Source organism: Vicinamibacterales bacterium, from assembly GCA_035699745.1.
Taxonomy (GTDB): domain Bacteria; phylum Acidobacteriota; class Vicinamibacteria; order Vicinamibacterales; family 2-12-FULL-66-21; genus JAICSD01.
Map to the genome: position 1 here is coordinate 57,672 of DASSPH010000010.1, position 91,773 is coordinate 149,444.

Below are 91,773 nucleotides of genomic sequence, written 5' to 3' on the forward strand. Positions count from 1 at the left end.
TCGCTCAGCGAGTCCGGCGCGGCGAGGCCGCGGTCGATGGCGCGCACCGCCTCGTCGACGCCGTCCGCCGACGCCGAGACGGACGCGAGCAGCTCCACGTAGTCGGGATGGATGTTCGCGTCGCGGATCAGCTCCGGACGATGGATCCGGACGATCGGACGATCGCGGAGGAGATACTCGAAGCCGGCGGAGCTGTGGTCCGTCACCATCAGATCGGCCGCGACGAGGTACGGCGTGATGTCGTGGCCGGGCGCCAGCGCGGCGGCCGGCGGCTGCAGCCGCGGGGTCAGCGCCTCGACCCAGTCGATGCCGCCGGAGTATCGCGCCCGGATGTCGCGCGAGCGATCGTGCAGCTTCACGATGAGGTTCACGCCCATCGCCTTGATCCGGTCGATCAGCTCGAGGCCGATCGCGTTGAGCGAGGAGGCCGGCGACCAGGTCGGGGCGTAGAGCACGGTCTGCTTCGCCGGATCGAGGCCGAGCGGCTCGAGCACCGCCGCACGCGTCCAGGTGCCGTTCACCAGCGCGTCCGCCTTGGGCAGGCCGACCATCCGGATCGCCGGACTGTCGGCGTCGATCGCGCCCGCCTTGATGAAATTGCGCAGCCGCCGCTCGTTCACGAAGAAGATCCGATCCCAGGCGCGCATCGATTCGGTGGGCGCGTCGAAGCCGTACTTGCCGCCGACGCCGTGGAACACCTGGACGCGGCAGGTGCCGCGCGGCAGCGGCTGCCACATGAAGTCGGAGGCGACGTAGGCGTCGAACCGCATGCGCCGCGCCGCCGCCGTGTCGATCAGCTGCACGTCCGGCGCCTCGCGATAGATCTCGCGCAGCCGGTCGGGCTCCTCGCTGGCGGTGAAGAAGAACGAGACCCGCGGGTCCGCCGACATCGCGCGATACACCGGCGCGACCATCGTGAAGTTGACCGGCGTCCGCGCGTCGACGAGGACGCGCCGCCGGCCGCGGCGCTGCCCGAGGGCACGATCCGCGCGGCGCAGCGAGTCGAGCGCGTTCGCGACCAGGGACATCAGACCCGCGCTCCCCGGGGATCGAGCTCCAGCACGGGGGCCGCCGCGGCCGCCCGCCGCCGGGCGGCGAGCGAGGGCGTCCGCTCGCGCAGAATGTCACGCGGCGCGGCGGTCAGCGCCAGCAGGTAGTAGAACGTCCAGTTGTAGGCGACTGACGAGAAGAAGGCGCAGACCACGAAGCCGACCAGGGCGGCCGCCATCGCCGCGGAGTGGGCGTCGAGCAGTGTGGCGTCGTCGGCCGAGATCTCCGGCGCGGCCGGGAGCGGCCGCGAAAACGGCCCGCGCGGCTTGAGCCCCGCCGCGGCAGCGACCCTGAGCCGCGCCAGCAGACGGCGCGTGTGCCAGACCGCGGTGAAGGCACGCACGACCAGGAAGGTGAAGACCGCCAGGCCGAAGATCCCGAGCTCGGCGGCCACCTGCAGCCAGATGTTATGGGTCTCGTGCCACGCCTCGGCGCGCTCGAGCGGCTTGTAGTTCTTGAACTGACCGGCGCCGACGCCGGTGATCGGATTGTCGACGAAGGCGTCCCACGCCTCCCCGAACAGCCGCTTGCGGGCGTCAGAGGTCGAATAGTCGTCCTTGCTCGAGTCGGTGATGCTGGCGAGCCGCCGCCAGTACTGGGAGGGGACCAGCGGCAGCGCGCACATCACCGCCAGCACGCCGGCCACGACCACCGCCGGCCGCTGCCGGGCGGCGAACACCGCGAGCACGATCACCATGATCACGAAGCCGATGAACCCGCCGCGCGATCCCGACGCCACGATGGCGCCGAGCATGAACACGCCGGCGCTGGCGGCGACCAGCCGCTGCAGGATCGATCCCGGCCGCATCGCCATGAAGAGCGCGAGCGGCAGGAACACGACCATGTGCAGCGCCAGGTCGTTCGGGTTCTCCATCAGTCCGCCGACCGCGCCGCGCACGCGCGTGCCGTTGGCGATCAGGTTCACGCCGCGCGCGTAGTCGAATACGGCGCGGAACGCGAGGTAGCCGATGGCCAGCACCAGCACCCAGGTGAGCCGCTCGATCCGCTTGGGGGAGACCAGGACGTTCACGGCCAGCAGGTAGACCAGCGCCACCTTCAGGTACAGATCGGTGAACACCGACACCGCGCCGCCGAACCAGATCGAGAACGGCGCGGTAATCAGGATGATCGCGCCGAGCGCGAGCACGCCGACGAACTCGGGCGTCATCCGCGTCAGCGACTGCCGCCGCGCCAGGCGGCCGACGATCAGCGACACCAGTCCGCCGATTGCCGACATCTCCGCCAGATGCAGCGCCTCGAGCGGCGGGAACACGTCCTGCGGCCGGAAGAACAGGACGGCGGTGAAGATCAGCGTCCACGTGAAGGCCCAGTCCCGCGGCTCCGCAGGTGCCGGGCGATCGAGTCTCGCTGACGCCGCGCTGGCGGCGGCCGGCGACGGCGGACCGCTCCGCCGTTCCGGATCTTCGTGACTCGCGGCGCGCGTGACGTCCCTGCGGCCGCCGAGCGAGAACGCGAGCCGTTCGTCGGCGCGCCCTGGGCCGGGCCGAAAATTCATCGCCACACCTCGCGGAGCCGCCGCAGCGCCAGCAAGCCGGCCACGGCCGACACGTTCATCATCACGAAGGTGTAGGCCACGCGGGCGAGCCGGTCGCGCACCTGGAACATCGCGCCCGACAGCGCCAGCCCGTAGAAGACGCCCTGCGCGGCGAGGAGCAGCGCGAACAGCACGTGGCGCTGCGCCAGCGCAATGCTCGAGACGAGCAGGCCGACCAGCGCCCACGGCACCACCAGACGGCCCACCTTGTGCGACACGTACTGCAGCCACACCGGATTGACGAACGGCACGAGCAGCCGCGGCTCCTGCGCGAGGATCTGGTAGTTGCCCGCCAGCGTCCGCGTCTTGCGCCGCGACTCCGCCGCCGCGTCGGCAGACGCGCGATCGTAGGCCACCGCGGCGTCGTCGAAGACAATGCGGCAGCCGTCCAGTACCGCCCGCATGGGGGCCAGCACGTCATCCAGCAGCGTCGCCTGCGGGAGCGGCGACCAGCACCGTCGCCGCAGCGCGTAGATCGCGCCGGTGGCCCCGAGCGTCGACCACACACGCGACTCGTTGCGGCGCAGCCACTTCTCGTATCTCCAGTACAGGCCGATCCCCTCGCCGACTGCCGTATCGACCTCCTGCTGCTCGCTGTCGAGGACCAGCTCGCCGGTCGCGCCGCCGACCCGGGCGTCGGCGAAGTTGCTGACGAGCGCCGCGATGGCGCCCGGCGCGAAGCGCTGACGCGCGTCCGCGAACACCAGGATGTCGCCGGCGGCCGCCGCCACGCCGGCGTTCAGCGCGGCAGGCTTGCCGCCCGCCGGCACTTCGAGAAGCCGAATCGTCCGGCTCGAACCGGCCGCCCGAATGAGGGGAGCCAGCGCCGCTTCCGGGTCGTCGGTCGATCCGTCGGAGACGACGATGATCTCGCGGCGGCCGGGATACTCCTGCGCCAGCAGATTCGCGACGCGACCGGGAAGCCGCGCCGCTTCGTTACGCGCCGCGACGATGATCGAGATCGACGGCCACGCGCCGGCGGCGAACGGCATCCGCCGCGGACGCCGGTCCACGACGCGCGCCCATACCCCGAGCAGAGCGGGGTAGCCCACGTAGACGTAGGCGACGATCAGCGCCGAGATCCAGAACAGAACGATCATCGTCGTAGCGAGGCGCCGCAATCACGCAATGGCGACCTTCTGGCCCTCCGCAGTCGACGGCGCGCGCGGCGCGCCGAGCTTGAACACGTTCGGGTGCGGTTCCTTGATGGCGTTCCGCGTGTCGACGATGAGGTCGGCCTCCTCGACGAGCGCCTGGTAATCGAACGCCTTGTGATCGGTGATGATCACCACGCAGTCGTACTGCCCGATGCTTCCCCGCGTCAGGTCGACCGCCTTGATGTCGTAGCCCCCCGACCACTCGCGGCCGTGCACCTCGGGCACCCACGGGTCGGCGTAGGAGATCCTGGCGCCGCGCGCCAGCAGCAGGCCCATCACGTCCATCGCCGGCGACTCGCGCATGTCGTCGATGTCTTTCTTGTAGGCGACGCCGGCGATCAGGATGTTCGAGCCGTTCACCGCCTTGCGCCGCGTGTTCAGCGCTTCTGCCACCTTGTCGACGACGTACTGGGGCATGCCGGCGTTGATGTGCCCGGCCAGCTCGATGAACCGCGGATCGAAGCCGGTCTGCTTCGCCTTCCACGACAGGTAGAACGGATCGATCGGAATGCAGTGGCCGCCAAGGCCCGGCCCCGGGTAGAAGGGCATGAACCCGAACGGCTTGGTCCGGGCGGCGTCGACGACTTCCCAGACGTCGATGTGCATGCGGTCGCACATCAACGCCAGCTCGTTCACCAGGCCGATGTTGACCGCCCGGAACGTGTTCTCCAGGAGCTTCACCATCTCGGCGACGCGCGTCGAGCTCACCGGGACGATGGTCTGAATCGCCGTGCCGTAGAGCTCGGCGGCGAGCGACGAGCAGGTGGGGGAGAAGCCGCCGACCACCTTGGGCACGTTGTGGGTCTGGAACGTCGGGTTGCCGGGATCGACCCGTTCGGGCGAGAAGGCGAGGAAGAAGTCGACGCCCGCCTTCAGGCCGGTCGCTTCCAGCATCGGCTGCACCACTTCGTCCGTCGTCCCCGGATAGGTCGTCGACTCGAGCACGATCAGCATGCCCGGGTGGAGGTATCTGGCGATGCCCTCCACCGCCGAGACGATGTAGGACATGTCCGGGTCCTTCGTCTTGCGCAGCGGCGTCGGCACGCAGATGTTGATGGTGTCGAGCTCCTTCACGACGGCGAAGTCGGTGGTGGCGTCGAGCAGCCCCTTCGCGTGAAGCGCCTGGACGTCCGCGGTGGCGACATCCGGGATGTAGGAACGGCCGTCGTTGATCGACTGGACCTTGCGCGCGTCCAGATCGATACCGGTGGCGTGGAAGCCCGCCTTGGCGAGCTCGACCGCGAGCGGCAGTCCGACATAGCCCAGGCCGACCACGCCGGTGCGGGCGCGGCGCGACCGAATCTTTTCACGAAGGGTATCCGCCACTGACATTGATCGAAGCTCCTATGAAGGTGAAACACCGAGCATAAACCGTTTGAGGCGCCTCCAGAACGTTCCTGTTTCGTAGGCCGCCGGCGCACCTCCGGCGACCTGGAACCGCAGGGAAGCGCTCTCGATGGCGGGAGCCGGCGCGCTCCGCTGCGCGCGGAGCAGGCGGTACTCCTCGGCCAGCACGCGCCGCTGCTCGGCCAGCTCTGCCTCGCGCTGGCGCACGAGCGCCTCGCGCCGCTCCAGCTCGCGGCGCACCTGTTCGGCGCCCGCGTCAAGCGTCGCCGCCGCCGCGCCGCTCGTCGCGACCGCGACCGGCTGGCTGAGCGGCGCGGATCGTGCCGCCGGCGGCGGCATCGGCGGCGCCGCTATCGTGCGGGCCGGCGCCTCGACGGCCGCCGGGGCGTGCACCACGTCCCGCCGCGCCGGCGCGTGCGCGGTCGAGGCGGGCGGCAGGACGCCCGTGGTCTCGAGCTCGTCGAGCACCTCGAGAATCACGGGAGCGTCGAACGTGTGCCGCTCCTCGGCATAGCCGAACACGAGCGCCGCGTCGCAGATGACGTTGATGATGCGCGGCACCCCGCCGCTGCGTGCGTGAATCAGGTCGGTCGCCGGCCGCGGGAACACCATCGGCGTCCCGAGGGCGGCATGCCGCAGCCGGTGGTTGATGTAGTTGAACGTCTCGCCGGCGTCGAGCGGCGGCAGGTGATAGCTGACGGTGATGCGCTGACGCAGCTGCTCGAGCTCGGGGGCGGAGAGTTTGTCCCGCAGGTTCGGCTGCCCGACCAGCACGACCTGCAGCAGCTTGGACTTCTCGGTCTCGAGATTCGACAGCATGCGCAGCTCTTCGAGCGCGCCGAGGCCGAGGTTCTGCGCCTCGTCGATGACGAGCAGCACCAGGCGTCCCGCCAGCCGCTGATCGACCAGATACTGCGACAGCTCGCGCACCATCAGCGGCTTGCTGCGGCCCGACGGATCGAGGCCGAAGTCGATCATGATCGACTCGAGCAGCTCGCGCGGATCGAGCATGGTGTTGACGATCCGGCCGACCGTGGTCTGGTTGTCGACGTTGCGCAGCAGCGCCTGCAGCAGCGTCGTCTTGCCGGAGCCGATTTCCCCGGTGATGACGATGAAGCCGGCCTGGCTCTCGAGGCCGTAGCGCAGGTAGTCGAGCGCTTCCTGGTGCACCCGGCTCGGATACAGGTATTCCGGATCCGGGCTGAGCGCGAACGGGCGCTCGCGCAGGTTGTAGAACCGTTCGTACATCTAAATACCTCCGACCTCGGCCCGCGCCGTGAAGGCGCCGAGCTTGCCGTGCGCGACCGCGGTAATCGCCGCCGCGAGGCGCTCCGGGTGATGCCGGATCTTGCCGGCGGGATGTTCCGAGACGAGCGGCACGCCGAGGGCGCGCACGCCGAATCGCTGCAGCGCGTTCAGCTCGAACGAACCGGTGACGATCGGGCTCGCGCCGCGCTCGCCATACGCGGCGGTCAGCGCTTCCGGTACGGGCATGGTATTGAAGATCACGCAGTCGAAGAGCTGGCGTCCGAGATGCCGCTCGATCGTCAGCAGGTGATCGAGCACGCTGAAATTGTCCGTCTCCCCGGCCTCGGTCATCAGGTTCGCCACCAGCACCCGGATCGCGCGCGACTCGAGCACCGCCGCGGTCACGTCCGGCACGAGCAGCGGCGGCAGGATGCTGGTGTAGAGGCTCCCCGGGCCCGCGACGATCACATCGGCGCGGCGGATCGCATCCACCACGCGCACCGAGCACGCCGGCCGCTCCGGCAGCAGGCTCAGGCGGCCGATGGTCCCGCCGGCCCGCGCGATCGCCGTCTCGCCGCTCAGCACGCGGCCGTCGGTAAATTCGGCGACCAGCGTCACCAGCTCGGACGTCGCCGGCAGCACGACGCCGCAGACGCCCAGCATGCGCGCCGCCGCGTCGACGGCCTGCGCGAAGTCCCGCGTTACGTCGGTCAGCGCCGCGATCAGCAGGTTGCCGATGGCGTGGCCGTTCAACCCCTCGCCGGTCTCGAAGCGGTACTGAAAGATGTCGGCGATGTCGGAGTTGCTCGCCGAGAGCGCCGCCAGGCAGTTGCGGATGTCGCCCGGCGGGATCATGTTGAACTCGGCGCGCAGCCGTCCCGAGCTGCCGCCGTCGTCCGAGGTCGCCACCACCGCGACGAGACGATCGCGAGACGCGTCGGTCGCGCCGTCCGGGAAGAGGAGCGGCCGCAGTCCGCGGAGCACGTTCGGCAGTCCGGTGCCGCCGCCGATCGCGACGATGCGCGGCGCACCGCCCGACCGCGGATCGGCCTGCGCCGGGATCGGACGCACGCGCGACTGCGGGATCATCAGGACACCCGCCCCCCGGCTGTCGGGACGATCGCGCGATCGATTGCGGGCAGCACGTCGCGGATCGCGCGCTGGTAGTCCTCGGGGAAGTCGATCTCGATCCACGGCAGTCCGCGCGTGCCGAGCGCGTGGAGCGGCCGCGTCTGTGCGTATTCGGCGAACGCTTTCGGCGCCCAGTCGCGCAGACGGCCGGAGGCGACGATGCGGCTCAGGATACCGACCAGCTCCGGCGCGGCGCCGGGGCCGAACTTGACGATGCCGAGGTTTTCGCCGTCCGCCTCAGCCGGGTCCATCGCCTTGGACATGTCGAGGATCCGTCCGCCGCGGACCTTCACCTTCATTTCCTCGTCGCCGTAGGGCGGCTGTCCGGCTTGGCGATAGGCGATGAGTAGCGCGGCGTCGTGGTGGGTAGCCAGCAGGTCATCCAGCAGCTCTGGATGGAAAAGAACGTCACAGTTCAGCACCACGAACCCCTGATAGAGCAGAGCTCGTGCCGTCCACAGCGAATAGAGGCTGTTGGTTTCCGCAAACCGGGAATTCACTACGTACGTCACGTCGGGCCCGCAGACGTCGCGGACCCGCTCGGCCTGGCACCCGGTCACGACGACGATGTCGTTCAGTCCGGCATTGCGCAGCGTCTGGATCTGGCGTTCGATGAGCGTCGCGCCGCCTGCCTCGACCAGGCACTTGGGCTTGTCGCCGGCTGTGCCGTTGAGACGCGATCCTTTTCCCGCCGCCAGAATGACGCCCTTCATGATTTACGTCGCGAGCTCCCAGATACGGGCGGTGTAGACCGCGCGGTCGCGCCGGCCCACCGCGAGAATGAACAGGCCGACATACAGCAATCCGGCGGCCGCCGCCTCGGCAAGCGCGACCGGCAGCGTCTCGGTCCCGCGATGAACCAGGGCCAGCGCCAGCGCGACCACGACCGCGGGCCAGACCGCCGGCCACACGGCGCGCCGCACCGCCTCCGCCACGGACACGCGCACGCGGCGGCAGGCGACCGGGAAGGTGAGAAAGACCGCGGAGAACAGAATCGGCACCAGCGTGCCGATGGCGACGCCGACCAGGCCGAACCGGCGGATCAGCGCCGCGCTCATCGCCACGTTCGCCACCGCCGTCCCCAGGTTGACGAACGCGAGATAGCGCACCTGCCCGGATCCCTTGAGCAGGGTCGTGCTGGTCGCGTTGCCGACGCGGAACGCCACCGCCAGCGCCAGCACCTGGACGACCGGCGCGGCCGCCAGCATCGCGGGACCGACCCAGCCGCGCACGATCGGCTCGGCGAGGACGATCAGCACGATCGCGATCGGGGTGACGGTCGCGAGCGACAGGCGGGTGCCTTCGATCAACACCGTCTGCAGCCGCCGGGTCTGCTGGCTCACGTCGGAATCGACGATCAGCGGGAACAGCACGGTGTTGCTCTGATTGGTCAGGCGCTGGGTGGCCGAGATGATGCGATCGGCGACCGCCCAGATCGCGACCGGCGCCGCGCCGAGGAACACGCCGATGACGACCTCGTCCAGCTTGTAATTGAGCTTGTTGGCCCAGTCGATCATCGAGGCGTAGATGCTGAACCCCGTCACCTCGCGAACCCGGGCGCGGCGGAAGAGCGACGGCCGGACGTGCAGCAGCGGAAACACCTTGTAGGCGTTGCGCCAGTAGATGAGATACGTGGCCAGGCGTACCGCGGTGGTCGCGGCGACGAGCGGGATCAATCCATAGCCCATCAGCACCACCGCGACGTTGACCGCGGCGACCACGGCGCTGCTCGCGATCGCGACCACGTTGTTGATGTCGTAGCGCTGGAAGCCGGCGCAGATGCCGCCGAAGGTGGAGAACCCGAAATTCACCGCGGCGTTGAGGCCGACGATCAGCAGGATCCACTTGCCGGTCTCGGCCTGCGCCGGCGTGATGTTGAAGAACTGATCGAGGTTGAACGCCAGGCCGACGACCAGCGCGTAGACGAGCAGGCCGAGGGCCGAGAAGAGCACGAAGATCGTGCTGGCGATCTCGTTCAGGCCGCGCGCGTCCCGCTGCGACCGGTACTGCGCGACGAACTTGACCATCGCGCCGCCGTAGCCCAGGTCGAGAATGGAGAAGTGGACGGTGATGCCGGCGGTCAGCATCCACAGCCCGTACGCCTCGGCGCCGAGATGATGCAGGTTGAAGGGCAGCGTGAGCAGCCCGATCGCCATCTCGACGACGACGAACAGGTACCGCGTGCCGACGTTGCGCGCCAGGGTCCGCAGCGGCTGATCCGCCTGGACCGGCCACGCGGCGTCCGTCACGCCGCCCCCTTCCCGAAGAGCACCACCTTCACCGTGTCGAAGACGATCGTCAGGTCGAAGAACACCGACAGGTGCTTGATGTAATAGAGGTCGTAGCGCAGCTTCTCCATCGCATCCTCACGCGAGGAGCCGTAGCGGTACTTCACCTGCGCCCAGCCGGTCAGTCCCGGCTTCACCGCATGCCGCTGCTGGTAGAAGGGGATGTCCTGCGCCAGCTGCTCGACGAAGAACGGACGCTCGGGGCGCGGCCCGACGAAGCTCATGTCGCCGCGCACCACGTTCCACAGTTGCGGCAGTTCGTCGAGGCGGGTCTTGCGGATGAACCGGCCGACGCGGGTGACGCGGTCGTCGCCGTCCCGCGCCCAGACCGGGGTCCCCCCCTGTTCCGCGTCCTTCCGCATCGAGCGGAACTTCGACAGGACGAAGGTCCGGCCGTTCTCGCCGACACGCTCCTGGCGGTACAGCACCGGCCGGCCGTCCTCGAGCAGCACCAGCAGCGCCGTCAGCAGCATCAGCGGCAGCGTGACGATGGCCAGCGCCAGCGCCAGCGTCAGGTCGATCGCCCGCTTCATGAAGCGCGTCACGCCCGAGACGCGGAAGCCGTCAGAGAAGATCAGCCACGACGGCCGCAGGTCGTCGATCAGGATCTTGCCGGTCACCCGTTCGTAGGTCGTGGTCGCGTCTTCGACGCGGATCCCCGCCATCTTGGCGCGCAGCAGCTCCTCGACCGGCAGCTTGCCGCGCCGATCGGACAGGCCGACGACGATGCGGTCGACGTGGTGCTGCGCGATCAGCCGATCGAGATCCGCCGGCGTGCCGACGATCGCCGGGTTGACGATGCGCTCGCCGATGCGGGACGGATCGTCGTCGATGAAGCCGATGACGCGATAGGCGAACTCGTGCTGATCGAGAATCTGCCGCGCGACCTTGCGCGCGGTCTCCCCGGTGCCGACGAAGAGCACGCGCTCTTCGTCCAGCTTCAGGGAGCCGGTCACGCTGTTGAAGGCGAGACGCCAGCCGAGGATGGCGACGAGGAAGACGAACAGCGCCGAGACGAAGATGCCGTTGCCGATCATCAGATCGGGCTGGACGAAGTAGAGCGCCGCGAGCACGATCGAGGCGGCGCCGGCGGCCTGGAGCAGCCGGACGACCAGCTCGCGGTTCGAGTGCACCAGGGTGAGATCGTAGAAATCGTTGTAGTAGAGGCACAGCTGGCAGATCAGCGTCACCACCGCGATCTTCCACAGGTTCGCCGCGAGATCCGGCGTGTCCTGGAAGGCCGCCGCGAGCGCCACCGACCCGAAGATCAGCAGCAGTTCGCCGCCGAACACCGTCAGGCTGCGCATCGAGACGTACCGGTTGAAGAGCTGCATGACCGCCCCCTGACTCCCCCTAGCCCGCCGCGTACCGGTAGCCGGCGTACCGGTCCGGCACGCCGGGCCCGCCCGCGTCGTTCAGCACCAGCCCGAGCACCTTCGCCCCGTCGACGCTGATCAGCGCGCGCTCGATGTCCGGTTTCGGCGTGACGCCGGCCCGGACGATCATCAGCACGCCGTCTGCCATGGTCGACGCGATCGGCACGTCGGCGAGCGGCGCCGCCGGCGGCATGTCGATGAGGATGCGATCGAAGCGCGTGCGCAGGGTCTCGAGCACCCGGCGCATGCCGGACGACCCGAGCAGCTCCGCGGGCTGCGTCGGCACCAGTCCCGCCGGCAGCACCGTCAGCCGGTGGTCGGGGATCATCACCAGCGCCTCCTCGAGCGCCGCGCCGCCCATGAGGACGTCGCTGAGGCCCGGCGTGTCGGCAAGGCCGAACAGCGTGTGCTGCGACGGCCGCCGGAGATCGGCGTCGAGCAGCAGCACGCGGTGCTGCGGATCGTGCGCCATCGTCAGCGCCAGGTTCGCCGCGGTGAGACTCTTGCCGTCCCCCTTGTTCGGGCTGGTGACGATGATGGTCCTGCACGGCCGTCCGTTCTCCGCGCGGGTGACGCGGGTGCGCAGCAGGCGGTACTGCTCCGCGGCGACCGACTGCGGCGCGATTGCGGCGACGAGCCGCGGATCGATGTGGCCGTGCGCGTGCCGCGGGGCGGCGATCGGGGCGGCCGGCTCCGCCGCGGGGGCCACCGCCGGCGGCGGCGCGACCGGCGCGAAGCCGATGTGCGGCGGCGGCGGTTCCACCCGCGGCAGCGGCGCCGGGTCGACCAGGGGAGGCTCGGGCTCCACCAGCGCCTGCGCGACCGCCGTGTTGGCGCGATCGGGGACAATCGGCCGCGTGCGATGCACGCTGCCGTCGCGCTCGGCCTTCTTGAGGATCTCCTGGATGCGGCTCATCTGTCGTTTCTCCTGCTTCAGGCGGTGATCCGGGGAATCTCGCCGAGGACCGGGACTTCGAACTCGCTCTGCAGCGCGCGCGAGTCATGGACCGATCGATCGAGGAATTCGCGGCCGAGCGCGGCGATCGCGCCGAGCACGAGTCCGGCGACCAGCGCCACGCCCATGATCTTCAGCGGCTGCGGCTCGATCGGCGTGTCCGGCAGGAAGGCCGGATACAGAATGCTGAACCGCTCTCCCCCCTGCTTGCGCGCGACGTCTTCGGCGACGCGCGCGTTGTTCAGGCGGGTGGTCAGATCCGCGTAGCGGTCGCGCTCCGCGTTGTAGTCCCGCGTCAGCGAGGCGAGCTCCTGCTCGACGACCGGAGCGGCCTCGACGCGGCTCTGGTACTCGCCGATCTGGCGCTGCGCCGACGCCGAGGCGTTCTGCAGCTCGCGGATGCGCAGCCGGGTCATGTCGCGCTCGGTGAGCTTCTGCCGGTACAGCGGGTCCGCCTTGAGCAGCTCCTCGCGGTTCGACGGCGCCTGCTCGCGCGAGGCGGACAGGTCGGCGCGGGCCTGCTTGATCTCGGCCTGGAGCCGCTCGATCTCCGGATGCTTGTCCTTGTAGCCGAGCGCGCGGGCGCTGGCGAGCTGCGATTCCAGATCGTCCACGCGCTTCTGCGACGCCTGCGACGCGGCGATCGCCGCCGTCGTCATCGACTCGGCGCCGACCCCCTGGCGCATCTGATCGAGCTGCCCTTCGATGAGCGACAGCCGGTCCTGCTCGGCGCGGATCTGCATCGAGATCGACTCGAACTGCGTGCGGGCGCCGTTCACCATCTGGACGTTGGCGCCGATCTGCTCGGGCAGCCGACCGATGTAGTTCTGCTTCTTGCCGCGCAGCTTGTTCTCCAGCTCGTTGAGGCGCGCCTGGGAGGCGTTCAACTGCTGCTCGAGCACGTCCGCGGAGTTCTCGGCGCGGATGGTCTGGAACTTCGAGTTCTCTTCGACGAACACCGTCGCCACGCGGTTGGTGATGCGCTGGGCGCGCGCCGGGTCGCGATCGGTATAGCCGATATAGAACAGATCGATGCCCCGCGTCGGATCGGGACGGCCGTTCAAGCCGATCGGCGGCGGCACTTCGATGTTGCGCGCCAGGTTGTCGCGCAGCCACAGCGCCACGTCGGCGGCCGGCGACTTGGGATTGATCTGCTCTTCGCGGATCACCCGCTCGAGGACGGTCGGGCTGAGCAGCAGCTGCTGGACCGCGCGCTGCCGTTCCGACGGATCCATCGAGCTGACGCCGCGCAGCAGATCGGGGGACAGCGTCGGCGACTGCATGCCGATCGCCGCCTTCGACAGATACTTCTTCGGCCACACCGCCACCACCGCGCCGCCGAGCGCGATGCACGTGATCAGCGGCACGATGAACCACCACTTGCGGCGGTTCGCGACCGACAGGTAATCGAGCGGGTGAAACGACTGCTGATCCATTAGCGAATCCTCACGGGTTCAGAGACCACGAACTGCACGCCGACGATGTTGCGGCCGATGCGTCCGCCGGCCTGGCGGGTGTCCTGCCGGCTGAGCGCGTGGTAGCCCTCGATGCGGAACCAGCGCTGCACCGCGTAGCCGACGACGGTGTTGAGCCACGCCGACTGCAGCGGCAGGAATGCCGGGTCGAACGGGTCGCTGCGGTGCCACGATGCCGATTCCTGGATGTAGAGGCGGTTGCGCGCGAGCGGCATCTGGATGTAGCCGCGCAGCGTCTCGGTCTGATTGGTGCCGCCGAACGCCACCGACGGCACGTAGCTGCGCCGGAACTCCGCCCCCACGGTGGCGCGCGGGGCGCGGTGAATCAGCTCGGCGCGCACGTACGGCCCGGTGCGGCTGTCGCCGCGGGTGCGATCGTTCAGGTGCGCGACGCCGCCGGCGGCCTCGAAGTTCGTCACTTCGCCGACGCGGTACCGCACCACCACGCCGGCATCCTGGAACGTCTGGTTGCGCAGTCCGTCGTTGAGGTCGGCCCACCGCAGCTCGTACTCGCCGCCCAGGGACACGCGCTCGGTGAGGCGGCGGCTGAGGCTGCTCCGCACGCCGTTGACGATGCCGCCGGTCAGCGGCGTGTCCTCGCGCATGAAGTCGACCCAGGTCACCTCGTAGCGCGCCGTGAAGTCGGTGCTCCGCGAGAGCCGCGCCTCGAGGCCGCCGGCGAGGTCGTTGTAGCGCGCGCCGCCGCGGAGGAACGGCACTCCGTTCAGCGGCAGCCGATCGGTCGTCGGCACCTGCGCGAAGTTCTCCGTCACGAACACCGTCAGCCGCCGCGTCACCCGCTCGCGCAGCGTGAAGAAGGCGCGGTGATCGAGGCTGTCGAGCGCCCCCAGGTCCACGTAGCGCCGCAGGAACCCGCGATAGCCGCCGCTCAGCGTCGTCCGCGGGCTGAAGTAGTCGATCTGCCCGAACGGCTCGATCTGGAACAGCGTGTCGGAGGGAATCTCCTGGCCGACGCCCGGCGACGTCAGCGTCACGTTGCTGTCGTACAGCGCGCCGAAGACGACTCCGGGCGTGAACGTCCAGCCGGGGATGTTCCAGGACGGAAACTCGGTCGTCTGGTCCTGCGCCGCGGCCGGTGCGGCCCAGAGCGCGGTCCCGAGGACGGCGGCGGCGACGCCGCGGAATGAACGGGATAGCATCATCGCCTCTACTTGACGATCACCGTGTCGCCGGCCACCAGCGCCAGCGGCTCGCGGCGGCTCTCGTCGTCAATCGCTTCCTTGTAGTTGAAGCGGAGCGTCTGCATGCCGCCGGCGCCCTTGCGCAGCACGCGGATGTCTTTCTTGTTGGCGAAGTCGGTGAAGCCGCCGGCCATGGCGATCGCCTGGATGATCGACATCTGTCCGGTGGTGATCGGCAGCGCGCCGGGCTTGTTCACCTCGCCGGTGACGTAGACGACCTGGGGCATCGTCTCGGTCACGATCACGGTGACGACCGGCTTGGCGATGTATTCCTCGAGCTTGCCGGCGATGGCGTCGCGGAGCTCGACGGAGGTGCGGCCCGCCGCGGGAATGTCGCCGAGCAGCGGCAGCGTGATCTTTCCGTCCGGGCGGACCTGGAGCGACTGCGAGAGCTGCGTGTCCTTGTAGACCTCGATGCGCAGCTTGTCCCCCGCCGCCAGCCGGTAGTCGGGGGCGGTGCTGTAATTCGTCGCGGCCGGGGCCGGGCGCGACGGCGACGCTGAAGCGCCCGACGTCCCGACGGGACCCTGCGCCCGCGCGGCGGCGGGCAGGAGCGCGAAGGCGAGAGCGGCAACGATCAGTGTCTTCATATCGGGCATCCTCTATTGAGCTTGAGCGGTTCCATGAGCGTCCGGACGCCGCAGCGTCCGCCGCGCCTCCGTCGCGACGCGGCGCAGGGTGGCGACGTCGGATCCATGCGTGGGGCAGCAGGCCGCCCCGACCTCGAGATCCATCGGCGCGGTGAACTGGTAGTGCTCGAGCCGCCCCATGAGGCGTTCGATCACGCGCGACGAGTTCGGCAGATCGGTGTCGAGCAGGACCATCCACAGTCCGGCCTCGTCGGTGGCGAGCAGATCGGTCTCGCGCAGCTCGGTGCTGACCAGCCCGGCGGTCTCGCGCACCGCCTCCTCGCGGGCCTCGGCGCGCGGCTGCATCAGCACCAGCGTCACGAAGTTCTGCGAGCGCGCCGCTCGCTTGAGCTCGTTGGTGAGCACGAAGTCGAAGGTTTCCGGGGTCAAGACGTCACTCACGATGCTTTGTCGAGCTCCGCTTCCTTGATCTTGTAAAGGAGGGCCTTGTAGCTGATGCCCAGGATCTCGGCCGCCTCGCGGCGGTTCCATCGCGTCTGCTGCAGCGTGCGGTAGATCAACTCGCGTTCCGCTTCCCGCGCGGCGGTGCGGCCGATGTCCTTCAACGATCCGCACAGCGGGACGGGCGGCGGCGCCGCGGCGAGCGGTGCAGCGGGCCGAGCCGGTGGGGCGGCGGCCGCCGGCGGCGCGGCGGGCACCGCGGCCGACGAAGCGGCCGCCGCCGTGGCCTGCTCGAGGATCGGGATCGGACCGACGCGGAGCGCCCGGCTGGCGATCGCGTCGGCCACCTCGCGGCGGATCTGCGTGTCGGTGCCGAGGATCACCATCCGCTTGATCAGGTTCTCCAGCTCGCGGACGTTGCCGGGCCAGTCGTACTCGGCGAACAACCGCAGGGTGTCGGTCGCCATCGCCATCGGCGGCTTGTTGTAGTGCTGCGAGTAATGCGCGAGGAAGAACTGGGTGAGTCTCGGAATCTCGTCGCGGCGCTGCCGCAACGGCGGGAGCGTGATGCAGACGACGTTGAGACGGAAGTAGAGATCTTCGCGGAACTGTCCCTCGGCGACCGCCCCCTCGAGGTCCCGGTTGGTCGCGGCGACGACACGGACGTCCACTTTTACATCCTGCCGTCCGCCGAGACGGGCGAACTCGCCGTCCTGCAGAACCTGCAGCAGCTTCGACTGGAGCCCGAGCCCCATCTCGCTGATTTCGTCCAGGAACATCGTTCCGTGGTTGGCGAACTCGAACTTGCCGGGCTTGTGCTGAATGGCGCCGGTGAACGCGCCGCGCTCGAAACCGAAGAGCTCGGACTCGAGCAGCTCCGAGGGAAGGGCGGCGCAGTTCACCTTCACGAACGTCCGCTCGCGCCGCGTCGACGCGTCGTGGACCGCGCGCGCGACCAGTTCCTTGCCAGTGCCGCTCTCGCCGCGCACGAGTACGGTGACGTCGGTGTCCGCCACGCGATCGATCAGGTCGCGCACTTCGCGCATCTGGCTGCTGCCGCCGAGCAGTTCGGTGTAGAAGCGCCGCGACGCCGCATGTGCCTGCGACTCGCCGGTGAGATTCACCGGCGGCGAGGAGGGAACCTCACCTTCGCGGCGGCCGGAGAGCCGTGGCTGCGTGGGCGAATGCACACGCCCAGTTCAGCAAGGCCAGTGCCACGACAGTAAGAGTTTGGAATTATTGAGGAATCCGGCGGACGCTGCCGGACAAACGCAGAGGTGGGAACCGCGCTACCGAGAGTGAAACGGTAGCGCGGTACTTACTGTGTGGCGGATCAAACCCTCGAGATGCCGCACTCCTTGATCTTGTTGAGCAGCGTCTTATAGCTGACCCCGAGGATCTGCGCCGCCTTGCGGCGGTTCCAGTGCACCTGGCGGAGCGTCTGCTCGATCGCCGCGCGTTCGGCTTTCATCGCCGCGGCCTTTGCCACTGACGCCAGCGAACCGTTGCCGTTGCCCGGTTCGCTCGCCGCGTGCTCGTCCGCCTCCGCCTCGTCCGCAGCCTCGTCGGCGGGCGCCGCGGGAAGCGGAGGCGGGAACGGAATCGGCGGCACCGCGGCATAGCCCGGCACGCCGACCGCAGCCACCGCGGCGGCCGGCACGGCCGCCGGAGCCGCCGCGGCTGCAGCGGCGGCCGCGTTCGCCATCGCGCGCTGCATGTTCCGCTCGATCTCGCGGATGACGAGCTGCTCGTCCTGCAGGATCACCACCCGCTTGATCATGTTCTCGAGCTCGCGGATGTTGCCGGGCCAGTCGTACTGCATGAACAGCTGATAGAGGCCTTCGGACAGCGGCCGCGCGGCACGGTTGTACTTGCGCGCGTACCGGGCGATGAAGAAGTCGATGAGCGTCGGGATCTCGTCGCGCCGCTCGCGCAGCGGCGGGACCGTCAGCTCGATGACCTTGAGCCGGTAGTACAGGTCCTCGCGGAAGTCGCCGCTGAGCATCATCTTCTCGAGATCGCGATTGGTGGCGGCGACGACGCGAACGTCCACCTGGACGCGCTTGTTGCTTCCGAGCTTGGTGAACTCGCCGTCCTGCAGGACGTGGAGCAGCTTGGCCTGGAGCGCCGGCTTCATCTCGCCGATCTCGTCGAGCATCAGCGTGCCGGTGTCGGCCTGCTCGAACTTGCCGATGCGGGTGTTGGCGGCGCCGGTGAAGGCGCCGCGCTCGTGGCCGAACAGCTCGCTCTCGAGCAGCTCCGCGGGCAGCGCGGCGCAGTTGACCTTGACGAACGGCCGGTTGCGGCGCGTGGATCGTTGATGAATCGCGCGCGACACCAGCTCCTTGCCGACGCCGCTCTCTCCACGAATGAGCACGCCGACGTCGCTGTCGGCGACCTGTTCGATCACCGTGGCGATCGCCCGCATCTTCTCGCTGTTGCCCCAGACGGCGCGGTCTTCGTCGTCCGAGAGCTGCTGGCGCAGCTCGCTGAGCTCCGACACCAGCCGGTTCTTCTCGATGGCGTTCTTGATCGCGACATCGAGCGCGATTTCGCCGAGCCCTTCGGGATCGTCCGGTTTGACGACGTAGTCGGCGGCGCCGAGGCGAACCGCCTCGACTATGGTGGAGGCCTGGTTGCGGCCCGAGAGCATGATGACCTGCGCCTCGGGGCGGGACGCCTTGAGCGCGCGCAGCGTCGCCATACCGTCGAGGCCGGGCATCATGACGTCGAGCAGCACCACATCGGGCGGCTCGTTCTGTTTCATCGAGGCGAGCAGTTCGTCGCCGCGCGTATAGCATCGCGCTTCGTAGCCGCGCAGCGAGAGAAAGGTGCGCAAGTACTGAGCGAAGCCGGCATCATCATCGACAATCGCGACGTATGGTTTCTTCATCGTGTATCAGGAGACTGCGTTTCGAGACCGGGTGTCCATCCAGTTTCCCACATCATTCAAGACTCGTACCTCAACAGCCGACGAAGTGGCCAGCGGATGAAGAAAGTTGTGTAGCGGCTTGCCTCTTTTCCGCGGATTTCGCGTGGCACCGCGCTTGATACTCCGGGAGGCGTGAGGAAAAGGGTTATGCGTAAGTATCTGGCTTCCACTGCGCTGGTCGGGTGCGCACTCGCGGCATCGCCGCTGGGCGCCGCGCCCCAGCCGGCGGAAGCGGAGACCACGGCGACCGTCGCCGTGCAGCAGGTGCGGGTGCCGCCGCTCGGCGGCATGCGCGACGAAGCCACGATGGTTCTGGTCGGTACCGCCCTGATCGGTCTTGCCGCGGCGGTGCGCCGCGCCGCCTGAGTCCATTCTTCCGCGGCTTTCACGTCGTCCGCGGCATTCCTGCGAGACCTCCGGCCCGTCTGCGGCGTATGTCCGCATCCGCGGCCGGGGCCTCGGGAATCTCAGCTCAGCCGTTATCGGGCGCGCCGTGTGTACACCTCAGGCATCGCAATTGCCTCGGCGCTGGCCATGACGCCCCGGATCCCGGTTTTCGCAGCGATAATTGTGTCGCTCTCTCCGAATTTGTGTTTTGCGGAGGTGCGATACGTACGCGCCGGCGACGATTTACAGGCGGCGCTGAACGCGGCGCGCCCCGGCGACGAGCTCCGTCTCGCGCCGCAGACGACCTTCACGGGAAATTTCGTACTGCCCGTGACGACGGGGAGCTCGACCATAACCGTCCGCACCGACCTCGCGGACAACGAACTCCCCGGCCCGCGTCAGCGGGTGTCACCCGCGACCGCCGCCCGCTTCGCCCGCATCGCGTCCCCGAACTCGGCCGCGGCGCTTCGAACCGCGCCGGGCGCGCACCACTGGCTGCTGAAGTTCCTCGAGTTCCCCGCTACTAAAGATGGATACGGCGACATCATCCAGCTGGGGGATGGATCCGACGCCCAGGTGGACCTCGCCCAGGTGCCCTACGAGATCGAGCTCGATCGCGTGTACGTCCACGGCGATCGGGTGCAGGGACAGAAGCGGGGCATCGCGCTCAACGCCCGTGCGGTGACGATTCGCAACTCTCACGTCAGCGACATCAAGGGCGTCGGCATCGACACACAGGCGATCGGCGGATGGAACGGCCCCGGACCGTTCCTGATCGAGAACAACTATCTGGAAGCGACCGGGGAAGTCGTTCTGCTCGGGGGATCCGATCCGGCGATCCCGAACCTGGTCAGCAGCGACGTCATCGTCCGCAACAACCACATGACCCGGCCGATGGCGTGGCGGAACGACATCGTCCCCGCGCCGGGAGGCGTCGCCGCCGTTGGCGCCGGAAGCGGATCGCTGCCGGCGGGCGTCTACGCGTATCGCGTCGTCGCGCGGCAGCCGTCCGGCGCCGGGACCGTGGCCACGTCGCTGCCGTCAGACGAAGTGACCGCCGTCGCGAGCAGCGGCGCGATCACCGTGACGTGGAATGCCGTGCCGGATGCGACGGAGTACCAGGTGTACGTGCGCAACCCGGCGGGAGCGACACAGTACTGGAGCGTCAGCGCTCCGAGTTTCGTGCACAACACGACGGCGGGGGGGCGATCCGGCACGCCGCCCGCCTCGGCGACGAAATGGCAGGTGAAGAACCTGTTCGAGCTGAAGAACGCGCGTCGCGTGAAGATCGAATACAACCTGTTCGAGAACAACTGGCAGGCGGCGCAGCCCGGTTATGCGATTCTCTTCACGCCGCGGAACCAGGGCGGGCAGTGCACCTGGTGCATCATCGAACAGGTCGACTTCAGCAACAACATGATCCGGAACGTCGCCGGCGGCTTCAACATCGCCGGCTACGACTCGAACGGCGTCACCGGTCAGACCAACACGATCACGATCGCCAACAACGTCATCTACGACGTGACCACCGCGATGGGCGGCGCCGGCTGGCCGTTCCTCGTCGGCGACGCGGTCCGCGATCTCACCATCGAACGCAACACGATCGACTTCGACGGCACCACGCTGCTGTACGCCTACGGCGGCACCAAGTCCGCGCCGAGGCAGATGCCCGGCTTCCGCTTCTCGAGCAACGCGACGCGCCACGGGCAGTACGGGATCAACGGCGCGGACGCCTCGACGGGAACGCTGACCATCCAGATGTATTTCCCCGCGTCGGTGATCACCGGCAACTGGATCAGCGGCGGCAGCAGCTCGCGCTATCCGGAAGGAAACTCGTTTCAGGAGCCGTTCGAGATCAAGTGGCCGTCGGCGGGCGATCCCATCCTGTTCGCGCAGGGGCCGGGCGCGAACCTGCGGCTGCTCGTCAACATCATGGACAACGTGCAGAAGGGGCTGATGGTGACCGCGCCGGTTCGTCCCGACAGGGTCCGCGTCATTTGGTGAGCGCAATCACGCGAATCGACGCATAGCGCCCGAGCCCCGGCAGCCGATCGAGGAGCCACCGATCCCACGCGTACAGCGTGCGCCAGTATTTCTTCACGACCGGCAGCAGCGGACCCACCTGGACATGAGGCAGGCCGAAGGCCCGCACCGACACCGACGAGAACCCGTTCGCGAACCGCCGCAGCTCGGCGTCCGTCAGCGGCCGTTCGTACGGCGAGATGTCGGGCGCGCGATAGGGAATCAGCGATCGCACGAAGCGGAGCACCGCCGAGTTGCGCACCGGCTCCTGGAAGATCGCGCGGCCGCCGGGTTTGAGAACGCGGCGCACTTCCTTCGAGACCAGATCGAGATCCAGGTGGTGCAGGATGGCGATGCCGAACACCACGTCGATGGAGTCGTCGGGGAACGGCATGTCGTGCGCGGATCCGGCGATGAACGTCGCGGCGTTGGCGCGGCCGCTGAGCGAGAGCCGCCGCTTGCCGAGCCGCAGCAGGTCCTCGGAGATGTCGATTCCCCAGACGTGAGCGCCCCGGCCGGCGAGCAGGGCCGTGTTCGCCCCCGAGCCGCACCCGAAATCCACCACCCGTCTGCCGTCGACGTCGCCCAGAAGGGCGTACGCGTACTCGAGTGGGTAAGCGGTGTGAACCGGCGGACTGGCGTAGCGCGCGAAGGTGCCGGCGCTGACCCGCAGCTCCTGATCGCTGGTGAGCGTGGCTTCGACGGAACTGCGCGTGATTTCGGCGCGTTCCCACTGCTGCATCGACTCGGCGCGGCTCGGCGACAGCACGTCGGCACGTGGCATGGCCGGCGACGATGCAAGATTCGGGCTGAGCCGTTCGACCGAAGCTCAGCTACTTGACGATGGACGCGCTGGTCACGCCCGCGCCCAGCGACAACAGACTGGTGTCGGCGACGAGCGGCGAGGCCGCGGCGACGCCGCTCGTATACACGAGCGTGCCGTTGCGGTAGTACTTCACCACGCCGCCGAACACCGAGATCCCGAACACGTCCGAGGCGGTGAACGTGCCTTCGCGCCGGTACGTCCCTCCTTCGCGGATCTCGAATCCGCCCCTGTCGCTGAAGCTGAAGGCGTAGTCGATCGCGTAGCCGGTGTTCGTGCCCGCATCGCGGCCGAGCCCGACGACGAGGCGGTAGCCGCTGCTGACGGTGAACCTGAACGTGGCGTCGGCGACGGCCTGGGTGCTCACCGCGCCCGCGTCGGGACAATCGGCGCACCCGCGCACCTTCCACAGCTCCGCGCCGTTACTCGACGCGTTCACGAGTTGCGTCCAGGTCACGGCGCCCGTCGACGCCGGCGGGGGAGGCGCCGGCGCCGGTGCCGGCGCGCCGGCGTTCACTTCCGCGTAGATCGTCGCGTCGTTCTTGCCGGCGCCGGGCGCGGCCGTGAAGAACTGCACCGGCGACAGCACGATCTGATCGATCGACATGCCGTCCTCGCGGACCTGCACGCGCAGGCGCTGGGCCGGCGCGTCGAAATAGATCACCGGGCCGAGAACCGCGATGCCGTATCCGTTGTCCTGCCAGCCCCAGCCCGCCAGTCCGGCGCCGGATCCTTCTTCGACGCTGACGACGGACGCCGAGGTCGTGCCGATGCGGAACGCCGGCAGCCCGTCGGCACCGAGGCTGCCGCTGAACTGCACGAAGGTGGAGTCATTGGTCCACGCATCGTTCTGCGCGCGTCCGCGGATCCACAGGCGATAGGCGCGGCCGGTCTGGGCGGTGAACGGCAGCTCGAAGTAGCTCGCGGGTGCGGCGGCCGCGGTGGTGAGCTTCGCCGCCCCGGCATCCGGGTTCGCGACGCGGGCGCCGCCGGCGGCGGAGGCATCCGCCACGATCGTCCACGCGCTGCCGACCACCGACGCGTTCTTGGCGTGCAGCACGATGTTGTCGGCGTTCGACACGATCGGCGTCGGCAAGGGAGAGGGCGCCGGCGGCGGCGCGGGCGTTCCGGGGTACGGCACCGTGACCAGGACGCCGAAGTGATCGGACGGGGCCGCATCGCCGGGAGGGACCTTGCCGAACCGCGTCATCGCGAGTGCCGGAAAGTACGCCGGCGTCCAGGCGTAGTCGATGCGCTTGAACGGGTAGCCCTCGGGATTGCCGCACCCGGCACGGTTCACCATGCCGGTGTACCCCTCCACCGATCCGTTCACCGACGGCCAGGCGTCGACGTAGCCGGCGCTGCGCAGCGCGCCCAGCGCGGTGTTGTTCGGCGTCTGGCTGCAGACCATCGCCGATCCTTCCCACACGTTCAGATCGCCGACGAACACGTGCGGCTGCCCGGCGGAGGTCGAGGTGAGGAACTGCGCGGTCTGCTGGGCCTGTTTGTTGAAGACCGCGTCCGCCGACGTGCCGCTGCCGTACCAGTGCGCCGCGTAGACCTGCATGGACTGCGTGCACGCCGCGTCGAGGCAGACCGGCGCGCGCACCACCCACATGGTGTCGGTCGGCATCAGATTCTGCGTGGTATCGAGCTGCAGCCATTGTTCGGCGCCGGCGAAGCCGTAGCGGGACACGATCGCGACGCCGTTCTGTTCGCGCGTCGCCGACGTCCAGCCGAGCGCCTTGCGGACGCTTTCGGGGGACGCGCAGACGGTGCCCCATGCTTCGTTGAGGGCGAGCGCGACGACCGACGGGTCGCCCAGCGCGCGCGTCAGCTCGGCCTGCACCGCGCCGGCGCCCCAGGCGTTCAAGGGCTGCGAGGGATCGGTGCAGTTGGTGGAGTCGGTGTACGGCGCCGCGTGGCCGGGCAGCGCGGCGATGCCCTTGCCGGCGCGCACGTTCCAGAGACCGACTTTGACGACCGCGTCCGCGCCGCTGGCAGAAACAGCGTGCGCGCTCGCGGCAAGGAACATCAGGGCGGACGCGTACACGCGCCGCCGGTTCGAACGCTTCATCAGCGTGTTCCCGGCCCGAAGGTTAGAAGTGTTGTGAGTGAGCGCGGTGGTGCGCGCGCCGGGAGTGTAGCAGATCCGCTGCCGGACCGGCGATGGAAATTCGCGAGGAATTCTGCGCGAGCGCGATCAGGCGCGCACCGCGATGTTCAGGAAGAGAACGATCCGGTTACGGAATTCAGGCGTGGCTCAACAGTATGCGCGCGCCGGATTTGCGTCCGTCCGGCGCGGCGGCGATCGTCGCGCCATGCGCGTTGAGGACCCGGCGCGCGACCGCGAGCGTGAGGCCGACGCCGCCCCGCCATTCGTCGAACACGCCGCGTGCGTCGGGCGCTTCGGCCCCGAGCGCGTCGATCGTGGCGGGATCGCCGACCAGCAGTTCGTATGCGCCGCCGGACCGGCGGCCGCGGACGACGAGCGGATCCTCGCCGATGAGCTCGCGGCGGAGCGCCGCGACGATCGAGGTGAAGGCCTGGGTCAGTCGAACCGCGTCACCTTCGAACTGAAACGGCTCGCCGGGCAGGTCGAGCGTCACGGGCACGTCGCGGTCGGGCAGCGGCGGCAGGCTCTTCACCGCATCGGCGAGCAGGGCGTTGATCTCCACCGGCCCCTTGTTGAGCGGCGCGGTTCCGGCTTCGAGATTCGACAGTTCGCTCACCTCGGCGAGCAGCGCGGACAGCCGCGCGCACGACTTTTCAGCCTCTTCGAGCAGCTTCCGCTGCTGGTCGCTCAGCGGGCCGGCGCGCTCCTTCAACAGCATGCGGATGTAGCCGGCAACCACCGTCATCGGCGTGCGGAACTCGTGCACGGAGAGGGAAAGCACCTTGGGCCAGCGCGGATCGGTCGCGGGGACGGACATCCTGTTCATTGTATCTGGCTCTCCGTGCCGCGCTGGAATGCCCGGCCGGGATCGGGTGTTTAATAGGGCAGAGGCCAGCGATGTTGATCAAGAAGGCGGCAGATCTGAAGTATTCCGACGTGACCGACGAGCGGATCTACCTCCGCCGCCGCGAGTTCCTGCAGCTTGGCGCCGGCCTGGCCGGGGCGGCGGCGGGCGCCGCCGTCGTGGCCTGCGGCAATAGTTCGCTCGATGCCGCCATCGGCGTGGTCGGCGCCGATCCCGCCGCCCAGACGCCCATCCCCAACATCGCCAAGCGGATGGTGACCACCACCGAGCCGCTCAACAAGTTCGAAGAGATCACCGGCTACAACAACTATTACGAGTTCGGCACCGGCAAGGGGGATCCGGCGAAGTACGCCGGTCAGTTGAAGACCTCCCCCTGGACGGTCTCGATCGAAGGCCTGTGCAACAAGCCGGGCACCTATGCGCTCGAGGACCTGATCAAGACCGCGGATCTCGAGGAGCGCATCTATCGCTTCCGCTGCGTCGAGGCCTGGTCGATGGTGATCCCCTGGGTCGGCATCCCGTTCGCCGCCGTCATCAAGCGCGCCGAGCCGCAGCCGAAGGCCACGTTCGTCGAGATGCAGACGGTGCTGCGCCGCAACGAGATGCCGGGGCTGCGCGAGGGCGGCCTCAACTGGCCGTATACCGAAGGCCTGCGTCTCGACGAGGCCATGCACCCGCTGACGCTGCTCGCCGTCGGCCTCTATGGCCGGACGCTGATGAACCAGAACGGCGCGCCGATCCGCCTCGTGGTGCCGTGGAAGTACGGCTTCAAGAACGTCAAGTCGATCGTCAAGATCAAGTTCGTCGACAAGATGCCGCGGACGGCCTGGAACGACGCCAATCCGGGCGAGTACGGCTTCTACTCGAACGTCAATCCGGCCGTCGATCATCCGCGATGGAGCCAGGCGACCGAACGCCGCATCCCGAGCTACTTCAAGACCACGAAGACGCTGATTTTCAACGGCTACGCCGATCAGGTCCAGTCGCTGTACGCCGGGATGGATCTTCGCAAGTTCTACTGATTGATCAGGCTCGCGAAGGTCATCGTCTTCAGCGCCGCGCTCGTGCCGGCCGGACTGCTGATCCGCGGCATGCTCGCCGGCAATCTCGGCGTCAATCCCGCCGAGACCGTGCAGCTCGAAACCGGCCGCTGGGCGCTGAAGTTCCTGTTCCTCAGCCTCGCCGTCACGCCGGTGCGCCGGCTCACCGGCTGGAATCCGGCGATCAAGTTCCGGCGCATGCTCGGCCTGTTCGCGTTCTTCTACGCCACCCTGCACCTGCTGGCGTACTGGTCGTTCGATCTGGGGTTCGCGCTGGCGGCGATGGCGGCGGACGTGGCCAAGCGGCCGTTCATCGCGTTCGGGTTCACGGCGTTTCTGCTGATGCTGCCCCTGGCGGTGACATCGACCCGGGGGTGGATCCGGCGGCTGGGGAAGCGCTGGTCGCAGGTGCACCGGCTGGTCTATGCGGCGGCGATCTGCGTGGTCATCCACTTCGCGCTGAAGGTGAAAGTCTTCACCGGCGATCCCGTCGTCTATACGGCGCTGCTCGCGGTCCTACTTGGATTTCGCGTCCTCTGGTGGCTGCGAACCGCCCGGCGGCCCGCCTGACCGCTTGCCGTCCTTGAGCGCCTTGCGCAACAGGAACTCGATCTGGCCGTTCAGGCTGCGCAGATCGTCATCCGCCCAGCGCTGAACGGCGTCGAGGATGTCGCGATCGATCCGGAGGAGAAAGGGCTTGCGCTCGGCCACCGGCGCTTATTGATAGATCGTTCCGGCGTTGATGACCGGCTGGGTCGAGCGCTCGCCGCAGAGCACGACGAGCAGGTTGCTGACCATCGCCGCCTTCCGTTCGTTGTCCAGCGTGACGATCTCGCGCTGCGAGAGCATGTCGAGCGCCATCTCCACCATGCCGACGGCCCCTTCGACGATGCGCTGCCGCGCGGCGATGATCGCGCCGGCCTGCTGCCGCTGCAGCATCGAGGCGGCGATTTCCGGCGCGTACGCGAGATGGCTGATCCGTGCTTCGATGACCTGCACGCCGGCGCGCGCCAGGCGGTCCTGGATCTCCTTCTTGAGGTGCTCGGCGACGCTGGCGGTGTGTCCGCGCAGCGAGATCCGCTCGTCGTCGTGCGAGTCGTAGGTGTAGCTGGTGGCGAGATTGCGCAGCGCCGCCTCGCTCTGCACCTTGACGTAGTTGTTGTAGTCGTCCACTTCGAACACCGCCTCGGCGCTGTCGACGACCTGCCAGACGACGACCGCCGCGATCTCGATCGGATTGCCCTCGTTGTCGTTGACCTTGAGCCGCGAGCTCTCGAAGTTGCGCACGCGCATGGAGACGCGCTTCTTGGTGAGGAACGGATTGGCCCAGCGCAGCCCGGGCCGCCGCGCCGTGCCGGCGTAGTCGCCGAACAGCTGCAGCACGCGCGCCTCGTTCGGATTGACCACGAACAGGCCGGCCATGAGCCCGGCGAGCACCACCAGGGCGGCGACGTCGCCGAGCACCAGCGTGCCGCTGTCCTCGCGGACGCCGGCGACCAGGCCGTAGATGGCGAGCGCGGACAAGACCAGCAGGATCAGCAGCACCGGGACGCCGGGCATCCCTTCGTATTGACGTTCGCGAATCATGATCGCGGCCCTCCTCGATGTCAAAGTGATATCACGTTGAAATCTACCCCGTCAATACGGCGGCGGCAGGGGCGCCGGTTCCGGCGGCGGGAAAAACCCTCAGACCGCAGGCCGCGTGGCGTCGCGGCTCGACAGTTTTGAGATCGCGTGGCCCATCCGGGCCGGCGCGCGCCCGTTCACCCCCGGAAAGTGCCACTTCACTGGAATGTCCTTTTTACAGAAGTACTTAGCGCTAATCTACGGACATGCACAAGCCTATCAAGTACGTGGAGAAGGGTTTGACCGTGGCGGCGAAGGGCGCCTGGGCCGCGTTCGATGCCCTCAACAGCATCAAGCCGAATCCCGCGTTCACCCCCAAGTGGTCCGAGCTCCCGCTGCAGAAGTCGTGGCAGAAGGTGAAGCCGCCGCTCGGCTGGCCGCGTGAGACCGACTCGCTCTGTCCGAACTGCGTCCGCGAGGCGCGGCAGGCGATCGTCGACGGCAAGCAGGACTACAAGATCCTCCTCAACGAGAAGGTGGGCGAGATCAAGGCCGTCATCACCGAGAAGGACGGCAAGATCGTGATGATGAAGGACTGCCCGATCCACGGGCACTTCGAAGACGTCATGGCGATCGATCCGGCGTTCTTCAAGCATCTCGAAGAGTCGTTCCCGGGCAGCGACATCCGCTCGCACAACGACGAGAAGCTGCACAACCACGGCAGCTCGACGATCAAGTACGGCCGCGGCTCGGTCCTCACCATCGACCTGACCAACCGCTGCAACATGATGTGCGACCCGTGCTTCATGGACGCCAACCAGGTCGGCTTCGTCCACGAGCTGTCGTGGGACGAGATCAAGACGATGCTGGACAACGCCATCACGCTGAAGCCGAAGCGGCAGATGTCGGTCCAGTTCTCGGGCGGCGAGCCGACGATGTCGCCCTACTTCCTCGACGCGGTGCGCTACGCGAAGAAGGTCGGCTACAACTCGGTGCAGGCGGCGACCAACGGCATCGAGTTCGCCAAGAGCAAGGAGTTCGCGAGGGCGGCGTTCGAAGCCGGGCTGCGCTACGCCTACCTGCAGTTCGACGGCATCGGCAACGCCGCCAACTCGCATCGTCTCGTCGGCAACCTGTTCGACGTCAAGCTGCGCGCGATCGAGAACCTCTGGTCGGCCGGCGTCGACATCGTCCCGGTCATCACCATCGTCAACGGGATCAACAACGAGCAGGTCGGCCGCGTGATTCAGTTCGCGCTCGACAACCCGAAGAAGATCAACTTCCTGTCGTTCCAGCCGGTGTCGTTCACCGGCCGCGACGAGGAAGTGACGCCGGAGCGCCGCGCGGCGCAGCGCTACACGCTGTCGCATCTGGCGCACGACGTGAAGAACCAGACCGGGCTCGGCGAGCCGGTGCGCGACTGGTTCCCGATCTCGTTCATGGGCACCTTCACCGACTGGGCGGACCTGGTGCACGGCCCGAGCGCCGAGTGGGGCAATCTCACGTGCGGCTGCCACCCGAACTGCGGCATCGGCATGGCGGTGATGATCGACAAGGAAACCAAGGAGGCCGTCCCGGTCACCAAGTTCCTGCATGCCGATCAGCTGGCCAGGGACCTGCAGCGGGTGAACGACGCGGCGCGCGGCCGCACGCTGTCGGTGCTCGGCATGGCGCTGGCCCTGGCGCGCAACTACGACCCGTTCCAGTCGCCGACGCACTTCAAGCTGACCGACCTGATGAAGAAGTTCGACAAGACGTTCGGCGCGACCAAGAAGGCGCACACCGGCGCCTACGGCCGCGTCGGCGGGGAGCGCACGATCGAGGACCAGGAGAAGCGGCGCGGCGATCGCTGGAACTTCCTGTTCATCGCCGGCATGTGGTTCCAGGATCTCTTCAACTACGACTTCCGGCGCACGGAGCGCTGCATCATTCCGTATGCGACGCAGGAAGGGGAGATCAGCTTCTGCGCGTACAACACCGGCATCGGCTGGCGGAACATCATCGAGAAGATGCACATGACCGCGACGCTGACCAAGTGGTACGAGGAGCACGGCCGGCACCAGATCTATGCCGGCGGCAAGAAGGTCGAGCTGTCGAGCGCGGAGCACACGCTGGTGCTGGATCCGGAGGCGGTGGCGGCCGGCAAGCAGAAGGACCTCGACGAGCTGGGCATCGCCAAGAACGCGCGCGAGGAGAAGCTCCGCGCCAAGAAGCAGCAGCCGGGCGCCTTCGCGCCGGAAGACGAGAAGATGGCGGAGCTGTACCGCCAGCACGTGCTGAAGGAGCAGCCGACGATCAAGATCGCCGGCCTCGGCGGCAGCAAGAAGCCGGTGCAGGACGTGGTGCACAAGAAGGCGGAATAGAGCAGTTTCCAGCCTCCAGCTTTGCAGCTGCAGGGCCGCGCGGTTCACACCGCGCGGCCCTTTTTACTTTACGCGCAGCGGTCGCCAGGCAGACTCCGGCAGCCGGCAGCCGGCAGCCGGCAGCCGGCAGCCGTCAGCCGTCAGCCGGTAACCGGTAACCGGTAGCCGGTAGCCGGTAGCCGGTAGCCGGTAGCCGGTAACCGGTAACCGGTAACCGGCAGCCGGCAGCACCACCACACCTTGACAATCTACATATCTATATGTAGATTGCCATAGCATGCCCGGTGACTCCCCGAAATCCGATCTCCTCCAGGGCACGCTCGACGTCCTGATCCTCAAGATCGTCGCCCTCGGGCCCGTGCATGGCTACGCGATCGCCCAGCGGCTGCAGCAGATCTCCCGGGACGTGCTGCAGGTGCAGCAGGGCTCGCTGTATCCGGCCCTGCATCGGCTCGAGAAACGCAGATGGGTGCGGGCCGAGTGGGCCGCCTCCGAGACCGGCCGCGAGGCGCGGTTCTACACCCTCACCAAGGAAGGCCGCCGGCAGCTCGAGGATCAGCGCGCCAACTGGATGCGGCTCTCCACGGCCGTCACGGCCGTGCTCGATACGGAGTAACACCATGACCTGGTTCCGCCGGGAGAATCCGCGCGTCGAGGACGAGCTGCGCTACCACCGCGATCGCCTGGTCGAGGACTTCATCGCCGCCGGAATGGATCGCGAGGCCGCCGAGCGGCGGGCCTTCCGCGAGTTCGGCAACGTCGCACATCTCGAGGAGCAGGTCCGCGACGTGCGTGGACGCTGGATCGCGGATTTCGCCCAGGACATCCGCTACGCGGTCCGCACACTCCGGCGGAGTCCGATGTTCGCCGCCGTCGCCGTGCTCTCCCTCGCCTTGGGCATCGGCGCCAACGCGGCGATCTTCTCCCTGATCAACGCAGTCATGCTACGGGCGCTGCCCGTGGCGGACCCGGACCGTCTCGTGCTGATCTCGCGCATCGGCGATGATGGCCGGCCGCTTCTGGTGCCGTACCCGTTTTTCGAGATGCTGCGCGACAGGCTCGAGTCGGTATCGGCCATTACCGCTCTGGGGACACTTTCTGCGACGGCCATCATCGACGGCCAGGACGATCTCCTCGACGCTGACATGGTGTCCGGAACGTACTTCGACGTCCTCGGCGTCCAGCCGGCGGCGGGCCGCCTGCTCTCACCGGCCGACGATGTGATTGCGGCCGAACCGGCGGCGGCAGTCATCAGCGATCGCTTCTGGCGGCGCCGCTTCGGCCGCGGTCCAGACGCGATCGGCACAGCGGTCACGATCCGCGACCGCGTCTTCACCATCGTCGGCGTGATGCCCCCGTCGTTCAGGAGCCTGCAGCCCGACCGGACGCCCGATCTGGTGCTGCCGCTGCAGCTGGCGCTGGCCGATGACCAGCGGCGGTTGATGGGCTACAACACCGTCACGGTCATGGCGCGCCCGCGGCCCGGAGCCACAGTCGCCCGAATCGACGCCGAGGTGCAGGCGCTGTTCGGCGCATTCGTCCAGTTGTCTGCGTCTCAGCAGCGGGAGAGGGATCGCCCGTCGATCCTGCGGCAGCGCGCCGGCGCGAGGGCCGCGCCGGACGGGTTCAACCCCTTTCGGTACGACCACGAGCGGTCGCTGCTCATTCTCATGGGCAGCGTCGGGCTCGTGCTGTTGCTCGCGTGTGTGAACCTCTCCGGGCTGCTGCTCGCGCGGGCGGCGGCCCGGCAGCGCGAAATTGCGATACGCCTGGCGATCGGGGCCGGACGCGGCCGCCTCGTACGGCAGTTCCTTGCCGAGAGTGTCGTGCTCGCGGCGCTCGGAGGGAGCGTCGGACTGCTGATGGCGGGGTGGCTCGCCGCGCAGCTGTTCGCGTTGTTCCTCAACGGCCGCGACGCCGTGACGTCGGTGGCGCCGGACTGGCGGGTCGTGGCCTTTACCGGCGCCGTCGCGGCGGTGTCCTGCGTCCTTGCCGGACTGGCCCCGGCGCTGCACGCCGTGCGCGGTCTCACGCCGGCACTCAAGCAGGTCCGCGCGGGCGGCACCGCGCGCCTGGGTCAGGCGCTGGTGGTCGCGCAACTCGCCATCTCCATGGTGCTGCTGGTCGGAGCCGCGCTGTTCATCGGCACTCTCGTGAAGCTGCACGCCGTGGACCGCGGGTTCGACGCCGGCGGCGTGCTCGTCGTCGGGGTCAGGAGTCCGCAGCCGTATCCGCCGGACAGGATCCAGGCGGTCGCGAACGCTCTGATCGAGCGTCTCGCGGCGATGCCGGGCGTCAGCGCCGTCAGCGCGACGGCGGTTCTGCCGGTGACCGGCTCTCTCTGGGAGAGGACCGTGCAGGTCGAGGGGTATCGATTCCGGGACGATGAACCCGATGCCGCGAGTTTCAACGTCATCGCGCCGAATTACTTCAAGGCGATCGGTACGCCGCTGCTTGCCGGCCGCGACTTCGACACTCGGGACACCGCCGCCTCGCCCAGGGTCGCGATCGTCAACGAGAGCTTCGCGCGTTATTTCTTCGGCTCCCGCGAGGCGCTCGGCCGGCATGTCACGAATGCCGGCGTCACGTACGAGATCGTCGGCGTGGCCGGCAATACGAAGTACCGGAGCCTTCGCGACAGGACGATCAAGACGCTGTACGTTCCGCAGACGCAACGGCCCGGGACGGCGCAGCCGTCGGGCTACCACTATCTCGTGCGCGCGGCGTCGGGCGATCCGCAGGCGCTCGTCGCCGGTCTTGCGCGGGCCGTCCGCGAGGCTGATCCGGCGCTGCGGGTCCAGCGGGTGCGACCGTATGCCGTCTTGATCGAGCAGTCGATCGGCGCCGAGCGCACGATGGCGACCCTTGGCGGTGCGTTCGGCGCGCTGGCGATGCTCGTCGCCGCCCTGGGCATGTTCGGGCTGCTGGCCTTCCAGGTGGCGCGCCGGACGAACGAACTCGGCATCCGCGTGGCGCTCGGCGCCGGGCGTGGATCGCTGCTCGCACTGGTGCTGCGTGACGTCGCGATGATGGTGGCGGCGGGCGTGGCGCTCGGATCGGTCGCCGCCGCGATGACGGCTGGCGTCGCACGCTCGCTGCTGTACGATCTCACACCCACGCAACCGGAAGTCTTTGCCGCCGCGGCGGCCGCGCTGGCGCTCACCGCCATGGCTGCGGCCTGGCTGCCCGCGCGCCGGGCCGCGACCATCGATCCGCTGGCGGCCCTGAGGCACGAGTAGGCGAGGGTCGAGGATCGAGGATCGGGCGGCTATGATGGACTGGTGACGTCAGTCGATCTGCTCGTCTTCGGTCCGCATCCCGACGACATCGAAATCGGCCTTGGCGGGTGCGTCGCCCGGCACGTCGATCTGGGATTCGGGGTCGGGCTCTGCGACCTCACCGCGGGCGAGATGGGCAGCAACGGCACGATCGAGGAGCGTCTCGCCGAGGCGGACGCCGCCCGGTCGGTGCTCGGCGCGGCGTGGCGCGTCAATCTCCGCTGGCCCGACCGCGCCATCGGCGGGCCCGAACACGTCCGCTCCGCTGCCGCGCTCATCCGCCAGGCGCGGCCGCGGATCGTCGCGATTCCATACTGGTCGGATCGGCACCCCGATCACGTCGCCGCCAGCGGCGTGCTGACCGAGGCGGCGTTCAACAGCGGCCTGCGGCGGTACGACGCCTCGACCGAAGCCTGGAAGCCTGGCCGCGTCTGCTACTACTTCATCAACGATGGCGCCGCGCCGTCATTCGTCATCGACGTGTCCGCCGCGTACGATCGCAAGCGGCGCGCGCTCGCCTGCTACGTCTCGCAGTTCCAGCCCGCGGCCGCGGACGCGGTGGGCACGCGCCTGACGTCGCCGCGCTTCCGGCAGCTCGTGGAGAGCCGCGACGCGCAGTTCGGCGCGCTCGCCGGCGTGGCCTTCGCCGAAGGCCTGGTGGTGCGCGACCCGATCGTCCTGAAGACACTGCTGGATGCGGACGCATGAACGTCGGGATCGTCTGCTACGCCTCGATGGGCGGCAGCGGCATCGTCGCGACCGAGCTGGGCAAGGCGCTCGCGACGCGCGGGCACGAGGTGCACCTGATCAGCGCCGATCTGCCGTTTCGGCTCGGCACGTTCGATCCGGGGCTGTCGTTTCACCAGGTCAACACGCCGAGCTATCCGCTGTTTCGCGAGCCGCAGTACCTGCTGTCGCTGGCGAACGCCATCGTCCGCGTCTCGCGCGAACACGACCTCGAGATCGTCCACGCACACTATGCGGTGCCGCACGCGATCGCGGCGGTGCTGGCCCGTCAGGTCCTGGCCGCCTCCGGTGCGGGCGCGTCTCCGCGCGTGGTGACGACGCTGCACGGCACTGACATCACGGTCGTCGGCGCCGATCCGTCGTACTCGGAAATCGTGGCCTTCTCGATCGCGCAGTCGGACGGCGTGACGGCCGTCTCGCGGAGCCTGCGCGAGGCGACGACGCGCGAGCTGGCGATCGGCCGGCCGATCGACGTCATTCCGAACTTCCTGGACTGCGACGTCTATCGCCGCATCAGCGCCCCGGCGCTGCGCGCGCGCTACACGCACGGCGCGCCTGACGTGCGCGTCGTGATGCACGTCTCGAATTTCCGCCCGGTCAAGCGGATCGACTCCGTACTCGAGGTGTTCGCCCGCATTGCGGCACGGCTGCCCTCGGTGCTGCTGCTGGTGGGGGACGGGCCCGAGATCGCGCTGGCGCGGCGGATGGCGGCTCACCTCGGCGTCGCCGATCGCGTTCAATACGTGGGCGCGCAGGAGAACGTGATTCCGCTGCTCTCGATCGCGGATCTCTTTCTGCTGCCGTCCGAGCAGGAGAGCTTCGGGCTGGCCGCGCTGGAAGCGATGGCCTGTGAAGTGCCGGTCGTGACGTCCGACGCCGGAGGACTCCCCGAGGTGATCGAGCACGATCGCACCGGATTCGTCCATCCCGTGGGAGACGTGCACGGCATGGCGGAGAGCGGCTGGCGCCTGCTGACCGATGCACCGCTTCGCGCGCGCATCACCGCCGAAGCGGTCCGCACGGTCCGGCAGCGGTTCTGCGTCGATCTGATCGTGCCGATGTACGAGGATCACTACCGCCGCGCGCGGTCCGGTGCGGCGTGAGCCCGGCGGCGGCGCGGGCGGCTGGTGTCTAGGCCGGTGAACTCCAGAACGGCTCTGCCGCCGCCATGAAATCCACCGGCACCTCGGTGACGAAGCCTTTCAGCCACTCGGCGCAGTACTTCATGCCCGCCTGCTCGGAGGCCACGTGGCCGATGACGATCAGCGCCTTCTTCCTGCCGGACGCGATGAGGTCCTGGACGTACTCGACCGTCTCCCATTCGCGCGTCTCGCCGACGACGAAGACGTCGACGTCCGGACGGGCGATGACGAGATTCGCCGGATTGAACGTGTAGTATCCCCAGCTCGCCGCCACGCGATTGACGCGCATCGCCCGGTCGCCGACCACGCGCATCGTCTTGGCGCCGAGACGCTCGCGGATCCGGTCCGCGATCTGCGCCAGGGGAATGCCGGAGAACGTGAACTCCCGCTGATTCTCCGCCACGCGGTTCTTCTCCCATCCCAGCTCGCGCGCCATGCCGAACGCGACGCCATCGGGCTGCATCGCGTGCCAGTGGTCGTGAAAGCGGAAGACGGCGATGTCGTGCTGACGCAGGAACGCGTCCTTGAACCGGTACGCCGCATCCTGCGCGAACGGCTCGGTCCCGTCCTGATGGGAGTAGAACGTCGGCTCGTGAGTGATGACCAGGTTTCGCCCGGCCGCCGCCGCCCGCTGAATCACCTCCAGCGTCGCCATCATCGTCGTCGCGACGCCGCGCACGCGCGTGTCGCCGCTGCCGGCAACGATGCGGTCGACGGTTTGGGCGCGCCATGGGATCCCGACGCGGTCCTTGATGCGCTGCACGACGTCGGCGGCGGTGAGGGGTGCCTGGGCGAGCGTCTCCCGCCGAGCGAGCGCGGCCCCGGCGACGCCCGCTCCGGCGCGGAGAAATGCACGGCGTGAGAGGCTCATGGCGCTCCGCACGGTACTACAAACGCGGCGGTCCTGCCTCGCACTTTCGGGGGTACGCTGGGGCCGGAGGTGTTGCCGTGAATACGCCGGCGATCAGAAAGGGCCAGGGCAGCACGACGCTCTCCCGGGAGGAGTTCGAGCGCCGGCTGCGCGAGCGCTTCCACGACCCGGCGTTCGAGCCCGAGTCGGACGCGCTCGCGCGGGTCATCGACGTCGCGTGGCGCAGCTACCACGAGTATCGCAAGAGTCCACGCACCCGGAAGGCCGGACCGGGGTTCGCGGACCCCGAGTTCGAGCTGCCGGTGGAGTGGCTCGACGCCCGCGAGCGGATTCTCGAGGCGCAGCGCGAGCACGACGATCGATCGCGGAGCCCCAGGATTCTGCTGGTATGCGGCGCCGCCCGCCACGACCAGACCTGCCCGGGTGAAATGTCGAAGACCTTCCGCCTGGTGCAGCTCGCGCGGGAGCAGATCGACGAGGCAGGCTGCCGCGGCGACGTGCTCGATCTCAGCGCGCTCACCGCGGAGTACGGACGGCAGATCCTGCCGTGCAAGGCCTGCGTCTCGACCGCGATGCCGCTCTGTCACTGGCCCTGCTCCTGCTATCCGAACCACGCGATGGGCCAGGTGAACGACTGGATGAACGACATCTACCCGCGGTGGGTCGCGGCGCACGGCGTCATGATCGTCAGCCCCGTGTACTGGTACCAGGCGCCGTCCGTGCTCAAGCTGATGATCGATCGCCTCGTCTGTGCGGACGGCGGCAACCCCGATCCGACCAGGACGCACGGGAAGAAGCCGGATCTGGCGAAGGCGCTGGAGCTCGCCGGCTGGCACTATCCGCGGCACCTCGCGGACCGTCTGTTCGGCGTGGTCGTCCACGGCGATGCCGTAGGGGCGGAAACGCTGCGGCGGTCGTTGACCGATTGGCTCACCGACATGGATCTGGTGCCGGCCACCGGTGCGACGCTCGACCGCTACATCGGCTACTACGAGCCGTACGCAACCAGCCATGACGCGCTCGATCGCGACACGGCGGTTCAGGAGGAAGTGCGCAACGTCGCGCGGTCGCTGGCGGCCGCCGTCCATCTGGCGCGCGAGGGGGCGTTCGCGCGCTCGGATCGGCGCACGACGGACCCCCGCCCGAAGTGACCGTTCAGCGTCCGTGAGACCGTCACGGCCGGTGTAGGCTTACGCACATGCGACGCACCTGTGCCGTGCTCATCCTCGCGCTCACCGTCCTCTCGTTCCCGGCAGGCCGCGCCCAGGCCCCTCCGGCGCGCAGCGTCGTCGTGATCACGCTCGACGGCCTGCGGTGGCAGGAGATGTTCGGCGGCGCCGATCGCGATTACTTCAAGCGCAGCAAGCCCGAGGAGGTGCCCGCCGCCGAGACGCGCTTCTGGCGGCCAACGGCAGAGGAGCGGCGGGTCGCACTGATGCCATTCGTCTGGACGACGATCGCGGCGCGGGGGCAGATCCTCGGCGATCCCGCCAGAAAGAGCCGCGTGCACGTGACCAACGGGCTGTGGTTCTCGTACCCCGGCTACAACGAGATGTTCGCCGGCACCGCCGATTCGCGGATCGACAGCAACGACAAGATTCCCAATCCCAATGTCACCGTGCTCGAATGGCTGAACGGTCGGCCCGCGTTCAAGGGACGGGTCGCGGCCTTTGGTGCGTGGGACGTGCTGCCGTCGATCCTCAACACGGGGCGCAGCGGCATTCCGGTGGGCTCGGGCTTTACTCCCGTACCATCGCCGCGTACCGAACGCGAGCGTGCGATCAACCAGCTCGCGACGGATCTGCCGTCCTACTGGAGCTACGGCCCGTTCGATGCGCCGATCGTCTACGCCGCGCTCGAGGCGATCCGCACCTCGAAGCCGCGCGTCCTCTACATCATGCTGGGGGAGGGAGACGAGTGGGCGCACGCCGGCCGCTACGACCTGTATCTCGACGCCACGTTCCGCGCCGATCGTTTCGTGCAGCGCGTGTGGGACACGCTGCAGTCGTTGCCCGAGTACAGAGACCGCACCACGCTGTTGCTGACCACGGACCACGGCCGCGGCGCCACACCCGCCGACTGGACCGATCACGGGCGCAAGGTGCCGGCCGCCGAGACCACCTGGATGGCGGCGATCGGCGCACCCGTGGCCCCGCTCGGCGTCCGCGAGGCCCTCACCGTCACGACCTCACAATTCGCCGCAACCATCGCCGCCGCCGTGGGCGAAGACTTCCGCTCCGCCGTCCCGGCAGCGGCCCCGGCCGTGCCCGAGATCATCAGGTGAGGTCAAACCGCGAGGCGAATGGCGTGCAGCCGGCAGAACAGCTCCTCGTCGAACGTCCCGTCGAGTACTCGCCGGAGCAGCGCCTCGGAGGTAGACGCCATGACCCGCTGCCGCAGCCGCTCGCTGCGCGGCTGCGCCTCAGAGGTCTCGAGCACCTGGCGTAGCCGGATCTGTGCGGACAGGCCCAGCTTCCCGACCTCGTAGAGGAAGACGGTGCCGGCCTGGGTCAACCGCGGACGTGGCTGGGACGGCGTACCGGATCGGTGCCCGGCGCGCAGCAGGTCGAACAACTGCCGCTCGATCACGGCCTCGGTGCTCCCGCAGTCCACCGCCACGAACGCCCCCCAGCGCCAGCCGCTCAGATTGTGGATGCGCAGCGCGACGGCGCTGGCCTGCGCAGGCGCCCCGGTCAGCAGCACACAGCGATCGCTCCGCGCCGCGTCGATCACCGCCTGGTCGGGCTGTGGGTCCGCCGTCGCGCCAAAAGGAGGGTGCGGAAAGGATCTGATGTCGGCGCAGCGCATCTGGGCAAGGGTCATGGGCTCCTCCATTACGAACGTTGCGCGAACATACGGCGGGCATGCGGCGAAAGCCATGCGCGGACGCCGAGCAAGCGCCCAGCCCGGCGTGAGGGCTTAACCTCCTTCGTTTCAATGGGTAGCGGCCCCGTATGGGCGCCGCCTGAGGCCGTGATACCGTGTGGAGGACCGCCGGCGGCCACACGAGATGCCCTCGCTTCGTCAGGAAACCTACCGCTTCGGACAATTCGAGCTGGATCTTTCCGCCGGGGAGTTACGCCGGAACGCCGCCCGCGTGCGGGTTCAGCCGCAGCCGTTCAAGCTGCTGGCGCTGCTGGTCCGGCGCGCCGGGGCGCTCGTCGGGCGGGAGGAAATCCGATCGGAGCTCTGGCCCGACGGCACCTTCGTCGACTTCGATCAGTCCGTCAATTTCGCCGTCCGGCAGATCCGCGACGTGTTGGGGGATTCGGCCGAACGCCCGCTCTATATCGAGACCGTGCCCCGGCGCGGCTACCGTTTCATCGCCCCGGTCGACGGGCCGGGCCTCGCCATGCCGGCCGGCGCCCCGCAGCAGCCGTCGCCGGCGGCGGGCAGCGCGACTACCGTCCGCCTGCAGAAGGCGCTGTGGGCGAACATCGCCGACCTGCGCCTCGCCGAGGAACGGCGGCGGCGGACGACGAAGATCGCGCTCATCGTGCTGTCAGTGCTCCTCGCCGCGATCGTGACATACGTGCTGATCGTGCAACGCTGAACGGGGCGGCGTCATGACGCCGGCGGGGCTGCGTCAGTAGACGTCCAGCTTCAGCCTCCGCGCCTTCTTCATGTCGCTCAGGTACTCGGCGGCCTGCTCGGGCGTCCGAGCGCCTTGCGTTTCGATCACGTGGAGCAGTTCGCGCTGCACGTCGTTCGCCATCCGCGCCTTGTCGCCGCAGATGAACACGTGCGCCCCTTCCTCGAGCCAGGCGTAGAGATCGCGGGCCGCTTCCCGCATCCGATGCTGCACGTAAATCTTCTGCGGCTGATCGCGGGAGAACGCGAGATCGAGCCGGAGCAGGCCGTGCTCCTGCCAGGCGGTGAACTCCTCCTCGTAGTAGAAGCCCCAGCGGCGCGACTGCTCGCCGAAGAACAGCCAGTTCCGCCCCGGCGCCGCGATGGCGTCGCGTTCCTCCAGGAAGGCGCGAAACGGCGCCACGCCGGTGCCGGGCCCGATCATGATGATCGGCGTCGACGGATCCGCCGGCAGTGCGAAGTGCTTCTGCGCGTCCTGGATGTAGACCGGCGCCGCCGTGCCGAGCGGCCACCGCTCGTTCGCAAACGTGGAGCCGACGCCGAGGCGCAGGCGGCCGCGCACCTCATAGGTCAGCGTCAGCACGAGCAGGTGCGCTTCGCCGGGATGGCGCCGCTGGCTCGACGCGATCGAATAGAGGCGCGGCTGCATCGCACGGAGAAGGCCGAGGAAGTCCTGGGCCGCGAACCGTGACCCGGGCGCGTCGTTCAGCACGTCCAGCACGTCGTGGGAGTTGTCCACCGCCTGCAGGTACTCCTTGAGCTGTTCTTCGTTCCCCTTCTGCAGCAGCTGAGCGAACGCGTCCGCGCCCTGGACGACGCAGGCCTCGAGCAGCCGGCGGCTCGGGATCGACAGGTCGAACTTCGTGCTCAGCGCTTCGCGGAACGTCAGCGTGTCGCCGGCGGCCGCCACCGGCTCGGTGCCGGGCGACTCCAGCCGGTTCAGGACGGCGTCCACGAGCGAATCCGGGTTGCGCGCCCAGACGCCGAGCGCGTCCCCCGGACGGTAGGTGAGTCCCGCCTCGGCGAGCGAGATGACGTGGTGGTGCGTGTCCTTCGCCGACCCGGGCGGCGTCAGGCGATGGCTGCGCACCCGCGCGGCCGGCACGGGAAGTCGCTGGCTGTACCCGGGCAGGACTCCGGCGCTCATCGCGTCGCGCGCCCCAGGCAGCGATCCATCACCCACGACGCGCGCGCGCCGCTTTCCGCGGTCGACTCGCAGCGCCCGCGGCCGCGCAATTCGTCGACGATGGTCTGAATCAGCGGCTGGTGCACGTGCGCCGGGTTGCGGACCGGCAGCGTCTGCCGCTCGCCGTCGGCGCGAGTGACGACGAGATCCGTGTCGGCGAAGATCGGGGCTGCGATCGTCCCGTCCGTGCCCGTGATCGCCAGAACGTCGGTCTTCGCCGCGGCGTTGAAGTTCCACGTGCCCGTGCCGCTCAGGCGTGCGTCGAAGCGGTACGCCGCGTTCGTGACGTCCTCGGCCGCGTAGGTGCCGCCGGTGTTGAGCGGAAACCCGCACGCGTCGGCGATCGGTCCGAAGAGGAAGTCGAGCAGGTCGACGCAGTGGGACGCGAGGTCGAAAAACAATCCGGCGCCGGCGCGCGCCGGATCGAACCGCCAGTTCGACGCCGCCTCGCCGCGCGCGAGGCGATCGGTCACCTGGACGTGCACCGACGTCACCTGGCCGATTGCGCCGGATCGCAGCAGTTCGCGCAGCGTCAGGAACCGGGGAAGCGCGCGCCGGTAATACGCCACCCACAGGGGTACGCCGGCGCGGGCGAAGGCGTCGATCATCCGCCTGCACTCGGCGTGGCTGCGCGCCATCGGCTTTTCGACGAGACAGGGCTTGCCGGCGGCGGCGACGCGGACGGCAAGCGCTTCGTGCGTGTCGGGCGGCGTGGCGATGTAGACGGCATCGACGTCGCCGTCCGCGATCAGCATCCCGGCGTCGTCATACGCGCGCGCGACGCCGTGGCGGCGGGCGTAATCCTCGGCCTTCGCGCGGTCGCGGCGCATCACCGCGGTCAGCGCCGACCCTTCCGCCCGCTGGAAGCCGGGGCCGCTCTTCACCTCGGTGACGTCGCCGCAGCCGACGATGCCCCAGCGCACCGGTCCGGACAATCGGTTCATGGAAGGACGAATCGTAGCATTTCGACGGTTCCGGCCCGCGGCGTGCGGCGGCAGGCGGTGGTCAGGCGGCTGCGCCCCAGGCGATCAGCCGCCGCGGGTGTGCATCTCGAGGTGCGCGTCACGCCGGAGGGCGGCGACGGGGATGAGCACGTCCCGGGCGGGGAAGCCAAGCCGTTCTTCGGCGCCTCGATCGGCGCGCATCGACCAGACCGTGCGAATCAGGTGTGACAGCTCCGCCAGCGTCGCCCCTTCGCGGAGCGGATGCCGCAGATCGAGTCCGCCGCGGGCGTAGAGACACAGCAGCCACAAGCCGTCCGCCGTCAGCCGGCTGCGGTCGCACGCCGCGCAGAACGGCTCGGTCGTCGACGCGATGATGCCGAACGTGGTGCCGTCGCCCAGCCGGAAGCGTTCCGCCGGCGCCGAATCGCGGCCCGGCAGCGGTTCGGCGGGCCCGTACGTCTCGGCGAGCCGCGCCAGAATCTCGCGCCGCGACAGCACCGCGTCCATCGACCAGTGCGTCGCCCCGCCGACGTCCATGTATTCGATGAAGCGGATCTCCGCGCCGATCGATCGCGCGAAGGCGAGCAGCTCGTGCAGCTCGTCGTCGTTACGGCCGCGTATGACGACGGTGTCGAGCTTGATCGAATCGAAGCCGGCGCCGGCGGCGGCGTCGATGCCGGCGAGCACCGCCGGCAGCTCGTCGAAGCGCGCCAGCGATTGAAAGCGGTCGCGCCGCAGCGTGTCGAGGCTGATGGTGATCCGGTGCAGGCCCGCGGCGCGCAGCGCCCCGGCCTGGCTCGCGAGGAGCACGCCGTTGGTGGTGAGCGCGAGATCGCGGATCGCGGGCTTTGCCGCGATCAGCTCGACGAGGCGCGGCAGATCGCGGCGGAGGAGCGGCTCGCCGCCGGTGATGCGGACGCGATCGACCCCTTCGGCCGCGAACGCGTCCACCAGCACGGCGATCTCCTCGAAGTCGAGGATGTTCTCGCGCGGCAGCCACGCGTAGTCCGTTTCGGGCATGCAGTACTGGCAGCGCAGGTTGCAGCGGTCGGTGACCGACACGCGGAGACTGCGCAGCGGACGGTCGAAACGGTCCAGCGCGGGGATGGTCAAGCTTCCATTATCGCAGGGACGCCTCAGGCCCGCAGCGCGCGGCTGGGATCGAGGCTGGCGGCGCGCCTGGCCGGGATGAAGGCGGCGATCAACGCCACCGCCGCGAGGACGGCCGCGACCCCGGCGAACGTCAGCGGATCGTTCGGCCGGACGTTGACGAGCTGACTGGCGATCGCCTGGGCGGCGAGGCTGGCGCCCAGCGCACCGGCGACCACGCCGGCCGCCACGGGAAGCGCCGCCTGGCGCACGACCAGCTTCAGCACGCTGCCGCGGGACGCGCCCAGCGCCAGGCGGATGCCGATCTCCGAGGTCCGCTGAGCGGCGAAGTAATTGATGACGCCGTAGATCCCCACCCCGGCGAGCAGCAGGCCGACCGCGCCGAGCAGCGCGAGCAGCATCGTGTTGAACCGCGCGGTGTCGAGCGTCGCCGCCATCCGCTCTTCCATCGTGCGCTCGGCGAACAGCGGCACGCCGGGATCGACGCCGGCAATCGCGCGCCGCACCCCGGGCGCGAGCCCCGCCGCATCCCCGTCGGTCCGCGCCGCGACGAACAGCGACCGGCGCGTCCAGTTCCAGGCCGTTTCGTCGAGCTGCGCCAGCGGCTGATAGAACTCCAGGTCGACCGGTCCGGCTGGCCCGCGCCAGCGCACGTCGGCGACGACGCCGATGACGGTCTTCGGCCCCCGGGGTGAGGAACCGTTGACGCGGCGGCCGATCGGATCCTGGTTCGGCCACAACCGCTGCGCGAGCGTCTGGTTGACCACCAACACCAGCGGTGCGCCGGCACGATCGCCGTCGTCGAAGCCGCGGCCGCGGACGATCGGCAGGCCCATCACCTCGAAGTACGCCGGCGAGACGAACCGCGCCATGCTCTGGCGCACGTTGCGCGGCTCCGGAGCCTCCCCGTCGGGGACCAGTCCATTCGAGAACGTGCCGACGCCGGGAACGTTGGACGCCACCATCGCGGCACGGACGCCGGGGACGCCCTTCACCCGCGCCTCGATCTCTCGCGCCGCCTGCAGGACCGCCGCGGCGGATTCGTACTTGGCCGCGGGCAGCGCGAACCGCCCGGAGAACACTCCCTTCGGATTGAAACCCGTGGGCACGCGCTGGGTTTCGATCGCGCTGCGGATCAGCAGGCCCGCGCCGACGAGCAGAATCAGCGCGAGCGCCACCTCGGTGGCGATCAACGCCGATCGGACGAGATCGCGCGCGCTGCGCCCGCCGGCGCCGCGCGCCGCCTCTTTCAGCGTGCTGTTGATGTCCGTGCGCGAGGCGCGCCAGGCGGGCAGCAGGCCGAACACCACGCCCGCCAGCACTGCGACGGCGCCGGCGAATCCGACGGCGGATCCGTCCAGCCGCGCCTGTTCGAGCCGCGGGACGCCGGCCGGGGCGTAGGCGACGAGGAGGCGGATCAGTCCGCGTGCGAGCGCGATGCCGACGGCGGCCGAGACGAGGCTCAGCACGACGCTCTCGGTGAAGAGCTGACGGACCAGGCGTCCCTGCCCGGCGCCGAGGGCGCTCCGCACCGCCAGCTCCCGGGCGCGGGCGGCGCCGCGCGCCAGCAGCAGGTTCGACACGTTGCCGCAGGCAATCAGCAATACCGCCAGCACCGCGGCGAGCAGCACCACGAGCCGCTGCGCGTAATCGCCGACGAAGCTGGCCATCAGCGGCGCGACCGTGAACGTGCGCTCGGCGTTGTCCTTGGGGAACCGCTGCGCCAGATTCGCGCCGACGGTGCTCAGGTGCTGTGCCGCCTGCTGGATCGTGACGCCGGGACGCAGCCGTCCGTACACGGTCAGGAAGTGCTCGTCGTGCATCCCTTTCCGCTCCGGCGTGAATGCGATCGGCACCCACAACGCCTCGGAATCGGCCGTGAAGTCGAACGATTCCGGCATCACCCCGACGACGGTGTACGGCCGGCTGTCGAGCGTGAGGGTGCGGCCGAGCACGCCCCGATCGGCGGCGAACTGGCGCGTCCAGAACCGGTGGCTGAGCACCACGACCTGGTCGCGTCCGGGCTCGTCTTCGGCCGGACCGAACACGCGCCCCAGCGCGGGCGGCACGCCCCACACGTCGAAGAAGCCGCCGGTCGCGCGCACGCCGATGACGCGCTCGGCCCCTTCGTCGCGCGCCAGCGTCATGCTGGCCCCGCTCGCGGCCGCGACCGCCTGAAACACCGTCTGCTCGGCCGCCATGTCGACGAAGTTGCCGGCCGACACGTTGCCGCGCCCGAGATCGCGCCAGGACGAATGCACCTCGACCAGGCGATCCGGCTCGGGCACCGGCAGCGGCCGGAGCACGACGGCGTTCAGCGTGCTGAAGATGGCGGTGGTGGCGCCGATCCCCAGCGCCAGCGTGGCCACCGAGACGGTGGTGAAGGCGCGGGCGGCGAGCATCTGGCGGACCGAAAAGGCGGCGTCCTGCCGCAGCTCGGAGACATATTGCGCGATTCGCATGCGTTGCTCCCGTCGATGACCGATGGCGCGGCACTCGCGCCGGGCCCGCCGCAGATCGCCGAAGCGATCGAGGGCGGCGCGGTGCGCGTCCGCCTCGCTCATCCCGTTGGCGATGAGGTCGCGGCGGCGCATCGCCAGATGGAACTCGAGCTCGGCGTCGACTTCCTCGTCGACGGCGGGGCGCCCGAGGCGAAGCGGAAAGCGGGTGCGGAAATCCACCGACCGCTTAGACGGTCAGCAGCACCCGGGAGATGGCAGCGGAGAAGCGCGCCCACTCCGCCGTGCTCGCGGCGAGACGCTTCCGGCCCGCCGGCGTGATCCGGTAGAACTTGGCCTTCCGGCCGAGCTCGGAGGTGCCCCAGCTCGCCTGAATCAGTCCGCGCTGTTCCATTCGATACAGCGCCGGATAGAGCGATCCGTCCTCCACCTGCAGCACGTCGCCGGTGCTGTCTTCCAGCCATCGCGCGATCGCGTACCCGTGGCGCGGACCGCCGGCGACCGCTTTGAGGATCAGGCTCTCGAGCGTGCCGTGGAGGAGTTCGCTGGACGGAGCCGCCATCACCAGATTATCTGGGTGTCATGGCTAGATTGTCAAGGTATCGGGGGACGACGGTGTTCTTCCATACGGCACTGCGATGAACGCGGCGACGAACAGCATGCCGAGCAGCAGATCCGGCGCCGCCGTCATCGCGGCGTCGGTCGCGATCGCGCCGCGCGAGTAGAGCGCCGCCACGGTGGTGACGTGGCCGAGCTTCTCGACGATGGCGGGAATCATCAGCCACCGGTAGCGCGGGGGGTCGGAGCCGATGACGAGGAACGCCAGCTGCCACGCGAGCGCGACCGAGATGAACCCGTAGAAGAAGTGCGGGTAGTCGAGCGGCGGCGGCCACGGCTTGCCGGTGATGTCGACGAGGAAATACAGCGGGACGAGGACGAGGATCCCCCACACCCCCGCGCCGATGAAGACAAACTTCGCGAACTTCATGGTCCCCTACCATAACTCCGTCGGGCGGCCTTCCATTCCGCCCCTGGCGGCGCGCGCCGATGGATATAATTCCGGCGATGAAACGAGCTGGCTTGTTCGCCCTGATGATGACGGTGGCGGCGTTGGCCGTCCCGATGGCCCAGAACCCGGCGCCGCGTGCGGCCACTCCGAAGCTGGACGCCCTGAAGCAGGAGGCCGCGGCCGACGTCGAGCAGCGGGCCAGATTCGCGCAGGAGATGGTCGACCAGATCTTCAGCTACGGCGAGCTGGGATTCCAGGAGGTCGAGACCAACCGCTACCTGATCGACATCCTGAAGAAGAACGGGTTCGCGGTGACCGAAGGGGTCGCCGGCGTGCCGACGGCGTTCTGGGCCACGTGGGGATCCGGCAAGCCGGTGATCGCGCTGGGCTCCGACATCGACGGCATTCCGCAGGCGTCGCAGAAGCCGGGCGTGGCGTATCACGATCCGCTGATCGAAGGGGCGCCCGGCCATGGCGAGGGGCACAACTCGGGGCAGGCGGTGAACATCACCGCGGCGATCGCGGTGAAGAAGATCATGGAGCGCGAGAAGCTCCCGGGCACGATCCGCATCTGGCCCGGCACCGCCGAGGAGCTGGTCGGGACGAAGGCGTACTTCGTCCGCGCCGGCCTGTTCAAGGACGTCGACGTCGCGCTGTTCACGCACGTGGACGACTCGCTCGACGTGTCGTGGGGCGCGCGCTCGGGCACCGGCCTGGTGTCGGTCCAGTACTCGTTCCAGGGAGAGACGGCGCACGCGGCGGGCTCTCCCTGGCGCGGCCGCAGCGCGCTCGACGCGGTGGAGCTGATGGACATCGGCTGGAATTTCCGCCGCGAGCACCTGCGCCTCAGCCACCGCTCGCACAGCGTGATCGTCGACGGCGGCGATCAGCCGAACGTCGTCCCGCGGACCGCGTCGGTCTGGTACTACTTCCGCGAGATCGATTATCCGAACATCAAGCAGCTGTGGGAGACCGGCGACACGATGGCCAAGGCGGCGGCGATGATGGCGGGGGTCGAGCTGCTGCCGTCGAAGGTGCTCGGCAGCGCCTGGCCGCAGCACTTCAACCGCACGGTTGCGGAAACCACCTGGGCCAACATCCAGAAGGTCGGGATGCCGAAGTGGAGCGAGAACGATCAGCAGCTCGCGCGCGCGCTGCAGAAGGAGCTGAAGAACGCGCGAACCCCCGGGCTCAACGAGCGGATCGGCAACAGCCTCACCGGTCCGGTCCAGAACAACACCGGCGGCGGATCCGACGACATCGGCGACGTGTCGTGGAACGTGCCGACGGTGACGCTGCGCTTCCCCGCGAACATCCCCGGCCTCCCCGGCCACAACTGGGCGAACGCGATCTCGATGGCGACGCCGATCGCGCACAAGGGGGTCGTCGCCGGCGCCAAGGTCCAGGCGATGACGATGCTCGATCTGGTGTCGCGCCCCGAGCTGGTCGAGCAGGCGTGGAAGTACTTCCGCGAAGTGCAGACGAAGGAGACGAAGTACGAACCCCTGCTGCGCCCGCAGGACCAGCCCGCGATCTGGCTGAACAAGGCCACGATGGAGCGCTATCGGCCGGAGATGAAGAAGTATTACTACGACCCCTCGCGCTTCCCGAGCTATCTCGATCAGCTCGGAATCAAGTACCCGACAGTGAAGAATCCCGGCGCCCAACTCCCGACGCCCGACTGACGCCCGAGTCCCGACGCCCGGGCTTCCAGAAGCTCCAGCCATCCCCTTGGGAGTTTTGGGAGTTCCGGGACCCTTGGGAGTTTTGGGCGTTGGGCGTTCCCTGGGCGTTGGAAGTTGGGAGTCGGCCGTTGACGGGGCAGTAAACTGTAAGGATGCACACCGGCCCAGCGCGCGGCATGCGCGACTTCCTCCCGGAGGACGTCCGCCGCCGCCAGTACGTGATCGAGGTCGTGCGCCGCGTGTACGAGCGCTACGGGTTCGAGCCGCTCGAGACGCCAGCGCTCGAGAACATCGAGACGCTGACGGGCAAGTACGGCGAAGAGGGCAACCAGCTCATATTCAAGGTGCTGCGCCGCGGCGAAGGGGCGGCGAGCGGCGAGACCGATCTCGCGCTGCGCTACGACCTCACCGTCCCGCTCGCCCGCGTCGTCGCCGAGCACCGCGCCCGGCTGCCGCGCTTCTTCAAGCGCTACCAGATCCAGCCGGTGTGGCGCGCCGACCGTCCGGCGCGCGGCCGGTTCCGCGAGTTCTACCAGTGCGACGTGGACGCGATCGGCTCCACCGCGCCGGTGGTCGAGGTCGAGATGATTGCCGCGGTGAGCGAGGTCCTGCACGCGCTGGGGTTCAAGGACTTCACCGTGCAGGTGAACCATCGCGCGCTGCTGACCGCCATGCTCGACGCGGCGGGCGTTCCTGCCGCGAAGCACGCCGACGCGCTGATCGCCATCGACAAGCTGGACAAGATCGGCCGCGACAAGGTGGGGGACGATCTGGTCGCGCGCGGCCTCGAGCGTGCGGCGGCGGACGCATGTCTCGACGCCTTCGAGCACGTCGACGCGTTCACCGCCATGGTGGGGCGGACCGACGCCGGCGCGGCGGCGAAGCGCAACGTCGACGAGATCATCGCGCTCACCGACGCCACCGCGGCGCGCGGCCACATCCAGTTCACGCCGCGGCTGGCGCGCGGCCTGTCGTACTACACCGGCGCGATCATGGAGGTCTCGGTGCCCGATCTCGCCGGCAGTCTCGGCGGCGGCGGACGCTACGACGGGCTCATCGGCATGTTCTCGGGGGAGCAGATCCCCGCCTGCGGCTTCTCGCTGGGCCTGGAGCGGATCCTCGTGGTGATGGCCGAGCGCCACATGTTCCCCCCCGAGGTGCAGTCGTCGGGGCCGGATGTGCTCGTCACGATCTTCGACCAGCCGCTCGCGGCCGAATCGCTGCGGCTGGCGCGCGAGCTGCGCGGGGCGGATTTGCGCGTCGAGCTGTATCCCGAGGCGCTGCGCCGCGGCAAGGATCTCGGCAAGGCCTTCAAATACGCCGACGCGCGTCAGGCGGCGTTCGTCGCGGTGCTGGGGGAGGACGAGCTCGCCCGCGGCGAGGTTAAGATCAAGAATCTGCGCACCGGCGAGCAGCAGTCGGTGCCCAGGGATGTCGCCGCCTCGACCATCGGACCTCGGATATCGGACACTCAATGAGCGTAGAGCCTCTCGGCCAACTGGCCCGCACGCACACGTGCGGGGAACTGAATCTTTCGCACGTCGGTCAGGAGGTCGTCCTGCTCGGCTGGGTGCATCGCGTCCGCGATCTCGGCGGCGTCATGTTCTTCGACATCCGGGACCGCCACGGCCTGACCCAGGCCGTGGTGCGCGACGCGGCGCTGGAGGAGAAGGCCAAGCGGCTCCGTCCCGAGTTCGTCGTCGCCATCCTCGGGCGGGTCGACGCCCGCGCGCCCGAAGCGGTGAATCCCAAGCTGAAGACCGGCGAGGTCGAGGTCGCGGCGCGCGAGATCCGTCTGCTGAACGACGCCAGGACGCCGCCGTTCCCGATCAACGAAGAGACCGCGGTCTCGGAAGAGATGCGGCTGCGATACCGCTACCTCGATCTGCGCCGGCCGAAGCTGCAGCAGAACATGATCCTGCGGCACAAGGCGGCGTTCGCGGTGCGCCAGTACTTCGACGAGCAGGGTTTCCTCGAGATCGAAACGCCGATCCTGACCAAGTCGACCCCGGAAGGGGCGCGCGACTACCTGGTGCCGAGCCGGGTCCACCCCGGGGAGTTCTACGCGCTGCCGCAGTCGCCGCAGATCTTCAAGCAGATCCTCATGATCTCCGGGCTGGATCGCTACTTCCAGATCGCCAAGTGCTTCCGCGACGAGGACCTGCGCGCCGACCGCCAGCCCGAGTTCACGCAGGTCGACCTCGAGATCTCGTTCGCGACCGAGGACCTCGTCTTCTCGATTCTCGAGCCGCTCATGGGACGGTTGATGGCGCTGGTCGGCCGCGACGCGCCGCCGTTCTTCCGCCGCATGCCGTACGCGGACGCGATCGCGAAGTACGGGTCCGACAAGCCGGACCTGCGCGCCGGCATGGAGCTGCAGCTGCTCTCCGAGCCCTTTGCCGCGTCAGGGTTCGCGCTGTTCCGCGGCGCGATCGACGCGGGCGGGGAGGTGCGCGGCTTCGTGATTCCGGGCGCCGCCCGCTACTCGCGCAAGGATCTCGACAACCTGATCGACGAAGCGAAGGGGCTCGGCGCCGCCGCGCTGGTCTGGGCGCGCCACGCCGAGGGCGCGGTGCAGAGTCCCGCGCTCAAAGCGGCAGGCGAGGACACGATCCGCCGCGCCCTGACGATGGCGGGCGCCGAGGCGGGGGACCTGCTGGTCATGGCCGCGGGCCAGCACGATCCGACGGCGCGCCTGCTCGGCCAGCTCCGGCTCAACGTCGCGAAGCGCGAGAACCGCCTCGACCCGAACCGCTACGAGTTCCTGTGGGTCGTCGACTTTCCCATGTTCGACTGGCGGGAAGACGAGCAGCGCTGGGAATTCATGCACCATCCGTTCACCGCGCCGCTCGAGTCGGACGCCGCCCGGCTCGAGTCGGACCCCGGCAGCGTGCGCGCGCGCGCCTACGACATGGTGCTCAACGGCAGCGAGATCGGCGGCGGCAGCATCCGGATCCACGATCAGCGGATTCAGCGGCTCGTCTTCAAGATGCTCGGCATGTCGGACGAGGAAGCGAAGGCGCGATTCGGCTTCTTCGTGGATGCGCTCGAATACGGCACCCCGCCGCACGGCGGGATCGCGCTGGGCCTCGATCGCATCTGCGCCATCCTCGCCGGCGAGGCGTCGATCCGGGAAGTGATCGCGTTCCCCAAGACGGCACAAGCCGTGGATCTGATGTCGGGCGCGCCGTCGACGGTCGATCCGCGCCAGCTGCGGGAGCTGCACATCCGCCCGCAGTGACAGCCATGCTAGGATCGGCGCAGTAACTTGCCCACTTCAGCGATACGCAAGATTCAGATTCCCGACGAGGGGGCTGAATCCCTGTTCGGCACCTACGACGAGAACCTCAAGCAGCTCGAAACGCAGTTCGGCGTCCGCATCCGCACCAGCGGGAACGAGCTGATCGTCGAGGGGGAGCCCGCCGACGTCGCCCGCGCGGAGAAGGTGCTCGACCAACTGTCCAGCTTGATGCGCGGGGGCTACCGCCTCGGGAAGGGCGACGTGCGTACCGCCGCGACGCTCGTGGCGCAGGACGAAAACGTCGAGCTCGCCGAGTATTTCCTGCGATCGACGACCAAGGCCGCGGGCGGCAAGCGCCAGGTCACGCCGAAGTCCGTCAACCAGAAGCGTTACCTCGACGCGATCGAAGCCCACGACATCGTGTTCGGCATCGGCCCTGCCGGCACGGGTAAGACTTACCTGGCGATGGCGCAGGCGGTCTCGTTCCTGCTCGCCAAGCGGGTCAGCCGGATCATCCTCGCCCGCCCTGCGGTGGAAGCCGGGGAGAAGCTCGGGTTCCTGCCCGGCGACCTGCAGGAGAAGGTGAACCCGTACCTGCGTCCGCTCTACGACGCGCTCTACGACATGATGGAGATGGAGCGCGCCGAGCGGCTGCTCGAGCGCGGCACCATCGAGGTCGCGCCCATCGCCTTCATGCGCGGCCGCACCCTCAACGACGCGTTCGTGATCCTCGACGAGGCGCAGAACACGACGTCCGAGCAGATGAAGATGTTCCTGACCCGTCTCGGCTTCGGCTCGAAGGCGGTGATCACGGGAGACGTGACGCAGATCGATCTGCCGACCGGTCGCACCTCCGGCCTCACCGAGGCGATGAAGGTGGTGGGCAACATCGAGGGGATCGCGTTCGTGCACTTCGACGACAAGGACGTGGTGCGTCACGCGCTCGTCCAGCACATCGTGAAGGCGTACGAAGCTTACAGTGGACCCAGACAGTAGCCGCGCCTCCGCCGCGAAGCGGCGCCGGGGGGCCGCGGCGCACGACGGCGGGCGGATTCGGATCTCCGTCACGGACGGCCGCGGATCGAGCGCCTCCGCTCCGGGGCTCGCCGCCTGGCTGCAGCGGGTCGCGCCGCGTCACGCGCCGCCGGAGCTCACCATCGCGCTCGTCAGCGACGCCCGGATCCGCGCCCTGAACCGGAAGTTCCGGCGCCGGAACGCGGTCACCGACGTGCTCTCGTTCGAGCCGTCGGATCTCGCGATTGCGACCGGCCGCGCGCGCGCGCAGGCGCGGGACGCCGGCCACGCCTACGCGGACGAGCTCAAGGTCCTCGCCCTGCACGGCCTGCTCCACCTGATCGGTTACGATCACGACGACCCGGCCGACCGGGGGCGGATGGACAGGCTCGAACGCCGGCTGCGCGCGAAGGGTGGACTGCGCGAGAGCCTGATTGAGCGAGCGGCGCGCGCGCGCCCGGGGCAGCGCGCGCGGCGGCGCCCCACGCCTGCACGATGATCCCGCTGACGCTGTTCCTGCTCGCGGTCGCCGCCGTCTACGTCGGCACGATCGAGACGGCCTTCAGCTCGCTGATGAAGCTGTCGCTGCGCCTGATGGCGGAGCGCGGCCGCGACGACCGGCTCGGCTACTATCTCGACGACCCGATTCAGTTGTTCGTCCCCGCGCGGCTGATGCTCGGGTTGATCTTCTCGCTCGCGACCGTGCTGCTCGCCGTGGTGACCGGCCGCTCCGGCATCAGCCTGGCCTCGCTGTCCACGCTGCTCGCCTGCGTCGCCGTCTACATCATCCTGTGCGAGCACGTGCTCCCGTCCATCATCGTGCGCAAGAACCCGGAAGCGGTGCTCGCCGCGATCCTGCCGCCGTTCAGCTTCGTCGCGCAGCTGATGTCGCCGCTCTCGGGCGGTCTCGTGCGCCTGCTGTCGACCGCGAGGCCGGAGCGCGCCGCGACGCCACAGGAAGCCGCTGACGACGATCAGGGCGAAGTGGCGCACGCCTATCTCGAGGCCGGTGAAGAGCAGGGGCTGATCGAAGGGGACGAGCGGCGGCTCCTGCAGTCGATCGTCGATTTCGGCGGCACGCTGGCTCGCGAAGTCATGACGCCGCGGCCCGACATCGTCGCCATTCAGGCCGACGCCACCGTCGCCGATCTGCGCGCGCTCTTCCGCGAGCAGGAGTACTCGCGGTTCCCGCTGTTCAAGGACAACCTCGACAACATTCTCGGCGTCATCCGCGTCAAGGACCTCCTGCAGCTGGACGACGCCGCGTCGGCGTCGCAGCCAATCATGCCGCTGGCGCGTCCGGCGACCTTCGTCCCCGAGACCAAGCGCGTGCCGGAGCTGCTCAAGGAATTCCAGCGGCGCCAGGTCCAGATGGCGATCGTGGTGGACGAATACGGCGGCACCGCCGGCCTGGTCACGATCGAGGATCTGCTCGAGGAGATCGTCGGCGAGATTCGCGACGAAGACGACGTCGAGTCGGATCCGATCGTCGACGAGGGCAACGGGTCGTACGTGTTCAGCGCGAAAGTCAGCTTCGACGAGCTTCGCGATCGCCTCGATCTGGAGACCGAGCCCGAAGGGTTCGAGACCGTCGGCGGCTACGTCCTGTCCCGCGTCGGCCGCGTCCCGGCGGTCGGCGAGACGCTCGAGGTCGACGGCCTGTCGGTCGAAGTGCTCGAGGCCGAGCGGCGCCGCATTCACAAGGTCCGCATCCGCAAAGCCAGCGAATCCCTCATCCCTCATCCCTGATCCTGAATCCCGGATCGCGCATCCTCATCCCGGATCGGGCATGCTCATCCCGGATCGGGCATCCTCATCCCGGATCGGGCATCCTCATCCCGGATCACGGACTGGGATTCGGGATTCGGTCCTGGGATTCGGGATTCGGGACTGGGATTCGGGATTCGGGACTGGGATTCGGGATGAGCGATTCAGGATGAGGGATCAGGGATGAAGGATTCGAAGATGCGCGCCGGTTACGTTTCGATCATCGGCCGGCCCAACGCCGGAAAATCCACGCTGCTCAACCGCCTCGTCGGCGAGAAGATCGCCATCGTCTCGGACAAGCCGCAGACGACGCGGACGCGGATCCTCGGCACGAAGAATTACCCCGGCGGGCAGCTCGCCTTCGTCGACACCCCCGGCATCCATCGGCCGCTGCACCGCATGAACGTCAGGATGGTCGACGCCGCGATCGAGACCTTGCGCGAGGTGGATGCGGTGATGCTGGTCCACGACGCCGCATCGCGTCCGGGCGCCGGCGACGAGTTCGTGTCGCGGCTGCTGCAGGGGGTGACCGTCCCGGTGGTGCTGGTGCTGAACAAGATCGATCTGATCGACAAGGCGGCGCTGCTGCCGCTGATCGATCAGCTGCGCACGTGGCACGATTTCGCCGACATCGTCCCTGTGTCTGCCGCGACCGGCGACGGCGTCGAGCAGCTCGAGCGCACCCTGCTGGCGAAGATGCCGGAAGGAGAGCCGCTGTTCGCCGAGGACTACCTCACCGACCAGCCGCAGCGGGTGATCGTCTCTGAAACGGTCCGCGAGAAGGTCCTCCACCACACCCGCGACGAACTGCCGTTCTCGACCGCGGTGGTCGTCGACCAGTTCGACGAGCCCGACCGCCCCGGCGGGCTGCTGCGCGTCTACTGCACGATCCTCGTCGAGACGGAGTCGCAGAAGCCGATCGTGATCGGCCGGGCCGGTTCGATGATCAAGAAGATCGGCACCGAGGCCCGCCAGGACCTGGAAGCGTTCTTCGGGTCGAAGGTGTATCTCGACCTCCGGGTGAAGGTGAAGCCTGACTGGCGCGACGACGAGCGGGTGCTGGACGATCTGGGACTGCCCAGGAGGGGGAGACGGTAGTCAATTCCCAACTGCCAAGGCCCAACTCCCAAAACTCCCAAAACTCCCAACGTCATCGTGTGGGCTTTGCGAAGTGAGAGCGATTCTTGTGCTCCACCGCATGCCTAGCGCGCACCACCCGATGGACCGCATCCCGTTGGAACCTTTCTCGTCCTCGAACTGAATATCGACAACCGGCGTCAAACCCGGGGGCGATGAGCGATTCGGACGAGGAACTGATGGCCGCCGTGGCGGCTGGGGACCGCGAGGCGTTCGGGGCGCTGTATCGGCGCCGGCGGGCGGACGTCTACCGGTTCGCGCTGCACATGACCGGGGCCGCGGCGGCGGCGGAAGACGTCGCGCAGGACGTCTTTCTCGCCGTCATTCGCGACGCGCACCGCTACGCGCCGGATCGCGCGGCGGTGTTGCCGTGGCTGCTCGGGATCGCCCGGAACGTCGCGCGGCGGCGGCTGACCGAGCGGCGCTACGAGCCGCTGCCCGACGGGACGGCGGAGCCGGCGGTGCACGCCGATCCGCTGGACGGCCTCGCGCGAACGCGGCAGACCCTGGCGCTGCGGCGCGCGCTCGGCGCGCTGCCGGTGGTCTACCGGGAAGCGGTGGTGCTGTGCGACCTGCAGGAACTGTCGTATCAGGACGCCGCCCATGTAGCGGATTGCGCGATCGGCACCGTGCGATCGCGCCTGCATCGCGGCCGCCAGATGCTGGCCGCGACATTGCGCCGCGAGCGGCACGCCTTCGGCGGCTGGCCCGCCCCCCACTGGCTGTAACGGATGGCGGAAAGCGGCAAGCGGATAGCGGTAAGCGGATGGCGGAGAGCGGAACCATGAACAAGTTCGGTGACATCGACGATCTCGATCTCGCGCTGGCGCTGCGGCGCCTGGCCGACGCGGTGGACGTGCCGCCGATCGATCTGCGGCGCGAGGCGGCGTTGATGGCGGCGTTCGACGCGGCGCAGGGACGAGTGGAGCCGCAGCGCGGGCGCCGGCTCGCCTGCTGGGGAATGGCGGGGCTCGCGACGGCGGCGGCGCTGCTGATCGCGGTCGGTCTCGCCCCGGTTCGGGCGGGGCGCCACGGAACCCCACAAGGGGGAAGCCTGGCCATGCACGAGCCTCTTTCCTCCTCCCTCCGTGGCGCTCCGCTCGAGCCCGAGCCGCCCAGCGAGTTCGTCATCGTTCCCGGGGCCGCTGCGCTGCCCCCGATGGAAAGCGGCGAGCTGGTGCGGATGGACGTCCCGGTGTCGCTGCTGGCGGCGTTCGGCGTCGTCCCTCCCGCGAACCCCGTCGCGCGGGTGAGGGCGGATCTGATCGTCGGACAGGACGGCCTCCCGCGCGCCGTCCGTCTGGTGGATTGAGTACGAGCGGACGGACAGACGGACACCTGTGAGCCCGGCATTCAGTTCGGGCGTGTTGGAGAAACAGCGATGCAGATGATCAGGATCACGAAGCTCACGTGCGCGGCGCTCCTGGCCGCGTCCCCAATCATGGCCCAGGACGAACCGGGGCGCAGGGCCGCCGCCGAGGTCGCGGCGCGCGTGCCGCTCGAGCGGGCGTTCAAAGGGGCGCCGTACTCGGCGGACACGCTGATCGAGGGCTCGCAGCAGCTCGCCGACGGCAACCGGATCACGCGCAAGACCACCGGCCGCGTCTACCGCGACAGCGAAGGCCGGACCCGGCGCGAAGAGGATCGGCCGAACGGCGTCGTCACGATCTCGATCACCGATCCGGTCGCGGGTTACACCTACTCGCTCGATCCGGCCAACAAGATTGCGTGGCGGACCGCGATCGGCGCCGCGGGCGCCATCATGAACAAGATCGAAGGCGTGGAGACGACGCAGCCGGACGGCTCGCGGCGGGTCGCGCTCGAACGGCGCGAAGCCGAAACGGCCGCCGTGGCGGCGCGTGGCGGCGGCGGCGGGGGATTCGGCGGCGCGATGATGCCGGCGATGCGCGGCGGGACGGCGGCACCGCTCGAGCACAAGGTCATCGAAGGGGTCGCGGTGGAAGGGCGCAAGACGACGACCACGATCCCCGCGGGCCAGGTCGGCAACGAGCAGCCGATCACCATCGTCTCCGAGCAGTGGCGCTCGCCCGAGTTGAACCTGCTGATCCTGACGCGCCATTCCGATCCGCGCAGCGGCGATTCGAGCTACCGCCTCCTGAACATCGTCCGCGCCGAACCGGATCGCTCGCTCTTCATGGTGCCCGCCGACTACACCGTGAGAGAGACCGGCGTCCGCAAGATGCTCGATCAGTCCCGCAAGTAGCGCGCCGCCTACTGCTGCCCTGCGCACTGCTGCCCTGCGCGCTGCTGCCCTGCGCACTGCTGCACTGTTGCACTGCGCACTGTTGCACTGATGCACCGCGCACCGCGCACTGCGCACTGATTGCTTCGGATCCGCTCAATCGCATGGTAAATTGAGCGGATCTCTATGGCGCAGCGCAAGATTGACGTCGTCCTCGACTCGGTCCGAAGGCTCATACGCCTCGGCGCGACGGCGAATCTCGTCAACCTGCTCCACAAGCAGCACCCCGCGGACCTCGCCCAGGTCTTCGCCGAACTGGGGGAGAAAGACCGCGCCACCTCGTTCGCGCTGCTGCTCGAGAGAAACAGCAAGCTGGCGATGGAAGCGCTCAGCGAGCTCGGCCCCGAGGGGGGCGCCGCGCTGCTCGCCGATCGGTCCGCCGAAGAGATCGCCCGGCTCCTGCACGACCTCCCGTCGGACGACGCCGCGGCGATCATCGACAACCTGCCGGAACCGCTCTCCGCCGCCGTCCTCGAGCTGATCGGCAAGCGTCCGGGCGACGAAGTCGGCGAGCTGCTCGAGTACGAAGAGCAGACCGCCGGCCGCATCATGAACCCGAAAGTCTTCGCGCTTTCGGAAGACATGACCGCCGGTGAAGCCATCACCACGCTGCAGGGCGCGCGCGACGTCGAGATGGTGTTCTACCTCTACGTCGTCGACGGCCGCCGCCACCTGGTCGGCGTGATCTCCCTGCGGCGGCTGCTCCTGGTGCCGCCGTCGACGCCGCTCAAGCGGATCATGACGACCGACCTGACGAGCGTCAGGACGGACACCGACCAGGAAGAAGTCGCGCGCCTCGTCGCCTCCTACAACCTGCTGGCGCTGCCGGTCGTCGACGAGGAGAACAAGCTGGTCGGGGTCGTCACGGTCGACGACGTCATCGACGTCATCAAGGACGAGGCGACCGAGGACGTCTACCGGCTGGCCGGTGTCGCGGGGGACGACCGTGTGTTCTCCACCGCGGCGGAGTCGCTGCGCAAGCGGGTGCCGTGGCTCGAGGTCAACCTCGTGACCGCGTTCATCGCCGCGTCGGTCGTGGCGCTGTTCGAAGGGGCGATCGATTCGCTGCCGGTGCTGGCGGTGTTCATGCCGGTTGTCGCCGGCATGGGCGGCAACGCCGCGACGCAGACGCTGACGGTGATCGTCCGCGGCATCGCGCTCGGCGAGTTGACCTGGGCGAACTCCCGCAAGGCGCTGTTCAAGGAGGCGGCGGTCGGCATCGGCAACGGCGTGGCGTGCGGCGTGGTCGGGTGGCTGGTGGTCTGGGCGTGGAAAGGGGACTTCTGGCTCGGCGGCATCCTCTGCGCGGCGATGATCATCAACATGTTCGTCGCGTCGACTGCCGGCACGCTGATCCCGCTGGCGCTCCGCGCCATGAAAGTGGACCCCGCGCTCGCGTCGTCGGTGTTCATCACCACGTTGACCGACGTGTTCGGGTTCGCCTCGTGGCTCGGGCTGAGCACCGTGTTCCTCAAGTTCCTCCATCCCGCGGGATAGAATCGTTCCCGGTCCCCGATGCCGGTGTACACCGCCGACGCGCTGATTCTCCGCACCTACAAGCTGGGCGAGGCGGATCGAATCGTCGTGTTCCTCACGCGCGATCGCGGCAAGAAGCGCGGCGTCGCGAAAGGGGCGCGCCGGGCGAGGTCGCGCTTCACCGGCACGCTGGAATCGCTCACCCGCGCCGGTGTGGCCTACTACGAGCGCGAGCTGCGCGACCTCGTCCGCATCAACTACATCGAAACGCAGCGCAGTCCGTTGTCCGTCGTCGCGCGGAACCCGCAGGATGCCTCCGCGCTGGGGCACACGGAGTACTTCGCCGAGTTGATCGACGAATGGGCGCCCGAAGGGCACGCCGACGAACGGCTGTACCGCCTGGGCTCCTCCGTGATCGACGCGCTCGCCGACGGCGCGCCGACGGAACGGCTGGCGCGCTACTTCGAGTTCTGGCTGCTGCGGCTGCAGGGTGTGTATCCGCAGCTCTCGTCCTGCCCCGGCTGCGGCGGCCCCTTCGACGGCGGCGCGGTGATGCCGCCGCGCGAGCACCACTACCTGTGCGCACGGTGTGCGCCGGGCGGCGGCACGACGATCTCCCTCGATGCGCTCCGATTCCTCCGCAGCGCCGCCGCCGCGTCGCCGGAATCGGTCGGTGAGATCCCGCTGGCCGCGGCCGCCGCCCGCGAACTCGAAACCGCCCACCGGCGGCTGATTCACGTCAATCTGGACAAAGAACTGAAGTCGGCCCGCGTCCTCCGCCAGCTTCGCTGACGCGCCGCCGGCACCCCGCACCCGGCACCCGCACCCCGGCATCCCGCCGAAGGCGGCCAGACGCTATAATTGACGGATCGCGTGACGTTTCAGCAACTGATCTTCAAACTGTCCGAGTTCTGGGCCACCCGCGGCTGCCTTCTGCAGCAACCCCTCGACATCGAGATGGGCGCCGGGACGATGCATCCCGAGACGTTTCTGCGCGTGCTGGGCGGCGAACACTGGAACGTGGCCTACGTGCAGCCCTCGCGGCGGCCGGCGGACGGCCGCTTCGGCGAGAACCCCAACCGGCTGTTCAAGCATCACCAGTTCCAGGTGATTCTGAAGCCCGCCCCTGACGAAGTGCAGCAGCTCTACCTGCAGAGCCTCGAGGCGTGCGGCATCGACCTGCGCGCGCACGACGTGCGGTTCGAGGAAGACAACTGGGAGTCCCCGACGCTCGGCGCCTGGGGGATCGGCTGGCAGGTGCTCTTCGACGGCCAGGAAATCACCCAGTTCACCTATTTTCAGCAGGCCGGCGGCATCGACCTCGCGCCGATTTCCGTCGAGCTGACCTACGGCCTCGAGCGGTTCGCGATGGCGCTGCAGGACGTCGACAACGTGTTCGATCTCGACTGGGCGCCGGGCGTCAAGTATCGCGACGTCCGGCATCGCGACGAAGTGGAGCAGTCGAAGTATGCCTTCGGTCAGGTCGACATGCCGAAGGAGGAGTTCAATCGCATCCATCGCGAGCTGTTCGATCAGTACTATCTGCTGGCGCAGACCCTGCTGCGGTCCAGCCTGGTGCTGCCGGCGCTCGACTACTGCCTGAAGTGCTCGCACGCGTTCAACCTGATGGATGCGAGCGGCGGCATCGGCGTGACCGAGCGCATGGCCTACATTCTCAAGGTGCGCCAGATGGCGGTCGCGATCGCGAAACAGTGGGCGGGCGTCGAGGATGGGCAACGGCCTGACGCTCCGGCACAAAGCTCACAAAGCTCACGAAAATGAACCATAACGACAATTCCGTTGTGGACTTTGTGATCTTCGTGGTCTTTGTGCCGGAGCGTGAGCCGTCGACCGTGAACACCTATGGATCGTGAGCTTCTTCTCGAGATCGGCGTCGAGGAGCTGCCCGCCGACTGGCTCCCGGGATTGACGACGCAGCTGCGGGAGAAGCTGCAGGCGCGGCTGAAGGAAATGCGGCTGGTGCCGGACGCGCCGGTCGAGAGCTTCAGCACCCCCCGGCGGCTGACCGCGCGGATCGACCGCATGCCGGAACGCCAGGAGGACCTCGACGAGACCGTCACCGGTCCGCCGGTGTCAGCGGCGTTCACCCCCGCCGGCGACCCGACGCCGGCCGCCCTCGGCTTTGCCCGGAAGCAGGGGATGGCGTTCGAGGCGCTGGAGCGCGTGAAGACCGACAAAGGCGAGTACCTGGCCGCGAAGAAGCATTTCCGCGGGAAGAGTACCGTCGACGCGCTGCCGGATCTGCTCGGCGCGCTGCTCCGCGACCTGACGTTCCCCAAGCAGATGCACTGGGACGCGATGCTGGAGGACGGCAAGGGGGAGCTCGTGTTCGGCCGTCCGATCCGCTGGCTGCTGTATCTCTACGGCGGACGCGTCGTCCCGTTCACGATCGCGCGGATGCCGAACGCCGCCGGCGCGCAAGTGCAGGAGATCACCACGGGCGCGGTGACCTACGGCCATCGCTTCCTTGCCACCAGCGGACGCGCCGGACGCTCCGTGAAAGTCCGCACCTTCGACGACTACCGGGCGCGGCTGCCCGAGCATTTCGTCATCCTCGAGCACGCCGATCGCCGCGACCGCATCGGGCGGGAGATCGAGGCGAAGGCGCGCAAGCTGGGCGGACGCGTCCATCTGCGCGAGCACGCGGCGTTGCTCGACACGGTCGCGGATCTGGTGGAATACCCCGGTGTGGTTGCCGGGTTCTTCGGCCGCGAGTTCCTGGCGCTCCCGCAGGAGGTGCTCACCACGACGCTGGTGCATCACCAGCACTACTTCCCGGTGGTGAGCGAGTCGGGGGCGCTGAAGGAGGCGTTTCTCGCCGTCGTCAACACGCAGCCGTCGGACGAACGGCTGATTGCGAGGAACGCCGAGCGCGTCGTCGCCGCGCGGCTGCGGGACGCGAAGTTCTTCTGGGACGAGGATCGCGGCACCAGGCTCGAGGATCGGCGCGAGCGGCTCGACACGATCGTCTTCCACAAGAAGCTGGGCAGCTATCGCGACAAGGCCGATCGCCTCGAGACGCTGGCGCGGACGATCGCCGCGGATGTGTTCGGCGCCGCGGAGCACGCGGACCATGCGGCGAGGGCGGCCCGCCTCGCGAAGTCGGATCTCGCGACCGCGATGGTCTTCGAGTTTCCCGAGCTGCAGGGGATCATGGGCGGCGTCTACGCGCGCGAAGAAGGGCTGCCGGAGCCGGTCTGGAAGGCGATTTACTACCAGTACCTGCCCATCGGCGTGGAGCCGGATGCGCCGCCGCACGCCAAGGACCTCGGCGCCGGCGCGGTCGCGTGGGCGGCACTGGCGCTCGCCGACAAGCTCGATAGCTTCGCCGCGCTCACCAAGGCCGGCGAGCGCGCCACCGGTTCGCGGGATCCGTTCGGACTCCGGCGGCAGATGCAGGGCGTGGTCAGAATCCTGATGGATCTGCCGGAGCTCACGGGCATCGACCGCGAAATCGCGATTTCGTCGCTGGCGCCGGTGGCGGCGCCGCAGGTGCCTGTGGCGGACTCGTGGGATCCCGCCGGGGTGATCGGGGGTAACGCCCACGAGCGCATCCGGTTCGCGCTGCAGCAGCGTGGCTTCAGCGCTCCGGTGATCCGCAGTGCCGTCTCGACCAGCGGAACGGACAACCCGCTGAGGGCGCGGCGCATTGCCGAGGCTTTGAAGGCGCTCGAAGGATCGGCCGATCTGTCCGCTCTGGCGGTGCTCTTCAAACGCGTCAAGAACATCGCGCGTGAATTGAACGCCGACTCCCCGCTCGACCGCGGCGTGCTCGACGAGCCGGCCGAGAAGGCGCTGCTCGCAGGGCTGGACGCGGTGCGTCCGCGGGTCGAGGCGGCGGTGCAGGCGCGTGACTACCGGCGGGCGCTCGCCGAGATCGCGTCGCTGCGGCCTGCGGTCGACCGGTTCTTTACTGAAGTGTTCGTGATGGCAGATGATGCGCGGTTGCGTACGGCGCGTCTGAAACTGATGGCTGACCTCCGGGATCTCGCGCTGCAGCTGGCGGACATCTCGGAACTGGCAGCCGAGGAAGGGAAGCAGTCGTAGAACATGGCCAAGAAACTCGCGCGGAAGGCGTCGGCATCGAAAGGCAAGGGCAGCAAGGCATCCGGCCGCACGGCGGGCGGCGGACGACGGACGGCGGACAGCGGGGCAGCGAAGGGCAAGTACGTGTACCTGTTCGGGCGCAGGACCGACGGCAACGGGACGATGAAGCCGCTGCTCGGCGGCAAGGGGGCGAACCTCGCCGAGATGTGCCGCATCGGCCTGCCGGTCCCGCCCGGGTTCACGATCACCACCGAGGTCTGCACCTATTACTACGACAACCGGCGCGCCTATCCGCCGTCGCTGCGCGGCCAGATGGAGGCCGGCATCGCTTCGATCGAGCAGCAGACCGGCAAGAAGTTCGGCGACCTGAAGAACCCGCTGCTCGTGTCGGTGCGCTCGGGGGCGCGCGACTCGATGCCCGGGATGATGGACACCATCCTCAACCTCGGCCTGAACGACAAGACGGTCGAGGCGCTCTCGGCCAGGACCAGCAATCCGCGCTTCGCCTGGGACTGCTACCGGCGGTTCGTGCAGATGTACGGCGACGTCGTGCTCGGCGTCCAGAAGCGCCCCGAGGAGGATCACGAGCCGTTCGAAACCGTGATCCACAGCCTCAAGCACGAGCGCTATCACACCGACGTCGAGGACACCAAGCTCTCGGTCGACGATCTCCGGGAGCTGGTGAAGCGCTTCAAGGGGCTGGTGAAGGAGCGCGCCGGCAAGGAGTTCCCCGATTCGCCGTGGGATCAGCTGCTGGGAGCCGTCGGCGCGGTGTTCGGGTCGTGGATGAACGACCGCGCCATCGTCTACCGGCGCAAGTACAACATCCCCACCGAGTGGGGCACCGCGGTGAACGTGCAGGCGATGGTCTACGGCAACACCGGCGACGAGTCCGGATCCGGGGTCGCGTTCACGCGCAATCCCGCCAACGGCGTGAAGGAGTTCTACGGCGAGTTCCTCATCAACGCGCAGGGAGAGGACGTCGTCGCCGGCGTCCGCACGCCGGAGCCGGTCGCCGAGCTGAAGCGGCAGATGCCGAAGGCGTATGCCGAGCTGGAGCGCATCCGCCAGACGCTCGAGAAGCACTTCAAGGACGTGCAGGACTTCGAGTTCACGATCGAGGACGGCGTCGTCTACATGCTGCAGACGCGCAACGGCAAGCGCACCGCGATGGCGGCGCTCAAGTTCTCGATGGACATGTACAAGGAGAAGCTGATCGACTGGAAGACGGCGGTGATGCGCAACCCCGCCGATCAGCTCGACCAGCTGCTCGCGCCGGTGTTCGACGCGTCGGAAGTCGACAGCGCGAGGGCGATCGCGACCGGCCTGCCCGCCGGCCCGGGCGCCGCATCCGGGCAGATCTATCTCAACGCGGAGCGCGCCGTCGCCGCCGCCGACAAGGGCGAGAAGGTGCTGCTGGTGCGCATCGAGACCTCGCCCGAGGATCTGCGCGGCATGATCGCGGCCGAGGGGATCCTCACCGCGCGCGGCGGGGTGTCGTCGCACGCCGCGCTGGTCGCGCGGCAGATGGGCAAGGTCTGCGTCTGCGGCGCCGCGGCGGTCGAAGTCGATTACCAGGGGCGCACCGTCAAGGTCGACGGCAGGAACTACAAGGAAGGCGACTGGATGTCGATCGACGGCACGGCGGGGAAGGTCTACGCCGGCAAGGTGAAGACCGCGCCGTCCGAGATCGTCGCCGGCCTGATCTCCGGCGACGACGCGGCGAAGAAGACCGAGAAGTTCAAGCACTTCCAGCAGCTGATGAAGTGGTGCTCGGATGCCTCGCGGATGAGCGTGCGCACGAACGCCGACACGCCCGAGCAGACGGCGAACGCGGTCGCGTTCGGCGCCGTCGGCATCGGCCTCACGCGGACCGAGCACATGTTCTTCGAGGGGGATCGCATCGACGCGATGCGCGAGATGATCCTCGCCGAGACGGTCGAGGCGCGCAAGGCGGCGCTCGCCAAGCTGCTGCCCTACCAGCGCGAGGACTTCGCCGGCATCTTCCGCGCCCTGAAGGGCTATCCGGCGACGATTCGCTTCCTCGATCCGCCGCTGCACGAGTTCCTGCCGCACACCAGGGAGCAGCAGGCGGAGCTGGCGAAGAAGATCGGCGTGCCGGCGGCGCGCATCCATCAGCGCGTCGAGCAGCTGCACGAGTTCAACCCGATGCTCGGATTCCGCGGCTGCCGCCTCGGCATCGGCTACCCCGAGATCTCGGAGATGCAGGCGCGCGCCGTCTTCGAGGCCGCGGCGGCGGTCCAGAAGGAAGGGATCAAGGTGCGCCCCGAGATCATGATCCCGCTGGTCGGGTTCAAGAAGGAACTCGATCTGCAGATCGAGGTCGTCCACAAGGCGGCGCGCGAGGTCCAGGCCGAGCGGAAGGTGAAGCTGAATTACATGGTCGGCACCATGATCGAGATCCCGCGCGGCGCGCTGACCGCCGACGAGATCGCCCAGTCGGCCGAGTTCTTCAGCTTCGGCACCAACGACCTGACGCAGACCGGCCTGGGGATGTCGCGCGACGACTCGGGATCGTTCCTGCCGCAGTATCAGGAGCTCGAGATCGTCAAGAAGAACCCGTTCGCGACCATCGACGCCACCGGTGTCGGCCAGCTGGTCGAGATCGCGGTGAAGAAGGGACGCGCCGCGCGCCCCGACATCAAGCTCGGCATCTGCGGCGAGCACGGCGGCGATCCGGCGTCGATCCACTTCTTCGAGAGAGTCGGGCTCGACTACGTGAGCTGCTCGCCCTACCGCGTCCCGGTGGCGCGGCTCGCCGCGGCACAGGCGGCGCTGCAGAGCAAGCCACAAGGCTGACGCATTGATCCGGATCCTCGCGCACGCGAACGGGACCACGAGCCCGGCGGATCGGGTCGATCCGGCGTGGCTCGCCCCCGGGAGCGGCGTGAAGATCTGGGTCGATCTGCTGAATCCGACCCCCGAGGAGGGGCAGAGCATCCTCGTCGACCTGTTCCACTTCCACGAACTGGCGGTCGAGGATGCGCTGAGCGCGCTGCAGTATCCGAAGGTCGAGTCGTACGGCGAGTACCTGTATCTGATCCTGCACCGGATCGACTTCGAAGGCTCCGAGCACTGCTTCAAGACCCACGACGTCGATTTCTTTCTCGGCCCCAATTACCTGGTCACCATCCACACCGGCGATTCGCGCTCGATTCAGCACGTCGCCGACGTCTGCGGCCGCAATCCCCGCGCCCTGGGGGAGGGGGTCGCGGCGCTGATGCACCGCATCATCGACGCCATGGTCGACAACTACCGGCCGGAGATCGACGAGCTGAACGAGCGGCTCGACGACCTCGAGGCGCAGGTGTTCGAGCCCAGCACGCCGACCCTGACCCGCGACATCCTCGAGTTCAAGAAGGACGTCTCGTCGCTGCGCCGCGTCGTCCTGCCGCAGCGCGACGTGATCGGCCGTCTGGCCCGGCGCGAGTTCTCGCTGATCGACGAAGCGATCGCCTACCGCCTGCGCGACATCCACGACGCGCTGGTGCGGCTGGCCGACGAGTCGATCCAGTTCCAGGACCGCATCACCAGCCTGCTCGACGCCAATCTCGCCATCGTCTCGAACCAGTTGAACAGCGTGATGAAGGTGCTCACCATCATCGCGACGCTGTTCATGCCGCTCACGGTGATCACCGGCATGTGGGGCATGAACGTGCCGCTGCCGCATCTGCCCGGCGGCGAGCAGCTGCAGTTCTGGTGGGTCGCGGCCTTGATGATCGGGCTCTCGGTCGGGATGCTCGCGTACTTCCGCAGGCGCGGCTGGATCTAGCAAAATGTGGAAATCTGGAAACGTGGAAATGTGGAAATCTTAGATTTCCAGACTTCCAGATTTCCACATTTCCAAATTTCCAAATCCCGATATGCCGCGAATTTCCCGACTGCCTCCCGAGCTCGCCAACCAGATCGCCGCCGGCGAAGTGGTCGAACGGCCCGCGTCGGTGGTCAAGGAGCTGGTCGAGAACGCCCTCGATGCCGGGGCGCGGCGCATCGCCGTCTCGGTCGATCTCGGCGGCAAGAAGCTGATTCGCGTCGAAGACGACGGCGAGGGGATGGAGCCGGAGGATGCGCGGCTCGCCATCGAGCGCCACGCCACCAGCAAGATCCGCCACGCCGACGATCTCGGCGCGATTCAGACGCTCGGGTTTCGCGGCGAGGCGCTCCCCAGCATCGCATCGGTGTCGCACTTCACGCTGCGCACGCGCGCGCGGGGGGCTCAGAGCGGAACCGAGATCAAGGTGAACGCCGGCGTCGTCGCCTCGATCCGCGAAGTCGGCTCGCCGGAGGGAACGGCGATCGAGGTCGCGGATCTCTTCTACAACCTGCCGGCGCGGCGCAAGTTCCTCAAGTCCGACACCGCCGAGACGACGCAGATCTCCAGGCTGGTCACGCAGATGGCGCTGGGGTATCCCGAGGTCGGCTTCACGCTCGTCAGCGGCGGCGCGACGGGGCAGGGGCGGACGCTGCTGCAATGCCCGCCGGCCGCCGGGCTGCGGGAGCGGTTCTTCCAGCTGTACGGCGAGCGCGCGGATCTCGTCGACGTGCGAAAGGACGCCGCGGGGCTTCGCATCGAAGGGTTCGCCGCCGCGCTCGGCGACCATGGCCCGACCCGCGGCGCGCAGAACGTCTTCGTCAACCGCCGCATCGTCAAGGACCGGACCATCGCGCACGCGATCATCGAGGCCTACAGCGTCGCGACGATCAAGGAGCGCAGCCCCGAGGTGCATCTCTTCATCGAGATTGCGCCGGACCGCGTCGACGTCAACGTGCATCCCACCAAGGCGGAAGTGCGGTTCCTGGAGGGGTCGCTCGTCCACCAGGTCCTGCGCCGCGCGCTCGGCGAAGCGCTGGGCACGCCGCGGGCACCGGAGCTGACGCTGTCGGCGGCGCCGTGGCGAGCCGACGAGCCGCGCGCGGCGGCGCTCCCGGAACTCTGGGCGCGCACGGCGAATCCCTCATCGCTGGTCCCTGATCCTGGATCCTTCATCCCGGATCCTGAATCGCGGATCACGGATCCCGGGATCCAGGATTCAGGATCCGTGATTAGGGATTCAGGATCAGCGATCAGGGATGAGGGATTCACCGTCCGGCCAATGATCCCGTTAGGCCAGTTCCGCGAAACGTTCATCATCGCCGTGGACGACGAGGGGGTGGCGATCATCGACCAGCACGTTGCGCACGAGCGCGTGCTGTTCGAGCAGCTGATGGAGCGGCTCACGTCGGGCCGTCTGGAGAGCCAGCGGATGCTGGCGCCGATCGTGGTGGACCTGCCGCCGGCGCAGCGCGAAGCGCTCAAGGGGCACGCCGCGCGGCTCGAACGGCTCGGACTCGAGATCGAGGAGTTCGGCGGCGACAGCGTCAGGCTGTCGGCGGTTCCGGCGCTGCTCGCGCCCGGCGAGTGCGAGGCGGCCGTCCGGGCGCTGGCCAACGACCTCGAGGGGCTGGGGGCCGGCAGCGGCGCCGACGAGGCGCTCCGGCGGATTGCCGCGACGATGGCGTGTCATGCGGCGGTGAAGGCGAATTACCCGCTGACGCTCGACAAGATGCGCTACATCCTGGACGAGCTGCGGCGCACCGCCTATTCGAGCGTTTGCCCGCACGGGCGGCCGGTCGTCTTGCGACTGACCCGCCGCGAGATTGAGAAGAACTTTCAGCGCATCTGACCCCGTCATGTAATTTCTTCCCTTGACGGGCGCGTGCTGTCCGTTTAAGCTGCAGTCTCCCAGCAAGTTGAAAGTCCAAGCGAAAAAGGCGTCGGGGAAACCCGTACGCAATGCTGTTCGTGCGCAGCTGCCGAACTTGGAGTACGTATGCCGCGAGGCCTGCTTCCGACTCTGATTTTTGCGTTTTCAGCCATCATCTTCTTCAGTCTCGGCAACATGATCGCCGCGCGCGGCGCGACGGAGGCGGAGAACGAGCAGCTCGCACAGATTGCGGCGCTTCGCGCCGAGGTCGGTGCGCTCAAGCGGCAGCGTCTCGAAACGCAGGGCACGTCCGGCCGCATCGAACCGCCCGGCGCCCCCATGGATGACGCCGGACGCGCGGCGCTGGTGGCCGACATCAAACAGCAATTGAAGGCCGAGATGGGTTTGCTGCCCGTCAGCCTCCTCCGCGAGCGCCGCCGCAGCTTCGTCGAGCTCTACTCCTACGACATGACCGGCGCGAGCAACTACGGCACGGCCGGGTACCTGGGGAACGGCTACTTCGTCACCGTCAAGCACGGCGTCGTCGCCCTCGGCGACCAGCCGCCGGCACGGCGGATCGCGTCGGTGAAGATCATGTATCAGGGCCGGGCGATTGCCGCGAAAGTGATCGACACCGGCGACGCGCAGGTCGAAGTGGATCCGGGCGACTGGGCCATCCTCAAGGTCAAGGAACCGATCGACCTCCCGCCGCTCGACGTGAACCTCGGCTACGGCTTCGATTTCGCCGAATCGATCTTCCGCCTCGGCAACGACTATTCCAAGGGCATCATCCTCTCGACCGGCTACGTCGGCCAGAAGACCTCCAACAACCTGATCACGTGCCTCACCGACGGCCACCCGGGTGTCTCGGGCGGCGGCGTGCTCAACGCGGACGGTCAGCTGGTCGGGATCCCGATCGGCCGGATGCAGGGGGACTATCGCTTCTCGTTCATCCTCCCGCTGCGCGCCGAGATGTTCCGGAAGGTCCCCGCGCTCGCGGCGGACCACGTCACGCAACCCTGATCGTCATACGCGTTCCGTAAGCGGCGGCACGAAATCGTCAGCGCCGGCGCGGGATCGCCCGTGCCCGGCGTCGTGCGCCCCGGCATCACGCTTGCTCTGACGGCCGGTCTCATGCCATCCGCCTTCCGCTGTGTGCCGGCGGTGCTGTCGGCGGTGCTGCTGTTTTCCAGCCCGCTCGTCTCTGCGCCGCCCACGCTCGGCCTGGAACCGTATGCGAGCGGCTTCACGGCGCCGGTCGCCGTCGTCCAGGATCCGGCCGATCCGCTCGTCCAGTTCGTGGTGGAGCAGCGCGGCCGGATCAGGACGGTGGTCGCGGGCGTCGTCCAACCCGCGGACTTCCTCGATCTCCGCGGTTCGGTGGCCAGCGCCGGCGAGCGCGGGCTGCTCGGCATGGCGTTTCCCCCGGACGCCGCGGCGACCCGGCGGTTCTTCGTCAACTACACGGATCTGAACGGCCATACCGTGGTCGCGCGCTACACCCGATCGGCGAACCCGCGGATCGCGGACCCGTCGTCGCGGGCGCCGCTCACCTGGTCCACCGGCCTGCCTTACATCGAACAGCCGTTCGCGAATCACAACGGGGGATGGCTGGCGTTCGGGCCTGACGGGTATCTGTACGTCGGAATGGGAGACGGCGGCAGCGCCAACGATCCGCTGAACAACGGGCAGAACGTGTCGACGCTGCTCGGCAAGATGCTGCGCGTCGACGTGTCGGGCGACGCCCCCGGCGGATTCCGGGTGCCGGCCGACAATCCGTTCCTGCAGAATGCGGCGTATCGGCCAGAGATCTGGGCGATTGGCTTCCGCAATCCGTGGCGCTACACCTTCGACGATCCGGGGCGAGGCGGCACCGGCGCGCTCGTGATTGGTGACGTCGGTCAGGGGCGCTGGGAAGAGATCGACTACGAGCCGGCGGGCGCCGGCGGGCGCAATTATGGCTGGGTGCTGCGGGAAGGGTCCGAGCCGACGCTCGGCGCACCCGCGTTCCATCCGTCGTTTCTGCCGCTCACCGACCCCGTGCACCAGTACGATCACACCGTCGGGGCGTCGGTGACCGGCGGCTATGTCTACCGCGGGCTGCGCATGGGCGCGCTCTACGGCCGGTACTTCTTCGCCGACTTCATCACCGGCCGCGTCTGGTCGGCGCAGGTGACGGTGAATCCGGCGTCGCGCGAAGGCACGTTCGGCGACATCACCGATCACACCGCGGCGCTGCGCGCGACCTCTCCGCTCGGGAACGTGAGTTCCTTCGGCGTCGATGCCCTGGGAGAGCTGTTCGTCGTGGACTACAGCCGGGGCGCGGTGCTGCGCATCGTCCAGCTCGATCCGCGACCCGCCGCGCCCGGCAACTTCCGCATCATCCGCTGAGGCACGGGCGTCAGCGGCGCCGCCGCCACTGCGCCAGACGGCGCCTGATCTCCGCTTCGTAGCCGCGCTCGGTCGGCTCGTAGAACGTTCGCCCCTCGTGCGCCGGCGGCAGACACGTCATGTCCGCCGCGATCCCTTCCGCCTCGTCATGGGCGTACCTGTAGTCCTTGCCATAGTCGAGCGACTTCATCAGGCGCGTGGGCGCGTTGCGGAGGTGCAGCGGCACCGGCTCGGCGACTTCGCGGGCCGCCGCCTCCGCCGCCTCGTTGTACGCCCGGTACACGGCGTTGCTCTTGGGGGCGGTCGCCATGTAGATCGCCGCCTGCGCGAGCGCGGTATTCCCCTCGGGCATGCCGATGAAATGCACGGCGTCCTTTGCCGCGACCGCGATCGCCAGCGCCTGCGGATCGGCGTTGCCGATGTCCTCGGACGCGAACCTCACCAGCCGCCGCGCGATGTAGAGCGCATCCTCGCCCGACTCCACCATCCGCGCCAGCCAGTAGACCGCCGCGTCCGGGTCGCTGTTGCGCATCGATTTGTGCAGCGCCGAGATCAGGTTGTAGTGCTCTTCACCGGTCTTGTCGTAGAGCAGCGACCGGTTCTGCGCGAGATCGGCCACCAGCGCCGCATCGATCGCCTTGCCTGCGGCCGCGGCCGCGGCGGCCATCTCGAGCATGTTCAGCGCGACGCGGGCGTCGCCGTTCGCATACCGCGCGATCCCGGTCAGCGCGTCGTCGGTCGCCGTGAGGTGCTGCGCGCCGAGCCCGCGCTCGGCGTCGTCGAGCGCGCGGCGCAGGATGGTCAGCATCGCGTCCCGCGTCAGCGGCTTCAGGACGTGCACCTTGGAGCGGGACAGCAGCGCCGAATTCACCTCGAACGACGGGTTCTCCGTCGTCGCGCCGATCAACACGATGTCTCCCGATTCGACCCGCGGCAGAAACGCATCCTGCTGCGCCTTGTTGAAGCGGTGGATCTCGTCGACGAACAGGATGGTGCGGGAGCCGGATCGCCGCCGCGCCTGCTCGGCCTCGGCCATCACCTCGCGGATCTCCTTGATCCCGGAGAGCACGGCGCTGAACGCGATGAAGTGCGCGCGCGTCGCGTTCGCAATCACCCGCGCCAGCGTCGTCTTGCCGGTCCCGGGCGGGCCCCACAGGATGATCGAGCGCAGCCGATCGCGCTCGATCGCTTCGCGCAGCGGGCGGCCCGGCGCCAGCAGCGCCTCCTGGCCGACGATGTCGTCGAGCGTGCGCGGACGCATCCGCTCGGCGAGCGGCGCGGAGGCATCGACCGCGGGGCGGCCGGGGTCGGGGGCGGGCGGTGGGTCGTCGGCGAAGAGATCCATCATGCGCGGCGCTGCCGCATGGCCTCGTAGAGAATGACGGCGGCGGCGACCGCCACGTTGAGTGATTCGACCTGTGCCGGGCCGGCACCGCGATCCGCCGCGTTCATGGGGATCGTGACGGTCTGCCCGACGGCGCGGACCGTATCGGCGTCGACGCCGGATCCTTCCGCGCCGAGCACGATGCCGACGGGACGCCGCAGGTCGAGTGCCGGGAGCGGCGTGCCGCCCCGCGGAACGGCCGCGACCAGGTGGACGCCCGCGCCGCGCGCCGCGTCGATCACGCCGGTCAATTGCGCGCGCGCGGTGACCGGCACCCGAAACGTGCCGCCCATCGCGCCGCGCAGCGCCTTCCATCCGAACGGGTCCGCGCTGCCGTCGAGCGCGATCACGCCGGAGGCGCCGAAGGCCGCGGCGGTGCGCACGATCGCGCCGACGTTGCCCGGGTCCTGCACGCCGGCGGCGACGACGACGAGCGGAACGTGGGCGGCGTTCGAGAACACCGCCGGCAGATCGGCCGGCCGCGCGCGTCCGATCGCGACGACGCCGGAGGGATGCTGGACCGGGCTCATCGCGGCGAGCACCTGATCGGTGACCGAGAGGACGCGGCCGCCGCGCCGGCCGACATCACGCGCGATGGCGGCGAGCGGTCCGTGTCCGCCGGCAAGCCCCGTCTCGGCGACCGCGGCGATCTCGACGGCGACGCCGCAGGCCAGCGCCTCGTGTACGAGGTGCTCGCCGTCGAGGAGCACGTCCAGCACGTCCGTGGCCGGGCGGCCGCGCGCCGCGTGTCCGCGCCCCCCGGCGCCAGCCGCGCGCGCGCGGCGCGCCAGATCGCGGAATCGCTTCACGACCGCGTTCTGGCGGCTGCTGATCCGTTCCATCCTGCTGGATATTACTGTCAATTCCACGGGTCCCGATTCTGCTAACATCGCCCTGGTGAAGGAACGGATCCTGAAGAAGTTCGAGGACGAGATCGCGCAGCTCGATCGGGAGCTGAAGACCGAGCTGCCGCGGGAGATCAAGCGCGCGCGGGAGCTCGGCGATCTGCGCGAGAATGCCGAGTATCAGGCGGCGAAGGAGCGGCAGCGCCTCGTCGAATCGCGCATCAGTCTGCTGCAGAAGCGCGTCAGCGAGATCCAGCTCATGAACCTCGACAGGATTCCGCGCGACAAGGTCGGGTTCGGATCGACGGTGACGCTCGAAGAAGACGGCCAGACGATCGTCTACCAGCTCGTGATGCCCGAAGACGCCAGCGTCGAGGACGGGCTCATCTCCACCGCGTCGCCGATCGGCCGCGCCCTGCTCAACAAGGAAGAGGGGGACGAAGTGGTGGTGAAGACCCCCAACGGCACGGAACGGCGGTTCGAGATCACCAAGCTGGTCACGATCCACGACTGACGGTGCTCACCACCGACGCCCCGCCCGGCAGCCCCCGCTCGTATTCGACACGTCTCCGCACCGCCGTCGTTCTGACCGGCACCGGTACCGCCGGCGCGTATCACGCCGGCGTGCTGCGCGCGCTCCACGAAGCGGGGGTGCGCATCGATCTCGCCGCCGGCCGCGGCATCGGCGCGCTCGGCGCCATGTTCGCCGCCGTGGACGGCGGACAGCGGCTGTGGGATCGCGAGGGACTGTGGAAGAGCGCGGCGATCGCGCAGGCCTACCGATGGCGTCTGCCGCTGCGCATCGCCGCGTGGGCGATGGCGATCGCGGTGGCGCTCCTCGCGGTGCCGCTCGGGCTCTCCGCGCTCGGCGTCGTCGCCGGCGGGATCGGCGTCGCGCTCTGGCTGATCAACCTGACCGCCGCGTCGAACGCGGTGACGTCGTTCTACGCCCGCACCCTCGACACGCTGTTCGCGCCCACTGCGCTTCCGACGATCATTCCGCGCTTCGTCGTCTTCTGTCTGCTGGTCGCGGTCGGCGCGCTGGCCGCCGGGCTCGCGGTCAGCGCATGGCGGGCGCCGTCGCGGCGGCGCAGCGCGCACGGCGCGCTGTGGCGCCTGTTCGGATCGCCGGTGTCGGCGGGCTTCCTGGTCGACCGGGCGAGCGGCGAGTTGTGGAACCTGATTCGCGGCGCGGCGGCGATCGCCGCGCCGCCGCGCAAGGATCTCGGGCGGCGCTACATGGAGCTGCTGGTGGAGAACCTGGGGCAGCCCGGCTTCCGGGAACTGCTGCTCGTGGCGCACGACATGGACGCCCGCCAGGACGTGCTGTTCGCGCTGCTCGCCGACGGGCACCGGCAGCGGTTCTTCGGCCGCGCCGGCGACGCCGGCACGCGTCAGGCCGAGGCCGTCGATCTCGCCGGCGTGGGACGCGAACATGTCATGGATGCGCTGGCGGCGAACCTCGCCACCCCGGTGGCGACCGATCCGCATCTGCTGCGGTTTCCCACCGAGGGCGCATGGCGGGGAGAGACGCACCGGTTGTGCGATCGTCCCGGCTCGCTCGAACGCCTCCTCGAGGAGGTCGCGGTGGCCGGCGTCGAGCAGGTCCTGGTACTGTCGGCATCACCGCCTCCAGGGAAGCCGCACGAGCTCAGCTCCGCGCGCGGCGATTTCCGGGGACGCGCCGCCGAGCAGCTGGCGTCGTTCGAAGCCGCCGACCTGCGGGACGCGCTCGAGCGCTCGGCCTCGAGGTTCGCCGGACTCTACGTCGTACGGCCGGCGCACAATCCGGTGGGGCCGCTCGACTTCGGCGGCGTCTACGACGAGCGGTCGGATCGCTATTACAGCCTCGGTGAGCTGGTCGACCGCGGCTACGAGGATGCCTACCATCAGTTCATCGAGCCGGTGGTCGCCGCCAGCGGGGAACGGATTGTGACGGTCCAATCCTGATTGGCGATTGGCGATTGGCGATTGGCGATCGACGATTGACGAGTGGCGAGTGCCGATCGACGGATTGAAGATTGTTGATTTATGCGACCAGCGACAACGATCGTGCAGGGGAGCCAGGGCAAGGACGCCCACGCCAGTCCGCTCACCACTCCCATCTACGAGACGACGACGTTCATCTTCGAGAACGCGGCGGAGGTGCGCGCGTACAACGAGGGACGGTCGGAGAAGTTCCTCTACTCGCGCTACGGCAACCCGACGGTCGTTGCGGTGGAGAAGACCATCGCCGCCCTCGAAGGCGCCGGGACCGCGATGCTGCTCTCGAGCGGCCAGGCCGCGACGTCCACCGCGCTGGTGGGGCTGCTCGAGGCCGGCGATGAAGTCGTCTGCAGCGCCGCGATCTACGGCGGGACGCTGCACCTGCTCGCCGATCTGCTCTCGCGCTTCGGCATCCAGGCGCGCTTCGTGACCACCGATGAACTGGCGACCCCCGAACGCGTCATCAGCGAACGGACCCGGGTCCTGTGGTTCGAGTCGCCGATCAACCCGACGCTGCGCTGCGTGGACGTCGCGGCGATCGCCGCTGCCTGCCGCAGGCGCGGCGTCGTGTCGATCATCGACAACACGTTCGCGAGTCCGCTCAATCAGCGGCCGATCGCGCTGGGCGTCGACATCGTGATGCACAGCGTGACGAAGTACCTGAACGGGCACAGCGACGTGACGGCCGGCGCGCTGGCGGGGCCGGCGGACCTGCTCGCGCCGATCGACAAGGCCCGCCGGATGCTCGGCGGCATCGCGGATCCGCAGGCGGCCTACGCCATCGGGCGCGGGCTGAAGACGCTCGACGTCCGCATGACCCGCCACAACGCCAGCGGCCTTGCCGTCGCCCGCTGGCTGGAGAAGGACCCGCGGGTCGCGGCGGTCTACTATCCCGGCCTCGAATCACATCCGGATCACGCGCTGGCGAAGCGGCAGATGTCCGGGTTCGGCGGCATGGTGTGCGTCGACGTGGGCGGCGGACTCGCCGGCGCGGAGCGGTTCTTCGATCGGCTCAAGGTCTTCAGACGCGCCGCCAGCCTGGGCGGCGTCGAAAGCCTCTGCAGCCTTCCGGTGCTCACGTCGCAGTGGGGCCACACCGAGGCGCAGCTCGCCGAAGCGGGCATCACCGCGAGCATGGCGCGCCTGTCGATCGGCCTGGAGGACCCGCAGGATCTGATCGACGATCTCGATCAGGCGCTCGGCGCCAGCTGAAGCGCGCCGTCACGGATCACGCTCCGGCACAAAGATCACAAAGGACACAAAGATCACAAAGATCACAAAGATCACAAAGGACGACAAAGACCTGAAGAAGACGAAATGGGTCTTCTCGAGAACTTCGTGATCTTCAGGGTCTTTGTGGCGGCGCGGTCGTCGTCGACGCGTGTCAGCGCGCAGCGGTGAGTTTCTTCTCGGTGGCGGGCTCGTGCAGGAACTGGTCGGCCAGGTCGGCCAGGCGCTCGGTGATCGCGGCGCCGTCCAGCTCGCCGAACTTCGTCCGGAAGCGGTCCATCGGGACCACCGCCTTCGCCATCGCCCGGTGCCCGCCGGCGGAGCCGATGTCGGCGAACCAGCGCTTGACGAACTCGCCGGCGTTGCGCGAGTAGCCGAGGTTGCGCACGCTCACGATCAACGTCGAGCCGACGACGCCGGCGAGGATCGTCCATTTCACGTCTTCGAGCTGCAGGAAGAAGTCGGCCGTGTAGGGGATGAAGTCCTCGCGCGGCGCTTCGCCGATGAACGCGGTGAACACCTGCTCGCGCAGGATGCCGTGCTGGCTGGCGCGGGTGACGTAGTCGAGGCGCTCGAGCGTGATTTCAGCGCCCTCCATCTTCCGGATGAGCGCCGCGTCGGCCAGCGGGTAGAGGAAGGTGAACGCCTCGAGATCGACGCGGTTGGTGTGGCGCGCGAAGAACAGCGTGTCGGACTTGATCGCGTACAGCATCGCCGTCGCGGTGCGCTCGGAGATGTTGACGTCGACGGCCCGCAGGTGCTCGGTCAGAATCGTCGACGTCGAGCCGTAATCGGCGCGGATGTCCTTGAAGAACGCGGTGTAGCCGGGCTGCTCGGGATGGTGGTCGATGACCAGATCCGCCCGATCCAGCATGCCGCCGAAATAATGCGGCTGCACGTCGACCGTGGCGATGCGATCGAAGGCGCCGAACGACGCCGGCGTCACCGGCTCGACATGGATGTCGAGCATGTTCGCCATCCGCAGGTTCTCGGGCCGCGTGACCCCCTGCACCGCGCCGATGATCGCGGTCGTCTTCGTCCGCCGCAGCAGGTTGCGCAGCGCCAGTCCGCTGGCGAGCGCATCGGGATCCGGGTCGTTGTGCAGCAGAATCAGCACCCGGTCGGCATCCGCGAAGTAGCGCTGGTACTGCTGCACCCGCGCCCGCGTCATCGAACGGCTCAGCTCGGTGACCAGCGTCGGCCGCAGCAGCTCGGCCACGCTGAGGTGCGTGATCTCGCCGTCGCCGTCCATCTTCAGGCCCGCGGCGCGCTTGCCGGTGTGCAGCACGTAGATGAGGGTGCCGCCGGCGTCCCGCAGCGCCTCGAGGATTTTCTTGGTACTTCGCTTGCCGTTGTCTTCGACGATGAAGCAGGTGGTGGGGGTGATGTCGGCTTTCAGGTAGGTATCGACGCGCCTCGGATCGCCGGCCGCGACCTCGATCCCGGCGTCGTGGAGACGCCGCGCGAGGGGCCGGCTTTCGACAAGGAAGTCAACCTCGAAGCTCGGCTGCAATACTTCGTCGAGCGACCGGATGACCAGTTCATCCTGACAAATGGCCAGAACGCGCAACTTAGATCCCGGCAGGGTCGCGGCCCTGCACTACGCCTTCACCCGATTGCGGAGGCACGCCAAACGCCAAGTATACGCCTTCTCGGCGTTGCTTGTCGGGCTGGGCGCCCCCGCGGCCGGGCAGGGGACGCCCAGTGTGCCATGCGCGTCCTGCCAGGTGGCGAGCGTCACGCCCCGGCAGGTGGAGAACTTCCCGCCGCGGCTGGACGGCGCGCGGGTGGTCGTGCGGGTCACCCCCGGGGCGCGCGGGTGGCAGTCCGCGCTCGACGCGCTGCGCTCGCGCGGCGCGCGTCCAGGTCTCCACGTGATCGGCACCCCGGCCGAGGCGGACCCGGTCCTCGCGGCCGATGTCGACCTCTTGATCCTGGAGCCACTCGCCGGAGATCCCGAGCGGCTGGCGTTCGATCTGAAGCGCGCGCTGGCGGACGCCCGCGGACGGCGTTCCGCCGCGGCGCTGATGGTCGCGGCGACGGCGAGTCTTGCCGCGGACCTGCGTCAGCGCGGCGTGGAACCGTACGCGGACGCCTTCGTGCCGCCGGCGGCGCCGATGCTCTCGGCCGACGTGCTCGCGCAGCCCCACGATGGAGCGCTCCGGATCTGGATCCTGCCGGAGGCGGAGGGCACAGCCGCGCGGATCGCGGGGGCGGCGGCGGTGCTGCAGCGCTGGCTGCCGGAAGGGCTCGTGCCCATGCGCGAACGCGCGCTCTCGTGCGGCGGAGCGCCGGTGCCGACGTACCTGAATCCGCGCACGCTGGATCTGCTCGGGGTGACGGCCGGCTGCCTTCCTCCAGCCACCGTCGTGTCTGATGTCTCCGGCGCCGCGATCGAGCGCCTCGATCTCGCGACGGTGTCCGTATTCCTCGTGCACGCCGGGGAGAGCGGCCGCTTCGCCGAGGGCGTCGACGTCGCCGCTCCGCGCGCGCTCACGGTGGAAGAGATCCTGGCGCGGCATCAGGCGGCCGCGGCGCGGCAGACGGCGGAGATCGACAGCGTCATTTCCGAGGGCAGCATGGCGCTGACGTTCGAGGCGCCCGGCTTCGTCGCGCCCGTTACCATCACGTCCGACGCGACCCTGTATCGGGGATCGGGGATCGTCGAGGTCCGCCAGGCGAACATCCGGGTCAATGGGGTCGCGTTCGATGCCCGCGGCGGCGTGCCGAAGCTGCCGATCATCGAACCCGAGCGCGCCGCGGCGCCGCCGCTGACGATCACCCTCACCGACGTCTACCGGTATCGGCTCGACGGCCGCGAGCGGATTCGCGGACGCGACTGTTACGTGGTCTCCTTCGGTCCGGAGTCTGCCGCGCGTGCCGATCGGGGTGCGGCGGCGTCGTACTACCGCGGCCGCGCCTGGATCGACAGCGCGACGTTCGCCCTCGTGCAGGTCTCGGCGGCACAGACCGGGCTTCGCGGCGCGATCGTCGCCTCGGAGCAGACCGACACGTTCGCGCCCGACGCGCAGGGACGCTGGCTGCTCGCGCGCTCCGACGTGCGCCAGACCTACGAAGGCGCCAGCGTGCGCACGCCGATCCACCGCCTGCTCGTCATCGACCGTCACGCCGTGAACGCGCCGGACTTCGCCCGACGGCGCGCCGCCGCGCTCGCGTCCGACGACGTCATGCTGCGCGACACGCCGCAGGGATTCCGCTACATGGCGAAGGCGACCGGCGAGCCGGGGCAGGCGGCGGGCGGGCCGGCCGCGGACGGCCTCCGCGTCGTTGCCGGCCGCGCCACGCGCGTCCGGACGTTCGCGTTCGGCGCGATCGTCGACCCGAACATCTCCCGGCCGCTGCCGTTCGCCGGCGTCAGTTATGTGGACTTCGATCTGTTCGGGACCGGCACGCAGTTCAACGGCTTCTTCGGCGGCACCTATGGCCAGCTGGCGTTCTCGACCCCCTCGCTGCGCGGCACCCGCTGGCAGCTCGCCGGACGCGCCTTCGGCATCGCGTCGTCGTACAACGATCGCGCCTTCGAGAACGGGCGCGAGCAGTATCCGCTGGACATCCGGCAGCGGCCGGCGCAGGCGGCGGTGTGGCTGCTGCGCCCGCTGTCGCCGCGGACCGCCGTGCGGATCGAATACGGGTGGGACTACAACCGCTACGCGCGGCACGAGGTGACGGCTCCCGAGTTCGTGGTGCCGCGCAACCAGAACGCGCACACGATCCGCCTCGGCCTCGACATGCAGCGGGCCGGGTGGCAGGGATCGATCTGGGGCAGCTACTCGCGCCGGATCGGCTGGCGCGCCTGGGGGCTGCCGGCGCAGCGCGCGGCGTTCAGCGCCGACGAGGCGGACTACCAGCGCTACGGCGCCAGCGTGCTGCGATCGCGCGCCTGGTCGCGGCGCCTGACCACGCGCGTCGAAGCCGCGGTGATGGGCGGCAGCGGCCTGGATCGCTTCAGCCGGTATGCGTTTGGCACCTTCGACAACCGCCTGCACGGGTATCCGTCGGCGCTGATCCGCTACGACCGCGGCGGCGTGATCCGGACGGCGGCCGCGATGTCGCTGTTCCGCGTGCTGCGGCTCGACGGCTTCGCCGACAGCGCGGTGGTGCGCGATCCCGGATTCGGGCGCGGCCTCCGCCAGTACCCCGGGCTCGGCGCGGCGCTCGAGGCGCCGGCGCCGTTCGGCACGCTGATCGCGGTCGAGTGGGGCTACGGCCTGCAGGGAATCGACGCCGAAGGGCGGCGCGGCACCCACGTGGTCCGCCTCAGCGGTTACAAGGTGTTCTGACGGGCTGCCGATCGGCGGTATCATCGCGCAGCAGATACCGGGGGCTACCATGAACCGTGCTGGGATCGCTGTCGCTCTCGTCCTGACCAGCGGGCTGACGCCGGCCGCGCAGCAGCCGACGTTCCGTGCGGGCGTGGATCTCATCCACTTCGGCGTCTCGGTGGTCGACAAGCAGGGCAAGCCGATCGCCGGACTCACGCGTGACGACTTCGCGGTCGTCGAAGCGGGGAAGAAGCAGGCGGTGCAGTTCTTCGCCGCCGGGAATCCCGCCGAGGCGCCGCCGCTGCACATCGGCCTGCTGCTCGACACCAGCGGCAGCATGGCGAAGGATCTCGCGGACGCGCGGACGTCCGCGATCAAGTTCGTCAACACGCTCGATCACGCCGCCGACGTCACGCTGGTCGACTTCGACACGGAGGTCCGCGTGGCGCGCTTCGCGCCGGAGAGCTATCCGCGCCTGGTGGAGCGCATCCGGGCGCGAAAGCCGGACGGCTGGACGGCCCTCTATGACGCCATGGGCGTGTACCTGAACGGCGCGCAGCAGCAGGACGGGCAGAAGGTGCTCGTGCTGTATACCGACGGCGGAGACACGCGCAGCGCGATCAGCTTCTCGGAGATGCTCGATCTCTGCAAGGCGTCGGACGTGACGGTCTACGCGATCGGCTACATGGAGCACCAGGGCAGCGCGCGGATGCAGCAGAGGAGCGAACTCGAGCGCGTCGCCAGCCTGACCGGCGGCCAGGCGTACTTCCCGGGTGTGGCCAAGGATCTGGACGGCGTGTTCGAAAAGATCCGCGCCGAGCTGGCCGGCCGCTACACGCTCGGCTACCTCTCCTCCGACCCGCGCACCGACGGCGCCTGGCGCCCGGTGGAGATCAAGCTTCTCCGCCAGGACCTCAAAGGCGCCCGCCTCCGCACGCGGTCCGGGTACTTCGCGCCGTACAAGCAGGGGTCATAACGCGGGGGGCGGGGGACGGGTTCCCGTCACGGGTTCCCGTCACGGGTTCTCCAGGTTCTCCGGGTTCTCCGGGTTCTTCGGGTTCAGGTTCTTCGGGTTCAGGGTTCGAACCCGTAGAACCCGGAGAACCCGGAGAACCCGTCGTAGAACCCCGAACCCGTAGAACCCGAACCCGTAGAACCCGAACCCGTAGAACCCGAAGAACCCGGAGAACCCGGAGAACCCGTTGTGCAACCCGTGGAACCCGAACCACCCGTCCCCCGCCCGAGACCGTGGTACGATCTCGGGTTCAATGGCGTCGAAGTACGACCGCTTCCACCTCGTCACCGATTTCGAGCTGCGCGGGGACCAGGCCCGTGCGATCGACGAGCTCGTCGACGGGTTGCAGCGCGGCGACCCCGCGCAGGTGCTGCTCGGCGTCACCGGCTCGGGCAAGACCTTTTCGATGGCGCAGTGCATCGCCCGCGTCAACCGGCCGACGCTGGTGATGGCGCACAACAAGACGCTCGCCGCCCAGCTCTACCAGGAATTCCGGCGCTTTTTCCCCGACAACGCCGTCGAGTACTTCGTCAGCTACTACGACTATTACCAGCCTGAAGCCTACGTTCCGACCACCGACTCGTACATCGAGAAGGAAGCGACGATCAACGACGAGATCGATCGCATGCGCCTGTCGGCGACCCGCTCGCTGTTCGAACGGCGGGACGTCGTGATCGTCGCCTCGGTGTCGTGCATCTACGGCCTCGGCTCGCCGGAGGCGTACTACGGGATGATGCTGCCGCTCGAGCGCGGGCAGCGCATCGACCGCGAGCAGATCCTGCGCAAGCTGGTCGAAATCCAGTACGAGCGCAACGACCACGATTTCGCCCGCGGCGTCTTCCGCGTGCGCGGCGACATCGTCGAGGTCTATCTCTCCTACGAGGAGAACGCGCTGCGCATCGAGCTGTTCGGCGACGAGGTGGACGAGCTGAGCTCCTTCGATCCGCTGACCGGCAAGACGCTGCGGCGGCACGACAAGGTCGCCATCTACCCGAAGACGCACTTCGTCGCGCCGCGAGAGCGGACGAAGATGGCGGTCGAGAGCATCAAGGCGGAGCTCGAGTGGTACCGGACCAGGCTCGAGTCCGAGGGCAAGGTCCTCGAAGCCCACCGGCTGCACCAGCGCACGATGTTCGATCTCGAGATGATCAAGGAGATCGGCTACTGCCACGGGATCGAGAACTACGCGCGCCACCTCACCGGCCGTCCGCCGGGCGCGCCGCCGCCGACGCTGCTCGACTACCTGCCGCCGGACGCGCTGACCATCGTCGACGAGAGCCATCAGACGGTGCCGCAGATCCGCGGCATGTATCACGGCGATCGCTCGCGCAAGGAAGTCCTGGTGGCCTACGGGTTCCGCCTGCCGTCCGCGCTCGACAACCGGCCGCTCAACTTCGAGGAGTGGGAGACGCGCGTCGGCCAGGTGCTGTTCGTCTCCGCCACCCCCGGCCCCTACGAGCTGAACCGATCCGGCGGCGCGGTCGTCGAACAGATCATCCGGCCGACCGGTCTCGTCGACCCGATCATCGACATCCGCCCGGTCAAGGGGCAGGTCGACGACCTGCTCGCCGAGATCCGCGAACGCGCCGCGCGCGGCGAGCGCGTGCTGGTGACGACGCTGACCAAGCGGATGGCGGAGGACTTGACGCAGTACTACCAGGAGCTCGGCGTCAAGGTGCGCTACCTGCACTCCGACATCGACACGCTCGAGCGGATCGAGATCCTGCGCGACCTGCGGCGCGGCACCTTCGACGTGCTGGTCGGGATCAACCTGCTGCGTGAAGGGCTCGATCTGCCCGAGGTCTCGCTGGTCGCCATTCTCGACGCCGACAAGGAAGGCTTTCTGCGCTCGTCCGGCTCGCTCATCCAGACCGTCGGGCGCGCGGCCCGGAACGTGAATGGGCGCGCCATCATGTATGCGGACCGGATCACCGACTCGATGCGGACGGCGATCGACGAAACCGATCGCCGGCGGCGGATCCAGGAGGCCTACAACCTGGAGCACGGCATCACCCCCGCCTCCATCGTCAAGAGCATCGACGACGTCATGACCAGCGTGTACGAGCGCGACTACGTCACCGTCGGCACCAGCGCCGACGAGGGAGGGCTGTTCAAGACGCAGGCGGAGCTGGATGCGCACGTGCACGCGCTCCAGCAGCAGATGAAGGCGGCGGCGGCGAACCTCGAGTTCGAGAAGGCCGCCACCCTGCGCGATCGCATTCGGCAGCTCAAGACGCGCGAGCTGGGCCTGGTCGGGAGCCGCCGCTAGTTGCCTGCCAAGCGAATCGAGTCCTGGGCGAAGGACGCGACGCTCGAGGTCCAGGAGTACGTCCGCCTGCTCGCCCGCGTGGCGCGGGGGACCTTCTCGCGTCCGATCTACTACCGCGACATCATCGAGCAGTTCGACGCCATCGGCATCGGGTCGCTGACCGTCGTGCTGCTCGCCGGGCTGTTCACCGGGATGGTGCTGGCGCTCAACTCCGGCATGACGCTCGATCAGTTCGGGGCGCGATCGATGATCGGCCGGTTGATCAGCGCCTCGATGGTGAAGGAGCTCGGCCCGGTGCTGAGCGGGCTGATGGTGTCGGGGCGCGTCGGCTCGGGCATCGCGGCGGAGCTCGGATCGATGCAGGTCACCGATCAGATCGCGGCGCTGCGCGCGCTCGGCACCGATCCGGTCCGCAAGCTGGTGGTGCCGCGCGTCCTCGCCGGGGTGCTGATGATGCCGCTGCTCAGCATCCTCGCCACCGGCATCGGCATGGTCGGCGGCTGGGTCGTCACCGTGCTGCAGTTCCACGTCGCCAGCTCGGTCTACTGGAGCAGCGTCGTCCAGGGGCTCTACATCCAGGACGTCTGGATGGGGATCATCAAGCCGATCTTCCTCGGGTTCACCATCGTGACGATCGGCTGCCACGTCGGCATGCGGACGACGGGCGGCACGCAGGGCGTCGGCAGCTCGACCAAGCTCGCCGTCGTCGCCAGCTCGGTCGCGGTGATCGCGGTCGACTTCATGGTCACCAAGGTCCTGATCGTGCTGATCTACTGAGATGGCGCCGCTCGATACCTCCCGTTCGGCGCTGCTCGACGAAGCGCTGGCGTTCGGCGGGCCGATCGTCGTGTTCGATCAGGTGAATCTGGCGTTCGACGAGAAGGTGATCCTGCGCGGCGTGAGCTTCACGCTGCAGACCGGCCACACCAAGATCTTCCTCGGCGCGAGCGGCGCGGGGAAGTCGACGATCCTGCGGCTGGCGCTCGGACTGCTGCGGCCGGACACCGGCCGCATCTTCGTCAACGGCGAGCAGATCGACGGCATGTCGGAGGACGCGCTGATGCGCGTGCGCGCCGATCTCGGCATGGTGTTCCAGGAGGGGGCGCTGTTCGATTCGCTGACCGTCCGCGAGAACGTCGGCTACAAGCTCTTCGAGGAGCTGCAGTGGCCGATCGACAAGGCCAACGCGCGGGTCGAGGAGGTGCTCGGCTTCGTCGGCCTGGGGGAGTTCATCGATCGCATGCCGTCCGAGCTGTCGGGCGGCCAGCGGCGCCGCGTCGCGATCGCGCGCGCGATGGCGGCCAAGCCACGCATCCTGCTCTACGACGAGCCGACGACCGGGCTCGACCCGATCACGTCGCTGAGCGTCGACGAGGAGATCATCAAGCTTCGCGATCTCGAGGGGGTCAGCTCGGTGCTGGTGACGCATCAGCTGCGCGATGCGTTCTTCGTCGCCGAGCACGCGGCGACGCGCGAGGGCAGCGAGGTGTCGTTCGCCAAGGCCGACGACGACAAGGCGCAGCAGGCCGAGTTCATCATGCTGAAGGACGGCCGCATCCATTTCGAGGGGAACGCCGGCGAGCTGCGCGCGCTCGCCCGGCATGACGAGTACGTGCAGTCGTTTCTGTCGTGACCGCTGCCGATGACCGAGAACCGATACACTCCAACCGGACACAAGCAAGGACTCAGCAATGCCTAGGACTCGATCGCTCGCCTGGTCGGAACTGAAAATCGGCGTCATGGCCGTGATTGCGCTGGCGCTCACCGCCGTGCTGGTGGTCGCCGTCGGCGGGGCGAGCGGATTCGCGTGGGAGCGCTACGACCTCAAGACCAGCTTCCCCAACGTGCAGGGGCTGAAGAGCGGCGCCATCGTCCGCGTGGCCGGCGTCGAGGTCGGCAAGGTGACGAAGGTGGAACTGTCGGGCACGGGGGTCGACGTCCATCTGTCGATCAAGAAGGAGAACCAGTCGCGGGTCACCACCGATTCGTTCGCGTCGATCGGGTCGATGAGCCTGCTGGGCGAGCCGCTGATCGACGTGTCGCCGGCCTCCACCGGAACGCCGCTGAAGGACGGCGACGTCATCAAGTCGCGGCGCCCGGCGGCGCAGCTCGCCGACGTCGCCGAGACCGCGAACCAGGGGATCGAGCACGCGACGGCGCTGCTGAAGGACATTCGCGACGGGCGGGGCTCGGTCGGCAAGCTGTTCACGGACGAGGAGCTCTATCGCGAGCTGAACGCCTTCGTCGCGTCCGCCAACGCGGTGGCGTCGTCGATCAACCGCGGCCAGGGTACGCTGGGCAAGTTCACGCGCGACTCCCGGGTCTACGACGAACTGCAGGGCTCGCTGAACAACCTGCAGGACATGACCCGCCGGATCAACGCCGGCGAGGGCAGCCTGGGCGCCTTCCTCAAGGACGATCGGCTGGCGAAGTCGCTGACCGCGACGAGCGGCAACTTCGAGCAGGTCAGCGCGCGGCTGACGCGGAACGACAACACCGCCGGGAAGCTGCTGACGGAAAAGGAGCTGTACGATCGGTTGAACAGCACGATCGCGCGCCTCGACGACCTGACCCGCAACCTGAATTCGGGCCAGGGGACGGCCGGCCAGCTGCTGCACAACAAAGAGATGTATGACAATATGAACTCAGCCGCGAAGGAGCTGAAAGAGCTGATCGCGGCGATCAAACAGGATCCCAAGAAGTACCTCAACGTGCGGGTCAGCATCTTCTGAAGAGCGGACAGCGGCAGACAGAGGAGACATATGGCGCGAGATGACAGCGGAGCCGGCACCGTCGTCGTGGCGTTCGTGCTCGGCGCGATCACTGGAGCGGCGGTGGCGCTGCTGATGGCGCCGGCGACCGGCGAAGAGACGCGGCGGCTGCTGGCCGACAAGGCCCGCGAGGGGCGCGAGCGCGCGGGTGAAGCGGCGCGCCAGGGGCGCGACATGTGGCACCGGCAGCGCGAGAACCTGAACCAGGCGTTCGAGCGCGGGCGCGAGGCCTACGAGCAGGCGCGCGGCGGATCGCCGATCGCTCCGCCGGGGGAGGGCGTGTGAACGAGTGGAGCCAGGCATTTCTCGGCGTCATCGCCGTGTCGACGGCGCTGATGGCCGTGATGCAGATCGGCGCCCTCGTCGTGCTCGCCAGGGTCGCACTCCAGGTCCGTGAGATCGTCGCGACGTTGCAGAAGGACATCCGGCCGCTGATCGGACGCGCGAATCAGATTGCCGACGAGGCCTCGAAGACGGCGGCCCTCGCCTCCGCGCAGGCGCAGAAGATCGACCGGCTGGTGACCGACCTGACCCGCCGCGTGGACGAGACGTCCGCGATCGTGCAGCAGGCGATCATCACGCCGGTGCGCGAAGGCATGGCGATCGCGGCGGCGCTGAAGGCCGGCCTCGGCGCGCTCCGGCAGATGCGGGACAGCCGGCGGCCGGCCGGGGTCGAAGAAGAAGACGCGTTGTTCATCGGCTAGCGTGGGAGGGCGCATGAAGACGGGACTCGCCTTCGTTCTACTCGCCACGATGATGGTCGCGCCGGCCGCGGCGCGCGCGCAGGACACCCGGTCGGTCGACCTGGCGAAGCAGCTCACCGGCCTGCTCGACCAGAAGAAGCTGGACGCGATTGCGGTCGCCGACGCGCAGAATCCCGGGTCCTACATCGCGGCGCTGTACTTCCCGGGCACGCAGCTGCTCGTGGTCTCGGCGAAGTATTCGGCCCCGCAGCTCCTGACCGAGCTCCTGGCGCGCAAGGACTATCGCGCGGTCTACGCCGAACTGTCGTCCGCCTCGGTGCCCGGATCGAAAGTCCTGATCAACGACGTCTACGCCAACGGGCTGGTGATCCGGCCGTCGGGGTCGAATCCGCCGGACAGCCTGGAGAGCGCGGCGTCGAACACGACCTTCGACGGCGCCTGGAAGAAGGCGAAGCTCACGGAAGCGGACTACGTGAAGGCGTTCGGCGCCGCAGACGCGGCCTACACCCGGGCCCTGCAGGCGCTGATCGCCCAGGTGAAGACGCTCGGCACCGCCGAGTAATCGCGCGCCTGCGGGGGGAATCGCGTCGGGGAATTGGTGGGCGCTAGTGGATTCGAACCACTGACCCCCGCCGTGTGAAGGCGATGCTCTACCGCTGAGCCAAGCGCCCAATTCCTGGAAGAGACAGACAGTCTAGCGTACGCCCGCGGCCGCGCGCAAAGACGCGATCGCTCACGCGCGGCACGCCGACAGCACCCTGGTCAGAACGCCGCCGACGTCCCCCTCCACCTTCACCGCGGCCATGGCATCGGCGCGCGTGACGCCGCGGTTCACGATCGCGATCGGCACGCCTGCCGCCTGCGCCTGGAGCACGAAGCGGTACCCCGAATACACCATCAGCGACGATCCGGCGACGAGGAGCGCGTTGCAGCGTGCCAGCGCGTCGCGCGCGGCGGCATAGCGTGCGGCAGGAACGTTCTCGCCGAAGAACACCACGTCCGGCTTCAGCAGGCCGCCGCACCGGCCGCAGTGCGGCGCGGCGAAGGCCTCGACGGATGCGGCGTCGATGTCGGCATCGCCGTCCGGCGCGGTCGCCGGGGCGGCATGCCATCCGGCGTTCGCCGCCGTCATCGTCTCCTGCAGCTCCGCCCTCGAGGTGCGGGCACCGCATCCAAGACACAGAACCTCGTCGAGCCTGTCGTGGAGATCGACGACCGCGCGGCTGCCGGCGCGCTGATGGAGCCGGTCGACGTTCTGCGTGACCAGGTGCGCCAGCGTTCCTGCCGCTTCCCAGGCCGCGAACGCATGGTGCGCGGCGCCCGGGGCAGCGGCGGTGAAGCGCGGCCAGCCGGCGTAGGCCCGCGCCCAGTACCGGCGGTAGACGGCGGGCCGGGTGCGGAACGCCTGGATCATGACCGGCGGACGCCGTTTCCAGGCGCCGTGCTCGTCGCGGTAGTCGGGAATGCCCGAGGCCGTGCTGCAGCCGGCGCCGGTGAGCGCGAACACCCGGCGATGGCGCGAGATCCACTGGCGCAGCGGCTCATCAGGGCTGGCCGACACACGGGCATCGTACATCGGGTGATCGGGTGATCGGGTGATCGGGCGATCGGGAGCGGTGCCGAAGGGCCGACGGCTCGCGGTGTCGGGAGGAGAGCGGTTCCGCACGAACCGCCGGATCCATACGCGAGCGCGTCGGCACGCTATAGGACCCCGATTCGCGGGTTTTGTTTCAGTCCCGGCGCGGCGGGACGAATTTCATGGGATGAACTGCGTCTCGAGCAGCAGCGCCTGGATCGTGGCGACCAGCGCCGAGTAGTTCAAGGGCTTCCGGATCAGCTTCAGAGGCTTGTACGCGCGCAGGTCGAACTCGGTCGTCGCGGTCGCGGTGGTGACCAGCACCGGAACCCGGCGCCCGTTCGCGTGCTCGCGCAGCGTCGCCAGGACCTCGACGCCGTTGACCCACGGCAGCATCAGGTCGAGCACGATCACGTGCGGCATGCCGTGCCGGTCGATCATCCGCAGCGCTTCGGCGCCATGGGACGCGGTCCGCACATCGAATCCGGCGTGAGTGAGCAGGTTCTCGACGGCACTGCGGGTGTCGTCGTGGTCTTCGACTACGAGGACCGAGGTCGCGAGCGGGACCGTCACCGCCGGTCACTATCCCGCACAACGGGCGTGAAGTCCATCCTCAATCGTGGATGAGCTTATGCGGAAAAACAGATTCTCAGTGCACGCGCGGCGTGAGCAGGCGATCCGTGAGCGCGAGCAGCCCGTCCATGTCGAGCGGCTTGTGGTGCACCGGTACGCCGAGCGCGTCGGCGGCGGCCTGCACCGGCTGTGGAATGGCGATGTGCCCGGTGACGATCGCCACCGGGATGCGGCGCCGCACGGGATCGGCGCCCAGCTGCAGCAGGAAGCCGAGTCCGCCCATGCCCGGCATCGCCAGATCGAGCAGCACGGCATCCGGTCGCAGCCCCTGGTTCATCAGCTTCAGCGCGTCCTCGGCGGTGGTGGCGGCAATCGGCGTGTAGCCGCCAAGCTCCAGCGCCTTCGCGAAGAACGAGCGGACCCCCTCCTCGTCCTCGATGATCAGAATCGTCTGCGGACGCATCGACGGATTCACGGCCCGTCTATCGGCCGGCAGGGGACGCTCCTACAGGGGCGGGTGTATCAGATCCGTTCGGGCGCCCGGCGGCTGACCGCGCGGTCGATCTCGCTGACCACCAGGCCGACGACGACGACGCCGACCGCCCCGACGACGTTGTGCCAGAGAAAGGCGACCTTGGTCATCGCGGCCACCCAGGCGACCGAGCCCATCCCCGCGAGCAGGCCGACGAACGCGCCGGTGCCGGTGGCCCGCGGGAATGCGACCGCGAGGATGAACACCCCGAGAATCGAGCCGTAGAAGAACGATCCGAAGCGGTTGACCACCTCGATCAGGGAGCCCAGCTCCGCGGCCCACACCGCGACGCCGCACGCGATCAACCCCCAGATGCCGGTCGCCGCTTTCGACACGCGGAGGTAATGGGCATCGGAGGCCTCGGCCCTGTACCAGCGCTTGTAGAAGTCGATGACCGTGGCGGTGGACAGCGAGTTCAGCTCGCCGGCGATCGTGTCGGTGGCGGCCATCAGGATGGCGACGATCAACATGCCGATCAACCCGACCGGCAGATGGGTGAGGATGAAGGTCGGAATGATGTAGTTGACGTCGGTGAACGTCCGATCGCCGGTGTTGTCGCGCACCATCGTCAAGGCGCGCGTCCGGATGGCGTTCACCGAGCCGTTCGTCTCGACGAACGCGTCACGCGCCGCCGCAAGGCGCGCCTCGTCTCCGCCGTCCCGCGCGGCGGCCAGCGCCTCGCCGGCGCTTCTCCGCGCCGTGAGCGCGCCGGTGAACTCTCCCTCGAGCGCGGCGTACTGCGCCGCCGCCGGCCCTTCCTTGAGCCGCTTCTCCTGGGCGGCGCTGAACAGCAGCGGCGGCGTGTGAAACACGTAGAACACGAAGACCATGATCCCGAGCAGCAGCACGAGCACCTGCAGCGGGATCTTCCAGTACGCGCTCATCAGCAGCGAGCGCTTCGCCTCCCCCTCGGAGCGCGCCGTGAGATAGCGCTGCACCTGGCTCTGGTCGGTGCCGAAGTACGAGCAGAAGAGGAACAGCGCCGCGATCGTGCCGGACCAGACGGTGTACTGATTGGTGAGATCCCACGAGAACTCGAAGCTGCGGAGACGCCCGGTCGCGGCGGCGATCCCGAGACCGTCGGTCAGGCTGATGCCGGCCGGGAGCCCGATCACCGCGGCGGCGATCATGGCGATCAGGCCGATGACGATCAGCGTCATGATCTTCACGTCGGTCCACGTCACCGCCTGCACGCCGCCGAACATCGTGTAGACGACGGCCGGCATCGTGATGAGCAGCGCCGTCGCGGTGAGATCCCATCCGAGTACCAGCGACAGCACCACCGCGGGCGCCGACACCACCGCGCCGACCGACATGCCCCGCGAGACGAGGAACAGCAGGCTGGTGAAGCTGCGCGTCTTCGGGTCGAAGCGGCGCTCGAGGTACTCGTAGGCGGTGTAGACGCCCGAGCGGTAGAAGAACGGCACCAGCGTGACCGACAGGATGATCATCGCGATCGGCAGGCCGTAATAGAACTGGATGAACCGCATGCCGTCGTTGTAGCCCTGGCCGGTCGTGCCGATCATGGTGATCGCGCTCAACTGCGTGGCCATCACCGACAGGCCGGCGGCCCACCACGGAATCGATCGGTT

The 91,773-nt window shown here is 68.7% G+C and carries 80 protein-coding genes and 1 tRNA gene (1 of these 81 cut by a window edge); 43 read left to right on the forward strand and 38 right to left on the reverse strand.

The annotated features are described in order from the left end of the window. From VFK57_01175 to VFK57_01250, 16 genes are all read right to left on the reverse strand, one after another. A protein-coding gene (locus VFK57_01175) for a CDP-glycerol glycerophosphotransferase family protein (protein ID HET7694290.1) crosses the window boundary here: on the reverse strand, nucleotides 1–1,028 show its 5' portion. Its footprint begins 139 nt before the window's first position; 1,028 of the gene's 1,167 nt are visible here — the first part of the coding sequence; the start codon lies at nucleotides 1,026–1,028; its stop codon lies off the left edge, out of view. Further along, on the reverse strand, nucleotides 1,028–2,566 hold the full coding sequence (locus VFK57_01180; protein ID HET7694291.1) for an O-antigen ligase family protein: 1,539 nt from the start codon (nucleotides 2,564–2,566) through the stop codon (nucleotides 1,028–1,030). The genes VFK57_01175 and VFK57_01180 overlap by 1 nt, the downstream gene beginning before the upstream one ends. Next, nucleotides 2,563–3,705 carry a glycosyltransferase gene (locus tag VFK57_01185; protein HET7694292.1) on the reverse strand — a complete coding sequence of 381 codons (1,143 nt, stop codon included), beginning with the start codon at nucleotides 3,703–3,705 and terminating at the stop codon, nucleotides 2,563–2,565. Before VFK57_01185 ends, VFK57_01180 begins: the two co-directional genes overlap by 4 nt. A gap of 21 nt (nucleotides 3,706–3,726) precedes the next feature. Then, nucleotides 3,727–5,094, reverse strand: coding sequence for a nucleotide sugar dehydrogenase (locus VFK57_01190; protein HET7694293.1), 1,368 nt, complete (start codon nucleotides 5,092–5,094; stop codon nucleotides 3,727–3,729). Nucleotides 5,095–5,106: 12 nt separating this feature from the next. After that, nucleotides 5,107–6,357 carry an XrtA/PEP-CTERM system-associated ATPase gene (locus tag VFK57_01195; protein ID HET7694294.1) on the reverse strand — a complete coding sequence of 417 codons (1,251 nt, stop codon included), beginning with the start codon at nucleotides 6,355–6,357 and terminating at the stop codon, nucleotides 5,107–5,109. Then, entirely contained in the window at nucleotides 6,358–7,446 is a 1,089-nt protein-coding gene (yvcK, locus tag VFK57_01200) for a uridine diphosphate-N-acetylglucosamine-binding protein YvcK (GenBank protein ID HET7694295.1), read from the reverse strand. Further along, nucleotides 7,446–8,201: a phosphocholine cytidylyltransferase family protein gene (locus VFK57_01205; GenBank protein HET7694296.1), complete on the reverse strand. Its 756-nt coding sequence runs from the start codon at nucleotides 8,199–8,201 to the stop codon at nucleotides 7,446–7,448. Before VFK57_01205 ends, yvcK begins: the two co-directional genes overlap by 1 nt. Before the next feature lie 3 nt (nucleotides 8,202–8,204). Next, entirely contained in the window at nucleotides 8,205–9,737 is a 1,533-nt protein-coding gene (locus tag VFK57_01210; GenBank protein ID HET7694297.1) for a flippase, read from the reverse strand. Then, nucleotides 9,734–11,110, reverse strand: a complete 1,377-nt coding sequence (locus tag VFK57_01215; GenBank protein HET7694298.1) for a TIGR03013 family XrtA/PEP-CTERM system glycosyltransferase — start codon at nucleotides 11,108–11,110, stop codon at nucleotides 9,734–9,736. Before VFK57_01215 ends, VFK57_01210 begins: the two co-directional genes overlap by 4 nt. A gap of 19 nt (nucleotides 11,111–11,129) precedes the next feature. Further along, complete coding sequence (locus tag VFK57_01220) at nucleotides 11,130–12,068, reverse strand: CpsD/CapB family tyrosine-protein kinase (GenBank protein ID HET7694299.1); 939 nt, start codon at nucleotides 12,066–12,068, stop codon at nucleotides 11,130–11,132. Nucleotides 12,069–12,085: 17 nt separating this feature from the next. After that, a complete protein-coding gene (locus VFK57_01225) occupies nucleotides 12,086–13,543 on the reverse strand; it encodes a GNVR domain-containing protein (protein ID HET7694300.1) in 1,458 nt (485 codons plus the stop codon). Beyond that, nucleotides 13,543–14,742 (reverse strand): hypothetical protein, encoded by a 1,200-nt coding sequence (locus tag VFK57_01230; protein ID HET7694301.1) that lies wholly within the window; start codon nucleotides 14,740–14,742, stop codon nucleotides 13,543–13,545. The genes VFK57_01225 and VFK57_01230 overlap by 1 nt, the downstream gene beginning before the upstream one ends. Before the next feature lie 8 nt (nucleotides 14,743–14,750). Beyond that, complete coding sequence (locus VFK57_01235; protein HET7694302.1) at nucleotides 14,751–15,374, reverse strand: polysaccharide biosynthesis/export family protein; 624 nt, start codon at nucleotides 15,372–15,374, stop codon at nucleotides 14,751–14,753. Between the two features lie 12 nt (nucleotides 15,375–15,386). Continuing rightward, nucleotides 15,387–15,815 (reverse strand): hypothetical protein, encoded by a 429-nt coding sequence (locus tag VFK57_01240; protein ID HET7694303.1) that lies wholly within the window; start codon nucleotides 15,813–15,815, stop codon nucleotides 15,387–15,389. After that, nucleotides 15,812–17,005, reverse strand: coding sequence for a sigma-54 dependent transcriptional regulator (locus VFK57_01245; protein HET7694304.1), 1,194 nt, complete (start codon nucleotides 17,003–17,005; stop codon nucleotides 15,812–15,814). Before VFK57_01245 ends, VFK57_01240 begins: the two co-directional genes overlap by 4 nt. 143 nt (nucleotides 17,006–17,148) lie before the next feature. After that, a complete protein-coding gene (locus tag VFK57_01250; GenBank protein ID HET7694305.1) occupies nucleotides 17,149–18,708 on the reverse strand; it encodes a sigma-54 dependent transcriptional regulator in 1,560 nt (519 codons plus the stop codon). 186 nt (nucleotides 18,709–18,894) lie between these two features. On the opposite strand from VFK57_01250, the gene VFK57_01255 reads away from it, so the two are divergent. Together VFK57_01255 and VFK57_01260 are read left to right on the forward strand one after the other, a co-directional pair. Then, entirely contained in the window at nucleotides 18,895–19,113 is a 219-nt protein-coding gene (locus VFK57_01255; protein ID HET7694306.1) for a hypothetical protein, read from the forward strand. A gap of 237 nt (nucleotides 19,114–19,350) precedes the next feature. After that, nucleotides 19,351–21,138, forward strand: a complete 1,788-nt coding sequence (locus VFK57_01260; GenBank protein ID HET7694307.1) for a hypothetical protein — start codon at nucleotides 19,351–19,353, stop codon at nucleotides 21,136–21,138. Here VFK57_01260 and VFK57_01265 read toward each other — a convergent pair. The 3 genes from VFK57_01265 to VFK57_01275 form a co-directional block, all read right to left on the reverse strand. Further along, the gene (locus VFK57_01265; GenBank protein HET7694308.1) at nucleotides 21,128–21,940 is read right to left on the reverse strand and encodes a class I SAM-dependent methyltransferase; all 813 of its coding nucleotides are present in this window, start codon (nucleotides 21,938–21,940) and stop codon (nucleotides 21,128–21,130) included. The two genes, VFK57_01260 and VFK57_01265, sit on opposite strands and share 11 nt — an antisense overlap. A gap of 49 nt (nucleotides 21,941–21,989) precedes the next feature. Next, nucleotides 21,990–24,056 carry an endonuclease/exonuclease/phosphatase family protein gene (locus tag VFK57_01270; protein HET7694309.1) on the reverse strand — a complete coding sequence of 689 codons (2,067 nt, stop codon included), beginning with the start codon at nucleotides 24,054–24,056 and terminating at the stop codon, nucleotides 21,990–21,992. 175 nt (nucleotides 24,057–24,231) lie between these two features. After that, nucleotides 24,232–24,912 carry a HAMP domain-containing sensor histidine kinase gene (locus tag VFK57_01275; protein HET7694310.1) on the reverse strand — a complete coding sequence of 227 codons (681 nt, stop codon included), beginning with the start codon at nucleotides 24,910–24,912 and terminating at the stop codon, nucleotides 24,232–24,234. A gap of 80 nt (nucleotides 24,913–24,992) precedes the next feature. Here VFK57_01275 and msrP point away from each other — a divergent pair, with 80 nt between their 5' ends. Next, on the forward strand, nucleotides 24,993–25,982 hold the full coding sequence (gene msrP / locus VFK57_01280) for a protein-methionine-sulfoxide reductase catalytic subunit MsrP (GenBank protein HET7694311.1): 990 nt from the start codon (nucleotides 24,993–24,995) through the stop codon (nucleotides 25,980–25,982). Continuing rightward, a complete protein-coding gene (locus VFK57_01285) occupies nucleotides 25,983–26,570 on the forward strand; it encodes a protein-methionine-sulfoxide reductase heme-binding subunit MsrQ (GenBank protein HET7694312.1) in 588 nt (195 codons plus the stop codon). It abuts the gene before it with no gap. Here VFK57_01285 and VFK57_01290 read toward each other — a convergent pair. After that, on the reverse strand, nucleotides 26,517–26,711 hold the full coding sequence (locus tag VFK57_01290) for a hypothetical protein (protein HET7694313.1): 195 nt from the start codon (nucleotides 26,709–26,711) through the stop codon (nucleotides 26,517–26,519). The genes VFK57_01285 and VFK57_01290 overlap by 54 nt on opposite strands. Before the next feature lie 6 nt (nucleotides 26,712–26,717). Continuing rightward, complete coding sequence (locus VFK57_01295; GenBank protein HET7694314.1) at nucleotides 26,718–27,587, reverse strand: SPFH domain-containing protein; 870 nt, start codon at nucleotides 27,585–27,587, stop codon at nucleotides 26,718–26,720. 245 nt (nucleotides 27,588–27,832) lie between these two features. Between VFK57_01295 and VFK57_01300 the strand changes: the two genes are divergently transcribed. From VFK57_01300 to bshA, 5 genes are all read left to right on the forward strand, one after another. After that, nucleotides 27,833–29,929 carry a radical SAM protein gene (locus VFK57_01300; GenBank protein HET7694315.1) on the forward strand — a complete coding sequence of 699 codons (2,097 nt, stop codon included), beginning with the start codon at nucleotides 27,833–27,835 and terminating at the stop codon, nucleotides 29,927–29,929. Between the two features lie 277 nt (nucleotides 29,930–30,206). After that, nucleotides 30,207–30,545 carry a PadR family transcriptional regulator gene (locus tag VFK57_01305; GenBank protein HET7694316.1) on the forward strand — a complete coding sequence of 113 codons (339 nt, stop codon included), beginning with the start codon at nucleotides 30,207–30,209 and terminating at the stop codon, nucleotides 30,543–30,545. Nucleotides 30,546–30,549: 4 nt separating this feature from the next. Continuing rightward, on the forward strand, nucleotides 30,550–33,168 hold the full coding sequence (locus VFK57_01310) for an ABC transporter permease (protein ID HET7694317.1): 2,619 nt from the start codon (nucleotides 30,550–30,552) through the stop codon (nucleotides 33,166–33,168). 42 nt (nucleotides 33,169–33,210) lie between these two features. After that, on the forward strand, nucleotides 33,211–33,915 hold the full coding sequence (gene bshB1, locus VFK57_01315) for a bacillithiol biosynthesis deacetylase BshB1 (GenBank protein ID HET7694318.1): 705 nt from the start codon (nucleotides 33,211–33,213) through the stop codon (nucleotides 33,913–33,915). After that, nucleotides 33,912–35,057, forward strand: coding sequence for an N-acetyl-alpha-D-glucosaminyl L-malate synthase BshA (gene bshA / locus VFK57_01320; protein ID HET7694319.1), 1,146 nt, complete (start codon nucleotides 33,912–33,914; stop codon nucleotides 35,055–35,057). Before bshB1 ends, bshA begins: the two co-directional genes overlap by 4 nt. Before the next feature lie 28 nt (nucleotides 35,058–35,085). Here bshA and VFK57_01325 read toward each other — a convergent pair whose 3' ends face one another. Beyond that, complete coding sequence (locus VFK57_01325) at nucleotides 35,086–35,967, reverse strand: Nif3-like dinuclear metal center hexameric protein (GenBank protein ID HET7694320.1); 882 nt, start codon at nucleotides 35,965–35,967, stop codon at nucleotides 35,086–35,088. Nucleotides 35,968–36,044: 77 nt separating this feature from the next. On the opposite strand from VFK57_01325, the gene VFK57_01330 reads away from it, so the two are divergent. Both VFK57_01330 and VFK57_01335 read left to right on the forward strand, forming a co-directional pair. Next, nucleotides 36,045–37,118, forward strand: a complete 1,074-nt coding sequence (locus tag VFK57_01330) for an NAD(P)H-dependent oxidoreductase (GenBank protein ID HET7694321.1) — start codon at nucleotides 36,045–36,047, stop codon at nucleotides 37,116–37,118. Nucleotides 37,119–37,165: 47 nt separating this feature from the next. Next, a complete protein-coding gene (locus VFK57_01335) occupies nucleotides 37,166–38,251 on the forward strand; it encodes a hypothetical protein (GenBank protein HET7694322.1) in 1,086 nt (361 codons plus the stop codon). A 2-nt stretch (nucleotides 38,252–38,253) separates the two neighbouring features. Here VFK57_01335 and VFK57_01340 read toward each other — a convergent pair whose 3' ends face one another. After that, nucleotides 38,254–38,790: a sigma 54-interacting transcriptional regulator gene (locus VFK57_01340; GenBank protein ID HET7694323.1), complete on the reverse strand. Its 537-nt coding sequence runs from the start codon at nucleotides 38,788–38,790 to the stop codon at nucleotides 38,254–38,256. A 187-nt stretch (nucleotides 38,791–38,977) separates the two neighbouring features. Between VFK57_01340 and VFK57_01345 the strand changes: the two genes are divergently transcribed. Beyond that, on the forward strand, nucleotides 38,978–39,520 hold the full coding sequence (locus VFK57_01345) for a winged helix-turn-helix domain-containing protein (GenBank protein HET7694324.1): 543 nt from the start codon (nucleotides 38,978–38,980) through the stop codon (nucleotides 39,518–39,520). 33 nt (nucleotides 39,521–39,553) lie between these two features. Here the strand turns inward: VFK57_01345 and VFK57_01350 are convergent, their stop codons facing one another. From VFK57_01350 to VFK57_01375, 6 genes are all read right to left on the reverse strand, one after another. Then, nucleotides 39,554–40,705, reverse strand: coding sequence for a hypothetical protein (locus tag VFK57_01350; GenBank protein HET7694325.1), 1,152 nt, complete (start codon nucleotides 40,703–40,705; stop codon nucleotides 39,554–39,556). Beyond that, nucleotides 40,702–41,688, reverse strand: coding sequence for a Gfo/Idh/MocA family oxidoreductase (locus VFK57_01355; protein ID HET7694326.1), 987 nt, complete (start codon nucleotides 41,686–41,688; stop codon nucleotides 40,702–40,704). The genes VFK57_01350 and VFK57_01355 overlap by 4 nt, the downstream gene beginning before the upstream one ends. Nucleotides 41,689–41,772: 84 nt before the next feature. Beyond that, on the reverse strand, nucleotides 41,773–42,801 hold the full coding sequence (gene moaA / locus VFK57_01360) for a GTP 3',8-cyclase MoaA (GenBank protein ID HET7694327.1): 1,029 nt from the start codon (nucleotides 42,799–42,801) through the stop codon (nucleotides 41,773–41,775). A gap of 23 nt (nucleotides 42,802–42,824) precedes the next feature. Then, nucleotides 42,825–45,479, reverse strand: coding sequence for an ABC transporter permease (locus VFK57_01365; protein HET7694328.1), 2,655 nt, complete (start codon nucleotides 45,477–45,479; stop codon nucleotides 42,825–42,827). Between the two features lie 7 nt (nucleotides 45,480–45,486). Continuing rightward, nucleotides 45,487–45,819: a PadR family transcriptional regulator gene (locus VFK57_01370; protein HET7694329.1), complete on the reverse strand. Its 333-nt coding sequence runs from the start codon at nucleotides 45,817–45,819 to the stop codon at nucleotides 45,487–45,489. A gap of 24 nt (nucleotides 45,820–45,843) precedes the next feature. Next, the gene (locus tag VFK57_01375; GenBank protein HET7694330.1) at nucleotides 45,844–46,245 is read right to left on the reverse strand and encodes a hypothetical protein; all 402 of its coding nucleotides are present in this window, start codon (nucleotides 46,243–46,245) and stop codon (nucleotides 45,844–45,846) included. 77 nt (nucleotides 46,246–46,322) lie between these two features. Here VFK57_01375 and VFK57_01380 point away from each other — a divergent pair, with 77 nt between their 5' ends. The 19 genes from VFK57_01380 to VFK57_01470 all read left to right on the forward strand — a co-directional run bounded on the left by VFK57_01380 (nucleotide 46,323) and on the right by VFK57_01470 (nucleotide 71,013). Beyond that, complete coding sequence (locus tag VFK57_01380; protein HET7694331.1) at nucleotides 46,323–47,951, forward strand: amidohydrolase; 1,629 nt, start codon at nucleotides 46,323–46,325, stop codon at nucleotides 47,949–47,951. Between the two features lie 152 nt (nucleotides 47,952–48,103). Then, the gene (hisS, locus tag VFK57_01385) at nucleotides 48,104–49,429 is read left to right on the forward strand and encodes a histidine--tRNA ligase (GenBank protein ID HET7694332.1); all 1,326 of its coding nucleotides are present in this window, start codon (nucleotides 48,104–48,106) and stop codon (nucleotides 49,427–49,429) included. Continuing rightward, nucleotides 49,426–51,192, forward strand: a complete 1,767-nt coding sequence (aspS, locus tag VFK57_01390; protein HET7694333.1) for an aspartate--tRNA ligase — start codon at nucleotides 49,426–49,428, stop codon at nucleotides 51,190–51,192. The genes hisS and aspS overlap by 4 nt, the downstream gene beginning before the upstream one ends. A gap of 27 nt (nucleotides 51,193–51,219) precedes the next feature. After that, nucleotides 51,220–52,188 carry a PhoH family protein gene (locus tag VFK57_01395; GenBank protein ID HET7694334.1) on the forward strand — a complete coding sequence of 323 codons (969 nt, stop codon included), beginning with the start codon at nucleotides 51,220–51,222 and terminating at the stop codon, nucleotides 52,186–52,188. Next, nucleotides 52,172–52,705, forward strand: a complete 534-nt coding sequence (gene ybeY / locus VFK57_01400) for an rRNA maturation RNase YbeY (GenBank protein ID HET7694335.1) — start codon at nucleotides 52,172–52,174, stop codon at nucleotides 52,703–52,705. Before VFK57_01395 ends, ybeY begins: the two co-directional genes overlap by 17 nt. Continuing rightward, nucleotides 52,702–53,955, forward strand: coding sequence for a hemolysin family protein (locus tag VFK57_01405; GenBank protein HET7694336.1), 1,254 nt, complete (start codon nucleotides 52,702–52,704; stop codon nucleotides 53,953–53,955). Before ybeY ends, VFK57_01405 begins: the two co-directional genes overlap by 4 nt. Before the next feature lie 201 nt (nucleotides 53,956–54,156). Further along, nucleotides 54,157–55,071, forward strand: coding sequence for a GTPase Era (gene era, locus VFK57_01410; GenBank protein HET7694337.1), 915 nt, complete (start codon nucleotides 54,157–54,159; stop codon nucleotides 55,069–55,071). A 194-nt stretch (nucleotides 55,072–55,265) separates the two neighbouring features. After that, complete coding sequence (locus VFK57_01415) at nucleotides 55,266–55,838, forward strand: RNA polymerase sigma factor (GenBank protein HET7694338.1); 573 nt, start codon at nucleotides 55,266–55,268, stop codon at nucleotides 55,836–55,838. Between the two features lie 56 nt (nucleotides 55,839–55,894). Next, complete coding sequence (locus VFK57_01420; GenBank protein HET7694339.1) at nucleotides 55,895–56,422, forward strand: hypothetical protein; 528 nt, start codon at nucleotides 55,895–55,897, stop codon at nucleotides 56,420–56,422. Nucleotides 56,423–56,491: 69 nt separating this feature from the next. Continuing rightward, the gene (locus VFK57_01425; protein ID HET7694340.1) at nucleotides 56,492–57,334 is read left to right on the forward strand and encodes a hypothetical protein; all 843 of its coding nucleotides are present in this window, start codon (nucleotides 56,492–56,494) and stop codon (nucleotides 57,332–57,334) included. Between the two features lie 165 nt (nucleotides 57,335–57,499). Then, entirely contained in the window at nucleotides 57,500–58,870 is a 1,371-nt protein-coding gene (gene mgtE, locus VFK57_01430; GenBank protein ID HET7694341.1) for a magnesium transporter, read from the forward strand. Nucleotides 58,871–58,888: 18 nt separating this feature from the next. Then, nucleotides 58,889–59,641 (forward strand): DNA repair protein RecO, encoded by a 753-nt coding sequence (gene recO / locus VFK57_01435; GenBank protein HET7694342.1) that lies wholly within the window; start codon nucleotides 58,889–58,891, stop codon nucleotides 59,639–59,641. 81 nt (nucleotides 59,642–59,722) lie between these two features. Then, nucleotides 59,723–60,631 (forward strand): glycine--tRNA ligase subunit alpha, encoded by a 909-nt coding sequence (locus VFK57_01440; GenBank protein HET7694343.1) that lies wholly within the window; start codon nucleotides 59,723–59,725, stop codon nucleotides 60,629–60,631. An 81-nt stretch (nucleotides 60,632–60,712) separates the two neighbouring features. Further along, a complete protein-coding gene (gene glyS / locus VFK57_01445; protein HET7694344.1) occupies nucleotides 60,713–62,917 on the forward strand; it encodes a glycine--tRNA ligase subunit beta in 2,205 nt (734 codons plus the stop codon). A gap of 3 nt (nucleotides 62,918–62,920) precedes the next feature. Beyond that, nucleotides 62,921–65,737, forward strand: coding sequence for a pyruvate, phosphate dikinase (gene ppdK, locus VFK57_01450; GenBank protein HET7694345.1), 2,817 nt, complete (start codon nucleotides 62,921–62,923; stop codon nucleotides 65,735–65,737). 4 nt (nucleotides 65,738–65,741) lie between these two features. Next, complete coding sequence (gene corA, locus VFK57_01455; GenBank protein HET7694346.1) at nucleotides 65,742–66,710, forward strand: magnesium/cobalt transporter CorA; 969 nt, start codon at nucleotides 65,742–65,744, stop codon at nucleotides 66,708–66,710. Between the two features lie 91 nt (nucleotides 66,711–66,801). Further along, the gene (gene mutL / locus VFK57_01460) at nucleotides 66,802–68,601 is read left to right on the forward strand and encodes a DNA mismatch repair endonuclease MutL (protein HET7694347.1); all 1,800 of its coding nucleotides are present in this window, start codon (nucleotides 66,802–66,804) and stop codon (nucleotides 68,599–68,601) included. A 147-nt stretch (nucleotides 68,602–68,748) separates the two neighbouring features. Continuing rightward, the gene (locus VFK57_01465; protein HET7694348.1) at nucleotides 68,749–69,645 is read left to right on the forward strand and encodes a serine protease; all 897 of its coding nucleotides are present in this window, start codon (nucleotides 68,749–68,751) and stop codon (nucleotides 69,643–69,645) included. A 111-nt stretch (nucleotides 69,646–69,756) separates the two neighbouring features. Beyond that, on the forward strand, nucleotides 69,757–71,013 hold the full coding sequence (locus tag VFK57_01470; protein HET7694349.1) for a PQQ-dependent sugar dehydrogenase: 1,257 nt from the start codon (nucleotides 69,757–69,759) through the stop codon (nucleotides 71,011–71,013). Nucleotides 71,014–71,023: 10 nt separating this feature from the next. On the opposite strand, the gene VFK57_01475 is transcribed toward VFK57_01470, so the two are convergent. Both VFK57_01475 and VFK57_01480 read right to left on the reverse strand, forming a co-directional pair. Continuing rightward, the gene (locus VFK57_01475) at nucleotides 71,024–72,358 is read right to left on the reverse strand and encodes a replication-associated recombination protein A (GenBank protein HET7694350.1); all 1,335 of its coding nucleotides are present in this window, start codon (nucleotides 72,356–72,358) and stop codon (nucleotides 71,024–71,026) included. Then, on the reverse strand, nucleotides 72,358–73,239 hold the full coding sequence (locus VFK57_01480) for an RNA methyltransferase (GenBank protein ID HET7694351.1): 882 nt from the start codon (nucleotides 73,237–73,239) through the stop codon (nucleotides 72,358–72,360). The genes VFK57_01475 and VFK57_01480 overlap by 1 nt, the downstream gene beginning before the upstream one ends. Nucleotides 73,240–73,294: 55 nt before the next feature. On the opposite strand from VFK57_01480, the gene greA reads away from it, so the two are divergent. The 3 genes from greA (at nucleotide 73,295) to VFK57_01495 (ending at nucleotide 76,440) form a co-directional block, all read left to right on the forward strand. After that, nucleotides 73,295–73,756, forward strand: a complete 462-nt coding sequence (greA, locus tag VFK57_01485) for a transcription elongation factor GreA (protein ID HET7694352.1) — start codon at nucleotides 73,295–73,297, stop codon at nucleotides 73,754–73,756. Between the two features lie 2 nt (nucleotides 73,757–73,758). Next, nucleotides 73,759–75,192, forward strand: coding sequence for a patatin-like phospholipase family protein (locus VFK57_01490; GenBank protein HET7694353.1), 1,434 nt, complete (start codon nucleotides 73,759–73,761; stop codon nucleotides 75,190–75,192). Between the two features lie 81 nt (nucleotides 75,193–75,273). Then, nucleotides 75,274–76,440, forward strand: a complete 1,167-nt coding sequence (locus tag VFK57_01495; protein ID HET7694354.1) for an aminotransferase class I/II-fold pyridoxal phosphate-dependent enzyme — start codon at nucleotides 75,274–75,276, stop codon at nucleotides 76,438–76,440. Nucleotides 76,441–76,612: 172 nt separating this feature from the next. Here the strand turns inward: VFK57_01495 and VFK57_01500 are convergent, their stop codons facing one another. Next, nucleotides 76,613–78,028 (reverse strand): DHH family phosphoesterase, encoded by a 1,416-nt coding sequence (locus VFK57_01500; protein ID HET7694355.1) that lies wholly within the window; start codon nucleotides 78,026–78,028, stop codon nucleotides 76,613–76,615. Between the two features lie 88 nt (nucleotides 78,029–78,116). Between VFK57_01500 and VFK57_01505 the strand changes: the two genes are divergently transcribed. Then, the gene (locus tag VFK57_01505) at nucleotides 78,117–80,759 is read left to right on the forward strand and encodes a hypothetical protein (protein HET7694356.1); all 2,643 of its coding nucleotides are present in this window, start codon (nucleotides 78,117–78,119) and stop codon (nucleotides 80,757–80,759) included. 49 nt (nucleotides 80,760–80,808) lie between these two features. Continuing rightward, nucleotides 80,809–81,717: a VWA domain-containing protein gene (locus VFK57_01510; GenBank protein HET7694357.1), complete on the forward strand. Its 909-nt coding sequence runs from the start codon at nucleotides 80,809–80,811 to the stop codon at nucleotides 81,715–81,717. A gap of 39 nt (nucleotides 81,718–81,756) precedes the next feature. Here VFK57_01510 and VFK57_01515 read toward each other — a convergent pair whose 3' ends face one another. Further along, nucleotides 81,757–81,951: a hypothetical protein gene (locus tag VFK57_01515; GenBank protein ID HET7694358.1), complete on the reverse strand. Its 195-nt coding sequence runs from the start codon at nucleotides 81,949–81,951 to the stop codon at nucleotides 81,757–81,759. Nucleotides 81,952–82,009: 58 nt separating this feature from the next. Here VFK57_01515 and uvrB point away from each other — a divergent pair, with 58 nt between their 5' ends. The 7 genes from uvrB to VFK57_01550 are packed head-to-tail and all read left to right on the forward strand — an operon-like array spanning nucleotide 82,010 to nucleotide 88,062. Continuing rightward, nucleotides 82,010–84,025 carry an excinuclease ABC subunit UvrB gene (gene uvrB / locus VFK57_01520; GenBank protein HET7694359.1) on the forward strand — a complete coding sequence of 672 codons (2,016 nt, stop codon included), beginning with the start codon at nucleotides 82,010–82,012 and terminating at the stop codon, nucleotides 84,023–84,025. Then, nucleotides 84,026–84,802 carry an ABC transporter permease gene (locus VFK57_01525; GenBank protein HET7694360.1) on the forward strand — a complete coding sequence of 259 codons (777 nt, stop codon included), beginning with the start codon at nucleotides 84,026–84,028 and terminating at the stop codon, nucleotides 84,800–84,802. It abuts the gene before it with no gap. Between the two features lies 1 nt (nucleotide 84,803). After that, entirely contained in the window at nucleotides 84,804–85,658 is an 855-nt protein-coding gene (locus VFK57_01530) for an ATP-binding cassette domain-containing protein (GenBank protein ID HET7694361.1), read from the forward strand. A 58-nt stretch (nucleotides 85,659–85,716) separates the two neighbouring features. Continuing rightward, nucleotides 85,717–86,757, forward strand: coding sequence for an MlaD family protein (locus VFK57_01535; protein HET7694362.1), 1,041 nt, complete (start codon nucleotides 85,717–85,719; stop codon nucleotides 86,755–86,757). Nucleotides 86,758–86,787: 30 nt separating this feature from the next. Beyond that, the gene (locus tag VFK57_01540; protein ID HET7694363.1) at nucleotides 86,788–87,081 is read left to right on the forward strand and encodes a YtxH domain-containing protein; all 294 of its coding nucleotides are present in this window, start codon (nucleotides 86,788–86,790) and stop codon (nucleotides 87,079–87,081) included. After that, the gene (locus VFK57_01545; protein HET7694364.1) at nucleotides 87,078–87,500 is read left to right on the forward strand and encodes a hypothetical protein; all 423 of its coding nucleotides are present in this window, start codon (nucleotides 87,078–87,080) and stop codon (nucleotides 87,498–87,500) included. Before VFK57_01540 ends, VFK57_01545 begins: the two co-directional genes overlap by 4 nt. 13 nt (nucleotides 87,501–87,513) lie before the next feature. Next, on the forward strand, nucleotides 87,514–88,062 hold the full coding sequence (locus VFK57_01550; protein ID HET7694365.1) for a hypothetical protein: 549 nt from the start codon (nucleotides 87,514–87,516) through the stop codon (nucleotides 88,060–88,062). Between the two features lie 34 nt (nucleotides 88,063–88,096). On the opposite strand, the gene VFK57_01555 is transcribed toward VFK57_01550, so the two are convergent. From VFK57_01555 to VFK57_01575, 5 genes are all read right to left on the reverse strand, one after another. After that, nucleotides 88,097–88,171, reverse strand: a tRNA-Val gene (locus VFK57_01555). 62 nt (nucleotides 88,172–88,233) lie between these two features. Next, nucleotides 88,234–89,076, reverse strand: a complete 843-nt coding sequence (locus tag VFK57_01560; protein ID HET7694366.1) for an NAD-dependent protein deacetylase — start codon at nucleotides 89,074–89,076, stop codon at nucleotides 88,234–88,236. 180 nt (nucleotides 89,077–89,256) lie between these two features. Then, nucleotides 89,257–89,649 (reverse strand): response regulator, encoded by a 393-nt coding sequence (locus VFK57_01565; GenBank protein ID HET7694367.1) that lies wholly within the window; start codon nucleotides 89,647–89,649, stop codon nucleotides 89,257–89,259. A gap of 76 nt (nucleotides 89,650–89,725) precedes the next feature. Then, complete coding sequence (locus VFK57_01570) at nucleotides 89,726–90,112, reverse strand: response regulator (GenBank protein HET7694368.1); 387 nt, start codon at nucleotides 90,110–90,112, stop codon at nucleotides 89,726–89,728. 59 nt (nucleotides 90,113–90,171) lie between these two features. Continuing rightward, nucleotides 90,172–91,773, reverse strand: a 1,602-nt coding sequence (locus VFK57_01575) for a sodium:solute symporter (GenBank protein ID HET7694369.1), incomplete at its 5' end; no start/stop codon positions are given.

Excerpts from the sequence above, each read along its gene's own strand:
- VFK57_01370 (HET7694329.1), bottom strand. The coding sequence starts at position 45,819 with ATGGCGGCTCCGTCCAGCGAACTCCTCCACGGCACGCTCGAGAGCCTG.
- VFK57_01570 (HET7694368.1), bottom strand. The coding sequence starts at position 90,112 with ATGCGTCCGCAGACGATTCTGATCATCGAGGACGAGGAGGGGGTCCGC.
- mutL (HET7694347.1), top strand. The coding sequence starts at position 66,802 with ATGCCGCGAATTTCCCGACTGCCTCCCGAGCTCGCCAACCAGATCGCC.
- VFK57_01295 (HET7694314.1), bottom strand. The coding sequence starts at position 27,587 with ATGATTCGCGAACGTCAATACGAAGGGATGCCCGGCGTCCCGGTGCTG.
- glyS (HET7694344.1), top strand. The coding sequence starts at position 60,713 with ATGGATCGTGAGCTTCTTCTCGAGATCGGCGTCGAGGAGCTGCCCGCC.
- uvrB (HET7694359.1), top strand. The coding sequence starts at position 82,010 with ATGGCGTCGAAGTACGACCGCTTCCACCTCGTCACCGATTTCGAGCTG.
- VFK57_01530 (HET7694361.1), top strand. The coding sequence starts at position 84,804 with ATGGCGCCGCTCGATACCTCCCGTTCGGCGCTGCTCGACGAAGCGCTG.
- VFK57_01420 (HET7694339.1), top strand. The coding sequence starts at position 55,895 with ATGAACAAGTTCGGTGACATCGACGATCTCGATCTCGCGCTGGCGCTG.
- VFK57_01275 (HET7694310.1), bottom strand. The coding sequence starts at position 24,912 with ATGTCCGTCCCCGCGACCGATCCGCGCTGGCCCAAGGTGCTTTCCCTC.
- VFK57_01335 (HET7694322.1), top strand. The coding sequence starts at position 37,166 with ATGCGACGCACCTGTGCCGTGCTCATCCTCGCGCTCACCGTCCTCTCG.
- VFK57_01355 (HET7694326.1), bottom strand. The coding sequence starts at position 41,688 with ATGAACCGATTGTCCGGACCGGTGCGCTGGGGCATCGTCGGCTGCGGC.
- VFK57_01185 (HET7694292.1), bottom strand. The coding sequence starts at position 3,705 with ATGATCGTTCTGTTCTGGATCTCGGCGCTGATCGTCGCCTACGTCTAC.
- VFK57_01235 (HET7694302.1), bottom strand. The coding sequence starts at position 15,374 with ATGAAGACACTGATCGTTGCCGCTCTCGCCTTCGCGCTCCTGCCCGCC.
- bshA (HET7694319.1), top strand. The coding sequence starts at position 33,912 with ATGAACGTCGGGATCGTCTGCTACGCCTCGATGGGCGGCAGCGGCATC.
- VFK57_01345 (HET7694324.1), top strand. The coding sequence starts at position 38,978 with ATGCCCTCGCTTCGTCAGGAAACCTACCGCTTCGGACAATTCGAGCTG.
- VFK57_01425 (HET7694340.1), top strand. The coding sequence starts at position 56,492 with ATGCAGATGATCAGGATCACGAAGCTCACGTGCGCGGCGCTCCTGGCC.
- VFK57_01540 (HET7694363.1), top strand. The coding sequence starts at position 86,788 with ATGGCGCGAGATGACAGCGGAGCCGGCACCGTCGTCGTGGCGTTCGTG.
- yvcK (HET7694295.1), bottom strand. The coding sequence starts at position 7,446 with ATGATCCCGCAGTCGCGCGTGCGTCCGATCCCGGCGCAGGCCGATCCG.
- era (HET7694337.1), top strand. The coding sequence starts at position 54,157 with ATGAAGGATTCGAAGATGCGCGCCGGTTACGTTTCGATCATCGGCCGG.
- ppdK (HET7694345.1), top strand. The coding sequence starts at position 62,921 with ATGGCCAAGAAACTCGCGCGGAAGGCGTCGGCATCGAAAGGCAAGGGC.
- VFK57_01375 (HET7694330.1), bottom strand. The coding sequence starts at position 46,245 with ATGAAGTTCGCGAAGTTTGTCTTCATCGGCGCGGGGGTGTGGGGGATC.
- VFK57_01550 (HET7694365.1), top strand. The coding sequence starts at position 87,514 with ATGAAGACGGGACTCGCCTTCGTTCTACTCGCCACGATGATGGTCGCG.
- VFK57_01340 (HET7694323.1), bottom strand. The coding sequence starts at position 38,790 with ATGACCCTTGCCCAGATGCGCTGCGCCGACATCAGATCCTTTCCGCAC.
- mgtE (HET7694341.1), top strand. The coding sequence starts at position 57,500 with ATGGCGCAGCGCAAGATTGACGTCGTCCTCGACTCGGTCCGAAGGCTC.
- VFK57_01475 (HET7694350.1), bottom strand. The coding sequence starts at position 72,358 with ATGGATCTCTTCGCCGACGACCCACCGCCCGCCCCCGACCCCGGCCGC.
- aspS (HET7694333.1), top strand. The coding sequence starts at position 49,426 with ATGAGCGTAGAGCCTCTCGGCCAACTGGCCCGCACGCACACGTGCGGG.
- VFK57_01350 (HET7694325.1), bottom strand. The coding sequence starts at position 40,705 with ATGAGCGCCGGAGTCCTGCCCGGGTACAGCCAGCGACTTCCCGTGCCG.
- VFK57_01255 (HET7694306.1), top strand. The coding sequence starts at position 18,895 with ATGCGTAAGTATCTGGCTTCCACTGCGCTGGTCGGGTGCGCACTCGCG.
- VFK57_01230 (HET7694301.1), bottom strand. The coding sequence starts at position 14,742 with ATGCTATCCCGTTCATTCCGCGGCGTCGCCGCCGCCGTCCTCGGGACC.
- VFK57_01300 (HET7694315.1), top strand. The coding sequence starts at position 27,833 with ATGCACAAGCCTATCAAGTACGTGGAGAAGGGTTTGACCGTGGCGGCG.
- VFK57_01510 (HET7694357.1), top strand. The coding sequence starts at position 80,809 with ATGAACCGTGCTGGGATCGCTGTCGCTCTCGTCCTGACCAGCGGGCTG.
- hisS (HET7694332.1), top strand. The coding sequence starts at position 48,104 with ATGCACACCGGCCCAGCGCGCGGCATGCGCGACTTCCTCCCGGAGGAC.
- VFK57_01560 (HET7694366.1), bottom strand. The coding sequence starts at position 89,076 with ATGTACGATGCCCGTGTGTCGGCCAGCCCTGATGAGCCGCTGCGCCAG.
- VFK57_01270 (HET7694309.1), bottom strand. The coding sequence starts at position 24,056 with ATGAAGCGTTCGAACCGGCGGCGCGTGTACGCGTCCGCCCTGATGTTC.
- VFK57_01180 (HET7694291.1), bottom strand. The coding sequence starts at position 2,566 with ATGAATTTTCGGCCCGGCCCAGGGCGCGCCGACGAACGGCTCGCGTTC.
- VFK57_01380 (HET7694331.1), top strand. The coding sequence starts at position 46,323 with ATGAAACGAGCTGGCTTGTTCGCCCTGATGATGACGGTGGCGGCGTTG.
- VFK57_01220 (HET7694299.1), bottom strand. The coding sequence starts at position 12,068 with ATGAGCCGCATCCAGGAGATCCTCAAGAAGGCCGAGCGCGACGGCAGC.
- recO (HET7694342.1), top strand. The coding sequence starts at position 58,889 with ATGCCGGTGTACACCGCCGACGCGCTGATTCTCCGCACCTACAAGCTG.
- VFK57_01535 (HET7694362.1), top strand. The coding sequence starts at position 85,717 with ATGCCTAGGACTCGATCGCTCGCCTGGTCGGAACTGAAAATCGGCGTC.
- VFK57_01310 (HET7694317.1), top strand. The coding sequence starts at position 30,550 with ATGACCTGGTTCCGCCGGGAGAATCCGCGCGTCGAGGACGAGCTGCGC.
- msrP (HET7694311.1), top strand. The coding sequence starts at position 24,993 with ATGTTGATCAAGAAGGCGGCAGATCTGAAGTATTCCGACGTGACCGAC.
- VFK57_01470 (HET7694349.1), top strand. The coding sequence starts at position 69,757 with ATGCCATCCGCCTTCCGCTGTGTGCCGGCGGTGCTGTCGGCGGTGCTG.
- VFK57_01465 (HET7694348.1), top strand. The coding sequence starts at position 68,749 with ATGCCGCGAGGCCTGCTTCCGACTCTGATTTTTGCGTTTTCAGCCATC.
- VFK57_01190 (HET7694293.1), bottom strand. The coding sequence starts at position 5,094 with ATGTCAGTGGCGGATACCCTTCGTGAAAAGATTCGGTCGCGCCGCGCC.
- VFK57_01195 (HET7694294.1), bottom strand. The coding sequence starts at position 6,357 with ATGTACGAACGGTTCTACAACCTGCGCGAGCGCCCGTTCGCGCTCAGC.
- VFK57_01215 (HET7694298.1), bottom strand. The coding sequence starts at position 11,110 with ATGCAGCTCTTCAACCGGTACGTCTCGATGCGCAGCCTGACGGTGTTC.
- VFK57_01265 (HET7694308.1), bottom strand. The coding sequence starts at position 21,940 with ATGCCACGTGCCGACGTGCTGTCGCCGAGCCGCGCCGAGTCGATGCAG.
- VFK57_01325 (HET7694320.1), bottom strand. The coding sequence starts at position 35,967 with ATGAGCCTCTCACGCCGTGCATTTCTCCGCGCCGGAGCGGGCGTCGCC.
- VFK57_01480 (HET7694351.1), bottom strand. The coding sequence starts at position 73,239 with ATGGAACGGATCAGCAGCCGCCAGAACGCGGTCGTGAAGCGATTCCGC.
- VFK57_01225 (HET7694300.1), bottom strand. The coding sequence starts at position 13,543 with ATGGATCAGCAGTCGTTTCACCCGCTCGATTACCTGTCGGTCGCGAAC.
- VFK57_01250 (HET7694305.1), bottom strand. The coding sequence starts at position 18,708 with ATGAAGAAACCATACGTCGCGATTGTCGATGATGATGCCGGCTTCGCT.
- VFK57_01405 (HET7694336.1), top strand. The coding sequence starts at position 52,702 with ATGATCCCGCTGACGCTGTTCCTGCTCGCGGTCGCCGCCGTCTACGTC.
- VFK57_01305 (HET7694316.1), top strand. The coding sequence starts at position 30,207 with ATGCCCGGTGACTCCCCGAAATCCGATCTCCTCCAGGGCACGCTCGAC.
- VFK57_01495 (HET7694354.1), top strand. The coding sequence starts at position 75,274 with ATGCGACCAGCGACAACGATCGTGCAGGGGAGCCAGGGCAAGGACGCC.
- VFK57_01205 (HET7694296.1), bottom strand. The coding sequence starts at position 8,201 with ATGAAGGGCGTCATTCTGGCGGCGGGAAAAGGATCGCGTCTCAACGGC.
- VFK57_01415 (HET7694338.1), top strand. The coding sequence starts at position 55,266 with ATGAGCGATTCGGACGAGGAACTGATGGCCGCCGTGGCGGCTGGGGAC.